The 112528-nt window shown below is 59.6% G+C and carries 105 protein-coding genes, 1 tRNA gene and 3 pseudogenes (1 of these 109 cut by a window edge); 52 read left to right on the top strand and 57 right to left on the bottom strand.

All coding sequences use genetic code 11. The annotated features are described in order from the left end of the window. Positions 1-413, top strand: the 3' portion of a protein-coding gene (locus tag ACUXUR_RS17770) for a tRNA (cytidine(34)-2'-O)-methyltransferase (RefSeq protein ID WP_445503682.1). Its footprint begins 67 nt before the window's first position; 413 of the gene's 480 nt are visible here — the last part of the coding sequence; its start codon lies off the left edge, out of view; it ends in the stop codon at positions 411-413. Between the two features lie 81 nt (positions 414-494). Beyond that, positions 495-1391: an oxygen-dependent coproporphyrinogen oxidase gene (gene hemF, locus ACUXUR_RS17765; RefSeq protein WP_445503681.1), complete on the top strand. Its 897-nt coding sequence runs from the start codon at positions 495-497 to the stop codon at positions 1389-1391. Between the two features lie 131 nt (positions 1392-1522). On the opposite strand, the gene ACUXUR_RS17760 is transcribed toward hemF, so the two are convergent. From ACUXUR_RS17760 to ACUXUR_RS17745, 4 genes are read right to left on the bottom strand one after another with little or no spacing between them, the layout of a single operon-like run. Beyond that, positions 1523-2770 (bottom strand): CCA tRNA nucleotidyltransferase, encoded by a 1248-nt coding sequence (locus ACUXUR_RS17760; protein ID WP_445503680.1) that lies wholly within the window; start codon positions 2768-2770, stop codon positions 1523-1525. After that, a complete protein-coding gene (locus ACUXUR_RS17755; RefSeq protein WP_445503679.1) occupies positions 2767-3024 on the bottom strand; it encodes a DUF6111 family protein in 258 nt (85 codons plus the stop codon). Before ACUXUR_RS17755 ends, ACUXUR_RS17760 begins: the two co-directional genes overlap by 4 nt. After that, positions 3021-3659 (bottom strand): CoA pyrophosphatase, encoded by a 639-nt coding sequence (locus ACUXUR_RS17750; RefSeq protein ID WP_445503678.1) that lies wholly within the window; start codon positions 3657-3659, stop codon positions 3021-3023. Before ACUXUR_RS17750 ends, ACUXUR_RS17755 begins: the two co-directional genes overlap by 4 nt. Next, positions 3656-4258, bottom strand: a complete 603-nt coding sequence (locus tag ACUXUR_RS17745; protein ID WP_445503677.1) for a DUF1285 domain-containing protein — start codon at positions 4256-4258, stop codon at positions 3656-3658. Before ACUXUR_RS17745 ends, ACUXUR_RS17750 begins: the two co-directional genes overlap by 4 nt. 199 nt (positions 4259-4457) lie before the next feature. Between ACUXUR_RS17745 and ACUXUR_RS17740 the strand changes: the two genes are divergently transcribed. The 4 genes from ACUXUR_RS17740 to ACUXUR_RS17725 are packed head-to-tail and all read left to right on the top strand — an operon-like array spanning position 4458 to position 11310. After that, positions 4458-5474, top strand: a complete 1017-nt coding sequence (locus tag ACUXUR_RS17740) for an AAA family ATPase (protein WP_445503676.1) — start codon at positions 4458-4460, stop codon at positions 5472-5474. Between the two features lie 11 nt (positions 5475-5485). Further along, positions 5486-6412, top strand: a complete 927-nt coding sequence (locus ACUXUR_RS17735; protein WP_445503675.1) for a DUF58 domain-containing protein — start codon at positions 5486-5488, stop codon at positions 6410-6412. Between the two features lie 3 nt (positions 6413-6415). Then, positions 6416-9220 carry a DUF4159 domain-containing protein gene (locus tag ACUXUR_RS17730; protein ID WP_445503674.1) on the top strand — a complete coding sequence of 935 codons (2805 nt, stop codon included), beginning with the start codon at positions 6416-6418 and terminating at the stop codon, positions 9218-9220. Between the two features lie 17 nt (positions 9221-9237). Next, positions 9238-11310: a hypothetical protein gene (locus ACUXUR_RS17725; protein ID WP_445503717.1), complete on the top strand. Its 2073-nt coding sequence runs from the start codon at positions 9238-9240 to the stop codon at positions 11308-11310. A 986-nt stretch (positions 11311-12296) separates the two neighbouring features. Here ACUXUR_RS17725 and ACUXUR_RS17720 read toward each other — a convergent pair. Beyond that, a complete protein-coding gene (locus tag ACUXUR_RS17720; RefSeq protein ID WP_445503673.1) occupies positions 12297-12806 on the bottom strand; it encodes a GNAT family N-acetyltransferase in 510 nt (169 codons plus the stop codon). Between the two features lie 275 nt (positions 12807-13081). Then, complete coding sequence (locus ACUXUR_RS17715) at positions 13082-13564, bottom strand: NUDIX domain-containing protein (protein ID WP_445503672.1); 483 nt, start codon at positions 13562-13564, stop codon at positions 13082-13084. A gap of 630 nt (positions 13565-14194) precedes the next feature. Here ACUXUR_RS17715 and ACUXUR_RS17710 point away from each other — a divergent pair. Together ACUXUR_RS17710 and ACUXUR_RS17705 are read left to right on the top strand one after the other, a co-directional pair. Beyond that, positions 14195-15109 carry a metallophosphoesterase family protein gene (locus ACUXUR_RS17710; RefSeq protein WP_445503671.1) on the top strand — a complete coding sequence of 305 codons (915 nt, stop codon included), beginning with the start codon at positions 14195-14197 and terminating at the stop codon, positions 15107-15109. A gap of 329 nt (positions 15110-15438) precedes the next feature. Continuing rightward, entirely contained in the window at positions 15439-16260 is an 822-nt protein-coding gene (locus ACUXUR_RS17705) for a DUF4142 domain-containing protein (protein WP_445503670.1), read from the top strand. Between the two features lie 54 nt (positions 16261-16314). Here the strand turns inward: ACUXUR_RS17705 and ACUXUR_RS17700 are convergent, their stop codons facing one another. Further along, positions 16315-17241 (bottom strand): sugar kinase, encoded by a 927-nt coding sequence (locus ACUXUR_RS17700; protein ID WP_445503669.1) that lies wholly within the window; start codon positions 17239-17241, stop codon positions 16315-16317. A 5-nt stretch (positions 17242-17246) separates the two neighbouring features. Continuing rightward, the gene (locus ACUXUR_RS17695) at positions 17247-18707 is read right to left on the bottom strand and encodes an FAD-binding oxidoreductase (RefSeq protein WP_445503668.1); all 1461 of its coding nucleotides are present in this window, start codon (positions 18705-18707) and stop codon (positions 17247-17249) included. Between the two features lie 112 nt (positions 18708-18819). On the opposite strand from ACUXUR_RS17695, the gene ACUXUR_RS17690 reads away from it, so the two are divergent. The 6 genes from ACUXUR_RS17690 (at position 18820) to ACUXUR_RS17665 (ending at position 23922) form a co-directional block, all read left to right on the top strand. After that, the gene (locus tag ACUXUR_RS17690) at positions 18820-19518 is read left to right on the top strand and encodes a fumarylacetoacetate hydrolase family protein (protein WP_445503667.1); all 699 of its coding nucleotides are present in this window, start codon (positions 18820-18822) and stop codon (positions 19516-19518) included. 127 nt (positions 19519-19645) lie between these two features. Then, positions 19646-20491, top strand: a complete 846-nt coding sequence (locus tag ACUXUR_RS17685; protein WP_445503666.1) for a transporter substrate-binding domain-containing protein — start codon at positions 19646-19648, stop codon at positions 20489-20491. A gap of 217 nt (positions 20492-20708) precedes the next feature. Beyond that, positions 20709-21554, top strand: coding sequence for a lysine/arginine/ornithine ABC transporter substrate-binding protein (locus ACUXUR_RS17680; RefSeq protein ID WP_445503716.1), 846 nt, complete (start codon positions 20709-20711; stop codon positions 21552-21554). Positions 21555-21687: 133 nt separating this feature from the next. Continuing rightward, complete coding sequence (locus tag ACUXUR_RS17675) at positions 21688-22410, top strand: ABC transporter permease (protein ID WP_445503665.1); 723 nt, start codon at positions 21688-21690, stop codon at positions 22408-22410. Further along, positions 22410-23135, top strand: coding sequence for an ABC transporter permease (locus ACUXUR_RS17670; RefSeq protein ID WP_445503664.1), 726 nt, complete (start codon positions 22410-22412; stop codon positions 23133-23135). Before ACUXUR_RS17675 ends, ACUXUR_RS17670 begins: the two co-directional genes overlap by 1 nt. Further along, positions 23128-23922 carry an ABC transporter ATP-binding protein gene (locus ACUXUR_RS17665; protein ID WP_445503663.1) on the top strand — a complete coding sequence of 265 codons (795 nt, stop codon included), beginning with the start codon at positions 23128-23130 and terminating at the stop codon, positions 23920-23922. Before ACUXUR_RS17670 ends, ACUXUR_RS17665 begins: the two co-directional genes overlap by 8 nt. A 50-nt stretch (positions 23923-23972) precedes the next feature. On the opposite strand, the gene ACUXUR_RS17660 is transcribed toward ACUXUR_RS17665, so the two are convergent. After that, positions 23973-24410 carry a DUF4112 domain-containing protein gene (locus ACUXUR_RS17660; protein WP_445503662.1) on the bottom strand — a complete coding sequence of 146 codons (438 nt, stop codon included), beginning with the start codon at positions 24408-24410 and terminating at the stop codon, positions 23973-23975. Between the two features lie 334 nt (positions 24411-24744). Between ACUXUR_RS17660 and ACUXUR_RS17655 the strand changes: the two genes are divergently transcribed. Together ACUXUR_RS17655 and ACUXUR_RS17650 are read left to right on the top strand one after the other, a co-directional pair. Then, complete coding sequence (locus ACUXUR_RS17655; protein WP_445503661.1) at positions 24745-25413, top strand: YcbK family protein; 669 nt, start codon at positions 24745-24747, stop codon at positions 25411-25413. Between the two features lie 115 nt (positions 25414-25528). Then, a complete protein-coding gene (locus ACUXUR_RS17650; RefSeq protein ID WP_445503660.1) occupies positions 25529-26476 on the top strand; it encodes an alpha/beta fold hydrolase in 948 nt (315 codons plus the stop codon). A 424-nt stretch (positions 26477-26900) separates the two neighbouring features. Here the strand turns inward: ACUXUR_RS17650 and ACUXUR_RS17645 are convergent, their stop codons facing one another. The 5 genes from ACUXUR_RS17645 to ACUXUR_RS17625 all read right to left on the bottom strand — a co-directional run bounded on the left by ACUXUR_RS17645 (position 26901) and on the right by ACUXUR_RS17625 (position 31384). Next, on the bottom strand, positions 26901-27665 hold the full coding sequence (locus ACUXUR_RS17645; protein WP_445503659.1) for a LamB/YcsF family protein: 765 nt from the start codon (positions 27663-27665) through the stop codon (positions 26901-26903). A gap of 5 nt (positions 27666-27670) precedes the next feature. Beyond that, positions 27671-28963 carry a nicotinate phosphoribosyltransferase gene (pncB, locus tag ACUXUR_RS17640; RefSeq protein WP_445503658.1) on the bottom strand — a complete coding sequence of 431 codons (1293 nt, stop codon included), beginning with the start codon at positions 28961-28963 and terminating at the stop codon, positions 27671-27673. Between the two features lie 83 nt (positions 28964-29046). Then, the gene (locus ACUXUR_RS17635; RefSeq protein ID WP_445503657.1) at positions 29047-29376 is read right to left on the bottom strand and encodes a c-type cytochrome; all 330 of its coding nucleotides are present in this window, start codon (positions 29374-29376) and stop codon (positions 29047-29049) included. 58 nt (positions 29377-29434) lie between these two features. Continuing rightward, entirely contained in the window at positions 29435-30700 is a 1266-nt protein-coding gene (locus tag ACUXUR_RS17630) for a PQQ-dependent sugar dehydrogenase (protein WP_445503656.1), read from the bottom strand. A gap of 180 nt (positions 30701-30880) precedes the next feature. Further along, on the bottom strand, positions 30881-31384 hold the full coding sequence (locus tag ACUXUR_RS17625; RefSeq protein WP_445503655.1) for a pyridoxamine 5'-phosphate oxidase family protein: 504 nt from the start codon (positions 31382-31384) through the stop codon (positions 30881-30883). Positions 31385-31603: 219 nt separating this feature from the next. Here ACUXUR_RS17625 and ACUXUR_RS17620 point away from each other — a divergent pair, with 219 nt between their 5' ends. The 3 genes from ACUXUR_RS17620 to ACUXUR_RS17610 are packed head-to-tail and all read left to right on the top strand — an operon-like array spanning position 31604 to position 33642. After that, the gene (locus ACUXUR_RS17620; RefSeq protein WP_445503654.1) at positions 31604-32731 is read left to right on the top strand and encodes an Mrp/NBP35 family ATP-binding protein; all 1128 of its coding nucleotides are present in this window, start codon (positions 31604-31606) and stop codon (positions 32729-32731) included. A gap of 7 nt (positions 32732-32738) precedes the next feature. Further along, positions 32739-33419 (top strand): molybdenum cofactor guanylyltransferase MobA, encoded by a 681-nt coding sequence (mobA, locus tag ACUXUR_RS17615; RefSeq protein WP_445503653.1) that lies wholly within the window; start codon positions 32739-32741, stop codon positions 33417-33419. Next, on the top strand, positions 33412-33642 hold the full coding sequence (locus ACUXUR_RS17610; protein ID WP_445503652.1) for a sulfurtransferase TusA family protein: 231 nt from the start codon (positions 33412-33414) through the stop codon (positions 33640-33642). Before mobA ends, ACUXUR_RS17610 begins: the two co-directional genes overlap by 8 nt. Positions 33643-33686: 44 nt before the next feature. Here the strand turns inward: ACUXUR_RS17610 and ACUXUR_RS17605 are convergent, their stop codons facing one another. Continuing rightward, positions 33687-33863: a CsbD family protein gene (locus ACUXUR_RS17605; RefSeq protein WP_445503651.1), complete on the bottom strand. Its 177-nt coding sequence runs from the start codon at positions 33861-33863 to the stop codon at positions 33687-33689. Between the two features lie 368 nt (positions 33864-34231). Between ACUXUR_RS17605 and ACUXUR_RS17600 the strand changes: the two genes are divergently transcribed. Next, complete coding sequence (locus ACUXUR_RS17600; protein ID WP_445503650.1) at positions 34232-35011, top strand: sensor histidine kinase; 780 nt, start codon at positions 34232-34234, stop codon at positions 35009-35011. Here the strand turns inward: ACUXUR_RS17600 and ACUXUR_RS17595 are convergent. Next, a complete protein-coding gene (locus ACUXUR_RS17595; RefSeq protein ID WP_445503649.1) occupies positions 35008-36258 on the bottom strand; it encodes a glycerate kinase type-2 family protein in 1251 nt (416 codons plus the stop codon). The two genes, ACUXUR_RS17600 and ACUXUR_RS17595, sit on opposite strands and share 4 nt — an antisense overlap. 251 nt (positions 36259-36509) lie before the next feature. Between ACUXUR_RS17595 and ACUXUR_RS17590 the strand changes: the two genes are divergently transcribed. After that, the gene (locus tag ACUXUR_RS17590) at positions 36510-37307 is read left to right on the top strand and encodes an HAD family hydrolase (protein WP_445503648.1); all 798 of its coding nucleotides are present in this window, start codon (positions 36510-36512) and stop codon (positions 37305-37307) included. Positions 37308-37416: 109 nt separating this feature from the next. Further along, positions 37417-37569, top strand: a complete 153-nt coding sequence (locus ACUXUR_RS17585) for a hypothetical protein (RefSeq protein WP_445503647.1) — start codon at positions 37417-37419, stop codon at positions 37567-37569. A gap of 39 nt (positions 37570-37608) precedes the next feature. Here the strand turns inward: ACUXUR_RS17585 and ACUXUR_RS17580 are convergent, their stop codons facing one another. Then, complete coding sequence (locus tag ACUXUR_RS17580) at positions 37609-39096, bottom strand: NAD-dependent succinate-semialdehyde dehydrogenase (RefSeq protein ID WP_445503646.1); 1488 nt, start codon at positions 39094-39096, stop codon at positions 37609-37611. A 291-nt stretch (positions 39097-39387) separates the two neighbouring features. Here ACUXUR_RS17580 and ACUXUR_RS17575 point away from each other — a divergent pair, with 291 nt between their 5' ends. From ACUXUR_RS17575 to ACUXUR_RS17550, 6 genes are all read left to right on the top strand, one after another. After that, on the top strand, positions 39388-40596 hold the full coding sequence (locus ACUXUR_RS17575; RefSeq protein WP_445503715.1) for an ABC transporter substrate-binding protein: 1209 nt from the start codon (positions 39388-39390) through the stop codon (positions 40594-40596). 87 nt (positions 40597-40683) lie between these two features. Then, positions 40684-41442: an ABC transporter ATP-binding protein gene (locus ACUXUR_RS17570; protein WP_445503645.1), complete on the top strand. Its 759-nt coding sequence runs from the start codon at positions 40684-40686 to the stop codon at positions 41440-41442. Continuing rightward, the gene (locus ACUXUR_RS17565; RefSeq protein WP_445503644.1) at positions 41435-42142 is read left to right on the top strand and encodes an ABC transporter ATP-binding protein; all 708 of its coding nucleotides are present in this window, start codon (positions 41435-41437) and stop codon (positions 42140-42142) included. Before ACUXUR_RS17570 ends, ACUXUR_RS17565 begins: the two co-directional genes overlap by 8 nt. Positions 42143-42145: 3 nt before the next feature. Beyond that, positions 42146-43033: a branched-chain amino acid ABC transporter permease gene (locus ACUXUR_RS17560; protein ID WP_445503643.1), complete on the top strand. Its 888-nt coding sequence runs from the start codon at positions 42146-42148 to the stop codon at positions 43031-43033. A 4-nt stretch (positions 43034-43037) separates the two neighbouring features. Beyond that, on the top strand, positions 43038-44012 hold the full coding sequence (locus ACUXUR_RS17555; RefSeq protein WP_445503642.1) for a branched-chain amino acid ABC transporter permease: 975 nt from the start codon (positions 43038-43040) through the stop codon (positions 44010-44012). 34 nt (positions 44013-44046) lie between these two features. After that, the gene (locus tag ACUXUR_RS17550) at positions 44047-45687 is read left to right on the top strand and encodes a GMC family oxidoreductase (RefSeq protein ID WP_445503641.1); all 1641 of its coding nucleotides are present in this window, start codon (positions 44047-44049) and stop codon (positions 45685-45687) included. A gap of 18 nt (positions 45688-45705) precedes the next feature. Here ACUXUR_RS17550 and ACUXUR_RS17545 read toward each other — a convergent pair whose 3' ends face one another. Further along, the gene (locus ACUXUR_RS17545; protein ID WP_445503640.1) at positions 45706-46404 is read right to left on the bottom strand and encodes a LuxR C-terminal-related transcriptional regulator; all 699 of its coding nucleotides are present in this window, start codon (positions 46402-46404) and stop codon (positions 45706-45708) included. Between the two features lie 553 nt (positions 46405-46957). Between ACUXUR_RS17545 and ACUXUR_RS17540 the strand changes: the two genes are divergently transcribed. Next, complete coding sequence (locus ACUXUR_RS17540) at positions 46958-47185, top strand: DUF6894 family protein (RefSeq protein WP_445503639.1); 228 nt, start codon at positions 46958-46960, stop codon at positions 47183-47185. A 30-nt stretch (positions 47186-47215) separates the two neighbouring features. Here ACUXUR_RS17540 and ACUXUR_RS17535 read toward each other — a convergent pair whose 3' ends face one another. Next, a complete protein-coding gene (locus tag ACUXUR_RS17535; RefSeq protein ID WP_445503638.1) occupies positions 47216-47992 on the bottom strand; it encodes a LuxR C-terminal-related transcriptional regulator in 777 nt (258 codons plus the stop codon). A gap of 416 nt (positions 47993-48408) precedes the next feature. Between ACUXUR_RS17535 and ACUXUR_RS17530 the strand changes: the two genes are divergently transcribed. After that, positions 48409-49485: a right-handed parallel beta-helix repeat-containing protein gene (locus ACUXUR_RS17530; RefSeq protein WP_445503637.1), complete on the top strand. Its 1077-nt coding sequence runs from the start codon at positions 48409-48411 to the stop codon at positions 49483-49485. 49 nt (positions 49486-49534) lie between these two features. Here the strand turns inward: ACUXUR_RS17530 and ACUXUR_RS17525 are convergent, their stop codons facing one another. From ACUXUR_RS17525 to ACUXUR_RS17485, 9 genes are all read right to left on the bottom strand, one after another. Beyond that, on the bottom strand, positions 49535-50869 hold the full coding sequence (locus ACUXUR_RS17525; protein WP_445503636.1) for a tetratricopeptide repeat protein: 1335 nt from the start codon (positions 50867-50869) through the stop codon (positions 49535-49537). Positions 50870-50938: 69 nt separating this feature from the next. Further along, entirely contained in the window at positions 50939-53401 is a 2463-nt protein-coding gene (locus tag ACUXUR_RS17520; protein ID WP_445503635.1) for a tetratricopeptide repeat protein, read from the bottom strand. Positions 53402-53840: 439 nt separating this feature from the next. Further along, complete coding sequence (locus ACUXUR_RS17515; RefSeq protein WP_445503634.1) at positions 53841-56771, bottom strand: hypothetical protein; 2931 nt, start codon at positions 56769-56771, stop codon at positions 53841-53843. Then, positions 56768-57868, bottom strand: coding sequence for an alginate lyase family protein (locus ACUXUR_RS17510; RefSeq protein ID WP_445503633.1), 1101 nt, complete (start codon positions 57866-57868; stop codon positions 56768-56770). The genes ACUXUR_RS17515 and ACUXUR_RS17510 overlap by 4 nt, the downstream gene beginning before the upstream one ends. Positions 57869-57876: 8 nt before the next feature. Next, entirely contained in the window at positions 57877-61419 is a 3543-nt protein-coding gene (locus ACUXUR_RS17505) for a right-handed parallel beta-helix repeat-containing protein (RefSeq protein WP_445503632.1), read from the bottom strand. 163 nt (positions 61420-61582) lie between these two features. Then, the gene (locus ACUXUR_RS17500) at positions 61583-63001 is read right to left on the bottom strand and encodes a mannose-1-phosphate guanylyltransferase/mannose-6-phosphate isomerase (RefSeq protein ID WP_445503631.1); all 1419 of its coding nucleotides are present in this window, start codon (positions 62999-63001) and stop codon (positions 61583-61585) included. 60 nt (positions 63002-63061) lie between these two features. Continuing rightward, a complete protein-coding gene (locus ACUXUR_RS17495) occupies positions 63062-64264 on the bottom strand; it encodes a PilZ domain-containing protein (protein ID WP_445503630.1) in 1203 nt (400 codons plus the stop codon). Positions 64265-64293: 29 nt separating this feature from the next. After that, positions 64294-65895, bottom strand: a complete 1602-nt coding sequence (locus ACUXUR_RS17490) for a glycosyltransferase (protein ID WP_445503629.1) — start codon at positions 65893-65895, stop codon at positions 64294-64296. Next, positions 65813-67123, bottom strand: coding sequence for a nucleotide sugar dehydrogenase (locus tag ACUXUR_RS17485; RefSeq protein WP_445503628.1), 1311 nt, complete (start codon positions 67121-67123; stop codon positions 65813-65815). The genes ACUXUR_RS17490 and ACUXUR_RS17485 overlap by 83 nt, the downstream gene beginning before the upstream one ends. A gap of 675 nt (positions 67124-67798) precedes the next feature. Here ACUXUR_RS17485 and ACUXUR_RS17480 point away from each other — a divergent pair. Further along, positions 67799-70681, top strand: coding sequence for a right-handed parallel beta-helix repeat-containing protein (locus tag ACUXUR_RS17480; protein ID WP_445503627.1), 2883 nt, complete (start codon positions 67799-67801; stop codon positions 70679-70681). Between the two features lie 108 nt (positions 70682-70789). Here the strand turns inward: ACUXUR_RS17480 and ACUXUR_RS17475 are convergent. Then, positions 70790-71417: pseudogene (locus ACUXUR_RS17475) on the bottom strand (TerC family protein). Positions 71418-72006: 589 nt separating this feature from the next. On the opposite strand from ACUXUR_RS17475, the gene ACUXUR_RS17470 reads away from it, so the two are divergent. Continuing rightward, the gene (locus tag ACUXUR_RS17470; RefSeq protein ID WP_445503626.1) at positions 72007-72165 is read left to right on the top strand and encodes a hypothetical protein; all 159 of its coding nucleotides are present in this window, start codon (positions 72007-72009) and stop codon (positions 72163-72165) included. Positions 72166-72216: 51 nt separating this feature from the next. On the opposite strand, the gene ACUXUR_RS17465 is transcribed toward ACUXUR_RS17470, so the two are convergent. After that, positions 72217-74334 carry a putative bifunctional diguanylate cyclase/phosphodiesterase gene (locus tag ACUXUR_RS17465; RefSeq protein WP_445503714.1) on the bottom strand — a complete coding sequence of 706 codons (2118 nt, stop codon included), beginning with the start codon at positions 74332-74334 and terminating at the stop codon, positions 72217-72219. Positions 74335-74876: 542 nt separating this feature from the next. Between ACUXUR_RS17465 and ACUXUR_RS17460 the strand changes: the two genes are divergently transcribed. Further along, positions 74877-74990: an excalibur calcium-binding domain-containing protein gene (locus ACUXUR_RS17460; RefSeq protein WP_445503625.1), complete on the top strand. Its 114-nt coding sequence runs from the start codon at positions 74877-74879 to the stop codon at positions 74988-74990. 91 nt (positions 74991-75081) lie between these two features. On the opposite strand, the pseudogene ACUXUR_RS17455 reads toward ACUXUR_RS17460, so the two are convergent. Next, positions 75082-75720: pseudogene (locus ACUXUR_RS17455) on the bottom strand (molybdopterin cofactor-binding domain-containing protein); the annotation flags it as partial. Positions 75721-76036: 316 nt separating this feature from the next. After that, positions 76037-77236, bottom strand: coding sequence for an MFS transporter (locus ACUXUR_RS17450; protein ID WP_445503624.1), 1200 nt, complete (start codon positions 77234-77236; stop codon positions 76037-76039). 407 nt (positions 77237-77643) lie between these two features. On the opposite strand from ACUXUR_RS17450, the gene ACUXUR_RS17445 reads away from it, so the two are divergent. Further along, complete coding sequence (locus ACUXUR_RS17445; RefSeq protein ID WP_445503623.1) at positions 77644-78537, top strand: LysR family transcriptional regulator; 894 nt, start codon at positions 77644-77646, stop codon at positions 78535-78537. Positions 78538-78846: 309 nt separating this feature from the next. Further along, positions 78847-79923: an XdhC family protein gene (locus ACUXUR_RS17440; protein ID WP_445503622.1), complete on the top strand. Its 1077-nt coding sequence runs from the start codon at positions 78847-78849 to the stop codon at positions 79921-79923. A 111-nt stretch (positions 79924-80034) separates the two neighbouring features. Here the strand turns inward: ACUXUR_RS17440 and ACUXUR_RS17435 are convergent, their stop codons facing one another. After that, positions 80035-80643, bottom strand: a complete 609-nt coding sequence (locus ACUXUR_RS17435; RefSeq protein WP_445503621.1) for a nucleotidyltransferase family protein — start codon at positions 80641-80643, stop codon at positions 80035-80037. Positions 80644-81261: 618 nt separating this feature from the next. Between ACUXUR_RS17435 and ACUXUR_RS17430 the strand changes: the two genes are divergently transcribed. The 5 genes from ACUXUR_RS17430 (at position 81262) to ACUXUR_RS17410 (ending at position 85805) form a co-directional block, all read left to right on the top strand. After that, a complete protein-coding gene (locus tag ACUXUR_RS17430) occupies positions 81262-81876 on the top strand; it encodes a (2Fe-2S)-binding protein (RefSeq protein ID WP_445503620.1) in 615 nt (204 codons plus the stop codon). Between the two features lie 3 nt (positions 81877-81879). Next, positions 81880-82878, top strand: coding sequence for an FAD binding domain-containing protein (locus ACUXUR_RS17425; protein ID WP_445503619.1), 999 nt, complete (start codon positions 81880-81882; stop codon positions 82876-82878). Further along, positions 82875-85010 (top strand): xanthine dehydrogenase family protein molybdopterin-binding subunit, encoded by a 2136-nt coding sequence (locus ACUXUR_RS17420; RefSeq protein ID WP_445503618.1) that lies wholly within the window; start codon positions 82875-82877, stop codon positions 85008-85010. The genes ACUXUR_RS17425 and ACUXUR_RS17420 overlap by 4 nt, the downstream gene beginning before the upstream one ends. A gap of 241 nt (positions 85011-85251) precedes the next feature. Next, complete coding sequence (locus ACUXUR_RS17415; RefSeq protein ID WP_445503617.1) at positions 85252-85686, top strand: SDR family oxidoreductase; 435 nt, start codon at positions 85252-85254, stop codon at positions 85684-85686. Beyond that, on the top strand, positions 85629-85805 hold the full coding sequence (locus tag ACUXUR_RS17410) for an SDR family NAD(P)-dependent oxidoreductase (protein ID WP_445503616.1): 177 nt from the start codon (positions 85629-85631) through the stop codon (positions 85803-85805). Before ACUXUR_RS17415 ends, ACUXUR_RS17410 begins: the two co-directional genes overlap by 58 nt. Before the next feature lie 412 nt (positions 85806-86217). On the opposite strand, the gene ACUXUR_RS17405 is transcribed toward ACUXUR_RS17410, so the two are convergent. The 5 genes from ACUXUR_RS17405 to mnmA all read right to left on the bottom strand — a co-directional run bounded on the left by ACUXUR_RS17405 (position 86218) and on the right by mnmA (position 88994). Continuing rightward, a tRNA-Met gene (locus ACUXUR_RS17405) sits at positions 86218-86294 on the bottom strand. An 86-nt stretch (positions 86295-86380) separates the two neighbouring features. Further along, positions 86381-86845, bottom strand: coding sequence for a bleomycin resistance protein (locus tag ACUXUR_RS17400; protein ID WP_445503615.1), 465 nt, complete (start codon positions 86843-86845; stop codon positions 86381-86383). 1 nt (position 86846) lies between these two features. Then, a complete protein-coding gene (locus ACUXUR_RS17395) occupies positions 86847-87065 on the bottom strand; it encodes a hypothetical protein (RefSeq protein WP_047188790.1) in 219 nt (72 codons plus the stop codon). A gap of 109 nt (positions 87066-87174) precedes the next feature. Then, complete coding sequence (locus ACUXUR_RS17390) at positions 87175-87816, bottom strand: class I SAM-dependent methyltransferase (RefSeq protein WP_445503614.1); 642 nt, start codon at positions 87814-87816, stop codon at positions 87175-87177. 23 nt (positions 87817-87839) lie between these two features. Then, positions 87840-88994, bottom strand: a complete 1155-nt coding sequence (gene mnmA / locus ACUXUR_RS17385) for a tRNA 2-thiouridine(34) synthase MnmA (protein WP_445503613.1) — start codon at positions 88992-88994, stop codon at positions 87840-87842. A 230-nt stretch (positions 88995-89224) separates the two neighbouring features. Here mnmA and sciP point away from each other — a divergent pair, with 230 nt between their 5' ends. Continuing rightward, complete coding sequence (gene sciP / locus ACUXUR_RS17380; RefSeq protein WP_009763782.1) at positions 89225-89500, top strand: CtrA inhibitor SciP; 276 nt, start codon at positions 89225-89227, stop codon at positions 89498-89500. Positions 89501-89749: 249 nt separating this feature from the next. Beyond that, positions 89750-89962 (top strand): annotated as a pseudogene (locus ACUXUR_RS17375) (helix-turn-helix domain-containing protein); the annotation flags it as partial. A gap of 59 nt (positions 89963-90021) precedes the next feature. On the opposite strand, the gene ACUXUR_RS17370 reads toward ACUXUR_RS17375, so the two are convergent. Continuing rightward, positions 90022-91035 (bottom strand): putative bifunctional lysylphosphatidylglycerol flippase/synthetase, encoded by a 1014-nt coding sequence (locus ACUXUR_RS17370; RefSeq protein ID WP_445503612.1) that lies wholly within the window; start codon positions 91033-91035, stop codon positions 90022-90024. Between the two features lie 204 nt (positions 91036-91239). Here ACUXUR_RS17370 and ACUXUR_RS17365 point away from each other — a divergent pair, with 204 nt between their 5' ends. Beyond that, the gene (locus ACUXUR_RS17365; RefSeq protein ID WP_445503611.1) at positions 91240-91851 is read left to right on the top strand and encodes a GNAT family N-acetyltransferase; all 612 of its coding nucleotides are present in this window, start codon (positions 91240-91242) and stop codon (positions 91849-91851) included. Positions 91852-92021: 170 nt separating this feature from the next. Here ACUXUR_RS17365 and fliJ read toward each other — a convergent pair whose 3' ends face one another. Next, on the bottom strand, positions 92022-92423 hold the full coding sequence (gene fliJ / locus ACUXUR_RS17360) for a flagellar export protein FliJ (RefSeq protein ID WP_445503610.1): 402 nt from the start codon (positions 92421-92423) through the stop codon (positions 92022-92024). A gap of 516 nt (positions 92424-92939) precedes the next feature. Here fliJ and ctrA point away from each other — a divergent pair. Then, positions 92940-93641, top strand: a complete 702-nt coding sequence (gene ctrA, locus ACUXUR_RS17355; protein ID WP_445503609.1) for a response regulator transcription factor CtrA — start codon at positions 92940-92942, stop codon at positions 93639-93641. A 540-nt stretch (positions 93642-94181) separates the two neighbouring features. Here ctrA and chpT read toward each other — a convergent pair. Further along, positions 94182-94823 carry a histidine phosphotransferase ChpT gene (gene chpT, locus ACUXUR_RS17350; RefSeq protein ID WP_445503608.1) on the bottom strand — a complete coding sequence of 214 codons (642 nt, stop codon included), beginning with the start codon at positions 94821-94823 and terminating at the stop codon, positions 94182-94184. A gap of 90 nt (positions 94824-94913) precedes the next feature. Between chpT and ACUXUR_RS17345 the strand changes: the two genes are divergently transcribed. The 3 genes from ACUXUR_RS17345 to ACUXUR_RS17335 all read left to right on the top strand — a co-directional run bounded on the left by ACUXUR_RS17345 (position 94914) and on the right by ACUXUR_RS17335 (position 97815). Next, complete coding sequence (locus ACUXUR_RS17345) at positions 94914-95822, top strand: 3'(2'),5'-bisphosphate nucleotidase CysQ family protein (RefSeq protein WP_445503607.1); 909 nt, start codon at positions 94914-94916, stop codon at positions 95820-95822. A 190-nt stretch (positions 95823-96012) separates the two neighbouring features. After that, positions 96013-96615 (top strand): DUF1134 domain-containing protein, encoded by a 603-nt coding sequence (locus ACUXUR_RS17340; RefSeq protein WP_445503606.1) that lies wholly within the window; start codon positions 96013-96015, stop codon positions 96613-96615. Between the two features lie 168 nt (positions 96616-96783). Further along, positions 96784-97815 (top strand): coiled-coil domain-containing protein, encoded by a 1032-nt coding sequence (locus ACUXUR_RS17335; RefSeq protein WP_445503605.1) that lies wholly within the window; start codon positions 96784-96786, stop codon positions 97813-97815. A gap of 18 nt (positions 97816-97833) precedes the next feature. Here the strand turns inward: ACUXUR_RS17335 and ACUXUR_RS17330 are convergent, their stop codons facing one another. Both ACUXUR_RS17330 and ACUXUR_RS17325 read right to left on the bottom strand, forming a co-directional pair. After that, positions 97834-98175, bottom strand: coding sequence for a hypothetical protein (locus ACUXUR_RS17330; protein ID WP_445503604.1), 342 nt, complete (start codon positions 98173-98175; stop codon positions 97834-97836). Positions 98176-98228: 53 nt separating this feature from the next. Further along, complete coding sequence (locus ACUXUR_RS17325) at positions 98229-99092, bottom strand: D-amino-acid transaminase (RefSeq protein WP_445503603.1); 864 nt, start codon at positions 99090-99092, stop codon at positions 98229-98231. Between the two features lie 116 nt (positions 99093-99208). On the opposite strand from ACUXUR_RS17325, the gene ACUXUR_RS17320 reads away from it, so the two are divergent. Further along, positions 99209-99811: a hypothetical protein gene (locus ACUXUR_RS17320; protein WP_445503602.1), complete on the top strand. Its 603-nt coding sequence runs from the start codon at positions 99209-99211 to the stop codon at positions 99809-99811. Positions 99812-99829: 18 nt separating this feature from the next. Here the strand turns inward: ACUXUR_RS17320 and ACUXUR_RS17315 are convergent, their stop codons facing one another. From ACUXUR_RS17315 to ACUXUR_RS17270, 10 genes are all read right to left on the bottom strand, one after another. Further along, positions 99830-100153, bottom strand: coding sequence for an SWIB/MDM2 domain-containing protein (locus tag ACUXUR_RS17315; protein ID WP_445503601.1), 324 nt, complete (start codon positions 100151-100153; stop codon positions 99830-99832). Between the two features lie 188 nt (positions 100154-100341). Further along, a complete protein-coding gene (locus ACUXUR_RS17310) occupies positions 100342-100788 on the bottom strand; it encodes a response regulator (RefSeq protein WP_445503600.1) in 447 nt (148 codons plus the stop codon). A 94-nt stretch (positions 100789-100882) separates the two neighbouring features. Continuing rightward, positions 100883-101914 (bottom strand): UV damage endonuclease UvsE, encoded by a 1032-nt coding sequence (locus ACUXUR_RS17305; RefSeq protein WP_445503599.1) that lies wholly within the window; start codon positions 101912-101914, stop codon positions 100883-100885. Between the two features lie 43 nt (positions 101915-101957). Next, the gene (locus ACUXUR_RS17300) at positions 101958-102311 is read right to left on the bottom strand and encodes a response regulator (RefSeq protein ID WP_445503598.1); all 354 of its coding nucleotides are present in this window, start codon (positions 102309-102311) and stop codon (positions 101958-101960) included. A 376-nt stretch (positions 102312-102687) separates the two neighbouring features. Beyond that, complete coding sequence (locus ACUXUR_RS17295; RefSeq protein ID WP_445503597.1) at positions 102688-103428, bottom strand: hypothetical protein; 741 nt, start codon at positions 103426-103428, stop codon at positions 102688-102690. Positions 103429-103449: 21 nt separating this feature from the next. Continuing rightward, positions 103450-103866, bottom strand: a complete 417-nt coding sequence (locus ACUXUR_RS17290; protein ID WP_445503596.1) for a DUF3618 domain-containing protein — start codon at positions 103864-103866, stop codon at positions 103450-103452. Then, positions 103863-104255 carry a phage holin family protein gene (locus ACUXUR_RS17285; protein WP_445503595.1) on the bottom strand — a complete coding sequence of 131 codons (393 nt, stop codon included), beginning with the start codon at positions 104253-104255 and terminating at the stop codon, positions 103863-103865. Before ACUXUR_RS17285 ends, ACUXUR_RS17290 begins: the two co-directional genes overlap by 4 nt. Before the next feature lie 12 nt (positions 104256-104267). Further along, positions 104268-104795, bottom strand: a complete 528-nt coding sequence (locus tag ACUXUR_RS17280) for a hypothetical protein (protein WP_445503594.1) — start codon at positions 104793-104795, stop codon at positions 104268-104270. Positions 104796-104896: 101 nt separating this feature from the next. Beyond that, a complete protein-coding gene (locus tag ACUXUR_RS17275) occupies positions 104897-105283 on the bottom strand; it encodes a helix-turn-helix domain-containing protein (RefSeq protein WP_445503593.1) in 387 nt (128 codons plus the stop codon). Between the two features lie 472 nt (positions 105284-105755). Then, a complete protein-coding gene (locus ACUXUR_RS17270) occupies positions 105756-106250 on the bottom strand; it encodes a YciE/YciF ferroxidase family protein (protein ID WP_445503592.1) in 495 nt (164 codons plus the stop codon). A gap of 130 nt (positions 106251-106380) precedes the next feature. Here ACUXUR_RS17270 and ACUXUR_RS17265 point away from each other — a divergent pair, with 130 nt between their 5' ends. Next, entirely contained in the window at positions 106381-106623 is a 243-nt protein-coding gene (locus ACUXUR_RS17265) for a YgaP-like transmembrane domain (protein ID WP_445503591.1), read from the top strand. Positions 106624-106679: 56 nt separating this feature from the next. Here the strand turns inward: ACUXUR_RS17265 and ACUXUR_RS17260 are convergent, their stop codons facing one another. Then, positions 106680-106946: a GlsB/YeaQ/YmgE family stress response membrane protein gene (locus tag ACUXUR_RS17260; RefSeq protein ID WP_445503590.1), complete on the bottom strand. Its 267-nt coding sequence runs from the start codon at positions 106944-106946 to the stop codon at positions 106680-106682. A 145-nt stretch (positions 106947-107091) separates the two neighbouring features. Here ACUXUR_RS17260 and ACUXUR_RS17255 point away from each other — a divergent pair, with 145 nt between their 5' ends. The 3 genes from ACUXUR_RS17255 to ACUXUR_RS17245 all read left to right on the top strand — a co-directional run bounded on the left by ACUXUR_RS17255 (position 107092) and on the right by ACUXUR_RS17245 (position 110364). Next, a complete protein-coding gene (locus tag ACUXUR_RS17255; RefSeq protein WP_445503589.1) occupies positions 107092-107265 on the top strand; it encodes a hypothetical protein in 174 nt (57 codons plus the stop codon). Positions 107266-107565: 300 nt separating this feature from the next. Beyond that, entirely contained in the window at positions 107566-109236 is a 1671-nt protein-coding gene (locus ACUXUR_RS17250) for a methyl-accepting chemotaxis protein (protein ID WP_445503588.1), read from the top strand. 522 nt (positions 109237-109758) lie between these two features. Continuing rightward, complete coding sequence (locus ACUXUR_RS17245; RefSeq protein ID WP_445503587.1) at positions 109759-110364, top strand: hypothetical protein; 606 nt, start codon at positions 109759-109761, stop codon at positions 110362-110364. 37 nt (positions 110365-110401) lie between these two features. Here ACUXUR_RS17245 and ACUXUR_RS17240 read toward each other — a convergent pair whose 3' ends face one another. The 3 genes from ACUXUR_RS17240 to ACUXUR_RS17230 form a co-directional block, all read right to left on the bottom strand. Beyond that, positions 110402-111187, bottom strand: a complete 786-nt coding sequence (locus ACUXUR_RS17240) for a DUF1217 domain-containing protein (RefSeq protein WP_445503586.1) — start codon at positions 111185-111187, stop codon at positions 110402-110404. A 38-nt stretch (positions 111188-111225) separates the two neighbouring features. Further along, positions 111226-111825, bottom strand: a complete 600-nt coding sequence (locus ACUXUR_RS17235; protein WP_445503585.1) for a hypothetical protein — start codon at positions 111823-111825, stop codon at positions 111226-111228. Positions 111826-111898: 73 nt separating this feature from the next. Beyond that, the coding region (locus ACUXUR_RS17230; protein ID WP_445503584.1) for a flagellin at positions 111899-112528 on the bottom strand (630 nt) is incomplete at its 5' end.

Here is a 112528-nt window from a genome sequence, read left to right as displayed (position 1 = left end):
CCTGTCTCGGCGTGCCGGTCGAGATCATCGAGCCTGCGGCCTTCGACGTGTCGGACCGGAACCTGCGCCGCTCCGGGATGGATTACCTCAACCACGTGACGATCGCACGTCACATTTCCTGGCGCGCCTTCGAGGAATGGCGGCGCGAGGGAAAAGGCCGGCTGGTGCTGGCCACCACCAAGGGCGCCGTGCCCTATACCGATTTCCAGTACGAGCCTGAGGACATCATCCTGGTGGGTCGCGAGTCGGCCGGCGTGCCGGACGAGGTCCATGAGGCGGCCGATGCCCGGATCATCATCCCCATGCAGACGGGCATGCGCTCGCTCAACGTGGCCGTCACCGCTGCCATGATCCTCGGGGAAGCCTTGCGGCAGACGGGTACGTTTCCCCGTCCGGAGACAACGAATTCGTGAAACCAAACCCGACCCTCATCCTGAGGAGCCGTGAGGCTCCTCAGGATGAGGGTTTCATCTGATCCGAAGGATAGCATTGCCATGACCGACAAAGCCGATATCGAGCGCCTGCAGATCGAAGCCCCGCTCTGGTTCGCCTCCCTCCGCGACCGGATCTGTACCGCCTTCGAGCAGCTTGAGGACGACGTCACGGCTCCCCTGCCTCCGGAAGCATCGGAGCCCGGCCGTTTCGAGCGCACGCCCTGGGAGCGCAAGGATCACAGCGGCGCGTCGGGAGGCGGCGGCGTCATGTCCATGATGCGGGGCCGCGTCTTCGAGAAGGTGGGCGTGCATGTCTCGACCGTGCATGGAGAGTTCGCTCCGGAGTTCCGCGGCCAGATTCCGGGCTCCGACCAGGACCCGCGCTTCTGGGCGGGCGGCATCTCTCTCATCGCCCATCCCTGGAACCCGAACGTGCCCACCGTTCACATGAACACGCGCTTCGTGGTGACGACGAAATCCTGGTTCGGCGGAGGCGCCGATCTCACGCCCGTGCTCGACCGTCGACGCACGCAGGAGGATCCGGACAGCATCAGTTTCCATGCCGCCATGGAGGAGGCCTGCCGTCGCCATGCGCCTGAAGGCTCTTATGAAAAGTACAGGAAGTGGTGCGACGAATATTTCTATCTCAAGCACCGCCACGAGCCGCGCGGCATCGGCGGCATCTTCTATGATTACCACTGGACCGGACATCCGGACGAGGATCTGGCCTTCACTAAGGACGTAGGCGAGGCCTTCCTGAGGATCTATCCCGAGATCGTGCGCCGCAACGTCACGAAGAGCTGGACGGAAGAGGACCGCTTCGAGCAGCAGGTCCGCCGCGGGCGGTATGTGGAGTTCAACCTGCTCTACGACCGCGGCACGATCTTCGGCCTGAAGACCGGCGGCAACATCGCCTCGATCCTGTCCTCGATGCCGCCGACGGTACGATGGCCGTAAGTTACATGGCCTCCCCGTCATGGCCGTGCTTGTCACGGCCATCCACGTCTTGGGAAACACCGAGTGAAAAGACGTGGATCCCCGGGACAAGCCCGGGGATGACGAGGTGAAGGCCGTGGATGACGGTGCGTTCAGGCGCCCACCAAAGCTCTCTCAAGAAGATCCCTCACGTAAGCCTCGTCCGTCCGGCATCCCTCCGCGAGCCAGGCCTGACGAGCCAAGCCGAGGATCTCACCGATCTTCGGCCCTTTCGGGACGCCGCGCTCCACGAGATCAGCGCCACGCAGGGGGAAAACCGGAACGCTCTCCTTACCGCTTCGATAGCGCTCGAGGGCGCTCAACGCATCCCCGTTGATGTGGGGCGAAGGCTCTCCATCGATGGCGGCGAGAACGACGCTCAGCGTCTCGATTCCATGATCGGCCACAAGGCGGCGGATCGCGATTGCATCGAGCGGCGTGCCCCATGTTTTCAGAACGACGAGCAAGCGCGCATAGGCCACGAGCTTCTTATGCTCGTCATTCGAGAGCCTGAGATGCTCGCGCAGGCGATCCGCATCCTGCTCGACCATCATGGCAAGCGCCGCGAGACGCCAGATTGCAACCGGATTGTCCTTGTCGAATGCAGCCACTCTGCTGAAGCGCCCGAACTCCGCGGCACCGGCAATCAGCCATGTGAGGAAACCGTATTGGCTCAAGACACGCAACGTCTCTTCCGCGCGTCTTGCCACGAGGAGCTTGAGCAATTCATGGCGGATTCGCTCCTTCGAGAGAATGCCCAATCCCTGTCGCTCGCTTCCCGCTGCCTCGAGGCCTTCCGCATCCAGCTCGCCTTCCGCATATTCCGCATGAAAGCGGAAGAAGCGCATGATGCGCAAGAAATCCTCGCGAATGCGCTTATGCGCATCGCCGATGAAGCGCACGCGCCGCTCCTGAAGATCGGCGACACCATCGGTGTAGTCGTAGAGCTTTCTGTCAGGACCAAGAGACAGAGCGTTGATGGTGAAGTCGCGCCGCCTTGCATCACGCGCGAAGTCGCGCCCGAAATGCACGACCGCATAGCGCCCGTTCGTTTCCACATCCACGCGCAGGGTGGTGACCTCGAAGGGCTCGCCGTCGACGACGACAGTCACGGTGCCGTGGTCGATGCCGGTCGGAACAGATTTGAACCCGGCGTCATGCGCGCGCTTGATCATGGCGTCCGGCAGCATGGTGGTCGCGCAGTCTACTTCCGTGACGGGCCGGCCGAGCAGGGCATTGCGCACGGCCCCACCCACGATACGCGTCTCTTCGCCATGGTTGTTGAAGGCTTCAAGCAGGCGCCGCAGTTGCGGGCGCTCCAGCAGGCCAAGAAGCGCCTTGTGATCGAGGAGCTCACTCACTGAAACTGTCCCGGGACGACTCGTCCATTTTCGATATGGGTCGGCACGAAGGTGCCGGTATGACGCTCGCTCATCAAGCCTGTGACGACGAGCGAGGCGATGACCATAGCAAGGCCCGCGATGGCAAGCCAGAATGATTGATCGTTCCAGGAAGACCAGGCCAGAGCATTGCGGCGGCGGATGACGAGATAAAGGCCGAAGAGAACGAAAGGCAGGAAGAACAGCACCAATCCCTGCAGAAACGCGCGTGTCATGGCGTGTAGAGCCTCTCATAGAGATTGCGGATGATGCCCGCGGTCACTCCCCAGATATAGCGCCCCTCGTAGGGCATCGCATAATAGCGCCGAAGCCTGCCCTTCCACTCGCGCGAATGAAGCTCGTGACGCGCCGGGTCCATGAGGAAGCCCAAGGGCACCTCGAAGGCATCGGCCACCTCGTTGTGGTTGAGGTTGAGCGTGTAGGACGGCGAGACCCGGGCCACGACGGGAATGACCAGGTAATTGGTGGTGGAGAGATAGGCGTCGAGATAGCCGAGGGGCGAGATGAAGCGATTGTCGAGCCCGATCTCCTCTTCAGCCTCGCGGCAGGCCGCCGCCAGGATCGAGTCATCCGTCGGGTCGACCCGCCCGCCGGGAAAGGCGATCTGGCCCGAATGCTGGCGCAAATGAGCGGAGCGCTCGGTGAGCAGCAAAGCCGGTTCCTCCCGCATCACCACGGGCACCAGCACGGCAGCGGGCTTGGGCTCCAGGGGATAGACCAGAGGCACATTGTCGAGGCTGTGGTCGCCGCGCGGATTGGCAAGCGCATCCTCCAGATGCGGCGGCTCATGACGCAGCCGCTCGGCAGCAAGCGCCAGGAAATCCGGCTTGTCCAGGGGAGCAATCCTCATGCGAGACCCTCGAGGTCGCAAGCCGAAGCGATGGGGAAGAAGGCCCCCTTCACCGCAACCCCGAACAGATTCCGCCCTTCGACCTCCCGCTCCTCGGCCAAAGCGATCAGGTCCATGGTCAAGGTACGCGTGACGAGCGCCCACAGATCGCCGCGCACCTTCACGTAAGGCTTCACGCCCCCATGCTCCTCCTGCTCGAAGCGCAGGGGATGGTTGGATCCGACCTGCACGACATCGTCCACATTCGTACGGAAGGCGATCTGGCGATCCTCCCCCTCCCCTTCCACCGCCATCTCGACGGCGAGGAACGGAGCGTCCTCGACGGTGATCCCCACCCGCTCCACGGGGGTGACGAGCACGTAGCGCTCCGGGTCCTTACGAAGAACTGTGGAGAACAGCCTTACAAGGGCCGGCCTATTGATGGGCGAGCCCATGTAATGCCAGGAGCCGTCGGCGGCAATGCGCATGTCGATCTCGCCGCAATAGGGCGGGTTCCAGCGCTCGACCGGAGGGGGGCCTTTCCGGTTGGCCCCGGCGCCGAGCGCCTCCGTGAGGCGGGCCAGGGCAGAGCCGGGGGATGGGGTGTTGGAATCCGTCATGACGCAAGCGTGAACAAGAAAGTGACCTTCGAGGATCGACGAGGGGCTGCCATCGGCTAGTTCCTAAGCATAGAGTCCCCAGAAGCTTCGTCCAATCCTTCCGGTCACCCGCTGCGGCTGATCGACCCTTGCCACTCCATAGGGATCGAGGGCAGACTAGGTGCTTGGGGGCGTATGCAACGAGAGGGAGAATGACCTCATGACGGCCGGCATGTCTCAAGCGCCCACTGCCCTGGACGACGCGATCATCCGCAATGCGGAGGCGACGCTTGAGACCGTCGGGCGCGCCAGAGAGGCCATTCACACCGTCATCTTCGGCCAGGAAGACGTGGTCGATCAGACCCTGATCACCCTGCTTGCGGGCGGTCACGGCCTGCTCGTGGGCGTCCCGGGCCTCGCGAAGACGAAGCTCGTTGAGACGCTCGGCACTGTCCTCGGCCTGGATGCCCGCCGCATCCAGTTCACCCCCGACCTGATGCCCTCCGACATTCTCGGTTCCGAGATCCTCGACGAGGGTGCCGACCGCCGCCGCTCCTTCCGCTTCGTGAAAGGCCCGGTCTTCACCCAGCTCCTCATGGCGGACGAGATCAACCGCGCGAGTCCGCGCACCCAGTCCGCCCTGCTCCAGGCCATGCAGGAGCATCATGTGTCCGTGGGCGGCGAGCGACATGACCTGCCCCAGCCCTTCCACGTGCTGGCCACGCAAAACCCCATTGAGCAGGAGGGCACCTATCCCCTTCCCGAGGCGCAGCTCGACCGTTTCCTTCTGCAGATCGACGTGAATTACCCGACCCGCGAGGCCGAGCGGCGCATCCTGATCGAGACCACTGGCGCGGAGGACCACAAGCCCGTCGCCGTCATGAATTCCGAAGCGCTCATGAACGCCCAGCGCCTCGTGCGACGCCTGCCGGTGGGCGAGAGCGTGGTGGAGGCGATCCTCGACCTCGTCCGCTCCGCCCGTCCCGAGGCAGAGACTGTCGACGGCGTCACCGACAAGATTCTCTGGGGGCCCGGCCCCCGTGCCAGCCAGGCCCTGATGCTGGCAGTGCGTGCAAGGGCTCTGATCGAGGGGCGCGTTGCGCCTTCGATTACGGATGTGGTGGCGCTGGCTGAGCCTGTTCTCAAGCACCGCATGGCGCTCACCTTCTCCGCCCGCGCCGACGGAGAGACGCTGAACAGCGTCATCGGCCGCCTCACCGCGCAGCTGGCAGGTTAAGGATCACAGTCATGGCCCGTGTCCGGGTCCTTCCCGAGAGCGCCCGCTCGCCGGGGCGTCAGGAGACAGAGAGCGCTCTGTCGCTTGCTCACCGCATGCCGCGCCTCGTTCTGGAGGCAAGGCGGGTGGCCGCGAACCTCGCCCACGGGATCCATGGCCGCCGACGCGCGGGCGTTGGCGAGAGCTTCTGGCAGTTTCGCCCCTTCGTGGCGGGCGAAGCCGCGCAGCGCATCGACTGGCGCCGCTCCGGCCGCGACGACCGGCTCTACGTGCGCGAGCGCGAATGGGAGACGGCGCAGACCCTCTGGATCTGGATCGATCGCTCCGCCTCCATGGGCTATGCCTCGGAGCTCGCGCAGGCTCCCAAGATCGAGCGCGCCATCGTGCTGGGGTTTGCTCTGGCCAGCTGCTTCGTGGAAGCGGGAGAGCGGATCGGCATGCTCGGCCTCATGGCGCCGCGCGCGACACGGCAGATCGCCGAGACCATGGCGCAGACATTGGTTGCGGACCGCGTTTCCCTCGAAGAGAATCTGCCGCCCGGCGCCCCCATCGCGCCGCAGCACGAGGCCATTCTGATCAGCGATTTCCTCTCGCCCGTGCGCGACATCGCAGCCGCCGTGGAAGGCATATCCTCACGCAGCGCCCGTGGCCATCTCGTCATGATCGTCGATCCGGTCGAGGAGACCTTCCCGTTCCAGGGACAGGCTGTCCTGCACGACCTGGAGGATGGTCTTTCCCTTCGCATCGGCGATGCCGAAGCCTGGGGGCGTGCCTACCGCGAACGGATCGACGCGCACCGGGCCGAGCTGCAGGAACTGACGCGCCGCCGGGGATGGACCTTCACGATCCATCGCACCGACAGGCCGGCCAGCGAGGTGGCTTTGCGCATCATGACCCTGGTGTCGGCCTCGCGCGGCGCGGCCGTGGGAGGGCGCTAAATCATGCTGGGCCTTCCCCTCACCTTCACCGTACCGCTTGTCCTGACAGCGCTCGCGGCCCTGCCCGCAATCTGGCTGCTTCTGCGCATCACTCCGCCGCAGCCCAAGCGCGTGGAATTTCCGCCGCTCAAGATCCTCGCCGATCTGCGGCCTGAACAGGAGACGCCGGCCCGCACGCCCTGGTGGCTTCTGCTCATGCGCTTAGCTCTCGCGGCCTTTCTCATCCTTGCTGCGGCAGGGCCGATCTGGAATCCGCTGGCAGAGGACGACAGCCGCGCGCCGCTCCTCATCATCCTGGATAATGGCCTTGCCGCCGCGCACGATTGGCGAGACCGGATGAATCTCGCCTCCGAGCGCATCGAAGCTGCAGGCAGGGACGGTCGCACCGTCGCTCTCGTCGCCACGGCGGAGCAGCCTGCGGCGATCGAACTCTCGAATCCCGGATCCACGCTGGAGCGTCTGCGCTCCTTGAAGCCGCAGCCGCATCTGCAGGATCGTGCAGCGCACCTCGAATCCATCCGGCGTTTCCTGGACGCGACGCCTGATGCGCAGTTGGTCTGGATCAGTGACGGGGTTGCCGGCGTTGATGGACAGGGCTTCATCGACGGCTTGGCACAAATGGCAGACGGTCGGCGGATCACGGTGCTCAAATCCGAGCGCGCTTCCACGCTTGCGGTCGCAGGCGTGGAGAATGCCGGCGGGCGCTTGAACGCGCGGGTCGTGAGGGCGGAACCCAACGGGCGCGATTCCGGCACGCTGCGGGCGCTGGACTTGAAGAACCTGCCGCTCGCGGACATGCGTTTCACCTTCGATGCGAACGCGACCGAGACCACGGTTGCCTTCGATCTTCCCACGGAGATCAGAAACGCCATCGCCCGCATCGAAATTCTCGGCGAGAGTTCCGCCGGTGCGGTGAACCTGCTCGACGAGCGCGGCAAGCGTCGCCGGGTCGGCCTCGTCTTCGGCGGCACCGCCGACCAGACGCAGCCTCTTCTCTCGCCTCTCTATTATATCGAGCGGGCCCTCTCGCCCTATTCGGAAATCCGCATGGGACGCGGCGGCGTGGCGGATGCCGTGAACCAGCTCATCGAGGAACAGGTTTCCATCCTCGTGCTCGCCGACGTGGGCGGCCTCGACCGCGAAACGCTCGGCAAGGTGACAGCCTTCGTCGAACAGGGCGGATTGCTGCTCCGCTTTGCGGGTTCCCGTTTGGCTGCGGGCAATGATGAACTCGTGCCGGTCCGCCTGCGCCGCGGCGGGCGCAGCCTCGGCGGATCCCTCTCATGGGATACGCCGAAGACCTTTGCACCCTTCACGCGCGAGAGCCCCTTCTTCGGCCTGAAAGTTCCAGAAGAGATCGGCATCCGACGTCAGATCCTCGCCGAGCCCGACGGCGATCTGCCCTCGCGCACCTGGGCCTCGCTGGCGGATGGAACACCCATCGTGACGGCGGACAAGCGTGGCGACGGCCTCATCGTTCTCTTCCACGTGACCGCCGACACCACCTGGTCGAACCTGCCGCTCTCCGGCCTCTTCGTCGACATGCTGCGCCGGATCACGGCTCTCGCCGGTGCGCCGAGCGATGTGAATGCGGAGGCGCGCAATGCCGAGAATGAAACCGTTGCACCGCGCCTCACCCTCGACGGCTACGGCGTGTTCACGACCCCGCCGGCGAATGCCCGTGCCGTGGCTCGCAATTACAACGAGCGCGCGACCGAGGAGCATCCGCCAGGTTTCTACGGCCCCGTCGATTCAAGTCTCGCGGTGAATGCGCTTCTGCCGGAGGACAAGCTCGCACCGCTCAACACCGCCCCGCTCAACGCACGGGTCGCACCGCTGGCGGGCGCTCAAACCATTGATCTGCGCATGCCTCTCTTCATGCTCGCGCTCATCCTGCTTCTGGCTGATACGCTGGCTTCGCTGTGGCTCGGTGGCCATCTCGCCAATCTTTCAGGACGGTTGCGCAGGGCAGGCACGGCAGCCTCCATCCTTCTCGCATCGATGATGCTCTTGACCTCCGCCTTCGATGCGAGAGCGCAGGACCTCGGAGCGCGCCGGTTTGACGAGAGCGCGAGCCCCGCACTCGTGACCCGCCTGGCCTACGTGGTCACCGGCGATGCGGGTGTCGATGAGACGAGCAGAGCCGGCCTTCTGGGACTGACGCAGGTTCTGTCGCAGCGCACGGCGCTGACCCCCGGCGATCCCATCGGCATCGATCCTTCGCGCGATGAGGTCGCTTTCTATCCGCTCATCTACTGGCCCATCGTCGCCACGCGGCCCATGCCGCCGGAGGCTGCAATCCGTAAGCTCGACGCCTTCATGAAAGGCGGAGGCACGGTGATCTTCGACACCCGCGATGCCTTCAACAACCGCCCCGACGGAGCGGTAAGTGCCGAAGGTCAGTATCTGCGGCGCATGCTGGCCACCCTCGACATTCCTGAGCTCGAGCCGGTGCCGACCGATCACGTGCTGACGAAGACATTCTACATTCTCGATTCCTTCCCCGGCCGCTACGCCACAGGACAGACCTGGGTCGAAGCTCTGCCGCCTCAGGCAGAGGGTGAAGAGAACCGCCCCGCCCGCTCCGGCGACAGCGTGTCTCCGATCATCATCACCTCCAACGATCTTGCTGCCGCCTGGGCGGTCGGTGCGCGCGGAGAATATCTTTTCCCTGTTGTCGGCAGCGATCAGCGCCAGCGTGAGATGGCTTATCGCAGCGGCATCAACATCGTGATGTACTCACTCACCGGCAACTACAAGGCCGACCAGGTGCATGTGCCTGCGCTGCTTGAGCGGCTGGGGCAGTAAGGCGAGCCATGTCATCAGTGCTCTCGATCAGCTTCTCGCCCCTCATTCCAATCTATGCGCTCTGGATTGTTGGTGCCATTGCCGCGCTGCTTGCGATCCTTGCGATCATCTCACGTGGACCTGTGGCGACACTCCGCGCCATCGCACTGGCGCTCGTGCTTCTTGCTCTTGCCAATCCGTCCCTTGTGCAGGAAGAGCGCGAGAAGGTGAAGGACATCGTGGCCGTCGTCACCGACCGCTCGACCTCGCAGACCCTCGGCGACCGTGCTGCGATGACGGATCAGGTGCGAGCGGAGCTGGAGCGGCGCTTCGGATCGCTCGCCGATGTGGAGCCGCGCTACATCCAGGCGGATGACAGCGGAGGCGATGAGGGAACGCGTCTGTTCGCCGCCCTCTCCAACGGCTTGGCCGATGTTCCGCCGGATCGTCTGGCAGGTGTGATCTTCATCACGGACGGCGTGGTGCACGATATCCCGCCTTCCGTCGACGCACTTGGATTCCGCGCGCCCTTGCATGCCCTCATCACGGGCAGGCCCGATGAGCGCGACCGGCAGATCAAGCTGATCGAGGCTCCCCGCTTCGGCATTGTCGGCAAGGAGCAGACCATCCGCGCGCAGGTGATGGAGCGCGGCGGCACGGGCTCGGCTCTCGTCACGCTTCGTCGCGACGGACAGGTTCTCTCCCGTCAGCAGGTGCGCTCCGACACGACGTTCTCGCTGCAGGTGCAGATCGAGCATGGCGGCACGAATGTGGTCGAGCTCGAAGTGGAAGGCCTGCCCAACGAGCTGACGTTAGCCAACAACCGCGCCGTCGTTCCCATCGAAGGCATTCGCGAGAAGCTGCGTGTGCTGCTCGTCTCCGGCGAGCCTCATGCGGGTGAGCGCACATGGCGCAACCTGCTGAAATCCGACGCCAATGTGGACCTCGTGCACTTCACCATTCTTCGTCCGCCGGAGAAGCAGGACGGCACGCCGATCAACGAATTGTCGCTGATCGCCTTCCCCACCCGCGAGCTGTTCCAGCAGAAGATCAAGGACTTCGACCTGATCATCTTCGACCGCTACGCGAACCAGAGCATCCTGCCGTCGAGCTATTTCGAGAACATCGTGCGCTATGTGCGCGAGGGCGGTGCGATCCTCGTCGCGGCAGGTCCGGAATTCGCAAGCTACGGCAGCCTTGCGCAGACGCGGCTCGCACCGGTCATTCCCGGCATTCCCAACGGGCGCATCGTCGAGCAGCCGTACAAGGCCAGCATCACCGATACCGGCAACCGCCATCCCGTGACGCGGGACCTGCCGGGCTCCGAGACGTCACCACCCGCCTGGGGCGAGTGGCTGCGCATCATCGGGTCCGACGTGCAATCGGGCGCAACACTGATGTCCGGGGCGAACGATCTTCCGCTGCTTGTGCTGCGGCGCGAGGAAAAGGGCCGCGTTGCGCTGCTTCTCTCCGATCATGCGTGGCTCTGGGCGCGCGGCTATCAGGATGGCGGTCCGCATCTCGACCTGCTGCGCCGCCTGGCGCATTGGCTCATGAAGGAGCCGGCGCTGGAGGAGGAAGCGCTGCGTGCATCGGCGTCCGGCCGCACCATCCGCATCGAGCGGCAGACGATGGAGGACACGGCAGCGCCCGTGACCCTCGTGACGCCGAGCGGCGTGGAGAGCAGCATTCCCCTCTCTGAGAGCCGGCCCGGTCTGTTCACGGCCGAAGTCGAAGGCAAGGAACTCGGCCTTCACACGGTGCGCTCCGGAGAGCTCATCGCCTTCGTGAGCATCGGCCCCGCCAACCCACGCGAGCTGATGGACGTGTTCAGCAACACGGAGGCGCTCACCCCCATCGCGGAGGCGACCGGCGGCTCCGTGCGGCGCGTGGCGATGGAGGGTGATCAGAGCATCACGGTGCCCCGCATCCTTGCGGTGCATTCCGGCTCGCGCTTCTCGGGTGGCGATTGGATCGGCCTCAAGCCCAGTGAGAGCGCCATCGTGCGCGGCGTCTCCGTCTTCCCGCTGGCGCTCGGCTTCATCGGCCTTGCGCTTTTGATCGGCGCGACGCTCGCGGCCTGGCTGACGGAGGGCCGTCGTCGCACTTGAGTCCCGCAGCGCACCATCCATCGGGACACGCGCTCCAGGTCTCTCATTCGCTCCGGTCCTCCATCATGGCCGTCCCCGGACTTGATCCGGTATCGCCCCGGGCACTCCGGTCCTGTTGCTTTGTGCCACTCCACCTCGTCATGCCCGCGCTTGTCGCGGGCATCCACGTCTTAGGAATCACATCAGCTTGAAGACGTGGATCCCCGGCCGGGGATGACGCGAGAGGCTGCGGCAGGCGGGAGGGCGCAGCCGGAACATGTTCTCACTTTGTTCTTGACTTTGGGCCTGGTCTGAACTATGTTGCATCTGTCCTGACCTGCTGGGGGCGCGCTCGCGAGGCGTCGTAAGCTGCGGGGTCGGGAGCGGTCCCGTGCGGGAGGTGAACGCAGGCCTGCTCGACGGGAGGCCCAGGCTGTGCCCGGGGTTCAGGATTGGTCCGGAGCCGCCCGCTGAAAGCGATGCGGTGGCCGCTTCGGGCAGTTGCTGGGACCGCGCCGCCTGTCCGCCTAAAAAAGCCGTGCGCGAGGAGCCGTTCGGTTCCACGCTTCACTTCCAAGATCGAGCCGGACCGCTCCTCGCGCCCCCCTCGACTGCCAAACCTCGGAACGCCACCGGCCCCGGGGACAATGGCGCATGCCCTCGCCGCTCTTTGACATTCCCCCACCGACAGCGCCCGTGTCATCCCCGGCGGTCAGCCAGACCGGGAAGGGGATCCAAGGCTGAGCGCGGAGTGAATTCCCGTCCTCTCCGATGGCTATCGCTATCTCCGGCCGGGAATGGCGCTCTTCAGGGCCGCCCTACTTTCCTAACCTGCTGCCCTCATCCTGAGGAGATCGCTTGAGCGATCGTCTCGAAGGAAGATCCAGAGCGCATTGAACCATCCTTCGAGACGCAGCCTCACGGCTTCTCCTCAGGATGAGGGCAGCGGCACAAGGCTGGTGATGACAGAATGTTGTGAAAGCACGGAGAGCGCAGGCACGGCTTGGCTAGGACGCCTTTGGGAGAGGCGTGACGAGCCCCTTGGCGCGGGCGAGCGCCCCCTCCGCCAGTTCCAAAGCCAGAAAACGGGCAGGATTGACCGGGCCTGGCAATTGCAATTGCTGCGGCGGAATATGTTTGAAGCCGAAGCGGCTGTAATAGGGCTCATCGCCCACGAGGAGCACCAGGGTGTGCCCCTTCGCCTTCGCCGCATCCAGCGAACGGCGCATGAGGGCAGCGCCGATGCCCCTGCTCTCGAAGGCAGGTTCGACAGCGAGCGGGCCAAGCATCAGAGCGGGCTCCTCGCCAGCCATCACCGGCGTCAGGCGCACGGAGCCGACCAGCAGCGTGCCCACCATGGCGGTAAATGAGAGATCGAGCAGATGGCCGGCACCTTCCCGCAGACGGGAGGCCGTGCGGGCATAGCGGCCCGGGCCGAAGGCACGCTCGTGAAGGCGCTCGATAGCCTCGTCATCGATGGGTTGCTCGGAACGGATGAGAAGGGAAAGCTCGGTCATGACGGACTCAAGATTCAAGACGACAAATATGAAAGGCGGCTGGACGAATGAGGTCAGCCCTGTCGTCGTCGCTGAATCCGAATGATGGTCATTGTTGTGGCGTTTCCTTCTATGGCTCTGGCCATAGCGCATCGTGCGGAAAAGTGGATTCGATTTTTTCGCCCGAACGATGCGCTCCTCTCGAGAATGAGCATCGGATCGATCCCAAAAGTGCAAATCCACTTTTGGGTCCGATGCTCTAGCAGCGTCGGACACGCCGCGCAAACCCTACTCTTTTACCAGGTGGCGGAGAGAGGCTGCCCTTCGAGGATTTCAGCCAGCCGGCGGCGGGTTGCCGCCGTCGTGCCCTCCGGCAATTGATCGAGCGGGAAGAACCCGGCCTCGGCAATCTCCCGGTCAGGCTTCTTCTCCCCCAGGATTGTGAAGTTCCGGATTACGTAGACCAGCACATGGTCGCGCCGCGAAATCCGATGGTTGAAGTAAACACCTGCCAGGACCGGCGGCCCGTCAATGGAGATGCAGGCTTCCTCGCGCAGCTCACGGGTCAACGCATCGAGCGCCGTCTCCCCTGTCTCCACGCCGCCTCCGGGAAGATGCCAGCCCGGCACGTAAGTATGCCGGATGAGAAAGACCCGGCTCCTTTCGTCGAGCACAGCGGCACGGACGCCCAAGGTCATCCCCCGGGAAAAGCGCCAATAGGTATGAAGCCCCCAGGTAACGAAGCGGGCAGCTTTGCTCTTTGGCGCGGAGTCAGACATCGGCCGAATAAATCATGGGAAGATTACGGGAGAATGAATGGAGACATTCATCCCATGCATAGCTGATCCATGGGAATAACGCGTGACCTGCACCCTACTAAGGTCTAACACAACGCCAGCCAAAGGTGTTCCAATGTTTCTGTCCCTGATCCTGTCCTACATCAACCGCACAGCCCGCTTTTCCTGGTCCCCGGCCCTCAACCTCGAGGACCGCTCGATCTACTCGACCCTGATCCCGGGCGCCCAGTACTAAGGCTTTGATCTTCCGATCCGATCGCCAGGCTCCCAAAAAGCTTGGCGATCGGCCAGCCTCCCCTCTCGACTGCATTTAAGGGGCCATCAAGTCCCTGTCTGACCTGATCGAGCGGGCGGCCATCTCACTCGTCATCATCCGCGACGAGAATGACCCGCGAATTGACCGGCATTTCGCGAACCGCCCCCGCCCCGACCCTTCCTCTTCCCCCGGGATCCGAGACGGTGTGGCCCAAGACGGGCCGCGATTCCCCCTAGCTCCACGTTTCCTAAAGGCCGCGAGCGTTCTGGCGCTTTTCGCCGCCATCTTCATCGGCAACGCTTGACGGCACGCGCAGGGCGGGCGAACTCTCGTCCGTTCACTCGTCCTAGGCCATCATGTTCCGCATTGCTCATCTGACGGACCCTCATGTGGGGCCCCTCCCCCGGCCCCGCCTGAAGCAGTTGCTGAGCAAGCGCCTGACCGGCTGGTACAACTGGCACCGCAGCCGGCAGGACCTGCACGACATGGAGCTGCTGGCCGAACTCGTCGCCGATATTCACGCGCAGAAGCCGGACCATATCACCTGCACGGGCGATACCTGCAATATCGGCCTTCCTGACGAGTGGGAGACATCGCGCATCTTCATGGAGAGCCTCGGCGATCCGTCGCGCGTCACCTTCGTGCCGGGCAATCACGATGCCTATGTGCGCGGCTCGCTTGAAGGTTTGCTGCAGAAGATTGCTCCGTGGACGCGCGGTGACGACGGGCGCGAGGCCGTGTTTCCCTATCTTCGCCGGTACGGGCAGATCGCCATGATCGGCCTGTCCTCCGCCATTCCGACGCTCCCCTTCGTGGCGACTGGGCGTGTTGGATCGAAGCAGACGAAGGATGCGGAGGAAATGCTGGCCGAGTTGGGGCAAGATCCATTCTGCTTCCGCATCGTCCTCATTCACCATCCGCCCCATGTCGGCGGGGCCGAAGCCGGACGCAACCTGACCGACGCCAAGCGTTTTGAGGGCATGATCAAACGTGTCGGCGCAGAGCTCATCCTTCACGGGCACAATCACGTGGGCTCGCTCGCTCACATCGACGGACCGCGCGGGCCGGTTCCGATTGTCGGAGCCCCTTCCGCTTCCGCACGCGGGGGAACCCTCACGCATAAGGCGGGCTATCATCTCTTCACGATCGATCGGGATGAAACAGGCTTCCTGCTTACAGCCGAATTGCGAGGCTTGACGCCTGACGGTACCGTCGGGGGCATGGGCATGCTGTCTCTTGCCCGCATCAGGCAGCCCGAGGCACGGCCATGAACGCACTCACCTGCCTTCTCGTCTATGACACCGTGTGAGCCGCAGCCGGCATGCCTCAGGCTGCCTTCTCCGTCGACCGCAAGGCTCTGGCCAAGGCTGTCGAGGCCGTGACGATCCCGAAGCTTGAGGTCCGCCAAAGGATCGGTTGTTCCGCTCACGCTTCAAACTTGGCAAAAACGCTGAGCTTTGAGCGTGATTGATCTGTCTTTTCCTTGTCTGGAACCGCTCAGATCGCTCCTCGTTGAAGGGGTGCAGCAGCCACCCATGAACTTTGCAGCCTGGCAGGCTTCGCGTGGTGTTCTGCGCTCCCAGAAAACAGGAGTTACCTCATGAAGAAGCATGTTGTTCTCGCTGCCCTGCTTGCATCCATTTCCGCACCGGCTTTTGCCCAGACGGTTATTGATAGCCAGTCTTACCGTATGATGGCGGCTCAATCCGATGCCTTCGAGATTGCGTCGAGCCAGCTCGCTTTGCAGCGCTCGCGTAATCCCACTGTGCGCCGCTTCGCTCAAGAGATGATCCAGGCGCACGCTCAGACCAGCCAAGCTCTGAATGGCGGTCGCCCTGTCTATACGGCTTCCGGTGAGTTCATCGCTGGTTCGCTTGGCGGGACGCTGGCGGGTGCTGGTATCGGCGCTCTGATCGGCGGTCCTGTCGGCGCCGCTGTCGGCGCTGGTGTCGGCGCAGCGGCAGGCACCACTGCAGGGGCGGCGGCCACCTCGCCGGGCGCAACGGGCGGCACGGCGACAGGAGCCCTGACGGGTGCGGGCGTTGGCGCCCTGGTCGGCGGTCCTGTCGGCGCAGCTGTTGGTGCGGGCGTTGGCGCAACGACGGGTGCGGCGGCCGGCTCGGCCGCCGACGTGCAGTCTACCGGATCGATCACGCCGGTCCGCGTCGGTGTTCCGCTCAGCCCCGAAAAGACGGCCATGCTGAACCAACTCGCCTCCACCTCCGGCCCGCAGTTCGACCGTCTCTACGGTCAGTATCAGCGCATGGGTCACCAGGAGGCGCTGGCCCTGCACGCCAACTATGCTCAGGCTGGCGGCGACCCTTCCCTTCGCCAGTTCGCAGCCTCGGTGGTGCCGCATATCGAGCAGCACATAGCAGAGGCGCGTCGTCTTCCCGGCGGCTCGGCGACACGCCGCCGCTAAGCGATCTTACAGTTTTGAAGGATTGTGGCGGCGGGTCCTATGGGCCCGCCGTTTTCATGCGCCTTGAAGAAAATGCTCGACTTCCGCGCGATGGGGCATGGGCGCAACGGCACCCTCACCCAAGGTCGACAGGGCGGCAGCCGCATTGGCGTAAGCTGCTGCGCGAAACGGATCGCGATGAAGAAGCCACTCAGCGAGAAACGCTCCGTCGAATGTGTCGCCAGCACCTGTTGCATCGACAGCCTCGACAGGCTTTGCCGCGATCACCTCCCGCCGCTCCTTCGTGGCAACCATCGTGCCGTTCTTACCCATAGTCAGTGCCACCAAGCCACAGCCGAGATTGAGATAGAATGCGCAGATCTCTTCAGGGCTTTCCAGTTCCGTGAGCTGGCGTGCATCGTCGAGGCCGGGCAGAAGAATATCCGACATGGCAGACGCACCATGAATGATCGCACGGGCGCGCTCCAGCGGCCAGAGCTTCAGACGAAGGTTGGTGTCATAGCTCACGACCGTTCCGTTCGCCTTCGCATGGTTGATCGCGGCGAACACCGCATCGGTGCAGCTTTCCGAAATAGCCTGCGTGATGCCCGATGCGTGCAGAACGCGTGCGGACGCAATCTGGATCAGCGGCAACTCATCGACGGTGATCAGGCTCGCCGCCGATCCTGCGCGGGCATAGGAGAACACGTGCCCGTCCGCGCCGTAGCTGATGAAATAGATACCCGTTCGCCCATCCTTACGCGAAATGACGGATGAGCAATCGATGCCTTCGCGGTGCCAGAGATCAAGAAAATCCTGCCCGAAGGAATCACGCCCCAGTGCGGTGAAGATCGCAGCCTTCGCACCCTGGCGCACTGCGGCAACGGCGGTGTTGGGGACATCGCCGCCGAAGCCCGGAAGGTAGAGACGTTCGCCATTACGCTGCACCTCTGCGAATTCCATGAGCGGCTCGCCGAAGGCGAGAAGGTCAATGCTTTTCATGGACCTTATCCTGCCTTGGGGAAGGTAGCAGGGAGATTGTCTCCAACGGCCACGACTTTGCCAGGGTTGAGGATGTTCTGCGGATCAATCGTGCGCTTGAGACTGCGCATGAGATCGATCGCGACCGCATCCTTGTAATGGACCAGCTCATCGCGCTTGATGAGGCCGATGCCGTGCTCGGCGGAGATCGAACCGTTCATGTTGTGCACGATGTCGTGCACGATGCGGTTGAAGCGCTCCCACTGCCCAAGATACTCGGCCTTATCCATGCCCACCGGCTGCGATAGATTGAAGTGAATATTGCCGTCGCCGAAATGGCCGAACGCGCACACACGCACACTCGGCATCTCCGCCTCACAGGCTTTCGTTGCCACATCGATGAACTCGGCCACACGCGAGACGGGCACGGAGACATCGTGCTTGATCGATCCGCCTTCCATGCGCTGCACCTCGGAGAGATGTTCGCGCAGACCCCAGAGCGCTTGGCTCTGCGCCTCGCTGGAACCCAGAACCGCATCCTGCACCAAGCCCTTCTCGAAGGCTTCGCCAAGAACGGCTTCGAGCTGGCTTTGCAGGTCCGCATCCTTCTGCGGTGAAGACAACTCGATCAATGCATAGGAGTTATACTTCTCGGCAAGCGGTCGCACCGAACCCGGCATGTGCTTGAGGACAATCTCGATCCCGAATTCGGGCATGTACTCGAATGCAGTGAGCTGATCGCCTGCCGCCTCGCGCAGACGCTGAAACACCTTGAGCGCATCGTAAGGCGAGGCACAGCCGATGAACGCGGTGACACGTGCATGCGGTTTGGGAAAGAGCTTCAGCACGGCAGCCGTGATGATGCCGAGCGTGCCTTCCGACCCGATGAAGAGATCCTTCAGGTCGTATCCCGTATTGTCCTTGCGCAGACCTTTGAGGCCGTCCCAAATGCGGCCATCAGCCAGCACCACTTCGAGGCCGAGTGTCAAATCGCGCATATTGCCATAGCGCAGAACGGCGGTGCCGCCGGCATTGGTGGCAAGATTGCCGCCGATGCGGCAAGAGCCTTCCGAGGCCAAGGACAGAGGAAAGAGGAAACCAGAATCGCTCGCTGCATCCTGCACGGTCTTGAGAATGCAGCCTGCCTCGACGGTGATCGTCGCATTCACCGGGTCGATCTCGCGGATGCGGTCGAGACGGGCCAGCGACAACACCACACCACCATAAGGAACGCCGCCACCGACGAGACCCGTATTGCCGCCTTGCGGCACCACAGGCACGCTGGCCTTCGCGCATTCCTGCAGGACGAATGCAACTTCGTCACGATCCTTGGGCCGCACCACAGCCAGAGCCTCGCCCCGATAAAGCCCTCGCGACTCGGTGAGATAGCCATCGATGTCGCCTGCCGCCGTCAGAACATAGGCCTCTCCGAGCCGTGCCTTCAGGGTTTCAATGAGAGCCGTGCCAGTGCTGCCGTGTGCGGTCATCGTCGTTCCTCATGTGGAGCCCCCGTTCATGACGTCTTGTGGTGCGAACTGCAAGGTGTAGGAAGGACAAAGACGATTCCTGTTTTTCCTCAGAAGGCTCTCGCAAACCATCATGGCCTACGTCATTCCCACTCCCCCGGTCCCCGCCCTCCCGATCGCAGGCTCCGGCGATCTTTTTCCCGTGCGGCGCGTCTATTGCGTTGGTCGCAACTACGCCGCTCATGCACGGGAGATGGGCGGCGATCCGACCCGTGAACCGCCGTTCTTCTTCATGAAACCGGCCGATGCCCTGCAGGTCGTGCCGGAGGATCAGACAGTCGATCATTGCTATCCGCCCAAGACGCAGAACTATCATTTCGAGGTGGAACTAGTGGTCGTCCTTGCCAAGGGTGGGCGGGACATCCCGGTTTCCGACGCGCTCGGCCATGTCTTCGGCTATGCCGTCGGTCTCGACATGACCCGCCGTGACCTTCAGGACGAGGCCAAGCAGTTGCGCCGCCCCTGGGAGCTCGGCAAGGCCGGGGATTTCTCGGGCCCCGTAGGTCCGATCCATCCCGCCACGGAAGTTGGGCATCCGGCCAAGGGCGCCATCTCTCTCACGGTCGACGGTAGCGTCAAGCAGAAGGCTGATCTCTCTGACATGGTCTGGTCCGTAGCCGAGCAGATTGCCTACCTTTCTTCGTATTTCGAGCTCGCTCCGGGCGACGTGATCTTTGCCGGAACCCCGGAAGGCGTGGGCGCTGTAACGCAAGGACAGACCATGGTCGGGGCTATCGAAGGCCTCGGCGAGATCCGCCTGCGGGTTGTGTAAGGGGCTCCAAGTGCCCCTTGCCTTTTTCCAAAGATTGGCAGTTACTGCGCCACAGCGCGGTCCGAGAGGGCCGCGAGCAAGATAGGCTCCAACGTGTATCAGGAGCCCATAAGTTAAGGGAACGACTATGAAATTCGTTAAGACTGTCGGCCTTGCCGTCCTCGGCACCGCTCTCGCGATCGGCGGAGCGTCTGCGCAGGAAAAGACCGTCAAGATTGCGACCGAGGGCGCGTATGCGCCGTGGAACTTCACGGGCGCGGGCGGCAAGCTGGAAGGCTTCGAGATCGACCTCGCCAACGACCTGTGCGCGCGCATGAAGGTGAAGTGCGAGATCGTGGCTCAGGACTGGGACGGCATCATTCCGGCCCTCACCGCCAAGAAGTACGATGCCATCATGGCCGGCATGAGCATCACCGACGAACGCAAGAAGACCATCGACTTCGCTGGCCCCTACGCTGCCGGCCCGAACGGCTTCCTCGTCCCGAAGTCCTCGCCGCTCGCCAAGATGCCGGGCACGGGCCAAGCCTTCAACCTCGGCACCCAGAAGGAAGCCGCCGAGAAGGCCATCGATGCCGTAAAGCCGCTCCTGAAGGGCAAGACCATCGGCGTCCAGGGCTCGACCATTCACGCGAACTTTGCCGATAAATATTACAAGGGCACCGCTGAGATCCGGGAGTACAAGACCACCGAGGCTCACGATCTCGACCTCGCTGCCGGTCGCATCGATGCGGTTCTGGCAGACTCCACGGCAATCATCGGCACTCTCGAGAAGCCCGAATTCAAGGACTATGCCCTCGTCGGCCCGTCCATCACGGGCGGCATCCTCGGCGAAGGTGTCGGCGTCGGCCTGCGCAAGGAAGACCAGGAGCTGAAGAAGGCCTTCAACGAGGCCATTCAGGCAGCTGTCAAGGACGGCACCGTGAAGAAGCTGTCCGAGAAGTGGTTCAAGATCGACATTTCCCCGAAGGGCTAACCTTAGCCCTTACATATCCAGGGCGCGGCTTCGGCCGCGCCTTTTTTGTATGAAAACAGGTCAACTGCGACCGAAAACACCAGTCTGGCGCGTTGATTCGGCATGATTAGGCCTTGCGCCGGCTTGGCTTTTGGCTGTTACCTTTGAGGGGCCGAATAATGAGCTGCTGCAGCCATTTGGGCACAAGGATCAGTCAAAGCTGACCAGGGGAACGATGATGAAACTGTTCAAGGCACTGGGTCTAACCCTGCTGGCCTCCACTCTCGCTATGGGCGGAGCGTCTGCGCAGGAAAAGACCGTCAAGATTGCGACCGAGGGCGCGTATGCGCCGTGGAACTTCACGGGCGCGGGCGGCAAGCTGGAAGGCTTCGAGATCGACCTCGCCAACGACCTGTGCGCGCGCATGAAGGTGAAGTGCGAGATCGTGGCTCAGGACTGGGATGGCATCATTCCGGCGCTTCAGGCCAAGAAGTACGATGCCATCATGGCCGGCATGAACATCACGGAGAAGCGCCTAGAGACGATCAACTTCTCGCGCCCCTACGCCTCCGGTCCGCATGGCTGGGGCGTCATGAAGGGCTCCCCTCTCGAGAAGCTCGCAGGCACCGGCCAGCGCCTGAGCCTCGACAAGGAGCCTGAGGCAGCCAAGAAGATGATCGAGGAGTGGAAGCCGCTTCTGAAGGGCAAGACCGTGGGCACGCAAGGCTCGACCGTCAACGCCCAGTTCCTTGAGAAGTACCTCAAGGACACAGTCACGATCCGCGAATACAAGACCACCGAGCAGCATGACCTCGACTTGTCTGCCGGCCGCCTCGACGCGATCTTCGCGGCCCACTCCTCCCTGAAGGCCTCGACCGAAAAGCCGGAGTTCAAGGACATGGAGATCGTGGGTGGCGCGGTGAGCGGTGACGTGCTGGGCCGCGGTGTGGCGGTCGGACTGCGCAAGGAAGATACCAAGCTCAAGGCCATGTTCGATAAGGCCATCCAGGCCGCCATCGAGGATGGAACCGTGCAAAAGTTGACGCAGAAGTGGTTCAAGATCGACATGACTCCGCAAACCTGACAAGAGAGCGGCAAACGCGGCTCCCCAGCGCAGCCCTGCTCGCCTGGGGAGCGGGTACCGGCCGAGCCGGGATATGAGAGGAAATGGCTCGTTTTCCGCTTTAGAGGACGGGCACAGTCAAGAAAGTTAAAGCGTGCAACACCTGAGCTATTTCGAACTCGTCGGGTTCGGCCCCAACGGATGGGGATGGGCTCTTCTGACAGCGACGGCCATGACGATTGCCGTCGCTACCTGCGGCTTCCTCGCAGGTTCCATCGTCGGAACCTTCGTGGCCTGGGGCAAGATCGGCGGCAATGCACCGGTCCGCTGGCTGGCGGATGGCTACACCACCGTCCTGCGCGGAATTCCCGACCTCCTTGTGATCTATCTCTTCTATTTCGGCGGCAGTGCAGCGCTCGGCGCCATCGGCAGCCTGTTCGGCGCTGAGGGCTTCATTGGCGTCCCGGCCTTCGCCACAGGCGCCATGGCCATCGGCATCGTCTCCGGAGCCTATCAGGCCGAGGTGTTCCGCGGTGCTTTCCAGGTGGTCAGCCGCGGCGAGCTGGAAGCCGCCCGTTCGGTCGGCATGCACCGTTGGCTCATGTTCCGCCGGATCATCGCACCCCAGGTCCTCCGCTATGCCATTCCCGGCCTCGGCAATACATGGCAGCTGGTGCTGAAGGAATCCGCGCTGATCTCGGTGACCGGCTTGGTCGAGCTTCTGCGCCAGTCGCAGGTCGCCGCAGGCTCCACGCGCCGTCCATTCGATTTCTACGTCACGGCGGCGATTCTCTACCTCGTCATCACCTGGGTTTCGACCTATCTGTTCCAGCGTGCGGAGACCTATTCGCTGCGCGGCATGCGGAGGGCTTCCTGATGGATTTTGGCTTCATGCAGGAAGCGTTCCTGCGTCTCATCGGTGGCATTCCGCTAACCCTCAACCTCGCATTCACATCGATTGCGTTCGGCGCTGTCTTCGCCATGCTGCTCGCGCTCATGCGCATGTCGAACATCAAGCTGCTCGACTGGCCGGCCCAGGCTTATGTGTTCGTATTCCGCGGCACGCCGCTGCTCGTGCAGATCTTCCTGATCTATTATGGCCTCGGACAGTTCCGTCCTACACTGGATGCACTGGGCTTGTGGGGCTTCTTCCGTGAGCCCTATTGGTGCGCGGTTCTCGCACTCACCATGAACACGGCGGCCTATGGCAGCGAGATCATTCGCGGCGGCCTGCAAGCGGTGCCGCACAACCAGGTCGAAGCCGCGCGCGCCTGTGGCATGTCGGGCTTCCTGCTCTTCCGCCGCATCATCTTCCCCATCGCCGTGCGGCAGGCACTGCCTGCTTACGGCAGCGAGATTATTCTGATGGTGAAGGCCACGTCCCTGGCCTCCGTCATCACCATGATGGAAGTCACGGGCCTTGCGGCCAAAATGATTTCACAGACCTTCCGCGCCGTGGAAGTGTTCATCGTGGCAGGTGCAATCTATCTCGTCCTGAACTTCATCATCACTCGCATCATCATGGCCATCGAATGGTGGCTCTCGCCTCATCTGCGCCGCCCGCCGGCCGTTGAGCCGCGCCTGGAGGCCGCGCATGTCTAACGGAGTTTCGTCCTTGTCTTCTCAGACCGCCCCTGCTGTTTCGATCACCAACCTACGCAAGAATTTCGGATCGCTCGAAGTGCTCAAGGGCGTGTCGCTGAACGCCAATGAAGGAGATGTGATCTCGATTCTCGGCGCTTCCGGTTCCGGCAAGTCGACAATGCTTCGCTGCATCAACATGCTCGAAGTTCCCGATGGCGGCGATGTCACCATTGGCGGCGAGACGATCAAGCTCAAGGCTGGCCGCAAGGGCATGGTCCCGGCGGACCAGCGCCAGGTGGACCGTATCCGCTCGCGTGTCGCCATGGTGTTCCAGAGCTTCAATCTTTGGTCCCACATGACGATCCTGGAGAACGTGATCGAAGCGCCCGTGCATGTGCAGAAGCGCCCCAAGGCCGAGTGCATCGCAGAAGCCGAGGAACTGCTGGCGAAGGTCGGCATCGCCGACAAGCGCAATCAGTACCCCTCTCACCTCTCCGGCGGCCAGCAGCAGCGCGCAGCCATCGCCCGGGCGCTTGCCATGCATCCCAAGGTGATGCTGTTCGACGAGCCGACCTCCGCGCTCGATCCCGAACTCGTCGGCGAAGTGCTGCGCGTCATGCGCTCGCTCGCCGAGGAAGGCCGCACTATGCTGGTGGTCACGCACGAGATGGGCTTTGCCCGCGACGTGTCGAACCGCGTAGTCTTTCTGCATAAGGGCGTCGTGGAGGAGGAAGGTCCGCCGGCCGAGGTGTTCGGCGCTCCGAAATCAGAGCGCTTCAAGCAATTCATCTCAAGCCATCGATAAGACAAAAGCGCGGCCTTTGAGCCGCGCTTTTCATTGAGCTTTGCTTCAACTTAACGTTCGCTGATACGCACCGCCGTTCCGTCGATCTCTTTTGGACTCCGCTTGGGCGTGCCGAGATGATCGTGGATGATGCGCAGGTTGCGCTCGTTGGATTTGAAGAACACGTCAAACACATCGCCGGCCAGCGGAATGGCGCCGATGGCGGTATCCACGGCCACGTTAGCTACCATTCGAGCGATCTTCCAGCGCGGCAGGCCGAGCTGGTGCGCCTCCCAGATGATGTAACTCGCCAAGGCGGCTGAAAGAGCATCGCCGACGCCCGGTACGAGGCCCAGGATGGCATCGAGGCCGATGCGGCGGTTCAGACCCGGGATGACGAAGGCGCTGTCCATCAGCTTCGCCACGAGCGTGATGCGCGCAAGAGAATCCTCCCGGCTCGGGCCGGCAGCTTTGATGGCTTCGAAAAAGTCGCTACGGACAGCAGGCATTCCAGTCTCCAGTTGCCGATGTTACGGCTCGCAACATGATATGTGTATCGTCAGTGGAGCCTGCAAGATCTCAAGAATTGCAACATATTACACCAAGTATAGGAATTTTTCTGAGGCTAAAACGCTTGCAAAATAAGCGTTCTGTCCACGCTAACCCTTTTGGATAAATGATTTTTTCCCACATCACTCTTGCCTCAACTAGGCAGTAGCATAGGTACTGAAACCTAAGCGGTCACCGCAACTGCCAGTTTACTGGCCAATAAACATTGCTGCCGTTGGGAGGACCATCCACACGGCGTTCTCTTGTGTGGGGGCTCAGAACGGGGAGATCCCGATGAGCACCGAATTGAAAGTTCGTCGCGCACCTTGGCTCGTCTTCGTGACCAGCGCTTGTCTTGCGGGCCTGCTGCCAACAAATCTGGCCCATGCCCAAAGCCTACACCCACAACCAACCGGGATCGTGATTCCGATCCCAATTTCCACTCCTTCCCCCGCAGCCGATTCTCTTCCCAAAACCCTCCGTAAGACCAAAGCTGTTCTTAGAGCTCCGTCAAAAGCTCTTCCCAAAGTCGAGTACACCAGCCTGCCCTCCAGCGACCGGATCACGGACCCTGCTGTCACGGGCAGCCTGCCCAATGCCAGCACGCTCAGCAGTCGAACCCTCTCCGGCTTTGCCTCGCTGGTGACGCAGGGCACGATCACGCTGCGCGCCAGCGCCCCGACGAACTGCCTGCCTGGCAGCCTGCAGGAAGTCGTGGCAGATGTCGCGAGCAAGTTCGGCCCCGTCAGCGTCGAGTCCACGCATCGCAACACGAGCCGGAACTGGCGTGCAGGCGGCGCGCGTCATTCGCTCCATCTCTCATGCCGCGCCATCGATTTCAGAGTGAGAACCCGCACCCGCGGCGTGATGGCTTACTTGAGCTCACGCCCTGAAGTCGGCGGCATCAAGATGTATCGCAACGGTCTCATTCACATCGACAACGGCACACGCCGCTCCTGGTAACCCTTCCTTTCAAGCAGGCGAGACGGAACGCTGATGCAGCCTTGCACTCAGAATATCGCTCTCGTCTGCTTTCGTAGGGCTGGAACCTCGCGTGGAAGTGTAAGACACTCGACTGATGTTCGAGAACTTCACGCATCGCCGGATCGAAACGTCCGAGGCTATCATCAATCTCCGCCGTGGCGGCAATGGTCCGCCTATCCTGCTGCTGCATGGACACCCGCAGACGCATGTAATGTGGCACCGCGTTGCTCCGCGCTTGGCAGAGGATTTCACGATCGTCTGCGCGGACTTGCGCGGCTACGGCGACAGTTCGAAACCTCCAACCACGGCGGATCACGAGCCCTATTCCAAGCGCGCCATGGCCCGCGACATGGTCGAGGTCATGCAGGCTCTCGGCTTCGAGCGCTTTGCTGTCGTGGGTCATGATCGTGGCGGGCGCTGCGCCTATCGTATGGCGCTCGATCATCCCGGCCGGATCGTGGCCCTCTCCGTTCTCGACATTCTGCCGACCTACGAGCATTTCAAGCGAACCGACATGGCTTTTGCGATGGGTTACTGGCACTGGTTTTTCCTCGCACAGCCACATCCCATTCCCGAAACGCTGATCTCTGCTGATCCTGACACGTTCTATTTGCGTCGGGGACGCACAATGTTCGATGCGGAGGCTTTGGCAGAATACCAGCGCTGCTACACCAACCCTGAAACCATCCATGCCATGTGCGAGGATTACCGCGCCGGTGCGACCATCGACATGCGGCTGGACGAAGCCGACAAGCAGGCTGGACGGCGCATCGCATGCCCGGTGCAAGCGTTGTGGGGGTTAAGGAATGGGTTGGAGCGCTGGTATGATGTGCCGGCGGTCTGGCGCGACTGGGCGGATCATGTGGAAGGCCACGGAATCGAATGCGGCCATTACCTTGCCGAGGAAGCGCCTGAAGAGACGCTGGCCGCGCTCAAGCCGTTTCTCGCAGAAGCATTCCGCGTCGTTTCAGATGCGCCCGACGCGCAGCGACAAGGAAAACCGGATCGCGCGCCGACGCTGCGGCTCGTTCCAAAGACTTAAGTAGTCGCGCTGGAACTGCTCGAACGGTTCGCGCCCCTGCGCCTTCTCAAGCCCACGCACCGCCGAGCATGTACCAAGATAGCCAATCAGGTCGGAGGCCTGCCATTGCACCTCATTCGCCAACGGCGGTGCAGTCCCACTCCACAAAGGAAAGTCGAAGGAACGACAGCCATCCTCGACAAGGCGACTCTCCGGTGGCCAATAAGGGCCGGCCACCTCTTCATAGAAATGGCGGATCAGCGGATCAATCTGAAGCGATCCGCCAACAGCACGGAAAGCTGCCCGGTGCCGCACCCGACATCAAGTGCCAGCTTCATCTGCGTGCACTGATCAGCGAGATAATCGATCAGAGCCCGCCGATAAGTCGGGCGGTAGGCAGCATAATCAGCGGATCATGTCGAGAAGGGATCCTTGAACGATATTCTTAACGCCCAGAGAACGGAGCGATGGTGATGCCGTTTGCCTCGAGCTTCGCCCGGACTGTGCGCGCCATGGTCACCGCACTTGGCTCGTCACCATGGACGCAGATCGTATCGATCTCGATAGGAATGCGTTTTCCCGAGGTCGTGATGACGGCCTTGTCCTGGAGAGTACGCAGCACGCGCTCGGCTGCAGCATCGGCATCGTGCAGGACGGAGCCGGTCTTCTTGCGGGAGGTCAGCGTGCCGTCGTCTTCATAGGTACGATCCGCAAAGAATTCCCTCACCACTGGAATGCCCACGGTCTCCGACGCCTTCTCCATCAGAAGGCCCGGCATGCACACATTGATGAGGTTCCCATCGACTCCCTTGATGGCGCGGGCAATCGCAAGTGCTAGGCTCTCGTCTTCGTTCGCCATGTTGTTGAGCGAGCCATGGACCTTGACATAGGTGACCCTATGGCCAGCCAGGGTGGCGACAGCCTGCAGGGCGCCGATCTGGTAGGCTATCATCCGCTCGATCTCAGCGGGAGAGTCTCCACGGATCACACGCCGTCCAAATCCGTGCAGATCGTTGAAGCCCGGATGCGCGCCGACAGCCACACCCTTGCGCTTCGCTGTCTCGGCAGTGCGGAACATGATGGACGGATCGCCCGCATGGAAACCGCACGCGATATTCGCAGACGAGACGATATCGAGCATCGCCTCGTCATCCCCCATGGGCCAGGGACCGAAGCCTTCACCCATATCGCAGTTGAGATCAACTTTCATGGCCATCACACCAAAACCGGCTGCGCAACTTGCGCACCAACACGGAACACGCGCTTATAACGCTCGATTTCCCTTTCCGGACCCAGAGCCTTCGTTGGATTGTCGGAAAGCTTCACGGTCGGACGTCCATCCGCCGAGATGACCTTGCAGACGATAGAGATAGGGTCAAGTCCACCTTCAGGAGCAAGGCCGCGGAAGTCGTTCGTCAGCAGCGTGCCCCAGCCGTAGCCGATGCGCATGCGGCCGCGGAAATGCTGGTGGATCCTTTCAATCAGATCCACATCCAGACCGTCGGAGAAGATCGCGAGTTTCTCCTTCGGGTTCTGCCCGCGCTGCTGCCACCATGCAATCGCCTCCTCGCCGCCTTCGATGGGATCCTTGGAGTCGATACGGATACCCGTCCAGGATGGCACCCAATCGGGAGCGTTCTGGAGGAAGTTCGTCGTGCCGTAGGTATCAGGCAGGATCACGCGCAGGTTGCCCTCATAATCTTCCTGCCAATCGGCCAAGACGCGATAAGGAGATTGCGCCAATTCCTCATCACTGTCGGTGAGCGCCGCATAGACCATGGGAAGCTCATGGGCATTGGTGCCCACCGCCTCGACCTCACGCCGCATGGCGATGAGGCAGTTGGAGGTGCCGAGGAAGGATGGTCCAAGTCCTTCGCTCATCGCCTGCACGCACCAATCCTGCCAGAGGAAACCGTGGCGACGGCGAGTGCCAAAGTCGGAGATGGAGAGATCAGGCAGTTTTCTGAGCCGTTCGATCTTCTCCCACACACGTGTCATGGCGCGGGCATAGAGCACCTGGAGTTCGAACTTGCCCATGCCTCTCAACACGCCACGCGAGCGCAGTTCGTTGAGAATGGCGAGAGCCGGGATCTCCCACATGGTGGTTTCGATCCAGGGGCCGTGGAAGGTCAGCACATATTGACCGTCTTCCTTTTCCAGCAAGTATTCAGGAAAACGGAAGGTCTCGAGCCAGTCCATGAATTCCGGCGAGAACATCTGGCGCTTGCCGTAGAAGGTGTTGCCGCGCAGCCAGGTAGATTCACCGCGCGTCAGGGAGAGGCTGCGCACATGATCGAGCTGCTCACGCAACTCGCCAGCATCGATGATGTCAGCCAACCGGATCCGGGTGGTGCGGTTATGGATGCCGAAGGTGACCTGCACGTCCCGATGGCGGCGAAAGATCGTCTGCGCCATCAGGAGCTTGTAAAAATCCGTGTCCAGGACCGAACGCACGATCGGGTCGATCTTCCAGGTATGATTATAAACCCTGGTTGCGATGTCCGCCATCGCCTGCTCCTAGCCGTTTCAGGAGGCAGGACAATAGCGAAGGCTTCGGGCCGAAGAAAGGGTGGTCGGCTCCAATCCTTGCTTCATGGGGGCAGAACATCAACCTGGATGGAGGAATAATAGGCGGCGATATCGGCCATGTCCTGGTCCGACAGGTCTTTCGCTACAATGTTCATGGTCTCGTTCTTTCGCGCGCCGGATTTGTACTCCGCCAGCGCTTTGACGAGGTAACCTTCGATCTGCCCCGCCAGGTTCGGAGCTTCAGGATTCTTCGAGACGCCGTCCAGACCATGACAGGCTTGGCACGTGGTAATCTTCTGGCGCCCTGCTCTGGCATCCGCCGCATTGGCCGTCGCGCCGGCAAGCGAACTCAGGAGAGCCCCGGCAAATGCCAAGGCATAAGCTTTCTTCATGCTATTTCCTTTTGAGGAGGGAACAGGCGCGCCGATGAGCGCGCCTGCCGAGACAGCCTTATTGGCCTTCATAGGAGATTCGGTAGATCGCACCTGCCGTGTCATCGGAGACGAGGAGCGATCCGTCGAGGAGCACTGCCACATCGACCGGACGACCGAGATATTCGCCGTTCTCATTAAGCCAGCCTTCGGCGAAGACCTGCGGCTTGTCCGCCGTGCCGTCGGGCTTGAGCGGCGTGAACATCACCCGCGCCCCTACCGGCTTTGTCCGGTTCCAGGAGCCATGCTGTGCCGAGAAGATGCCGCCCTGATAGGACCGGGGGAACATCTTGCCCGTATAGAAGGTGAGGCCAAGATCCGCCGCATGCGGTGTCATCTCGGCCTGGGGCGCAACGGTGCCAGCCGGAACTTGGTCATCCTTGTACTCGACGGTCCGAACCATGCCGCCGCCGTAATAGGGGAAGCCGAAGTTCTGGCCCATTTGAACGGCGCGGTTGAGTTCGCCGGGAGGCTGGTCGTCGCCCATGCCGTCGACCTGGTTATCGGTGAACCACAGGGACTTGTCCGCCGGATTGAACTCGATGCCGACCGAGTTGCGGATGCCGGTGGCATAGACCTCGCGGTTCTTGCCATCCTGATCCATGCGGATGATGCCGCCGATGCCAGCCTTCCGATAAAGCTCCATCTTCTCCTTTGCCGGCACATTGAAGGGCTGACCGAGAGCAATATAGAGCTTGTTGTCGGGTCCGACCCGGCAAACGCGAGCGGTGTGATTGTAGCTTTCCTCACCGGGGGGAATCAGCTCGCCCTGCTTGACCACTTGGAAAGCAGCGACGTCCGGACCCTCATAGAAGAACTCGGCTGCCGGAAATTGAAGCACCCGGTTCTGCTCGACGATATAGAGAACGCCGTCGCGCGAGAAGCAGACACCATTGGGAATCTTGAACTGAACGGAGGGAGCAAACTGCTTCACCTCATCGGCTATGCGATCCTTGTCGCGATCCGTCACGACATAGACATTGCTCTTGCGCGTTCCGACAAAGACAACGCCCGCATTGGGTCCGACCGCCATGTGGCGTGCGTCGGGAACGATGGCATAGAGATCGATCTTGAAGCCAGCCGGCAACTTGATCTTCTCAAGGTTCTTGCGAATGGCGTCGGCACGACGACCTTCCTGAGGAATAGGCTTCGGCTCTTCCGTTCCCGTGCTCTGGAATGACGAAAGCTTCTCGAGATTGCTGGTCGGCGGCTGAGTGGCGGGTTGAGCGAAACTTGAAGACGCGAACGCTACAGTAGACACGGCGGCAAGCCAGATGAATTTCATCCTTCCCTCCCTGGGAACGCCCCTCTCGTGTTCTCATTTTTGACCTTCGGATCAACTCCGGGTTACTTTGTTTTATTGTGGTTGATTATATTCAAGCTAGGGCCCCAAAGAAAGAAGCAAATAGGTGGCATGAAAAAGGGCCGCTCAGCGGCCCTCATTGCTTGTTACTTTTATGCTTGATTAGCTCAGGTTGACCTTCGCCTGATCACCCGGACGCGGCGGCTGTCCCGTCAAGGCGGCCTTCGCATATCCGTAAAGGTGCACGACGGTCGAAGACGGGCTGTCCCAATATTCGCCCTTCGAGGGATGCACGCGGATCAGGGCGATCTGCGGATCATCCTTGCCTTTTGGGAACCAGGCCCGCAGGGGCTCCGACCATTTCTCCTCGATCTTCGCCTTGTCGCGCACGATCGCCGCCTTGCCTGCGACGGATATATAGCTCTGGCTCCTCGGATCGCTGTAGGCCAGGTTCACCTCGTTGTCGCGGGAAATCTCCGTCATCTTGGGTGATTGGATCTGTGTGAAGAACCAAAGGTCTCCATGCTCATCGGCCTCCATGCTATGCATGGGCCGGCTGTGCAGCGTGCCATCGGTGTCGACCGTCGTCATCATGGCGATCTTCACATCCTTGATCAGTTCATAGAGCTTCGCAGCGTTGGGATCGTTATGGCCGTGCTGGTGCATTCTCGTCTCCTGATTTCTTCACGTCATCCCGGGGCGGTGATGCGCGAGCGCAGCTCTCCGGTCGGCCGTTAGGGCCCCGAGGGATCGGTTGAACAACGGACAGGGTGACTTTTGGTTCGGATATTGCCTATGACAGCCAGACAACGCCTTAACGGATGAGCCATGAGCCTATACATGAAATTCAAGAGATTGTTGGATCGAAGCCCAGGAGCCTCCGTCGTGGCGAATACCCGTGAAGATGTTCTGCAAGCGCTCTCGACCGTACCGGTCGACGCCAATGGAACGAACCTCGTGGCGTCCGGACGCTTGTCCGATGTCCATATCGACGCTGCGGGGCGGGTGATGTTCTCGATCGCGATTGACCCGTCCGAGGCTCAGGCGATGGAGCGTGTCCGCCAAGCGGCGGCAGCAGCCGTTCAGGGTCTGCCGGGCGTGAAGGGGGTGTTCGCGAGCCTCACCGCCGACCGTCCGGCTGGATCGGGATCTCCGTCCCCTTCCCCGGCAGCCCCCCAGCGTCCACGGGCGGCCTCGCAGCCCAAGAACCAGCGCATTCCCGGCGTGAAGCATGTGATTGCTGTCGCCTCCGGCAAGGGCGGCGTCGGCAAGTCGACCACCGCCTGCAACCTTGCCCTTGGCCTCAAGGCTCTGGGCCTGAAGGTCGGCGTGCTCGATGCCGATATCTACGGCCCCTCGATGCCCAAGCTCTTCGGTATTCATGGCAAGCCGAAGCTGCTCGAAAACCGTATTCTCGAACCCATGGAAGCCTATGGGATCAAGATCATGTCCATCGGCTTCCTCGTGGAGGAGGAAGCGGCCATGATCTGGCGCGGCCCGATGGTCATGTCGGCGATCACGCAGATGTTGCGTGAGGTCGCCTGGGGCGATCTCGACGTGCTCGTGGTGGATATGCCGCCCGGCACGGGTGACGCGCAGCTCACGATGGCGCAGGCGACCCCCCTCGCGGGTGCCGTGATCGTTTCCACGCCGCAAGATCTGGCGCTCATCGATGCGCGGCGCGGCGTCTCCATGTTCAAACGCGTGGAGATTCCGATCCTGGGGATCATCGAGAACATGGCGACATTCGTCTGCCCCCATTGCGGGCAGACCTCGCATATCTTCGGCCATGGCGGCGCGCGCGAAGAAGCCGCACGTCTCGGCGTTCCTTTCCTCGGCGAGGTTCCACTCAACATGACGATCCGCGAGCTCTCCGATGCAGGACGCCCTGTTGCCGCAACGGATCCGGATGGGCCGCACGCCAAGATCTACAAGGATATGGCACAGCAGGTCTGGACAGTGCTGTCCGGCGGCGCAGCGGCTCGTCCCGCACCGCGCATCGTCATCGAGTAAATCTGCCATGGCGCCCTATCCCGCGACTTTGGGCGTCATTCTTGCCGGAGGGCTAGCGCGACGCATGGGCGGAGGAGACAAACCTCTTCTGATGCTTGAGGGCCGAACGCTTCTCGCTCACGTCAAACAGCGATTGGCACCGCAATGCGAGTGCGTGATCCTCAATGCGAATGGCGAACCGTCACGCTTCATCGCGACGTGTCTGCCTATCGTGGCGGACTCCGTATCAGATCATCCTGGACCGCTGGCCGGTATTCTGACAGCCCTTGAATGGACAGCCCAAAACCAGTCGGCGATCAAATGGGTCGTGAGCGTTCCATGCGATACGCCCTTCATTCCAGCAGATCTGGTTGAACATCTTCATGCCGCAGGTAGCACGACGCAATGTGCCATCGCCTACGCAGCTTCAGGACCACATGAGCACCACGCAATAGGCCTCTGGCCGGTCGCTCTGCGTCATGACCTGCGTCATGCGCTCACAGTCAAAGGCATGCGTCGTGTGGAAGACTGGGCAAAAGAGCATGGTGCAGCTGCGGCAATCTGGCCAGCCGAACCATTCGATCCTTTCTTCAACATCAACACGCCCGAAGATCTGGATGCCGCCAGTACCATGTTGAGAGATCCATCGCTCCTCTCTAGAAGACTTGGGAACGATGGGTGCGGAGAGCAGGAGGATTGCGATGGTTGAACTGGATCTGTCCGGTTTGAAATGTCCGCTTCCGGTGCTGCGGACCCGCAAGGCACTGATTGCCATGAACCCTGGCGACCGATTGCGCGTGGTCTGCACGGATCCCCTCGCCGGCATCGATGTGCCCAATCTGATCAGAGAACTGGGCGATACTCTGGTGGAGCAGCGCCAGGATGAGAAGAGCATCAGCTTCCTGATCGTCCGAGCAGGTCGGCCAGCGTAAAAAGGCCCGGCTGAGCCGGGCCTTTTGATTGACGTTCAGCTGAGTCAGGAGCCCTTGCGCAGACTGTCCTTCACACCGCCGACGGTGTTTTGAATCCGCCCTTCGGCCTTATCCATTTTGCCTTCGGCTTCCATCTTCGAGTCGCCCATAGCCTTGCCAAGCCCTTCCTTCGCACGGCCCTTGATGTTCTTCATGCTGCCTTCGCTGCGATCACGATCCATGTCCATTCTCCTCATTCTGGCGTCTGATAGAACAACGCCTTGACCAGGAGTCGAGTTTCAAGCTCGAGCATAAAGTAAAATTCACTAAAAATTCAAAATATCCGATGTTCACATCTACATCAACAAACCATCCAGCGATGGTTTTCCAATCAAAAATATCCGCCTCTGACATCAAGTAGGATTTTTTGTTTCCGCGGCAGATCCAGGGCCAGGTCTTTACTAGACACCTTCAGTACTTTACGCCCACGCCAAGTCAACATCGCGCGACCTTAAGTTTTATAAACACCTAGGCATGGACATCGCTCTTGGCCGCACTAGTTCGAATGGCCAGCGCTTAAACGTTATATAATTATGGAGCGTAAGTTCCTGTGTCCCCCGCTTCAAGGTCTCCTGAAAAGCCCTCGAAGGCAGTGCATCCGATAAATGCTCGGGTCAGTATCAAAAAGGCGGCCCAGCCTCTGGATCGCATTGCTCTGCTGGCGCATCAGCTCAGAACGCCGCTATCGGCCATCAATGCGCTCGCACAAGGCTTGATGCGGCGGTCAGAACGGATGAGCGGCGAGGATATCCGCAGCCGTGCCGAGAGGATATGGCGCGCCAGTCTGCGTCTGGACGAACTGATCGAGATGATCATGTCCTATACGCGCGCCAGCGCGGGCGGCATGCTTCTCAACCCAAGCGAGTTCAATCCGGAAGCGCTCATTCGGCGCGCCTGTAGAGAGCAGGGCAACCACGAGCCCGGGCGTCTTTTCAAGATCGATATCCAGGGCCTTCCTGAAACGATTGTGGGTGACCCTATCCTGCTGGAGCAGGCGCTCGTGATCGTGCTGTCCAATGCCATAAAATATTCACCGCCAGAACGACCTGTCAGGGTGACAGCGCGCGAAGGAAAAAACGGCATCGCGGTTCGAGTGAAAGACGAAGGAATTGGCATTTCCGAGAGAGACTTGCCTTTCCTCATGCAGCCCTTCTTCCGAGGCTGTAACGCCAGGGACTACCCAGGCACGGGTCTCGGCCTCAGCCTCGCCTGGCACATCCTCAAGCTCCATGGCGGAGGCCTTCAGATCGAAAGCAAGGAAGGGCGCGGAACAACCGTGACTCTCACGATCCCCGAAAGGAATATCACAGGAGCGCCCGGCACCCTTTAGCGAATGAGAATTGCGCGAAAGTCGTTCACGTTGGTCAAGGTCGGGCCTGTGATGACAAGCCTGTCGAGCTGGGCGAAAGCGGAGTACGCATCGTTGCCTGCAAGGTGCGATGCAAGGTCGACGCCTCTTTCCCGAGCACTTGCGAACATGGCCTGATCGAACCATGCGCCCGCATTGTCCTCTGATCCATCGATGCCATCTGTATCGCAGGCGATGGCAGCTATGCCTGCCTCTCCTCGCAGCGACAAAGCAAGTGACAACAGAAACTCCGCGTTGCGCCCGCCACGTCCCGCACCGCGAACGGTCACAGTTGTTTCGCCACCTGACAGAAGAACGCAAGGGGCTGCGACAGGCTCGCCATACATCCGCACAGATCGCGCGATACCCGCCATCGCGCGCCCGACTTCACGCGCCTCGCCTTCAATTGCATCGCCAAGAATGAGGGGTTTCAAACCAAGCTCACGCGCTCTCCCGGCTGCAGCATCCAGCGCCATCTTGGGAGTTGCGAGCATATGAACCACGCCGCCCTCGACCGAGCTTTCGACAGCGTTCGCGCGAATGGCCCTTACCACGTGGAGGGGAACATCGATGCTGTATTTGGCGAGGATCGACAAGGCGGTTTCAGGATTGACACGCTCGGGGATCGTCGGACCGGAGCCAATGCTTGAGGGATCGTCCCCCGGCACATCGGAGATGAGATAGGTGACCAGTTGTGCCGGACCGACGGCCGCAGCGAGCCTGCCTCCCTTGATCGCGGAGAGCGACTTGCGCACGAGGTTCATCTCGCCGATGGGCGCGCCGGATTTCAGAAGAGCCCGGTTCAGATCCTGCTTGTCGGCGAAGGTGATGCCGTCAGCAGGAAGCGAAAGCAGCGCAGAGGCCCCGCCAGAGATCAGGCAGACGACAAGATCGTCAGGCCCCGCTTCATGAGCCAGCACCAGAATGCGTTTGGCCGCATTCAGGCCAGCCTCGTCGGGAACCGGGTGCGCGGCCTCGACGATTTCGACGGAGCGGGTGGGCACCGCATGACCATAGCGCGTGACGACAAGACCTTCGCAGGTGCCTCCGGCCTTCGCCCATACCTCCTCGAAAGCCGCTGCCATCCGCGCAGAGGCTTTGCCTGCACCGAGAACGATCGTCCGGCCTTTCGGCTTGGGCGGCAGGCGTTCATCGAATTTTCCATCCGGAAGGGCCGTCTCCAGAGCGGCATCGAACAAGGCACGAAGGATCAGGGTATCGTCGGTCATCAGCAGACCTTACGCGATTCCGATCAGACTTGGAAACTCAGGAAAAGATTGGCTCAATCCCGAAATCCTGCTGAGACAAAGGGTTTGCCGGCTAAAAATATTGGAACAACCCGCAGGAGCCGGCTTGAACTGCTGGAATCTGTCATCTAGGCCCCATACAAGGATCGATGGAGTCCCACCTCGAAGGAACGCCTGCGAATGCGAGTGACCAGTCTGTACTCTCTCCGCCCCCAGGTCATGGGGGCGGCGGCATGATTCCCCTATCTCAGCTTCCGCTGGAAAAGGCGCGTTCCGTGCGCGTCATCCTCACCGACATCGACGATACCGTCACGACGGAAGGCATCATGACAGCCTCGGCCTATGCCGCGCTGGAAAACCTTCAGCGCGCTGGCTTCCTCGTCATTCCCGTCACAGGCCGCCCGGCCGGCTGGTGCGACCACATCGCTCGCATGTGGCCTGTGGATGGCATCGTGGGCGAGAATGGTGCTTTCTATTTCCGTTACGACCGCGAGCGGAAGAAAATGCAACAGCATTTCTGGGCCGCGCCTGAGGAGCTGAAGCGTAATCGCACCAAGCTCGATGCCATCGAGAAGGAGGTGCTTGAATCCGTGCCGGGTTCGGCCCTTGCCAGCGATCAGGCGTATCGCCTCGCGGACCTTGCCATCGATTTCTGCGAAGACGTTCCTGCACTTCCCGAATCGGAAGTAGACAGGATTGTCGCCATCTTCGAGCGCCATGGCGCACAGGCCAAGGTCAGCTCCATTCATGTGAACGGCTGGTTCGGCGACTATGACAAGCTCAGCATGGCCAAGACCCTGCTGGCCAATGTATTCAGCATGGATTGGGAAGAAGCGAAGAAGTCCGCGATCTATGCAGGTGACTCGCCCAATGACGAACCGATGTTCGCCGCTTTCCCGCTCAGCGTTGGTGTCGCCAACATTCATGCCTTCGAGCACCGGCTGACGAACAAACCCACCTATATTGCAGAAGGGCATTCCGGGGACGGCTTCGCCGAACTGGCTGAGATCCTCCTCAAGGCCAAGCGATAGGCATGCTGATTTCTGGTCCCGCAGCAGTGGGGATGATCATGGTCCCACTGCTGCCGGCCTTTCCTCTTCCAGAGGCGGTTCGTTCAATTCCTCATGCGTGTAGACATCCGTGCCTACTTCAAGCAATGGCCCGCAAGGGCCCCATTGCCGTGATTACATCTTCGTGTCGGAGAATATGGCTGGCCGGATCACCGATATGCGCGTCGATGTGGAAACGACTGCGTCCGATCATCAACCGGTGGCGATCACGCTCCAGGCGTAAGAGAAAAAGCCGGGCTGTGGTGCAGCCCGGATCTATTCGTTAGATACCCGCGAGGCAGACGTACTTGAGTTCGAGGAAGCCCTCGATGCCGTACTTGGAGCCCTCGCGACCCAGGCCCGACTGCTTGATGCCGCCAAACGGTGCCATCTCGTTGGCCAGCGCCGGCGTATTCACTCCGACCATGCCGCTCTCCAAGGCCTCCGCCACCCGCCAGACGCGGGCCATGTCCCTGGCGTAGAAGTACGAGGCCAGGCCGAATTCCGTGTCGTTGGCCATCGCGATCACCTCCGCTTCGTCCTTGAAGGCGATGATCGGAGCCAGCGGCGCAAAGGTCTCCTCCTTCGTCACCTTCATGCTTTGGGTGATACCGGTCATCACCGTCGGCTCGAAGAAGGTGCCGCCCAGATCCGAGCGTTTGCCGCCAACGAGCACCTTGCCGCCCTTGGCGAGCGCGTCCTGGACATGGTCCTCCATCTTCGCCACGGCGCGATCGTCGATCAGCGGCCCCATGGCGACGCCTGCTTCCGTGCCTCGGCCGAGCTTGAGGCTCTTGGCTTTGGCGACGAGCTTCTCGGCAAAGGCCGCGGCCACGCTCTCCTGCACGTAGATCCGGTTAGCACAGACGCAGGTCTGGCCGGCATTGCGGAATTTTGAGGCCGTTGCACCCTCCACTGCAGCATCGAGATCGGCATCGTCGAACACGACGAAGGGGGCGTTGCCGCCGAGTTCCAGCGACAGACGCTTGATACTGTCCCCAGCCTCCCGCATCAGCCAGCGGCCGACATTGGTCGAGCCGGTAAAGGTGATCTTCGCCACCTTCGGGTTGTGGCAGAACTCCTCGCCGATGGGCTTTGCCTCACTGGTGGTGATCACCGAGAACGCGCCCTTTGGGATGCCCGCCCGCTCAGCCAGCACAGCCAGCGCCAGCGCCGAGAGCGGGGTTTGCGCTGCGGGTTTGAGCACCATGGTGCAGCCGGCAGCCAGCGCCGGGCCGACCTTGCGGGTGATCATGCCATTGGGAAAGTTCCAGGGCGTGATCGCCGCGCACACGCCCACCGGCTGTTTCAGCACCAGGATGCGCTGGCTCGGGTTGGCGCCAGGAATGATGTCTCCGTCAATGCGCTTGGCCTCTTCCGCGAACCACTCGATATAGGCCGCGTTCGACACCACCTCGCCCTTGGCCTCAGGCAGCGGCTTGCCCTGCTCGGTGGTGAGGAGGAGAGCGAGATCATCAGCGTTCTCGATGATGAGGTCATACCACTTGCGCAGGACCTGGCTGCGCTCCTTGGCAGTGCGCTTGGCCCAGGCCTTTTGCACCTCATGCGCCTTGTCGATGGCACGGCGAGCGGCATCCGCCCCGAGATCGGGCACGGTGGTGATCAGCGCCCCGTCGAAGGGATCGGTGACGGGAAGGGTCTTGCCGCCTTGCGCCTCCACCCACTCGCCCGCCACATAGGCCTGGGAGACCAGCAGGGACGCGTCCTTCAGGTCGGGAACGCGACGTTCCGGAGGATTGTGAGCAGTCATGGAGAACTCCAGCCTGGATGAGGGAAATGGTGACGAGGATATAAGCTCTTCGGCCTCCCATGAACACCGCGCCTCACGCCGGTCTGGGTTGCCGCTGGAGAGGAGACTTCATCGATCTTACACAAAGCCGTGACTTTCAGAAAATTTGCGACTTAAGGATGAACCGTAATCGCATTGCTAAGCCGCATAGCGCCGTTACCTTGTCTTGACCGGCTTCGTGGGGGGTTCCACCATGCCGTCCGATAAAGGCAGGACCAACCTGCCCCTCGAACAACACAGGGAAGGGATATGATGCGAGTTCTCAAGCCAATTCTGTTTGCCCTCAGCTGCACTGTTGCGGCGCAAGCGGCCTATGCCCAGCAAGCCTCCGACGGCGTGGTGAAGATCGGCATTCTGAACGATCAGTCCGGCGTTTATGCCGATTTCGGGGGCAAGTCCTCAGTGGAAGCCGCCCGCATGGCCGTTCAGGATTTCGGCGGCAAGGTTCTGGGCGTTCCCGTTGAGATCGTCAGCGCCGACCACCAGAACAAGCCCGATGTGGCCTCCAGCATCGCACGGCAATGGTATGATACGGAAAAAGTCGATGCCATTATGGAGCTGACGACCTCGTCAGTCGCGCTGGCAGTTCAGGGCCTGTCCAAGGAAAAGAAGAAGATCACCATGACCACCGGTGCGGCAACGACCGACCTCACCGGCAAGCAGTGCTCTCCCTACGGCTTCCACTGGGCCTATGACACCCACGCACTCGCCGTCGGCACCGGCGGCGCGCTGGTGGAGAACGGCGGCAATAAGTGGTTCTTCCTCACCGCTGACTATGCCTTCGGCTATTCGCTCGAAGAGCAGACCTCCAAATTCGTGAAATCGAAGGGCGGTCAGGTCGTCGGCTCCGTGCGCCATCCGCTCGCGGCCACCGACTACTCCTCCTTCCTGCTGCAGGCCCAGAGTTCCGGCGCCAACGTGATCGGCTTGGCCAATGCGGGTCTCGATACGGCGAACGCCATCAAGCAGGCCTCCGAGTTCGGCATTACTCAAGGCGGAACCCGTCTTGCGGCCCTTCTCTTCACCCTCGCCGAGGTGAAGGGTCTTGGACTCAAGGCCGCGCAGGGCCTGACGCTCACCGAGGGCTGGTACTGGGATCAGAACGACGAGAACCGTGCCTTCGCAAAGCGCTTCCAGGAAAAGACCGGCCGCATGCCGAACATGATCCATGTGGGCACCTACTCCACCGTGACGCAGTACCTGAAGGCGATCCAGAAGGTCGGCACGGACGAGACGGAGGCCGTTGCCAAGGCCCTGCACGAAATGCCGGTCCAGGACGTCTTCACCAAGAACGGCAAGGTGCTGCCCAACGGCCGTATGGTCTACGACATGTATCTCTTCCAGGTGAAGAAGCCTGAAGAGAGCAAGAGCGAGTGGGACTTGTACAAGCAGCTCGCCACGATTCCTGGCGATCAGGCCTACATGAAGGCTGCCGAAAGCGGCTGCCAGCTTACGCAGTAACTATGAAAAAGCGCGGCGAGGGCGGTTTGCGCTGCCCTCGCCGTTTTATTCGTGACCTCTTTATCGTTCGGGATTAGCGGCCGGCACATGGTCAGTACTCAACCGATTTTGAGCGCCACAGGCCTCACCATGGAATTTCGCGGCTTCGTCGCGGTGAAGGATGTGACGCTGTCTGTCAACGAAGGAACGATCCACGCCTTGATCGGCCCGAACGGCGCCGGCAAGACTACGGTCTTCAACCTTCTTACCAAGTTTCTTACGCCCACGCGTGGGCAGATCCACTTTCGTGGAAGCGACATCACGCGCCTGCAGCCCGCCGAAGTGGCGCGCCTTGGCCTCGTGCGTTCGTTCCAGATCTCGGCCGTGTTCCCGCATCTGACGGTTCTCGATAACGTACGCGTCGCGCTGCAGCGCCCGAAGGGCCTTGCGACGCAGTTCTGGCTTCCATCCGGCAGCCTCTCGGTTCTCGACGAGCGCGCGATGGAACTGATCGATGCGGTCAACCTCTCGTCTTACGCGCATCTGACGGCCTCGGAATTGTCCTATGGCCGCAAGCGCGCCCTTGAGATTGCGACAACGCTCGCCCTCGATCCGGCCATGCTCCTGCTCGACGAGCCCATGGCCGGTATGGGTCATGAAGATATCGGGCGCATTGCCGATCTGATCCGTCGCGTTGCCAAGAACCGCACGGTTCTGATGGTGGAGCACAATCTGAACGTCGTTGCCGATCTCTGCGACCGCGTGACGGTTCTGGCACGTGGCGAAATTCTCTCCGACGGTACATACGCCACCGTCAGCGCCGATCCGCGCGTGCGTGAAGCCTATATGGGGACTGAGCATGAGTAACGCGCCTCTCCTCGAAATCCGTGGGCTGAATGCCTGGTATGGCGAAAGCCATGTTCTTCATGGCGTCGATCTTGACATCCGCGAAGGCGAAACCGTGACGCTGCTCGGCCGTAACGGTGCGGGCAAGACCACGACATTGCGCGCCATCATGGGGATTCTCCGCCGCCGCGAGGGCGTGATCCGCCTGCGCGGAAAGGACCTCCTTGGCCTCCCCCTTCACAAGGTGGCGCAGGCGGGTATCGGCTACGTGCCCGAGGAGCGCGGCATTTTTGCCAGCCTCAACGTGGCCGAGAATCTGACGCTGCCGCCGAATGTTTCAGAAGGCGGAATGAGCCTGGACGAGATCTATACGCTCTTCCCCAACCTGCATGAGCGCCGATCGAGCCAGGGCACGAAATTGTCCGGCGGCGAGCAGCAGATGCTGGCGATTGCGCGCATCCTGCGCACGGGAGCGAAGATCATCCTGCTCGACGAGCCGACCGAAGGTCTTGCCCCCGTCATCGTTCAGCGCATCGGCGATGTTCTCGTCGCTTTGAAGAAGCGCGGCATGACCATCCTGCTCGTGGAGCAGAATTTCCGCTTCGCGCGGAAAGTCGCCGATCGCTTCTACCTCATGGAGGATGGGCGCATGGTCAATTCATTCCCCGGCCATGAACTCGATGCCCGCATGGATGAACTCCACGAAGTGCTGGGGGTGTAAAGTATGAATACGATTTTCGGCGTCCCCACTCCTGCCCTTTTCGGCCAGATTCTCATCGGCCTGATCAACGGCTCCTTCTACGCCATGCTCAGCCTTGGTCTGGCGGTGATTTTCGGCCTGCTGCGGGTGATCAACTTCGCCCACGGCGCGCAATACATGCTCGGCGCCTTCGCGGCCTATCTCCTGCTCACCTATGTCGGTGTCGGCTATTGGCCGGCTCTTATTCTCGCTCCCCTCATCGTTGGTGCGGTGGCGATCGTCATTGAGCGGTTCATGCTGAGGCGGCTCTATGGCATCGATCCTCTCTATGGTCTCCTGCTCACCTTCGGCCTGGCTCTTATTCTGGAAGGCGCCTTCCGCCATTGGTTCGGCGCGGCCGGCAAACCCTATGCGCCTCCGGCTGAGTTGACCGGCGCCCTCAACCTCGGCTTCATGTTCATGCCGATCTATCGCGGCTGGGTGGTCATTGCCTCGCTGTTCATCTGTATCGGCACATGGCTGCTGATCGAGAAGACACGGCTTGGCGCTTACCTTCGCGCGGCAACGGAAAACGCCACGCTTGTTCAGGCTTTCGGCGTGAATGTCCCTCTTCTTCTGACGCTTACCTACGGCCTGGGTGCAGCCCTTGCCGCGCTGGCAGGTGTCTTGGCGGCGCCGATCTATCAGGTCAGCCCTCTGATGGGTTCGAACCTCATCATCATCGTCTTTGCCGTGGTGGTGGTCGGCGGCATGGGGTCGATCCTCGGCGCCATCGTGACCGGCTACGTTCTCGGCGTCCTGGAGGGCCTGACGAAGGTCTTCTACCCGGAAGCCTCGAGCATCGTTATCTTTGTCATTATGGCCATCGTTCTGCTCGTCAGGCCGGCAGGTCTCTTCGGGCGGGAGGAGTAATATCATGGCTGTTGGAACCCAATATCTCGCTGAGCAGCCCAAGCTGCGCACCACCTCGCTCGTGGTGGGCGCCATTGCCCTGGCTGCCCTGCTCGCAGCCCCCTTCTTTCTCTACCCCGTCTTCCTGATGAGCATTCTGTGCTTCGCGCTCTTTGCCTGCGCGTTCAACCTGCTCATCGGCTATGTGGGCCTCCTCTCCTTCGGGCATGCGGCCTTCTTCGGCGGAGCGGCCTACTTCACGGCCCATGCGGTCAAGGTGTGGGGATGGGAGCCTCTCTCCGGCATTCTGCTTGGCGTGGCCGGTGCCGCCGGCTTGGGCCTCATCATCGGCTTTCTCGCAATCCGCCGTCAGGGCATCTACTTCGCCATGATCACCCTGGCGCTCTCGCAAATGTTCGCTTTCATCTGCCTTCAGGTGCCTTTCACCCATGGCGAGGATGGCATTCAGGGCGTGCCGCGCGGAAATCTGCTGGGCCTCATCGATCTCAACCAGCCGCTCGCGATGTACTATGTAACCCTCGCGATCTTCCTGTTCGGTGTCTTCGCCATCTGGCGCATTGTGAACTCGCCTTTCGGCAACATTCTCAAGGCGATCCGTGAGAACGAAAGGCGCGCCGTCTCGCTCGGCTATCGGGTCGATCGCTACAAGCTCGGTGCCTTCGTGATGTCAGCCGCGCTCGCGGGCCTCGCCGGAGGCACCAAGGCCATCGTCTTCCAGTTCGCCACACTCACCGACGTGCAATGGCAGATGTCGGGCGAGGTCATTCTCATGACCCTTCTTGGCGGCATCGGCACCATGATTGGTCCTATCGTCGGAGCGGGCCTGGTCATTGCCTTGCAGAATTATTTCGCTGCCTATGATTTTCCCGTCACGGTTCTGATCGGAATCATTTTCGTGATCTGCGTGCTGCTGTTCCGCCGGGGTATCGTGGGCGAGATTTTGGAACTCATGAAGCGCAAGCCCAAGGGCGCTGTTTAAGAAAAGTGCCCGGGATGATCGGTTGAGGCGTGCCATGTCAGAGAACACCACGTTTGATTACGTCATCGTCGGAGGAGGTTCGGCGGGCTGCGTTCTGGCGAACCGCCTCTCGAAGGATCCTCGCAACTCCGTCTGCCTGCTGGAAGCCGGCGGAAAGGACAACTGGATCTGGTACCACATTCCGGTGGGCTACCTGTTTGCCATCGGCAATCCGCGCTCCGACTGGATGTTCAAGACGGAGAGAGAGCCGGGCCTCAATGGACGCGTGCTGAACTATCCACGCGGCAAGGTGCTCGGCGGCTGCTCGGCCATCAACGCCATGGTCTACATGCGCGGACAGCGCGAGGATTACGACAATTGGCGGCAGATGGGCCTGAAGGGCTGGGGCTGGGATGACGTGAAGCCGATCTTCCGCCAGCACCTGGACCATTACCTCGGCGCAGGAGAGCATCACGGTGCGGGTGGAGAATGGCGTGTCGAAGCCCCTCGCATGCGCTGGGACATCCTTGATACCTTCATCGAAGCCGCGGTTCAGGCCGGCATTCCCCGCACAACTGACTTCAACACGGGGAGCAACGAGGGCATCTCGTATTTCCACGTCAACCAGAAGAACGGACGGCGCTGGTCGGCCGCACGTGGCTTCCTGAAACCTGCCCTGTCTCGCCCCAACCTCAAACTGGAAATCAATGCGCATGCCACGCGCATTCTCTTTGAAGGCAATCGGGCTGTGGGTGTCGAGGTCCTGCAGAACGGCGCTCTCCGCCGCATTCACGCCCGCAACGAGGTCGTTCTCTCGGCTGGAGCCGTCGCATCGCCTCAGCTTTTGCAACTATCCGGCATCGGCAACGGCAACCTCTTGCAGCAGCATGGCATTCCGGTAATTCAGCACCTGCCGGGCGTCGGTGAGAATCTGCAGGATCATCTGCAGCTACGTCCGATCTACAAGGTTCACGGGGTCCGCACTCTCAACGAGGATTACCGCTCGCTCGTGAAAAAGGGATTTATGGCGCTTGAATATGCCCTGTTCCGGCGCGGTCCGCTGACAATGGCGCCATCCCAGCTGGGTGCGTTCACCCGCTCCTCGCTCGATTACGCCACGCCGAATCTGCAGTTTCATATTCAACCCCTGTCGCTCGACAAGTTCGGGGACGATCCGCACCCCTTCCCTGCCTTCACAGCGAGCGTCTGCAACCTCCGGCCCACGAGTCGTGGCAGCATCAGGATTCGCAGCGAGAACGCCTCCGATCCACCGTCGATCCGACCGAATTATCTGTCGACGCCGGAGGATCAGCAGGTTGCCGTGGATTCCTTGCGCCTGGTCCGCCGCATCGTCTCCATGCCGGCGCTTCAGAAATACCGGCCCGAGGAATACAAGCCCGGCGCTCATCTCAACACCTATGAAGAGCTTCTCAATGGCGCTCGCGATATCGGCACCACCATCTTCCATCCCGTCGGAACGGCAAAGATGGGCATTGAGACCGACCCGATGGCCGTAACAGACGAGCGGTTGAGAGTTCGGGGTGTTGAGGGACTTCGCGTGATCGATGCCTCAGTGATGCCGACGATCACGAGCGGAAACACCAACTCGCCAACGCTGATGATCGCCGATAAAGGCGCCGCCATGATCCTGGAGGATCATTCTCACACGGTGGAAGTCCTCAGGCAGTCAGCCTGAGGCGAAACTTTATGAATATCAAGCCGAAGCGTGCTCATCTGCAGGCAGATGGCTTGCGGCCCAGATGGCAGCCTGTGTCCTGTTCTTCGCGTGAATTTTGCGCAGGATGGCCTTCACGTGAACTTTCACGGTTGCTTCCGTGATATCAAACTTGCGCGCGATGAGCTTGTTCGAGTCTCCATCCATGAGGCAACGCAGGATGACGGTCTCACGAACAGATAGACCTTTAGCCTGGAAGGTTCCGTCAGGGACCTTTTCGGAACTCTGCGCTGCCACCTCGCCATCCGTGCGAAGCACATGCTCGCGCAGCAATTCGAGAACGACGGAGGGGAAGACGACCTCTCCGAGCATGACGAGATCGAGTGTCTTGACCAAAACTTCGCAGGAAACCGACTTGATCAGATAAGCATCCACGCCGGCTTGGAATGCGGAGATGATCTGTTTGAGATCATACTGATCGACCAGCATGAGCACACGGGCAGAGGCATACTGCTCCTTGAGCTGCCGAACCTGGCTGCAGGACTCGTCAGGATCGCGCGCGCCATCCATGACCAGAAGGAACGGACTGACGCCTGCCTCCCAGCCTGCTAGGGCTTCATCGAAGCTGGAAGCCAAGGCGACGGGGCTATAGGCGGTCTCGGCCAAGATCCGTTTCAAGCCTTCACGCAGGAGAGTATTGGGCTCGACGAGAAGCGTAGGCGTTGTCTGGGAATTCATGTAGGAGACCGGGGAAGAATCTGACGCTCGCGCCAGCTCCAGATATCTGGAATGCCCAACATCCCTTGTGAGCGGCACACTTGAAAGGGAGGAGCCATCAAGATCGTAGGTTTTCCTCATGGGAGAGCCTTTCTGGTCCCGCGTCCAACAACGAGAGAAATAGGAACATTCCTTTAGGTAAATTAGCTTATTCATCCCGCAACAACAATGGCCTTCTATTCACATCTCTTAAATCTTTATTAAAAAGATTAAAAAAAGACATCATTCATGAGATGTTATTACAGGGTCGCTCTTGTTTTTCACAATGTTATTACGATATAGGGCCTGCTGAATATCTGCACCTTCAACTTCGCCATTATATCAATGCCCCCTCAATCGATTGTGGGTCAAGCTCACCCTTATTTCTTTAACCTATGTCATATAGCTCCGATTTAAGCTAAAGAGCCCAATGGGACGTCAGGAAATTATGTCTTCCGACTACCCCCACCTGGAAACGTCCTCGACTGGGGCTATAATAACATAGCGCTCAACAAGAGCCGGTCTGCAAATTACGATGAGATGTTACTTTAATCTGATTAGCGACGAAGAGACGATGCTCGATGATGAGGGCGTCGAGGTGAGAGACTTGGACCAAGCCTGGGCTCAAGCTCTCAAAGCCATTGCTGAACTCCGCCAAGAGGCGGAAGGCGACCTCATCGAGTGGGATCGCTGGCGATTGGAGGCGACGGACTCGACGGGAAAGGTCCTGTTCTCAATGAAGCTCACATATGGCCTGCACTGAGAGCAGCACGTATTCGCATAACTTTGCAGACTAGAAAACTTTCAACAGCGACGAATTTTGATGTGCGATGCGATCGCCGGTCTGGAGCCAGGAGGCGTCTTGGCTTGAGCCGGACAAATGATTGACAGCCCACATAGCAGCCTGAGTGCGGTTCGCCACGCGTATCTTCCGCAAGATAGCCTTGATATGCACCTTTACGGTCGCCTCAGCCACATCAAGCTTACGGGCAATGACTTTATTCGGCGCACCTTCCATCAAGCATTGCAGAATCTCAGCCTCGCGGCTGGATAATGTACGAATGACGGAATCCTTGGCATCCATCAAGCGTTCTGCTTGAGGAACCGACATCGCGATCGATGAACTTTCTCTTTGATCGATAGTCACTTCGCTTGAGAGCATAATTGCATTCAGAAGCGCTGAAGAGGGGAACACCACTTCTCCCAGCATCACGAGATCCAGATACTTGATCAGCGCCTCACATCCCGTTGTTGCGAGGCAATAACCGTCAGCGCCTGCTTGGATGACAGCCTTCATTTCTTCGAGATCGAAGCCATCCGCTAGTACGACAGCATATGCGTGAGAATGCTGGCCTTTCAGCTCTCTGATCACATTGCCCATCCCGTTTGGATAGAGAGTGCTGTCGATGATGAAGAGCAGTGACGAATTGGTATACAGTTGAGGTAGTACCGTGCTTCTGCAGCTCAGATCCTCAGGATGTACCTTGTAGCGGGTACTCGATAGAATATGTTTGATTCCCTCGCGGAGCATGGAATTCTTGCAGCCCAAGATCGTCGTGATCTGCAGCATGTTTGTCATACGAGGAAACCTTTTTCGCAAAGATTACCTCCGATTATACGGTTGCACGGGAAATGAGCTACTGCAGCAAAGGGAGTATTGGATACTGCTTAGGGAGTATCAACAGCGGTCGCGGGTCGGAGCAGCGCTGGAGATGCACTGACATCATTTGTTTTTTAGTTACAGCTCAGCTTGTCTGCCGATGGAGCGACAAAGCGCCTCCTTTTTGTGCGGCGCAGTATGTGAATGGGCAATTTCGTATGAGCGGCATCAGGTGCCCTTCTTGAGGCAAAGACATCCAGCATAATGGTTCTCAGTTGTTCGATCTCGGCGAAAACCGTTGATCGAAGCCTCCGTTGAGCTGACGTGTGCACTTCGGATGAGTGCAGGCACGGAGATGCTCAACTGCCGCTCATCTGGAGATGCCCATGAAGAGAAAATGCACTGCCAATACCCTCCTATGCGCATTGCTCACGAGTTTCTCTCTCATTCTCTCGTCAGCACGAGCATTGTCTGAAACTTACTTTGTGTATCCGTCGAGCAGCTCTACAGCACGCGGTTCCACATCCAATCCCATCCAGAGCATTCAGAAGGCCCTGGAGCGCGCAATGCCAGGCGACACGATCGAGCTAGCACCGGGACGCTACTTTCAGGATTTCAGGACAGTGCGAAACGGGCGCCCCGGAAAACCGATCGTGATCAGAGGTGGACGCAACGCCGTCGTCTCCGGTGCCGGCGCAAGCAGGATCGTAGAAGTCAATCATGACTACATCGAGCTTCACGGCTTCACGATTGATGGCAGGCATGCTCCAGAAAATGGCAAGGATAGCTTTCGGGATAAGCTGATCTATGCTGTTGGGAACCGCCCTGGAGACGGCGTCACGGGCCTTCGCATCATCGGCATGAGCCTCAAGAACGCAGGCGGAGAATGTGTCAGACTACGCTATCAGGCACAGCGGAATGAGATAGCGAACTCATCGATTGAAAACTGTGGTGTCTATGACTTCGTCTACAAAGATGGAGGAAAGAACGGAGAAGGCGTCTATATCGGAACCGCTCCTGAGCAATTGGGGCGGTGGGGTGCGCCGGATGGTGAGATCGACCGCTCAAGTGAAAACTGGATTCATCACAACACGTTCAACACGCGTGGGAACGAGTGCGTCGATATCAAGGAAGGATCCTCCGGCAACATTGTCGAGCACAATCGTTGCACAGGGCAGAGAGACAAAAACTCAGCCGGTCTTGATGCCCGTGGGAGCGACAATGTCTTCCGCCACAACATTATCTATGGAAATCGCGGCGCCGGGATCCGGCTTGGTGGCGATGAGGACGATGACGGCACTGGCAACAGTGCCTATTCCAACACGCTACGCGACAATCAGGTTGGCAGCCTGAAAATTCAACGTGGCCCCCAGGGCAAGATCTGCGGGAACGTGGTCGGAGGGAAGCGAACGAGGGTCAAGGGCGAGTTCGGCGAGAAAGTCAACCCCCGCCGCCCCTGTTGAAAGACGCACGCTCCAATCACATGACCTTGTCGGCCGTTCGGAGCAGTCATCACTTTGCTTCCGCTGCAGCCTCTCCCGCTTTCAACGCCTCCGGCCCTGAAACCGAGCTGGTGGCGGGCGGCTCCATCATGGAACTCAGCGCAACGGCGGCCAGAGGGAATCCGCTTTCCTGAGCGCTGCTCATCAGAGCAATAGCCTTCTCCATGTCCATATCAACGCCAATGCCTGACTTGTACATGAGGCCGAGTCTGTATTCCGCTTCGGGAATGCCCGCATCGGCGGCCTGCTGGAGCAGACTGGCTGCCCGCTCAGGCGAAGCCTCGACGCCTGTTCCTTCGCTAAAGGCCTGCGCCAAGCCGATCAGCGCCTCACGATTGCCGGCCTCTGCCGCCTTCTCCAAGCCGGCGATGATGTTGGGCACGAGTTCACTGTTCGGGCGAAGAGCCAAAAGGCGTGAAAGACCCTGCCCTGCAGCTGCATTTTCCCGATCCAAAGCAGCAAGACTGTACCACTGCACGGCTTGACGCTGATCTTCCAGCTTGTCGCTGCCGGCGAGCATATTGGCAAGGTGCGTCGCGGCGGCACTGTCGCCACGCTCCGCAGCAACCCGGATCAGGTGGCTAGCCGCTTCGCGATCCTGAACACCGTTGGTTCCACGCTCCAGATCCATCGCAACCTTGTAGACGACGTTTGGGCTGATCTGTGCGGCCCTCTCGAAAAAGCGCAGAGCCGCAGGCATGTCCGCACGGCCTTCGGTGCCCGCAGCCAGTGCCCATCCAATATCCACGAGTGTCATGCGGCTGCGGCCGGGATTCACATCCTCAAGCCATTTCAAAGCAGCCTCCTCATTGCGCTCAACGCCACGGCCGGTGCCGTAGGCATAGGCCACATGAGCCATGGCCCGGCGATTACCGACCCGCGCAGCCCACAGATACCATTCTGCTGCCTTCTTCGTATTCACCGGCACACCATCGCCCCGATCATACATACCCGCGACAGCCAACACGGAGCTGGATGCGCCACGGAGTGCTTCATATCTCAGCTTGCTTTCGAGTTTGGAGCGTCCGTTGCCTGCGATGTCAACCTCATGGCGCGCTATGAGTTTCGCCAAAAGCCGCGTTGCAACACGATCGCCCCGTGATGATGCGATCTTTAATGCCTCAAGGCCCGTTGCGAAGGCTGGAGCATCGATTTCGACCGCCAATGCAGCCTGACCGAGTTTGAGAAGGCGCGCCGTGGACATGGCTTTCAACTGTGCCGCACTGGGACCTGCAGGGGCAGAGGCAGGTGCCTCGGACACCATCTGCTCCTGTCTTGCAGGTGCGGCAATCACAGTGCTTGTGATGAAGCAGCTCAGGAGCAAGATGTGACTTGTTCTGATCATTCGGCTTCTCCTTTGCATTTATCCTCGGCTACCAAAATCTCATTCCCGAAACGAAACTGTATCCGTCGTTCATTTTTGTGTGGCGCTCTCGGCTGTGGCGAGCCACTTTTGCGCGGCCTCGGCGTTCACTTCGGTTCCGAAACCGAGGGTCATGGCAAGGCTGACACCATACATGGCCTCTGAATCACCGGCATTGGCGGCGCGCAGCAACCAATCCGTGCTGGCATTGGCTGACAGCTCGACTCCATAACCGGATGCATAGGCGCGGGAGAGCTCCTTCATGGCAATAATGTCGCCTGCCTCGGCAGCCCTGCGCAGCCAGTTCGCTCCCTGCTCGGGATCCGCCTCGACTCCAAAGCCAAACTGGAGGCTGCGCCCGAACTCGCGCATGGCTGGCACGGAACCGGTCTCAGCCACTTCCTTCAGCGCTGCGATGGCGGGTGCTGCATTCGCTTCGGAACTGCCAGCCAGTCGCGCGAGATCGGTTGCAGCACCTTCGTCGCCGCCACGCAACGCCTTGGCGAACCATTCGATGGCAGCGCCGATATCACCCTCGCCGAAAACTCCGGAGGCATAGTTGCGTCCAAGGAAACGCATGGCCTCTACTTTTCCGGCTTCAGCAGAGCGCTTGAGATATTGCAAAGCAGCTTTCTTGTCAGTCTGACCGCTCGTGCCTTCGAGCATGACACGTCCGATTAGGAACAGCGTTGCAGGATCCGGTTCGTTGCGCTCAATGTCCTTGATAGCACGCTGGAGCCACACGCGGGCCCGTTCAGTGCCCTGAGCCCCATTCACCCGAGAGTGGATCTGCGCAAGCTCCACCATGTCACGTGCGGAACAGACAGGAAGCGACTCAGCCTTTGCAATCCATGCCGAAGCGTCGGACGGATCTTTGACGAGTGCGGCAAGAGCAATCGCTGCGCGAGAACTTCCGGCTTCTGCCGCAGCTCTTTTCCAATCCAGCGCTGTCTTTCCCGTGGAGCGAAGCTCATCGTCTGCCTGCTCCGCCAATACAAGCATCGCGGCGGCGCTGCCGGAGGATGCCGCCTTCTGAAGCAGCATCAAACCACGCGCACGTTCAGCCTTATCCGTGTGGCTGGGCGACAGCAGAAGACGTCCCAGCTCAAACGTTGCACTCGCATCACCACCCCGCACAATCTCTTCGAGGAGAGCGCGAGCGCCAGTTTCGTCACGAGGCGTAAACTCACCATCCAGGAGCTTGCGCGCAAGGAAGAGCTGAGCACGGGCCCGCTCCTCACCGGGAGCCAAGGCAGCAGTCAGCCATTTAATCGCCTGCTGCTCATTTTTATCGACACCCTGCCCTGTTCTGTAGGCAAAGGACAGGAGCACCATGCTCTCTCGATCTCCCTTTTCCGCGGAATGAATGAGAGCCTCCATATTCTGCCGCGTAACGGCGGAGTCAGCATTCGCCTGTGCCATGAGGGCCGCTATGCTGCGCGCGTGCCCTGCCGCTGCTGCACGCGTCAGCCAAGCGCGAGCCTGGTCAGCATCCGGAGCAACGATAGCGCTGCACTCGTAGAGATCGGAAAGAACCCCCATGGCTTCAGGGCTGCCGCGATCGACGGCCTCTTTAAGGAGACCTAGAACATCGGTCCCATTCGCGTCTTGAGGACGTGCGAGGAGGAGCTTTGCAAGCTCCGTCAGCCCCGAAGGCTCACCCTGATCTGCCGCCTGCCTATAGAGCGAAAGCGCAGTCTTGATGTCCGGTTTCCCTTGAATACCGACAACATGCAGGCGCGCGAGCGATACAAAAATGCTGGCACTGTGTCCCGGCAGTGCGATCGCGCGTGACAAAACCTCTGCAGCTTTTGGAAGGTCAGGGGGCGAGCCGAACCCGCCACGATAGTGCTTGGCCAAGATCTTGTAAGCATCGACGTCGGCATAAGTGCCGGCCTTCTCCAGCCAAGCGACGGCTTTAGGAACGTCCTTAGGAACAACATCTCCACGCAGAAGATGCTCGCCTAAAGACGTCATGGCTTGAGCGTAGCCTGCATCAGCAGCCCTGGTGAGATGCCTGATCACTACGTTTGGCGCAGCCTTGGCTCGTCCTTGTGCATAGATCTCGGCCAGCGCCATATCGCCCCGGTAATCCCCCTGTCGCGCAGCTGCTTCGAACCATTTCATGGCTTCAGGCAAACCGCCCGGAACGAGCGTTTCATCAGACAGGATCGTACCGATCTCGTAAAGCGAGCTGCACTTGCCGCGCCCCAAGTCGCCATACAGAATGAGAAGTCCGAGCTTGACCAGATCATCCGTGGCGGCTTGCGGAACGACACCGACGCGGCCGCTGCGCTGAAGCCGCGCTAGACCGATCACGCCATCGACGTTACCAGCGGCAGAAGCAGTGCGCAGAAGCCGCTCCGCCTCCTTGACGTCAGCACCCGCGATCAGCCCTTCTTCATGAAGACGTGCGAGTTGCACCGCTGCATCCATATGCAACATGGCGGCGGCAAACGCGAACAGTGATGCCGCCCGCTCCGAGTCCACAGGTCCTGCGGCAGGATCGAGCATCAACCTCCCTAATCGATAGAGAGCCCTTCCCTTTCCAGGCCAAGTCCGTCCGGACAACTCCTCAAGGAGTTTTCGCGCTATGGTCGGATCGCGCGGAACCTGTGCTGCGCCATCCGCGTACAGGAGGGCAGCGTTATACATTTCCTCAAGATCGCCTGTCCCTTGAGACCTGTCCCACTTCTTCCAGTCTCGCTTGAGCAAGAGCTTTGGAGGAGCCACGCAGATCTTGCTGAAATCCGTTGTTGGAGCCAGTGAGCGTGTTGTGGCCGTTTGTGCTTGAATAGTCGTTGGATATCCCATGAGACCCGCGAGGAATACAGCACCGACTACTCCTGCAGTCACCCTGCTTCGGATCGTGAGACAAAGATCGGTGAAGATGGCAAGCTCGCGCATCATCTGATCTCCCATCAGCCTGGGCCTGACGTTTCGTTCGTCTCGTTTATTCGTCGTCATCATTGTCCCCGGGTTCGGGCAGCTTCTTCCTGCGGATCGCCTTAATGGCCTGCCAATGGCCCGCCTGCGCCGCCTTGGCGAGCCACTCGTTTCCATCAATGCTGTTCTGGTCAGGCGATGGTGGATGATAACGCAGGGCTAGATGGTACATGGCGGCAGGATGACCATTCAGCGCAGCCTGAAGAAGCCACCGTTCAGCCTCCTGCGGCTTTGCATCCGGAGCCACTGCATTCATGCGATAGAGCTCGTACAGCGCATCCTGCGATCCCATGCGGGCCGCCCGTTCGAGCCAGGACTGGGCAAGGGCTGGATCTCTTTGCGTGCCGAAACCCTCCTTGAGGGCCCGCGCGACTTCGATCATTGCCTCGGGCGACCCGCTTTCTGCAGCGCGTAAGTATGAAGCGAAAGCACCTTCAGGGTCGATCGCGGCTCCCATGCCCGAAGCCTTCGCATCTCCGAGCTGGAGCCTGGCTATCATCAGACTGGCGTCTCCAGCCTGCGCAAGAAGACGCTCAGCCCTGGCACCATCATGGGGAACCCCGCCTCCATAGAGATAGGCCATGCCGAGGTGCATCTTCCCTTCAGGGTCGCCATTTTGTGCAGCCAGGGCGTAAAACTGGGTTCCTAGAGCCCTATCCCGGGTAACGCCCTCTCCTCGAACATAGGCATCGCCCAAGGCGAGCAGGACTTTCGTGTCCCCAGGCTCGTCGTTGTAGATTTCACGATAGAGAGCAACCGCCCGTGCCGGATTCTTCTCGATTCCATTTCCGTCACGATAGGCCTTCGCGAGCACGAAGCGCGCGCTGTCATTTCCAAGCTGAATGGCCCGCTGGAGCAATGCCTCGGCCCGGGTTGCATCAGGCTGAACGCCTGCGCCCTCCATCAGAGCTTGAGCAAGGCTCGTCATTGCCTCCGTATTGTTTTTGCGAACGAGAGACTCAAGAACAGCAACGCCGTTCCTCGCCGTGCCGGGATCCTTCATCTGCAGAAGCGCGATGCGGACCATCAATCCGTCATTGCCAGAAGCTCCCTTCTCCGCAACCGAAAGCCACCGGCGGGCCTGATTAAGCTGGTCGCCTCCTCCACTCAAGTACAGCTCGGCAAGTTGCAGAGCAGCCTCGATGTCCCCGGTCTCCGCAACTTTTCTCAACGTGGATTCTGCAAGAGCCCGTTCACCCCGTGCAAGGTATAGTTTCGCCAGGGCAATAGAAGCACGCGTGTCCCCGGCCCGCACGGCCTTTTCGAGAACCTCCCGTGCAAGATTGAAATGGCCTGGCCCACCGGCGCGAGAGTAGAGGGCGCTCAGCTCCACCATGGCGGAGCCGCTGCCTGCCGCGGCGGCACGGCTGAACCAAGTGGCGGCAAGTGCGTAATCCTGCGGGACCCCCTGACCCTCGCTATACATGCGGCCGAGGCGGATCATTGCAGTCGAGATGTTCGCGTCGGCAGCTTTCCGGTACCACTCCAACGCACGGGAAATTTCTACACCATCGGAACGCAAGGCGTAATAATCGCCGAGGCGGATCAACGCCATTGCAGCCCCACCTGCGGCAGCCTTCTCGTACCAGTGCACTGCCTCCGATGCGGAGGGGGCAACACCATTCCCGTTCAGAAGAGCGTCGCCAAGGCTGATCGCTGCTTTCCCATGCCCAAGCTCTGCTGCAGCTTGAAGCCGCGCGATAGCCGTCTTGCGCATCGGTTCAGTGGTGGCATCAGGATAAGAGAGGACCGTACGCGCATATTCATAAGACGCCGTGGCATTGTCTAAGATTGCTGCCTTATCGAAGAGCGCGATAGCCTGCGGCAGGTTGCGCTCAATGAGATCGCCATTGCGAAGCTGCCGGCCGAGAGCAACAAGGACGCTGGGATCGTCGTCAACATTCTGCATGGCTTCAATCAAAAGCAGTTTCGCCTTCTCACGCCCCTCGCCGCCCTGCTGGCTGTAAATTTCGGCCCCGAGCACCAGCGCACGTGCTTTCTTGGTGTCGAGAGCTCTGTTCAGCCAGAGCTCTGCCTCAGTCGCCGAGACTCCGAGCGCACCTCCCTTGTGTGGATCCTCCGCCAAAACGAGCGCTGCCTCTACCAATCCGCCATTGGCTGCCTTCTCGAAAGCAGACCGTGCCTCCTGGGGCTGATAGAGAGCAGTTTTAGGATCCAGCCTCATACGACCGAGGCGCAAGGATGCCTCCGGATCGCCGAGATCCGAGGCACGGCGATACCATTCGAGAGCGACACTTAAGCGCTCAGGCGCACTGTCACTGGTTGAGTGATAATGATCTGCGAGTGTCTTGGCGGCATCCGCAGATCCCTGCCTCGCATCCTGGAAGAGAAGTCTCAACCCTTGCGTGGCAAAGATATTTGCCTTTGTTGCATCGCTCTCGAGCCTTGCGAGGGCCAGACCTGCGGGACCATGCCCCAAACGCAGCGCAACCTGATACAAGCCCTTTGCAGCTGCAGCGTCCTGCGGGACACCGGTGCCAGCTTCCATCAGTCCCGCCAACAGATAAGCCGCCTCGCGGTTCTGCATGGCGGCCGCGCGGCGCAGGAGTTCAGCGGCACGTTTGCCCGAAGCTTGCTCCTTATCGTGATTGAGCAGCATCTTGGCCCGCCGAACAGCGGCTGAGGACCAATGAGGCCCCGGATTGGCAAGGGCACGCTCCAGAAGCCGCTCGGCTTCATCCGGTTGTGGTTTGCGTAAAGGGTTATCTTCGCTGATCGGCAGGCCACGTTGGAGGATCTGTGCCTGCTCGACAAAGGCTTCCTGATCCTGGCGTTCGCGCAGCTTTCCTATCTGCTCCATCGCTGACTGGAAGCTTCTTCGCATCTGCGCGTCGGGCGCAGTTTGGGACCATGCCGGCCCAAGGGCCACAAGAACCGTAGCCGAAAAAATGGTGCTGAGCCAGAAAGATTTCGTCATCCCCGCCCCCAGATGCAGGTCGCGTTGCCGCCGGCGAACTCATCGATGAGCGGCCGCTCGTTCTTGAGGCTTCGCATGAAAAGGGCTTTGAGCCTGCGCGTAGCAAGGCCTGCACGATCACGCGAGAGAACCGCCTCAGCCCATGCCATGTAGTGGCGGCCGTGGCCACGTTTGGTTAGGAAGCCGAGATCTGGCTTTCGGAAATCGGACTCGTCGCCCGGAATATAATTCTCCGAGGCATAGGCAAGAACCACATGTGGTTCGGTGATTCCGTTGAGCGTGTAGGAAAGGATGCGGTCAAAGGTGACGCCGCCCTCATTCAACCCGTAAAGATCCGCTCCTCTCGCAGCTGCAATTTCTGCCATGACCGTCATGCTGGAGAGGGATTGACGCATATACCACAGGGCCCGAGCACCCCTTCGGGTTTCGAGAGGAAGACTCCCATCAGCCCGCGCCTCCGAGAGAATGGTGCGGTAGCGACCAATGGCTTTGGCATAGAGTTGTTCATCGCCTGCCACCACCCCCCAGGCCATCAACACGCTGTCAGTCAGGTAACGATGATTGTTGTGATCAACGGATCCGTCAAAATTGGAATCGATCTTGCGGACAAGAGGATAGATCCAGCCGGCAATAACTCGCCGCTGCTCGTCGTCCAGGCCGCGCTGGACGACCGAGTAGCCAACCACGGTCGGCAGGAGCACACGCTTCAGAGCATAGTAGGCATCATTTTCTACTTCCGTTTGTGCTAAGGCATTGGCCTTGGACCAGGCGAGAAGAAGGTCGCGCAAAGCGGTCTCGGAGGCCACGTCGCCTGCGAGCGCGCGACCTGTCAGCACCATTACGGCCCAGGCGTAATCATTAGCCGCGCCATCTGTCCCATAACCCTCAGTCGCTTTAAGACCCGTGATCGGCTTGAGCGCATTCCACGATGCATCGCGTGGTATGGCAAGGCAGGCTGCCCGGATGCCGGCAAAGACAGGTTGGGAAAGAGCGACGCGACGCTGCTCCACGTCAAAGACACCGACCGGCTTCACTTGGGCATATGAGGGTCCCGCGGCCAGAAGGTTCAAGATCAGAAAGGCCAAAATGCGCTTCATGCCGGTCCCTAAGTGCCTTGAGATGTGTTGGAGAAAGCCTGCTGCTGCACAGAGCCGTCCGTCGTTGTGCAATCCACTTTGCCCTGCGGGTCGAAGATGTGAAGGTCGGCTCCGCCCTCAAAGTATCCCTTCTCGCGCAACTGGCAGACAACGGCTGGCCGCATCGGACGGCAGGTGCTTGCAATCAAAGCGCTGGTTTTGAAAGCAGTTTGTAGCACCTGTCCTTCCAGTCCACGCAAGTCGCCACCGAAAAGGCGGCGGGATTGCTTCACGAACCTGTTCGAGAACATAGCGACGCCGGAAGCACCCTGGGCATTGATGCCGACACCATTGGACGAAAATCGGTTACGCCGTAGGGAGATACTCGTTACAGCATCATAGGGATCAAGTCTGAAGTCCCGCGTTTCGCCACTCTTCGTTTCGAGGAGATTCGCCACATAGGCGTTGACCCCTGCGCCTCCATTTGCCTCGATCCGGTTGTCATAGGCGCCAATGTCGAAACTGTTGCGAACCTTCAAGCCGTCGCGCTTGTTGGCGAGAAGGTGATTGTTGGTCATCAGATTGCAGGAACTTTCGAAAAGCGTGATGCCGTCCTGAGCATTACCGAAGGAAGTGTTGGCGTGAACGAAGTTATTGGAACTATCTCGATCGAGCATGATGCCCGACCCGACATTGTCGAAAGTCAGGTTTCCGATAATCTGGCTCTCATCTACCTCACGCGAGATAATGATGCCGTGCTTGACCTTTGTCCCATAGGTCGTATTGAAGGCAATCGTCAGCCTGCGTGTGCGGTCGTGAGGATCGAGTCCGTAGATAACGTTATCGACATACTCGTTGCCGATGATGTGAATGTTCTCCGCTTCATATGAGTAGAAACCGAAATGCGAGTTTCGGAAGACGTTGTCGACCACATATCCGGTCGCATGTGCCTGGTCGCGCAATTCAGCAACGCGGATCGGGCCCGATGAATAGGAAAGCCCGAAGGACTTGGAGTTCTCGTATCCCAACGCGGTCAAGGCTGATCCCGCCACGTTCATGCGTCCGTCACCCCAACTCAGGAGGAAGGGGCGAAACTCATGAATCTTGCTTTTGTCGGACCAGGCGGGCTGGCCTACCTTTTCATCGTATCCGACAATATTCGCATCCACGACGTGAAGCTCACCGGCACTGGCAATGAACGCTCCCGCATTTGCACTGAAGCGATAGGTGGGCATATCCAGGCGCGACAGAATGAGGCGAGCTCCTGGAGCGACGAAGACCGGCACGCGAAGAGTGAGGACATCGCCGTCGATGGTGATCAGATCCTGATCCTGCGTCCCTTGCAGCTGGCGGGCGATCATTCCCAAAGTTGCAATACCGGATTGAACGACAATGATGCGCGGCGTTGGAGTTCCCTGATAGCGGATCGCTTGTTCAAGGCGGGTATTCCCGCTTGGGCCTTCATCCAGAAATTTGGAGAGATAAAGATTATAGTTCGCAAATGTTACGCCAGCGACTGAGCCTGAAGGCCACGGGACGATAGCCCGAATGTCAGCCGCTGTAGCAAAACTCTGAGGCAACGGAAAATGATTGGAGGTGGGTGTTTCATTCTCGACTTGCGCAAAAACAAGACCTCGACGTGTCCGCCTTTCATGCCCGATCTCATTTTCTGCGGAGGAATCCGGCGGCAGATTCTCCACGGAATCGGCAGCCTCTTCCTTTTCCTCCTTGGCAGGACCAGAGAGAAGGACCGTCTGCGCCTCGGCAAGACGGCGGAAGGCAGTTCCACGCGCCCTATCGTCCTCAATGGAGCGGATGAGTTCAGATCCAAGAATAATGCCGCCTGGGAGACCAACCAGGTCCAACGCGATCTCCTGCTTATCCTGGTCGCTCATCCTTCGGCTGAAACTGCGTCTGAGAACAGCATCAGGGAGGTTGCTGCGCTTCTTTTGCTCGACAGCTTGCTTGGCATCCGCTTTGGCGATTGCTTCGTCGGCGCGTGCGCGGAACTTATCGTCTATAATACGCTGCTTCAGTTCACCCGCGCGGTCTTTGCTCCCGAGGTCAGCAAGAGACTTTACGATTATATAAAATGCCTTGTCCCGATCGAGCTTCTCTTGAGCCTCAGCAATCCGAATGGCCTCGCTGAGGGCCTCATCGCCAGTCTTCGCTTCCTTTCTCCTGCTCGCCTGACGCGCAATCTCAACCCAGGATTCGACTTGGTACTCCTTGTCCTCAATCCGTCGGATGAGATTAGCTGCCTCGGTGAACTTACCTGATTGAGAGTGCGTCTTTGCAATAGCTGAGAGAACCCGCCCGCTGTCCTCCGGATCAGTGAGTTCTCCAATGATCTGCAAAGCTCCAGCAACATCGCCTGCCTGAGCTTTCGCCCGACCAATCCCGCTCAGAGCATGGGAGCGATCTTCCCTTTGCTCGATCTGGGGCAGCAAGCGTTCAGCCTCCGCAAGACGGTTGTTTTCGGCGAGGCGTTTGGCCAGATCTCCCAAGGCTGAGGAAGTTTCCGAGCTAGGATCCAAACGCTTTGCGTAGTCCAATGCATCGTCAAATCGATCTGCACGCGTCAAGGCTCGGACTGCTTCGGGCCAAATCACGGCCTGTGCGGCCTGATCCGACCGTTCGGCGCCCTGTAGCGCTTGAGAGAACAATTGTTCCGCCATGCCGCCATAGCCAGTTCGCCCCAACTCACTCGCAACGGCTAGCTGCGCCGTGACCTTCGCTGCACTGTCCTGGATCATCTCAAGGAGACTGGCTGCCTGCAAGGGAACGCCCTTGGTGACCAGCTCCTTCACGATCGAGGCGAATGCCTTTTGCTGATCACTGGGATTGAAGAAGCCTTGAGCAGCCGCGACAGCTGCTTTGAAATCCTGGCGCTCGAGTGCAGCAGTCAGGAGATCGGATAGAAGATCCTCTTGTCTTTCACTGCCAGGGAGAGCCAGGGCAAGTTGCAGACTTCCCTCGATATCTCCTGCATCGAGACGTTGGCGGACCTCAGCCTCCAGTTGATCTTTCGAGGCCTTCTGCCATGGAGTTCCTTTTAGCTTCGCAAGGGCAAGATCCTGCCGGGCATAAGCCCGATCCCGAGGGCGCGGGATAAGAGCGATGGCGCGCTCCGCAAGCGAAAATCCCGTCGGACCAAGATTGGCAGCAAGATGGGAAACCGCGTTATAAGCTCCCGACTGTTCTCCCGCCCCAGGGATCGCTTTTGCTGTATCGAGCGCAAGAGTGGCAAAGCGCAATGCACGATCCTGCACGCCAATCTTGCTGTAAGCCTGCCCGATCTCAATGAAGGCTGCAGCCCTGTACTCAGGTGCCCGCTGTGCGCTGGCAAGCTGATGGAGTGTCACACCGAGTTCGATCCGGTCGGCGCTCGACTGGTTGGTCGTGAGGTCCGCCAGGGACGCCTGCAGCAGGAGTGCACCCAACATATCGTGATTTAGCCCATCACCAGCAAGCCGAACGAGCTCTGCCCGCGCGCTATCCCGCAAGTCGATAGAACCGGAATTCTCCGACCCCGCGAATTTCTCAAGAAGTTCAATGCGAGCTAAAGCCACCTGATAGGAGACCGCCTTCTGCTTCGGCCCTGCTCCCTGTTCTGCCGAGAGAAAGGCTTGGCGGGCTTCTTCAGCGAGACGGGAAACCTCGTTGACCTCCTGAGCCCAGATGCCTGAGCTCAGGACCAACGACATGAGGGCGACAGATACTGACAGGCGGCGATCAGCTCGCAATAATGCGATCATATTGATCCTCCAGGCGCACGATATCGTCCTCGCCGAGATACGTTCCGCATTGTACTTCGATCAGATGCAGCTCATCGTCGCCGATATTCTCCAACCTGTGAATGTCTCCCTTCGGAATGTAAACGGACTCGTTCGTCGTCATTACGAAAACCCTATCGCCGACCGTGACGCGTGCCGTTCCGGAAACGACCGTCCAATGCTCTGAGCGATGGTGGTGATACTGAAGCGACAACCGCCCTGCGATATCGACAATGATGTGCTTGACTTGAAATCCTTCCCCGACACGAAGAGACTCGTATGATCCCCAGGGTCTGCGGACCTTGCGATGAAGATTGGCCTCAGGCCGTCGCGCCGCTGCCAGTTCGCTTGCCAAGCGCCCCACATTCTGGGCTTGATCGAGAGATCCGACGAGAACTGCGTCCGCAGTGTCGACGACGACGATCTTCTCAACGCCCATGACGGCAATGAGTCGTGAATTGCCATGCACATAACTATTGCGGACGTCGTGGAGAATGGTATCGCCTCGAGCGACGTTCCCATTACCGTCCTTTGAGCCGACGTCCCAAAGAGCTGACCAGGAGCCGAGATCACGCCAGTCCGGCGATACGGGAACGCAGACAAGACGTTCGCTCTTTTCCATCACAGCATAGTCGATGGAAATCGCAGGAGCTGTCTCAAAATCAGCAGAAAGACGGATGGTATCATTGCTGCGGTGGGCCATCGTGACAGCCCGCTGAGCGCAGTTGATCACATCTGGAGCATATTCCTGCAACTCCTCTATGATGGTGCGCGCCGTGAACATGAAGATACCGCTATTCCAAAGGTGGCGACCTCCCAAAAACAGCGCGTCAGCAATGGTCCGCTTCGGCTTCTCGACAAATCCAGCAACCCTGAAGCTCACGGCATCGAAAAAATCGCCGACTTCAATGTATCCAAATCCTGTCTCGGCATGCGTCGGCCGGATCCCAAAGAGAACGATTTGCCCCTGACGAGCAGCTTGAGCCGCCTGAGCGACGGCGTCTGAGAAGACTTCCGCCTGCTCGATCAGGTGATCACTGGGAGCAACCAGCATCAGGCGGTCAGGATCCTCTTCCGCGATCAAGGCAGCGGCCGCAGCAATTGCCGGCGCCGTGCTCCGGACCGACGGCTCTACGAGCAGACGGCCGGGACCAGATCTCAGCTCGCCGATCTCGCGTAATGCAAGATCACGGTGATTGTTGTTCACGATGATGAGTGGCTCGGCATATAGCTCCGTGCTGAAGCGCTGAACTGTTTGTTGGAAGAGGCTTCTTTCGCCCGAGAACACGTGAAACTGTTTGGGCTCGCTGGCGCGGGAAACCGGCCAGAGGCGAGTTCCGGAACCTCCACACATCAGAACCGGAATGATGTTATCCATGATCAATCTCCAGAATATCCCTTGTGCTGTGCAGGCACTATCGCAGTATGAGCTGCGCTTTCATTTGAGAGTGGCGATGCGTTTGTCACCGGGAGCATCGGGAGCTTCAGCTGCTCGCTGTTCTTCAACATGCTTGTCACCCGAACGGAAGAATGAGGCGAATTTTGCTCCGGCCCAGATCACGTTGGCATTCACCTTGCTGGCTGTCGTGCTGAGCGTTGACCCTGAGAATGTATCGAAGATAACGGAGACGGGCTGACCAATTGCCGTATTCTCTAACTCCCGCCCTGGAGACAACTTCACGAGGAAGCGGCCTGTGCTCGCGTCAGTATCGGAGTAGGTTGGCAGAGGCTCAATTTCCACGTCGCGTACGAGGATCCCATCTGCGTACTCAATAATCGCTCGAGCGCCACGGTAGAAGCGCAGAACATCGCTCTGGGGAATGCTCGCCGTGATGTAGGGAGTGCTTGTCTTCTCGCGAAGGACTAGGATTGGCGCCCCCTCGCGGACAAAACTCGACGGGCGATTGTATCGAGCTTGGATGACGCAGTCACAGGGGCTGTCAATGACGATGCTGCTGCTTCCCTGTGGACCCTGGATCGTTAGGAGCGGCTCGCCTGACTGCACCTCATTGCCGGCTGCAATGAAGGTTAATTGGCCGCTCGAGGGAGCCGGAACCGTGACAAGATCCGCCGTAATCAAAGCCGACTGTGCCGGGATCATATACATCTTCTGGAACACACCTGTGCCGATGAATCCGAGAAGAAAAAGCGTGATGCCCGCAATGATTCCATACCCTGCAATGCTGCGTCCATGGTACGCGAGATTCGCAACCAAGCCCTGGGGTTTTGGACGTTGGGGCACCTCCCGTGTTTTTCCCTCATTGCGCCGTGAAACGACATCAAGCACGTCGCCGGCCTCTACGACTTCTCCTGAGAGATACGCATCGAGAATGAAGCGGAGAAGATTGTGCTGACGCGGAGAAACATCCACGAACCGCAGACCAGCCCGGCCCAGATCCTGGTTCACGTAGCGAACCTCTGCCCTGACTGGTAGAGTCAGCTCGTAACCGTTGAATGGGAAAACCAGTACGAGGTCGACAATGTCACCAGAGCGGGCGTCAACTACGCCGGTTCTGATGCCAATGCCGCCGACTGAGAGATCGATAACGGAGACGGACATTCCATTATGAAGGCATCTCATGGGGAGGCGATAACGCGGATGCTGGCGTTGGACCTCAGCTTCATGCGTAATCGTCGACATATTGGGTTTCTCCATGCAGATTGCGTTGTTTAAGGAAAGAACAGCAGGGCTCTAGGAGTTGGGAGCACATCGACGCTCCACGCCAGAAGAGTGAGGAATGCGGCCAGAGAAAGAGTGTGCATGTAGGCCGACATGAAGTCGCTCGCGATAAGAGGTCGCTTTGAGCTCCGTGCCCCCGATGTCGTCTTCTGACGCGTCCATTTCTGGCGATCCAAGCGAAACGTAATATGGACCTTCATCAGCGACCCAAAGATCTGATTGAAGTAAAGAAGGAACGGATAGAATACCGATACCCGCGGGCGCGACGTGAGAAGTGAAAGGGTCAATACGTAGCGCGATGTGAGAATCCATAATGCATAGAGTAGGAATGCGTACCCGCTGACAAAGATGGTGGCGATCATGGCCACTGCGAATCCAACAAGGGATGTCCACATTGACATGCGCTGGTCCAGGATGGCCCACCATGTAAACCAGCCGATTTTCTTCGGCCCCACCGCCAAGGCGCGCGAATTGGTGCGCAGCATATTGCCGAACCAGCGCACCATGAGCATGGCGGCAGATGAAATGAAGTTATCGGTCGGCGGATCTTCCACAGTCAGAACCACCACGTCTGGGACGTAGATCATCTTGTAACCGTTGCGGAGCAACCAGAACCAACTCGACTTGTCGTCGCCCGTCAGAAATTTGAAACGACCCAGCCGCCAGTGATCGATGTAGTCCAGCTCTACTTGGCGGATGAATTCCGGATTGCTGACGATGCTGGCGCGAAACATAGCCATGCGGCCGGTCAACGTCAGAACCCGCTCCGACAACCCCATGGAAGACATGAGCGTGTGGCGTTGGGCGAAGCGAAGCGCATACCATTCTTGGAAGATGCGTCGGCCTCGAACCTCGCTGACCTCATCAGTCGTGAGCGCACCGACTTGGGAGTCTAGTTGAAAGAAGCCCGCGCACTTTTGAATAAGATCCCGTGGGATGATGCTGTCGCCGTCGATGACGGCGACAACATCGTCGTTGGACGGGCATCGACGGGCAATGGCTCGGAAGCCATAGGCAAGGGCATCACGCTTGCCCGTACCGGCAATCCTGACCACGACCAAGTCTACTTTGTCTTGATCCGAGCAGAGGCTGCGGAAAATTGCCTTTACCAGTCTCTGATCGGCTGTCTCGACAATGGAGGCGACGACTGTGACCTTTCCTGGAGCCGCAAGAGCAGCCTCGAAAGCCGCCTTATAGACACGCCTCGTAACGGCTGCGTCGATCCGGAAGGTCGTTACGAGCAGGTAGGCGTTGGGTGCCTCCTGCGTAACGACGGCATCCGCTGCCTTCCGCATCTGCGGGAACACCTTCTTCCGGTAGATCAGCGCACGGGCAAAGTGCAGCCCGCCCCAGCCGTAACGCCAGATCGCCAGAAAGCCGACCGTGCCGATGAAGCCGCCACCGATCATGCCATAGGCTTCCGCCGGAAGTTCGACAGCAAACCCTGTGACGGCAACGACATAGAGCAAATGTGCCCATACCGACTCCGAGAGTCGGATACTGCTGGTATTACCAGCAGATTCCCTGATAAAAATCACCTGAACACCTTGTCTGATCAATACGGACGAGGTCGATGAGCGGACGACCGTCATCAACGACGCTCATCAAGCGCGCGGCTTCAGCACGATTCCCGAGAACAAAGACCTCGGCATGGTCGACGACTTCATCAATGTCCGCCGTCAGCAGCGATGCGAGATGCGGCAAATGTGAGCGCACGAATTGCAGATTGGCACCGGTGAGTTTCGAGACCTGAATATTCGGGTCATAAATCCGAATGTCATAGCCGCGACCGAAGAGGCGTTCAGCGAGTTCCACGAGCGGGCTCTCGCGCAGATCGTCCGTCTCTGGCTTAAAGCTCAATCCGATGATGCCGATGCGTCGTTTTCCTGTTGCAGCAACCATGGAATAAGCGCGGCGCAACTGCTCTTCGTTTGCCTCCATCGTTGCATCGAGCACAGGCGTCGGAACCTCGAGCTTGCGTGCCGCGAAGCGCAGTGCCCTCAGATCCTTAGGCAGGCACGATCCGCCAAAAGCGAAACCAGGCTTGAGGTAGGCCTTGGAAATATTGAGGCGTGTATCCGCGCACAGAACATCCATGACGGCGTGACCATCGATACCAGCTGCCTTGCAGATATTTCCGATCTCGTTGGCAAAGCTGATCTTCAGTGCGTGCCAAGCATTGTTGGTGTACTTCACTGCTTCGGCGGTGCGGATTGATACGATTCTTGGCTCCGCCTTAAAGATCTTATGTAGCTCCAACAGACGATCGACTGTAGCTTGATCGTGACGCCCGAAAATGATGGCACCGGGATCGTAGTAATCTGCGATCGCAGTGCTCTCCCGTAAGAACTCGGGATAATAAGCTACGCCGAATCCGACACCTGCCTGGCGCCCTGATGTCCGCTCCAACGCAGGCACGATGATGCTTTCCATTGTACCAGGCAGAATGGTCGAGCGCATGACAACGGAGTGGAAGGAATTCTTCTCTCGGATAGCAGCACCGATCTCTTCCGCGGCAGCGGCAACAAAGCCTGTATCGAGTGAGCCGTTCGGTCGAGACGGCGTCCCCACGCAAACAAAGGAGAGATCAGAGCCTTGAATGGCCTCACGGACATCATTGGTGGCTCTCAAACGCTTGTTGCGGATTCCATCCTGGATCAAACCATCGAGGCCCGGTTCGACAATTGGGCTGACACCTGCATTCAGAGGTTCAACTTTCTGCGGGTTTGGATCAACAGCGATGACATTATGGCCATCATTGGCCAGGCATGCGGCCGATACGGCTCCTACATAGCCAATTCCAAAGATACTAATTTGCATTGGGCTGTTCCCGATGAACAAGAGTGAGATCAAGGCGCAAAAAATGAGGCGCCGGCACAGGCCAAATAAATACTCTCGGCACCTGCGTTTTCTCGTCACTATTTCGGCTGGCGAGATACCCCCGAGGGATTAACAGGAGAACTACTCCCACCAAAGGGCGATTTAACTCGAAAGAATTCGAAACCTTTTGCAGCAAAGCATTTTGTGACGAATTATGCTTAAAACTTGCCACACATTGCCTCACGACAAGGTAAAACCTCCAGCCGTTATGCAGATTGAGTTTTCTGCTACACATGCGCTAAGGAGAAAAATTTACCGGCAAATTTGCAGCGAGGCTCTGCAGGATATTTAGAAACTTTGCCTGTCCGGGTGTAGTTACTGCACAAGCGCTTTCCGCTTCGCCCTAGAAGCTCAAGGCACTTAAACCTATAAGGTTTTTTGCTAAAACTTTTATTTTAGAACGCCTGAGTAAGCAGCAACTCTTCGTTATTTTTAGAACTCTTCAAGACGGATTTTCGCGTCCGACATCATCATGAGCGCAGTCTTTTTGTGCTGAGGACAAGCATACTCCAATTCCTCATAGCCCAGCTACGCTAAGGTGTTACCCCCAAGGCGCAATCGATAGAAAATTGTCCTTCGCTATATCAAGATTACTCAGCAAGGGACCTTTCATAAATGGCCACAACTATCACCGTTGCTCCGCCGACTGGAAACGCTCAGCAGGACATGGCTGCCATCGCTGCGGCTATCAAAGACGCCAATATCGAGTACATGAAGAATCCTGGAGCCGGCCAGGTTACTGTTAAACTGGCAGCCGGTACTTATGCAGTTACAGGCGATCCGGCCAACCCCTCCGTGGGTCCCATCGAACTTCTTTCCGGTGTCGCGCTCGTCGGCGAGGGAATGGGTGAGACCGTCATCAGGCTCGTCGATGGCTTCAACTTCAGAATCAACGGTATCGTGCGAACCGCGCTAACCGACGTTTCGGATGTTTCAGTCTCCAACCTGACGATCGACGGCAATCGCGCCAATAATGTCGGGCATCAAGCTGGCTTCATCTGCGGTGCGAAGGCTGATGAAGGTCACGTTCAATCTGACATCACGCTTTCAGGCGTTGAGATCAAAAACTGCACGGCCTATGGCTTCAATCCGCACGAAGTCACCACGAATATGACAATCGAGAATTGCGTCGCTCATGGAAACGGACTCGACGGTTTCGTGGCAGATGCTGTCGCCGGCGGCATCTACAGGAACAACGTTTCCTATGACAATGACCGCCACGGCTTCAACATACAAAATGCCACGACACAGCTCACGCTGGAAAACAACACGGCCTATTCAAACGGATCGGCTGGCCTGACCATCCAACGCGGCGATGTACCGCCGGAAGACGGATCACCTTTCGTTTGGGTTAGTGATATTCAGGTCGTCGGAGGTGAGTATTACGGAAACACGAAGGAGGGTATCCTCGTCAAACTGACAGACGATGTGACGATCGACGGTGCCAAGGTATACAGCAATCTACGCCAGGGCATCCGGATCGAGGGTTCGACGGACACCATCGTCAAAGGGAGCCTTATCTACAACAACTCGCAAGAGGCGGATAACACCTATGACGAGATCAACATCCGCCTGAGAGACGACAGCTCCATTACCGGAGGTATTTACTACTCAACTGGCACGCAGATCTTCAACAACAGCATCTATTCTGATGGCGCCGTCAACTCCCGCTGGGGCGTCCGGGAAGAGCCTACTAACGACGACGGCGGTGCGACCGGAACTTCAGTCTATGGCAACACTTTCTATGGTTCGGACGCAGGAGCCGTTTCTGTTCCGGGACAATTAAACCCGGTATTCGGCAGCGCCAGTAACGATTCGCTACCGGGCACTGCCGTGGGCGATGAAATGCATGGTCTTGGGGGTAACGACACCTATACCATCAATCATTCCACAGATAAGATCATTGAGCAGGCGGACGAGGGTACTGATGATCTCGCCCAATCCTGGATTACCTATACACTCGACGATAATGTCGAGCACCTGACGTTGATGGGCACCAGTGCCATCAACGGCTATGGCAATGCCTTGAACAATCGGCTGACGGGTAATGCTGCCGTAAATGTACTGAAGAGCTTCGGCGGAAACGACACTCTCATCGGCGGCGCAGGCGCTGACAGTATGGAAGGCGGCGACGGCGACGATACCTATTATGTCGATAATGTCAGCGATATTGTCACTGAAAAGGTCAATGCTGGCCTCGGCGGCATCGATACTGTCTACAGTAGCGTCAATTACCTCCTTTCCGGCGCGGTTGAAAGATTGATCCTGACTGGATCGGCTATCATCGCCAAAGGCAATACGGCATCTGGCAATAATCTGATCGGGAACGCTCTCAATAATATTCTTGACGGGTTGGCCGGCGAGGACCGGATGGAAGGCGGCCTCGGTAGCGACACGTACTATGTCGACGATACCGGCGACCTCGTGGTGGAAGCCCCCGGTGAGGGAATCGCGGACCAGGTCTTCACCTCCGTCAACTACACCCTGTCCGCGAATGTCGAGAACATTTCAGCTCTGGGTGTCGGAACGCTCATTCTGACCGGCAACGAACTCAACAATAAGCTCACCGGCAACGCTGCCGCAAATACCCTCAAAGGCGGAGTTGGCCACGATACACTCAATGGCGGACTAGGAGCCGACTCCATGGAGGGAGGCGACGGCAACGATGTCTACTATGTCGACAACGTTGGTGATCGTGTTGTCGAGAAACCGAATGGTGGCCTGGGCGGCTATGATACTGTGTATAGCAGCATCAATTTTGCCTTGAGTGCTGACGTTGAGAGACTGATTCTATCAGGAACGGCCTCTCGTGGAACCGGCAATGCCTTATCCAATACGCTGATTGGCAATGCGTCCAGCAATTTGCTCAATGGTGCCGAAGGGGCTGATCGTATGTCTGGCGGCAGCGGCAACGACGGCTATTACGTTGACAACCGTGGTGACGTTGTCATCGAAACATCGGCCGCCGGCGGCAGCGATTTTATTCGGACAAGCGTAAGCTATGTTCTTTCGAACTATGTCGAGAACATGTATGCTTTTGGCAGTTCTGCAATCTATTTGGTTGGAAACGACCTTAATAACACACTCTCAGGCAATGCGGCCAGCAATACGATCAGAGGTGGCAATGGCCACGACAAGCTGTATGGCGGCGCAGGGAATGACCTCCTCTACGGAGGAGCTGGGAATGACATTTTCGTCTTCAATACGGCTCTAAACAGTTCTCTGAACAAAGACAGCATCCTGGACTTTGATGCAAGATACGACACGATCAGACTGGAGAACGCTGTCTTCAAATCCCTGAAGTATACGGGCACACTAAGCTCTTCTCACTTCATCATTGGATCTGGCGCCAAGGATTCGAACGACTTCATTGGCTACAACAAGACCACGGGTGACGTTTGGTACGATTATAACGGCAGCGCTGCAGGTGGCAGGACCGTCTTTGCCAATATCGGTGCCAATGAGACGGTCACCAATGCTGACTTCTATATCATATAGGGAAGTGACTTACGAGGGCGACTCCACAAATATGGAGCCGCCTTTTTGAAAAGAGAACCCCTCTCTTCAAGGTTCAGACACGCATTGCAGCATGCTCGCTAAGTCAGCTCACTCTGCTGCTTTTTTGCACCTGCCCAAAAGAATGTTCAAGGCCTCAACGAGAGCCGAAAATGCCATAGCAGCGTAGATATAGCTCTTAGGCACGCACACCCCGAAGCCATCCGCAATTAGGGTCATGCCGGTCATCAACAGGAAATCCAGCGCCAGCATGACCATCGTGGGATTAGCCTGAACAAAACACGAGAGCGGATCGGCCGCGAGAAGCATGACGGTTACGGCGACAATTGCCATGATCGGGACATGATCCGTCATGCCGGCGGTCGTAATGATGCTGTCAACGGAGAAGATCAAGTCAAGCATGAGGATCTGCACGATAGCAGAGGCGAGGCTTATATCGGGCTGCTTGCCGTCGAAGAGATTCGGTCCATGATCCCGATCAACATTTTGATGGATTTCCTTCGCTGTCTTCCAGGCGGGAAGGAGCCCACGCGCGATCAGAATGAGGGCCAAGCCGATGCCGGTGCGCCCTGCTTGAGCCTGCCGATATGCGGGCAGCTTGTTGGTGAGGATGGATATGAAGGTGAGATTGTCAATACCGAGCACCACCTCCATGACGACGAGGGTACCAAGGCGCCCAGGCCGTCGGGTCTGCAGTCAGCGCGATGTTTTGATTCATCAGCCTATCTCGCGTGAAGCTCCTCCCTGCTTTGTCGCTGCCAAGCTTGTGCAAGAAGTGTTCAGCGCCATCTTTGTCTTCGATAGTCGATCGTTAGTGAACGTCGATCCATGGAACCAAGACAGGCTAGGCAAGCGTTCCCTTCCCACGAAACTAGGAGATTGTCATGGAAACACGGTTGCTTCCCATCGGAGCCTTGAGCTTGGCCTTGGGGCTTGCTGCAGCCGCGTCCTCCGGCAGCGCACAGCCAGCGCGGCCTTGGGTCGATCCACCTCCCGAGGCGGGAGCGTCGGCGCCAAGCGCTGCCCCTGCTCCCTCAGCACCTGAAGCCAAGGCTGCTGCCCCACAATCTTCAGCACCACCAGCAAGCACAACGGCAGTGACCAACGTCGGTGAGAAGATCAAGGGCCCTGCCCAGCAACGTTCCAAAGAAGCCTCTTCAGCGGGGGAACGGAAGCCGGTTGCGAAGAGCTCTGCCCAGCGGGCAGTGACCGAGCGCAGAGACGGCAAGTCTTCACGCGAAGTTACGACGGCGAGGAGCGAGCGCCAAAGACAAGTGAACCCGCGACGTGACGTAGCCGAGCAAACGATGCGAAGTACTCGGGCGGCCAGGGTGCGTGAAGGTCTCAATTCCGGCCTTGAAGTCATGACCCTACGAACCATCGAGTTTCCTGATGGAAGGCGCATTCAGATCCTGACGAAACCCCGGCCAGGCGCCATGTCCGAGCTTCTCGACACGCCGGAATGATAGCCCCTGCCTGCTAATGCAGGCGCACCCGAAACCGCGCCTGCAGGAAAATCAGGCGAGCGCCTTCTTCGCTCTCGCTATTCCTTTACCTGAATGGGAAACAGACAGGGCTGGCTTGGCGGAACCTTGAGCGCCCAGCATATTGTCCGAGCTACTGAGAAGATCTGCGATCTGTTCCTCAGGAAGTGCACGGGAGAACAAGAAGCCTTGCATCTCGTTGCATCCCGTTTGCGACAAAAAGATCTTTTGATCCTCCGTCTCCACACCTTCCGCAGTGACTGTCAAGCCCATGGCGCGGCATAAACTGACGATGGCCGTCACGATTGCGACGGACTCGTCCTGCTCGCCGAGGTGTTGCACGAAGGAGCGATCAATCTTGATCTTGTCGACCTCGAAGCGGCGAAGATAGCTGAGGCTGGAATAGCCCGTTCCGAAATCGTCGAGAGCAATCTTGAAGCCTTCCTGTCTCAGTCTCTTCAAGGCAGAGCGGGAAAGATCGCTGTCATCGAGCAGCAGACTTTCGGTGATCTCGAATTCTATGCAGCGCGGATCGGCTCCGGTTTCGCTGACAATCCCAATAAGGCGCTGAGCAAGATCGCCGGAGCGGAACTGGACCGGCGAGAGATTGACGGCAATCGACAAGTCGGGCCAACGCTTTGAAGCAAGGCAGGCTTGGTGCAAAACCCATTCGCCCAATAGCGAGATGAGACCGGCTTCCTCGGCAATTGGAATGAACTGATTAGGCGCAATCATGCCGCGGGTTGGATGATACCAGCGGACAAGCGCCTCAAGCCCGATAACGGATTGCCCGTCAACGTCAACCAGCGGCTGGTAGAAGAGCCTCAGATCATTGCCGGTCACGAGAGCCGCACGCAACTCCTCTTCGATCGTGCTGCGCATCTTTACGGTCTCATCCATGACCGCCGTGAAGATTCGGTAAGCATCGCGCCCTTCAGCCTTGGCCTGGTAGAGCGCGATATCGGCCTTGCGCATGAGATCGATGCGCTCGGAACCCGCATCCGGCGCCAAGGCAACACCGATGCTGACGCCGACGAAGGCTTGGCGGCCTGCGATGTCAAATGGCTTCCGGACTGCATCGAGGATGCGCGCACAGATGGTTTCAACATCATCGCGACCGGCTATGCCTGTCAGAACGATAGCGAACTCGTCACCGCCAAGGCGCGCAATGATGTCGCTGCCGCGTAAAAGGCCGAGCAATCTTTGGCCGAACTCCTGGACGACACAGTCTCCGGCGTGGTGGCCAAGCGTGTCGTTCACATGCTTGAAACGATCCAAATCGAGCATGAGGATAGCCAGCGGCTCACCCGGTCGTGCTCCGGCAAGAGCTCGATCAAGGCTGGCATCGAAAAGCGCGCGGTTGGGCAAGCCCGTCAGAATGTCATGAAAGGCAAGATGATGAGCCTGAGCCTCGCTGGCTCGCAGTTCGGCAATCGCCTTCCTCAACTTCGCCATCGAGCGCCGCAGCGAACGGGCGAGCAAGGTCATGACGCCGATTATCAGAACGCAAACGACAGCGATGCTCGGGCTGATGACGCGCAGAATGGTCGTTCCCGGCAGCTCAGGCCGCCAGATGAAATAGCCGATCAGGTTGCCCTCGTCGGATGTGAGGGGCACGCAGACTTCGCTTTCACCGGGTTCGTTCACCTGCGAGAATCGTAAGCCCTCGATCAAGTTCTGCTGTGAAAGCTGTCCCAGGAAGCTGCCATCAAGAAAGCGCACACTGACCAACAAAAATTCATTGCCGGGTTCCTGAGCGACATCGTCGTTCTCAGATACGAATTTCATGACGCTAACGGCTGCCGGCCTGCCCTCCAGCTCCAGCAGATGCGCGTCATGAACGGCCCGGCCGCTTGTCAGATAGGCATCATCAACGGGATGCTCGGCATGCCCGAAGTGGGAAGACCGGGCGTCACCACGAAGCCCCCGGATGAGACTTTGGAGGCTGGGGCGAATTCTTTCGAACTCTCCGGTAGCCGCGCGAATGCCGTCGATCGTCGCATCAACGGGTTCGTTGCGTGGGTTCAAGATATAGGTGCGATCATGACTGAAAGTCCTATGCAGCCAGCCGCCGATATTGGCATCAAGCCATTTCCCGTCGAGAGGAGACTTGCCGAGTTCAAGAATGGCTTCGTTCCAGACAGCAACCATTTCCTGCTCTTTGGCCAGCTCGCCGACGACAGCCCGAAAGCTGCGTTCGGTGGCCCGCTGCTGGCGTTCCATGGAAATTTGATCGCTTTGGCGAACAGCCCAAAGCAGAGCAAGGGCTGCCAGCACGAGCGCAGCGGTCGTGCTCGCTGCCACCGGCAGCAGGACCCGCATGGAAAAACGCCAGTTCAACTGGTCCAAAGAAGAAACTTTGCGCAAAGGTTCAGCGCCTCGACAGAATGCCTTCCTTATCAGGAAGACGGTATATTATAATGTTATTACATATTTTGGAAGAAAGAAACTGCATTTCTGCAAAACTGCTAAGCTTAAATAGAAACGACCCGAGCGGAGCCGCGCATCAGAAGCCATGCAGCAACTGTCAGCTGCGGCCTTTTGAGGGGAAATAAAGGTTGAACCTCTTAAGGGGTCCAGGCTTCAGTGTTCCCTCTGAGTGCGTTGGTGACTTGAGTGTTCCTTGCCCGGGTCTGGAACTCCAACCTCTAGCCATCGACGCAAGCCCTGCTTGAGGCCCGACCTGTCCATGATTGCACGACGGCCGGCGCATCGGGGCGCCGCCGCTCTACAAAGGCTCTTCAGGGTATCGAGAGTGGCTTGATGCTGATCGCGACGGGATCGCCTGTGAGCCCTTTGGTCGCTAGAGCAGGATTGACCTCCCGTTCGCCTCTAGCAGCCCTTGTCTCTTCTGCCTGATCTTTCGATCACCTGGAGCGGAGTAACCCGATGGCTGTTACCGAACCAGCGTTCTGTCGGGCCCTCGCCGATAGCTTCGGCCTCCAGAGCCACGGGCAGGCCTTGAGCATCGAGCGCAGCGCGGAACCGAGCCACACCCATGGGACGGGGCGCGTAGCGCAGAAACTCCTCCTCGCGGCTCCAGATCAATTTGACCGGTCGCCCCACTGCCTTGGAGAGCAGGATGGCCTGCGGGAAAGGATTGGCTGTCTCGTAAAGGAAATGCCGGCCGAAGAAGCCACCGAGCATGGGCGAGTGGATCCTTACCTTTTCCGGGTCAATCCCTGCAACGTCTGCGGCAGCTTTCTGGAACATCTCCGGTGCCTGGTTAGGCAGCCAGAGATCAAGCGTGCCGTCGGCGTTCCAACGTGCGAGCGCGGAGGGAGGCTCGAGCTGACCATGCACGAGGAAAGGGGCATCATAAGTCGCCTGCACCACTCGGGCTGCGCTTTGCATTGCTCCGGCCGCGTCACCTGCACTCTCAGCGGCATTGCCGGGCCCTGGAGTCCCCACGAACCAGGCGCGCAATGCTTCCGAAGAGAAATCCGCCGGCATAGCGTTGGCAGTGCCGGCGGCGGGCTCTGTCCATGTCACCCGGAGTGCCTCGACAGCCCGGCGCGCACGCCACCAGCGATTCGATTTTCGCTCCATGACGCGGAGCCAGAATTCACGCCCCACTCGCCCTCCATCAGGAAATGGGTGATGTAAACTTAGCAGCCGTCCAGATGCCGGATTAGATGCGGATGTTCGTATGACGCTATGAGATGGACTCATGAATGCCAGATCGAGAAGTCCTCGCGAGACCCGCTGTTTTGTCAGGTGAGAGAGGTCAGATTCAGGGAGCCGATCAGGCAGGCTCCCACCGCGAGACCTCGAATTCCTGGTGGGCACGATCTACTGCCTCTTTTCGAGACAAGTGCAACCCGGCGAATTGTCGAGAACACATGTCGCTGCTCTAGCCCCGTCTCGCAGAACCTGCACGCCTCGCCATGAACGCCAGAAGGCCTGCGGCGGCGAGCATGGCTGCACTCATACCGAAGGTGCTCTGGTACCCGCTCATATCGAAGAGAAAGCCACCAATGGTAGCACCCAGGGCGATCGCCAGCTGGATGGCGGCCACCATCAGTCCGCCACCGGCTTCGGCATCCTCGGGCAAGGTCCTGGTCAACCAGGTATTCCATGCCACCGGTGCCGGGGTGCCGATCAAGCCCCAAGCTCCGAGCAGGAACGCAGTTCCGGCAAGCCAGGTGCCGAGCACGACCAAGGCGACGGCAATCACCGCCGTTGCGAGCGGAATGGCGATCATGATGCCATACACACCGTTCTTCAGGAAAGACCCGATGAGGAACGTCCCGACGAGGCCGGTCACACCCAGAAGCAGCAGGATGAGCGACAAGGCTGAAACATCGACGCCGGTAACCATCTCAAGGAAGGGCCGCAGATACGTGAACAGCGCGAACTGCCCCATGAAGAACAGCGTGACCGCCGCCATGCCGTAGGCGAGCACCGGCCGGCGGAGCAGCCTGAACACGTTCCTGGAGCCGGTCCGCCGCTCGGAGTGCATCGATGGGATGCTCATCAGCAGCCAAGCCAGTGCGATGGCCGCCAGAGGCACCACGCAGAAGAACGCGCCGCGCCATCCGATATACCCGCCGAGAAAGCTCCCAAGCGGCGCTGCGACGGTTGAGGCCAGCGCAGTCCCGCCCTGCAGGACCGCCAGCGCGCGAGGAATGAACTCTTCCGGCACGAGCCGCATCACCGCCGCGGTCGACATCGACCAGAACCCGCCGATGGCAATTCCCAGAACCGCTCGTCCGGCCATGAGAGTCGCGTAGTTGGGCGCAAAAGCCACGACTGAACCCGAGACGAGCAGCAACAGGGTCAGGAAAAGCAGAACAGGCCGCCGATCACGACCCGCCGTCATCCCTGAGATGAACAGGCTCGTGAGCACCGCGAACATGCCTGAGATGGAGATCGCTTGCCCGGCCTGTCCTTCTGTCATGTGGAGATCGGAAGCGATCGGGGTGAGAAGACTGACCGGCATGAATTCGGAAGCAACGAGCACCATGCAGCACAGCGCCATCGCGAAGACCGCCCCCCATGCCGGAGAGCAGTCAAAGATCACGTCAGATGAAGAAGCAGTTCCTGCAGTCATGATGGCCTCAAGCCTTATTGATCGCCCGCGGGGGAAACCTGGATCGTCGCCAGGGGAGAGCATCCGTGCCGGGTGAATCTGGTTGTCGAGAGTTGCCTCTCAGCCGCGCAGGCATTGCCGCTGCGGCACCCGTGTACGGCGGGACTTCGAAGCTGGGACTAACTCGTCTCCGGCCTATCTAGGCTGCTTGGAGACCCGAACTATGGATTAAAATCTGCAAGCGCTTATGAATCACCTTCATGAATGATCACGAGGGAGTCCGGCCCAGGCATGAGAGTGCCGGCAATTTTTTACCTGCACGGTCAAGATAATTTTCTCGTGAGGGTGAGTAATAAGGTATTCTAGCGGGCACGGCGTTATCCGATGGAATTGCAAGATACGCATGGAAACATGAGAAGGACTCATGAATGTCGCGTGGGAACATCAACGACATCCTCGCATTTCTTGCCGTTGCAAAGGAACAGAGCTTCACTCGCGCTGCGGCAAAGCTTGGAGTTTCTCAATCCGCGCTGAGCCACACGATCCGGCAGCTTGAGGAGCGGCTTGGTCTTCGACTGTTGACCCGCACCACACGTAGCGTGTCGCCAACGGAAGCCGGCGCTCGCCTGCTTCAGACCGTTGGTCCGCGCCTGGACGAGATCGAGGCAGAAATCGAAGCCCTGAACGAACTCCGGGAGAAGCCTGCGGGGACTATTCGGATCACGACGGAAGATACTGCGGTCGAATTGATCCTTTGGCCGAAGCTGGAGAAGTTCCTGCCGAAATATCCGGACATCAAGGTCGAGCTGAGCATCGACTACGGTCTGACCGACATTGCGGCCCAGAGTTACGACGCTGGCGTGCGTCTCGGCGAGAGTGTTGATCGGGATATGATCGCCGTGCGGATCGGGCCGGACATTCGCTTTGCAGCAGTCGCTTCCAAATCTTACTTCGCGAAGCACTCGCGTCCGAAGACGCCGCAGGACCTCGTCAGGCATACTTGTATCAATCTGCGCTTGCCGACCTCCGGTGGCTTGTGGGCGTGGGAATTCGAGAAGGATGGCCACGAGTTGAAAGTGCGCGTGGAAGGGCAACTCGTCTTCAACAACATCCTGCGCGTCCTCAATGCTGCCATCGCTGGATTTGGCATTGCTTATGTTCCGGAGGGCTTGGCGCAGCCCTATCTCGCGAAGGGGCGTCTTGAGCGCGTCCTTGAAGACTGGTGCCCAGCTTGGCCAGGATACCACCTGTACTACCCGAGCCGCCGCCAAGCCTCCCCGGCATTCGCGCTGCTGGTCGACACCTTGCGCCATCGAGATTAATACGTCGACCGACCATGCGGCAGGCAAGGCTGCTAGCTGGTATGGCCGTCGAAGACGCTCTTGGCTAAACTGAGAATAATTTGGCCTGCAGATTGCAGGTCGCGTTTGGACTGGGTACGGCGGCGCTGCATTTATGAGCTCCGTACATAACTCCATGCAGAAATTCGCTCTAATAGCCCGTTCCTTCTCAGGTTACTTTCCGGCCGGAACCAATTGGTCAGGGAAGGTGCTCTCCAGATAGATCCTTACAAGCGAGAGCGGGTCGAGCGCCGGGAGATTCGGACGCTGGACCCCACCTTACGAGAAGAAGTGTTCGAAAGATCGGAGTGGATGGTGGTTCTGAGCTTCCCTGCCCTTCAGCGAAATGATCTGACTGACCCATATGGCTGGGCGCCTGCAGCGACCCATCTTGAGGTTCTCCACTTCGCTGCGGATGCAGGTCAGCGGGGGCAGCGCATTGCCTTGGTCACGATCACTGGCCTTACCGGCTCCTCGTCCAGGCCTGTCGGGACACTTATGGGGGTTGCTGCCGATGGCTCCTTCGCCGGCTCGTTCTCGGGTGGGTGCATCGAAGCAGCCGTTGTTGCCGAGGCTCAGGAAGCAATCCTGGAGGGGCAGCCTCGACAGGTGCGATATGGCGCAGGCTCTCCGTATATCGACATCAAGCTCCCCTGCGGGGGCGGTGTGGATCTACTGTTCCAACCTGATCCTGACCCAGAAGTGATCCGCCATGCAGTTGCGCTGCTTGATAGACGGGAGCCGCTCCTCCTCGTCCAGCATGCTTCCGGAGGCTTGACTGCCAGCGTCGGGACATCGCGTCAGCCAACAGGATGGCAGGGGGAGACATTCGTTTCCTGGCACGCGCCAACGCTGCGGCTCATCCTCCTGGGACTGGGCGCGGAGAGCCTCGCACTCGTCCAGCTCGGCTCTGCATACGGTGCGGAGATCACAATGCTGTCTCCCGACGCCCGAGTGGTGGCGCTCGCTGAGCAGATGGGAGGACAGGCGAAGCTCATGACGACGCCGGATCTGGCCCAGGATTTCGTTGCGGATGCTTGGAGCGCCGTCGTTTTCCTGTTTCACGACCATGGCTGGGAGCCGATGCTTATGGAGCAGGCGCTGGCTCAACCTGCGTTCTTTATTGGCGCTATGGGAAGCCGGCGAACGCATGCCAACCGCATCGAGAAGCTACGCGAGCGCGGAGTTCAGGAAGAGGCATTGGCCCGCATCGCCGCACCACTTGGGCTGATCCCGTCGGCACGCGATCCCGTCACCCTCGCCCTCTCGGCCTTGGCGCAGGTGGTTGACGGCTACCGACGGGTGACGACTTCTGGGCAGGCCCCCCGCTCAAGAGACCGCGCCACAGGCGATCAAAGCATTTTGTAATGCTAGAGCCGTTTGATTGCACAAATGTCTAGAGAATTTTGATTGCACAAATGTCTAGAGAATTATGACATTCATGACTAGGTGAGTGCCTACGTCGCCTGACGGCAAGACTCATGAGCCGCAGGCAATCCTTTTCAATCCTGCTGTTGTATCGACATCCTCCAAAATGGCCGGATCATCGACCGGACACTCTATCACGTCAGATCGCTCACGAAGGATTGGCCCAGCCCCGACATCTCCTGAAAGCTGCGCAACGGCGTTTTCGAGGCTCCGCGAGAGAACAACGGGATTGCCTCGTTTGCCGTTCAAGGTCGGCACCAACGCTGCCGGCATGTTCATGCGATCCCATATCTGCGCGAGGCTGTCGATGAGATCGGATGTGACGAGAGGCATATCTCCCAGAAGGATAATCGCCGCTTTGCTCTGTGGCGGGAGAGCGGCGAAGCCCGCCTTCAGGGATGACGAAAGTCCCTCACCGAAAGCAGCGTTCTGCATGATCTGAACAGGAAGATCATCCAATTCTGTCTCTACATCGTGATGCCGATAGCCTGTCACCACAATCACCGGATCGGCAACAGAGCCGACCGCAGCCTCGACGACATGCCGAATGACCGCCTTCCCATCCAAAGAAACCAAGAGTTTCGGCTCCGGGCCGAAGCGGGTGCCGCGACCGGCAGCGAGCACAATGACGGCTACATGTTTCGCACCGCAGCTGCTCATTGGGATATCGTTCGCCATCATGGCCTACCCGATCTTACTGACGTGAGGAGGTTCAGTTGGTTGGCTTCTCGTCAGACATACACATCAGCCGAGAGATGTTTTGAAATGTGCTTCCATCCTCTGCCGTTTGGCTGATGTATATATCTTGACGCAGCATAGGCGCTTCAATCGCTGACATAGCAATCAGAAGCACACTGAGAAATCCTGCTCCAAGAACAAGATGCGATTTGACAGGTCTGACAGGACAACCAGCCAAGATACATTCGATCAGAGAGGTTAGACATAGCTCTCAGTCAGGCAGACCCGTCAAATCTCTTGATGTGAAGATATCTTTGCTCCGGCGCGAGTACAAGTGAGTTAACACTCGCCACTTCATTTTGTCTCATGAGCCAGGTTCATAAGCGTTATCAGAAATGAAGCATTATCGGATACAGTCCTCAGCCTAGTATTCATTTGCAAATCGACCATGAGAGACGAGAGGTTTCTCTGCGCCGGGATAGGAGTGCTCATCAGATAAGCGCTTCAGGCATGTTCTCCCGCCGATGATATCGACTTCCGTCAGCGGCTTCACGTATCGGGCTTGGAAAAGCCGGCATGCATAGGACAGGAGGCTTGACGATGACCAGTCCCGATTTGACACGGCGAGAGGCATTGGAAGCCGCCGCAGTAACTGGCGGTGCCCTTCTAGGAGGACAACTTATGCCCGGGACGACACCTCCGGCGGACGCACAAGATCCCGACGGAACGCCTGCTTCCCTTGAGGTCGTTCTGCATGTCAACGGAACCGAACATCGACTGACGCTCGACCCGCGTACCACGCTGCTCGATGCGTTGCGCGAGCACCTGCATCTGACCGGCTCGAAGAAGGGCTGCGGCCTCGGTCAGTGCGGAGCCTGCACGGTGCTGATGGACGGCAAGCGCGTCAAATCCTGCCTCAACCTCGCGGCTCTCGTCGACGGCCGCGAGATCACGACAATCGAGGGCTTGGCTCGAGGCAAGCAGCTCCACCCTTTGCAAGCCGCCTTCATCGAGCGCGATGCCTTCCAGTGCGGCTATTGCACGTCGGGGCAGATCATGGCTGGCGTCGCCTGCATCGCAGAGGGCCATGCCGGCTCGGCGCAAGAGATCCGGGAGTGGATGAGCGGCAATCTGTGCCGCTGCGGCGCCTACGACCATATCGTTGCGGCCATCCAGGACGCGGCAGCCGTCACCGAATCCGTTCAGAGAGGATGAGCCATGCACCCCTTTGCCCTCGAACGGCCGCGCGATCTCGCTGCCGCCCTCGCCTTTCGGGCCCAAGCCGGCCGCAACGACGCGCCCACCGAATACATCGCCGGCGGCACCGACATGGTGCAGCTCCTGCAGGAATCCGTACGCCGACCCGAGCGTCTGGTCAGCCTCGCCCGTCTTCTCGATAACCATATCGAATTCGGACCGCAGGGGCTCCGGCTCGGTGCCGCCGCCACAATGGCGGAGGTGGCGGCCCATTCCGCCGTGGTCGAGCAATTCCCCGTTATCGCCGAGGCGCTACTGAACTCGGCAAGCCCGCAGGTGCGCAATCAGGCGACCATGGGCGGCAATCTCCTACAGCGGACCCGATGCCCCTATTTTCGCGACATCGGCTACGAGGCTTGCAACAAGCGAGCGCCGGGCTCCGGCTGCGCTGCCATCGGCGGTGAGAATCGCTGGCACGCTGTGCTTGGCACGAGTGAGAATTGCATCGCCGCCAACCCGTCCGATCTTGCTGTCGCACTTGTGGCCCTCGACGCGGCTGTCGAGGTGCATGGGGCTGGAGGGCAACGCACCGTGCCTCTGGTCAATTTCCATCGTCTGCCCGGCGTCACTCCGCACATCGAGACAGTGCTCGAGCCGGGCGAGGTGATCACCGCCATTACGGTGCCGGCCAACCCGGTGGCACGGCGCTCGCATTACCTCAAGGTGCGAGACCGCGCTTCCTTCGAGTTCGCCGTCGTATCAGCCGCGGTGGCACTTGAGATGGACGGCGCCCGCATCCGACAGGCCCGCATCGCCCTCGGCGGAGTCGGAACCAAACCCTGGCGCGTCCCCCAGGTTGAAACGGCTCTGGCCGGAGCCAGCCTCGACCCGTCGGAGCTGCGCCCGGCGGCTGCCCGCGCTGCGGAAGGTGCGCAGGGGTTCGGCCACAACGATTTCAAGATCGAACTCATGCAGCGCGCCATCGTGCGCGCCGTCGAAACCGCAGGAGCTCGCGCATGACCACCGCAGTTATTGGACAGCCTGTCAGCCGGGTCGACGGTCGCCATAAGGTCACGGGCCAAGCGACCTATGCAGCCGAGTTTGATCAGCCGAACCAGGCCTATGCTGCGATCGTCCGGAGTGCGGTAGCGAACGGCCGCATCGCTTCCATCGACAGCACGGCGGCGGAGCGGGCTCCTGGCGTCCTCGCCGTCGTGACCCATGAAAATGCACCGAAGCTCGCCTACGCTCCGCACAAAGGATCTACGGACCCCGAGGTCGGTGAGCGTCTGCACGTGCTTCAGGATGATCGGGTTGTTCATCACGGTCAGCCGGTCGCCCTGGTGATCGCCGATACTCTTGAACAGGCCAGCTACGCGGCGACGCTGGTGCACATCGCCTACGCGCCCGAAAGCGGGACCACGGATGTCACTCGCGTCGAGCCGGTGCTGCCCACTCAGCAGAAGACTGACCAGGGCACGACGCAGCCCCCGGAGATCCAGCGAGGCAATCCCCAGGAAGCCCTCGCGGTTGCCGAGGTCAGGGTCGACCAGACCTATGTGCATCCCCGCGAGAACCACAACCCGATCGAGATGCACGCCACCATCGCCGCCTGGGAGGGTGACCGTTTGACCCTCTGGGACAAGACGCAATGGGTGCACAACGTGGCCGACGAAATCGCCGCCGTATTCGGTATTCCAGCCGATAACATCCGCGTTGTCTCACCCTTTGTCGGCGGCGCCTTCGGCTCAGGGCTTCGTGCCTGGCCGCACGTGACGCTTGCGGCGCTCGGCGCCCGGGTTTCTGGACGGCCAGTCAAGCTGATGCTGTCACGCCGCGAGATGTACTACGGCGTCGGCTATCGCCCACATACGGTCCAGCGGGTCGCGCTGGGAGCCTCCCGCGAGGGCCGCCTCACCGCCATCGTGCATGATGCTTATCAGGAGACCTCCAGCTACGAGGAATATTCGGAGGCACTCCTGAACGCGAGCCGGTTCCTGCATTCGTGTCCGAACGTCTACACGCGCCATCGTCTCGCGCCGATGAATGTGCACACCCCGACATGGATGCGCGCTCCCGGTGAGGCGAGCGGCATCTTTGCGCTTGAATCCGCGATGGACGAACTCGCTGTGGCGCTGAATATCGATCCCGTTGAGTTGCGCCTGCGCAATGAGCCCGAGCAGGACGAGTTCAAGAAGCTGCCGTTTTCGAGCCGCTCGACTAAGGCATGTTACCGCGCTGCGGCAGAGCGCTTCGGCTGGAGCCGTCGCAGCCCCGAACCACGCTCGATGCGCGATGGACGACTCCTGATCGGTTGGGGTATGGCGACCGCGACCTATCCGATGAACTTTGCTCCCGCCTCTGCTCTGGCACGTCTCCTGCCCGACGGCACCGCCGAGGTGGCGAGCGCGGCAAGCGACATGGGGCCGGGCACATGGACGTCGATGACGCAGGTCGCGGCCGAGACCTTGGGTCTCCCGATCGAGCGGGTAAAGTTCGTTCTCGGTGACACTCGGCTGCCAAGAACGCCCGCGCACGGAGGCTCAATGACGATGGCCAGCGTCGGTAGCGCCGTGCAGGCGGCCTGCAGGAAGGCGCGGGAGGGGGTTCTCGCACGCTCAGGCGGGACCGACATTGCCGAAGCGATGCGTCGCCTGACAGAGCCGTTTGAAGCAACCGCCGACGTTAAGCCGGGCGATTCGCGCCAGCGCTTCTCCATGCATGCGTTCGGAGCCGTGTTCGTGGAGGTCGCCGTTGACTCCGATCTTGGAGAGACGCGGGTGCGGCGCATCGTCGGTGCCTACGGAGCCGGTCGCATTGTTAACCCAAAGACGACCCGCAGCCAGTGCATCGGCGGCATGATCGGCGGCATCGGCATGGCGTTGATGGAGCATTCCGTGGTCGACGCTCGCAACGGGCGAATTCCGAATGCCAATCTGGCCGAATACCCGGTGCCTGTCCATGCAGATACCCCTCCGGTCATGGACGTGATCTTCGTGGAGGAGCATGACCCGCATGTAAATCCGCTCGGCGTAAAGGGAGTCGGTGAAATCGCCATGGTGGGTATCGCGCCTGCGATCACCAACGCGATCTACCATGCCACGGGCAAGCGCGTCCGCGAACTGCCCGTCACGCCGAACAAGCTGCTCTGATACGTTGCACGTCTGGGAAGTGATCACGTCCAGGGCTCTCCAATGAATGTTGGGCGGAACCTACCGCATCCAGTTCCCGGTCACGGCACGAACACCTCTGCACGCCACCAAGCTCCCGCTTCGGGTGAGGGTACCTCCTCGACCCGCCACGTGGAAGCGCCTGGCGTCAGTCAAGCGGCAGCTCGGCGCATGGGCCCTGCTCTCCACCTGACGGTGGGCGCGCGAGTAGGCCCTGGACGGAGTGGTCGAGATCCACGGCCTCTATGTCGGCGGCAAGCCGCGGCGGAACGCGCAGCGATTTCCGCCCAGTCGTGGACGTAAAGATGGGCCCAAGACCTTGAAAATACCGGCACTCGTGGTTGTGCCGCGGCTACCCGATCCGAGCGTCAGTCGGCCGCGCGACCACGCCTCCCTTTGCCTGGGCGCGCGAGGATTGCCGCGGTCGGAGGCGAACACGCAGCAGACGATCCGCCTGATCGCCGAGGCAGGCGGCCGCGCGACAGCCATCCGCTGCGATGTCTCTCGCGCAGACGAGGTCAAGGCGACCATCGCCAGGACGATCGAGGCGTTCGGTCGGCTCGACTTCGCCTTCAACAATGCCGGCGTCGAGCAGCCGGCGTGGCCGCGACCGATGTTTCGGCCGACGAATGGGATCGACAGATCTCCATCAGTCTGAGCGGAGTGTTCTTCTGCCTGAAGCACCGGATCCCGCTGATGCTAAAACAGGGTGGCGGGGTGATCGTGAGCACGTCCTCCGGCGCTGGTGTGAAGGGCCCTCCCGGGCAGGCCGCCTAATGCGCTGCGAAGTTCGGCATCATTGGCCCGACCAAAGCGGCGGTGCTCGATTACGCAAAGTCGAACATCCGCTTCAGCGGCCCCGAGGAGCCTGCAGCCTCGGCACTGTGGTACGTCCTTGGTCACGAGCGAAGCATGCCCTTGAAGCTTGGCTGTTAGTCGATGTTCTCACAAATGGGACAGGCTCAGCGGCGCGGATGTACCGGCTGATTCTGGATTTCCGGGGCTCCCTTGAAACTTCCAGAGGTCGCAAAAGGAATGAGAAAACGCCCAAGGGGGATTGAGGCGCGGATCCCTTTAGACTGAACTTCGAGGAGCAAAAATCAGCTGCTCGGGGCGGGCCGGTTGGTACCAGCTTGGCACCGGGTCTGATCAAAAGCTCGGGAAAATGCCTGAAAAGGCCTTAGGCCTATGGTAGCGGAGGAGGGATTTGAACCCCCGACACAAGGATTATGATTCCTCTGCTCTGACCAACTGAGCTACTCCGCCCCAGGCCGCTGGGGCGAACCCCGCGTCAGGCATGCGCGATATAGGGAAGATTGGGCCCCAGTGTCAAGAAAGAGGCGCGGGCTCTTTCAAGAATTTATCGGCTCCAGCGACTGAGCCGGACGCTCCCCCAGAGAGCCGGCTAACCGGACCAGATATCCATCCGGATCCTGCACCAGGAATTGCCGCTGCCCCCTCTCGACGGCACCGACCCGGTACCACTTGTCCTCAAGCGCCATGTATAGGGGCCAGGATACGGCGGACAGGCGAGAGAGAATTCCGTCGGGATCCTCGACCTGGATCTCGAAATTGATGCCGCGCCCTAGGGGGCGTTCGAGTGGCCCCGTCTCCCAGGTTCGAGCCGCGCGATCCCGCTGCTCCAGCATGAGGGATGCACCGTCGAGATCGATGAAGGCGAAGCCATGCTCGGGCCTTTCATACAGGACGGCAAAGCCAAGGTGATCGCGCCAGAAGCGCAAGCTGACCGCGAGATCCCCGACCAGCAGCTCGGGAACGAGCCTGGCTCGTCCCCTCTCCTCCGTTTCAGCTTTCATGTTACCCCTTGGGCTTCATGCGCCAGAGCTGGAACCCTTCGGTTGAGATCGCGTGTTCGATGGTCCGGCGCGAGAACTTGTGCGGCGGAGCTTCGCGGGAGCTGAGGGTGCCGGTCAAGCCCCAGGGGCCATACTTGGCGGGCAGTTTGCTGCCGGACTCATCGCCAGCAAAAGCGTGCAGATCGTCCTTCGCCTGGGAGGTGAACATGAATAGGCGCATGGGAATGACTTTCTTGAATGTATGCAGAGGCTTGAGCCAAAGGAAATAGGGCTAGAACCGTGAAAGTCACGCCACAGTCTCTCTGAAGACACAAAAGGAAAGCGGGCCATCAGGCCCGCTTCTTGATTCGCATCAACTTGAAGAACCCGACTGGGAAAAGGGACCTCAACTCGACCACTTCCATGGTGCCGGTGCTGCGGGCCCAATCCTCGACGCGGGCCGACTTGAAGGAGGAACTCCAACCGATGGCCTTCGCAATCGGCGCTGCCATCTCCTCGAGAGCCGCAATGGGGCCGGAGGGCTGCCCCCAGTGGTTGGCCAGCACGATCTCACCACCGGGCTTCAGAACCCGGGCGAATTCCGAGAGGGCGACCTCAGGCTCCGGCACGAGGGTGATGATGAACTGGGCTGTCACGGCATCGAACATCGCGTCCGGGAAGCCGAGACGGGTCACGTCCATGACCTGAAGGCTCTTCACATGGGAAAGACCGCGCTTCTCGACCTTCTCCTGGGCCCGGCGCAGCATGTCCTCGGAGAGATCGACCCCGTAGACCTCGGCATGCCTGGGGTAATAGCCAAGCGACAGGCCGGTGCCGACGCCGGCCTCCAGAACTTTCGGGCCGCAGGCAACTGCCGCATTTACGGCAGCGCGAGCGGCCGGTTCGGTCAGCTTGTCGTAAACGAGGTCATAGATCGGCGCCCAACGCGCATAGGCCTTGCGCATCAGGGCCGTGGTCGCTCCATCTGTCATACAGGTTCCTTCAGAGGGATGCCTCAAGCCGCGGCGGAAGCGGCTTCGGCAACAGTGCGGGCGATGGTGCCTCCGCCAAGCACCCGTGCCCGCGGAGCATCGCTCTCATAGATGACACAGGCTTGACCAGGAGAAACCCCATCTTCCGCCGACAACAGCTCGACCGTAGTGACGGTTCCTGTGGATCGCAAGATCGCCGGGCGCGGCTCGCGGGTGGAACGGACCCGCACGGCCACCTCCATTCCCTGCTCGCCCAAGGCTTCGAGTGCCCCATCGCCAAGCCAGTTTACGTCCGTGATGGTGATGAGGCGGGTCGCCAGGGCGTCTCGGGGGCCCACCACCACGCGGGCCTCCTTGGCATCGAGGCGGACCACATAGAGCGGCTCGCCGACGGAGAGGCCGAGGCCTTTGCGCTGGCCCACCGTATAGTGGATGATGCCCTGATGGTGGCCGAGTACGCGGCCGTCCACGTGAACGATCTCGCCGCCCTGGACGGCGCCGGGCTTCAGGCGCTCGATCACGTCGCTATAGCGGCCTTGCGTGACGAAGCAGATGTCCTGGCTGTCGGCCTTCTCGGCGACGGTGAGCCCGAACCGGCGGGCAAGCTCACGGGTCTTTTCCTTCGGTAGCTCGCCCAGAGGAAAGCGCAGGATATCGAGCTGCTCCGGCGTCGTCGCATAGAGGAAGTAGCTCTGGTCCCGGTCCGGATCGGCGGCCCGGTGCAGGGCGCGGCGGCCATCGGCCAAGCGCCGGCTTGCCACGTAATGGCCCGTGGCCAGCACGTCGGCCCCGAGCTCCCTGGCCGTTTCCAGAAGATCCCGGAACTTGATGGAGCGGTTGCATTCCACACACGGGATCGGCGTCTCGCCGGCCAGATAGCTCTGGGTGAAGCGATCGATTACGGCCGCGCGGAAGCGCTCCTCGTAATCGAGCACGTAATGGGGAATGCCGATGGCCTCCGCCACGCGGCGGGCATCATAGATGTCCTGACCGGCGCAGCAGGCGCCTTTGCGGTGCGCTGCTTCGCCGTGGTCGTAGAGCTGCAGCGTAATGCCGATGACGTCATAGCCTTCCTGCTTGAGCAGGGCTGCCACGACGGAGGAATCCACGCCGCCCGACATCGCAACCACGACGCGGGTGTCGGCAGGAGCCTTGGGAAGATCAAGTGAGTTGAGCATCGTTCCATCCAGAGGCGCCGTTCAAGGCGGCGCACGGGAGGGGCCAAAGTCCTTCTATAGCGATGACCGGTGAATTCTTAAAGAGAAACCATGCCGCAATAAGCCTGCGTTAACGTTTATGGCTAAGCTTAGGCACTCTCGTAACCGCCTGGACGGGCTTAGGAAAACATTAAGCCCCGCCGTTTAGGTTCGATCCTATCAAGGTCGTTGAATTTTTGTGTGAGCGTATCATGACCGAACCCCACCGCCCAAGGGTCAAGTATGTCATTGGGCCCGATGGCAGTCCCCTGACGATTGCCGACCTGCCGCCCTCCAGCACCCGCCGTTGGGTCATCCGCCGCAAGGCCGAAGTCGTCGCCGCCGTCCGCGGTGGCCTGCTGAGCCTAGAGGAAGCCTGCCAGCGCTACACGCTGACCACGGAGGAGTTCCTGAGCTGGCAGATGTCCATCGACCAGCATGGCCTCGCCGGCCTGCGGACGACCCGCATTCAGCAATACCGGCAGTAAGCCTTAGGCTCGAACGCGAAACATGACGAGGCGCTGCTTTCATCAGGCGGCGCCTTTTTCATTGGACCGTAAATCGGAAGGTGGAGGCTGGGCTGTTAAGGTCTTCCTAACCATGCCTTGGGCATAAATCCTTACCCTCTACTCAGACAGGTACGAATCGTGCTCAGCACTCAGGACATGCCGGAACAGCAGGCTTTTACACTTTCGAATGCAGGCCTTCCGCCATTCTCCGCCGCCGATCAGACCGTCGAGGCGCTGCGGCGCATTCTGGTGGGGCACACCATCGCGGATGTGGAGCGCCACCTGATCTTGGACACCCTCACCTATTGCCTCGGTAACCGCACACACGCGGCGCGCATTCTCGGCATCTCGATCCGCACCCTGCGCAACAAGCTGAACGAATATATGGAAGCTGGCTTCTCCGTTCCGGAGCCGGGCCAGAAACCAGCTCTCGCAGCCTGAGACTGAATTTCCCTCAGCCCAAGGCCACACCGAAACGCGGACACGCCACCTTGCGAGACCTACTGGTCGGACGAGGAGAGAGGCGGGGGCGGCACGGTGCGGGTGTCGACAGCTCCCCGGGTACGCCAGGCCTGGGCCAAGTGGGCCCGCTCGAAGAGAAGCACGACCACCAGCGAAATGCCGAAGGGGATCAGCAGGTAGAACAGGCGGAAGATGATGAGCGCCGCCAGCACATCCGCCTTTGGAATGTCGGGCATGGCCGTGAGGAACACGAGCTCGAACACGCCAAGCCCACCAGGCGCATGGCTGACAAGAGCAGCTGAGAACGAGGCCAGGAAAACTGCAAGCACGATGAGGAAACTGGGCTCGAGATGGGCCGGAAGCACGAAGTAGATGATGCCGGCAGCTCCCAGAAGTTCGAGAGGGGCGGCGATCAGCTGACGCACCATGATGGCAGGTCGTGGATATTCGAGCTTGGCCTTGCGGATCACCAGCGGCGGCAGGTGCAGAATGGAACCCACGACGTAAAGAGCCACGCAGCCGAGCAGTAGGAGGCCGATGCCCCTGGCCGTTGCCGGATTGGTGAGCGCCGACGGCAGCATATCTTCAAGCCGGTAAAGGAGCCCTGGATTGACGGTGAGCACCACGCCACCGAGCAGGATCGTGCCAAGCCCGAAGGTGAAGGAGCAGAGGGCCACCAGCACGGCGATCTGCGGCGCCCCCAAGCCTTTGGACGTGTAGGCCCGATAACGCACCACGGCGCCTGAGAAGACCGAAGCGCCGATGTTGTGGGACAAGGCATAGGTGGTGAACGATGTGACGGACACGAAGAACCACGAAATGTGGCGCACGCCGAGGTGAAGGAGCGCAATCCGGTCATACCAGGCCAGAGCGGCATAGGCGACAAGGGTCGACAGACCGGCCATGGCGTAACGATGTGCGGGGACTGCGGTCAGACTGCCCCAGACATCGTCGAGGGACATACCGCGCAGCTCGCGATAAAGAAGCCAACCGGAAATGACGACCGCCGCAAGCCCGATCAGAGGCCAGATGAACTCACGCACATTCTTCATCGAGACGGCAGTGCTCCTTCGTTCTCCCTTCTGTGCCCATAATCCATTCAATCCGCAAGAGGAAACGGCCTCCCAAAGGGGTGGACATAAAGTCCAATCCGGCAAACGCTCTCGGCAGGATTGGGCCTTGGCTTTCCCACCATTGCGCTTCAATCAGACACGTGACAGAGCGTTGCTTTTCTGCTCGGATCGGAAGCTGGCCACATGACGAACACTCAGACGATACTGAACCTCGATGGCTACACGGATCTGCCGCCGGGCAAGATTGCTGCGATCGTCACTTTTTTGGAAATGCGCTCTCCTCCTCCTGTCTCACCAGCACCCATACCAGACAGCTGGCGGCTCCAACCTCTGAACACGGATCGCGACCGATACAGAACCCTGTATCGTCGGATTGGCGAATCCTGGCTCTGGTTCAGCCGATTGGGCATGCCCGATGAGGAACTTGCCGGCATCCTGAACGATACAAAAGTCGAGGCCTATGCTTTGAACGATGGAAAGGATGACATCGGACTTCTGGAACTCGATTTCCGGTCTCAAGGAGAAGCGGAACTCGCCTTCCTTGGTCTCGTGCCTGGAGTGATCGGCAAGGGAGCCGGACGCTTCCTCATGAACGAGGCGATCTGTCGGGCCTTCGCACAGCCGATCAGCCGCTTCTTCGTCCACACGTGTAGCCTCGACCATCCGGGAGCACTCTCCTTCTATATGCGCTCCGGGTTCACACCCTATCGGCGCGCCATCGAGATGGCGGACGATCCGCGCCTTCGGGGTTTCCTCCCGCGCGAGTGCGCGCCGCAGGTTCCGGTTCTCGACTAGAGCATCGGATGTATCCCAAAAGTGGAATCCATCCGATGCTCCCATTCTATACAATGGGCATCGTTCGAGCGGACAATCGGCCCATCGCGTCCGCACGATGCGCTGGGCCCCAAAGAGAAAGACGCGCCGAGTGGGGCGCGTCCCTTCCAATCCTTTGAGAGAGGAACAGATTAGGCGGTAGCGCGCATGGCGCGAGCCTGGCCTATCTGGCTGATGGCCGGATCCAGGGTCCGCTCGCTGGTGCGCTCCCGATCCTCCAGGCTCTCAGCCCTCTTGAGCTCCTCGAAGGCCTCGCCGAGTTCGGCTTTGGCATCATCAAGCTGAGCGTGCAGGTTCTGAGCCGACATGCGAAGGTTATCCCGCCGCTGGGCTGCGGCGCGAGCATAGGTCGGATAGGCGAAATGGTTCGGATCAGTGATCCCAGCCTTCTGCTCTTCCGCTGCGATTTCCCGGTCAAGGTCAGCCGCCATGCGGTCGAACTCGGCGATCATCATCTCAATCTGCGCCACCCTCCGACGTTTCTCGTCGACTTGAAAGCGCTTGAGGCGGATGAGCGTATCTCGCGACTTCATATTGATTCAACTCCACACGTCGCTGTTTCAGGTGCTCGCCGGATCGCTCAGTTATCCGTGAGGCTGAGGCATCATTACGCATGGAAGTTGACTCTTCCTTACCGAAGCAGGCGGAAATCGTTGCAGGGTCAAACCACTAGCCTCCCGCACGAGGCGCAGGAAGCTTGCACGAGGCTTGCGTCAACCTTTCGTTTACCGATTTCGTTAACACTGCTTCCGTCAGGCCTGCAGTTCCCAAAAAACGGCAGGTGAGTGCAAGCGAAATCCTTCGTTTGCAACGGTTTCGAATGGAGCAACGAGGTTCCCTATGGTCACCCGGAATCCACAGCCCATGAGCTCTGAGCGACAGATCTGCAGGGTCCTGTCGTTAAGCGCTTGCATGCAGGAATCAGGGTTTGTTAACCATTCAGAACTAGCGTTACGAATCAGTGCAAAAGGGCATCCGCCGCTGGCCCGGTGGCGGATGGGTAGCCGCAAGCTACACGCAAGCTCCAGGGCAAGGGCTGGGGAATAGAAATGCGCGTACTTCTCATCGAAGACGACAGCGCAACTGCGCAAAGCATCGAGCTGATGCTGAAGTCCGAGAACTTCAATATCTATACGACGGATCTCGGCGAAGAGGGCATCGACCTCGGCAAGCTCTACGACTACGATATCATCCTTCTCGACCTGAACCTTCCCGACATGTCGGGTTATGAGGTTCTGCGCACGCTGCGCGTCGCGAAGGTGAAGACGCCGATCCTGATCCTCTCCGGCATGGCCGGCATCGAGGACAAGGTGAAGGGTCTCGGCTTCGGCGCCGACGACTATCTGACGAAGCCCTTCCACAAGGACGAGATGGTGGCCCGCATCCACGCCATCGTGCGTCGTTCGAAGGGCCATGCGCAATCTGTGATTACCACCGGCGACCTCATCGTGAACCTCGATACCAAGACTGTCGAGGTGAGCGGCGCTCGCGTGCATCTGACCGGCAAGGAATATCAGATGCTGGAGCTGCTCTCGCTGCGCAAGGGCACGACGCTCACGAAGGAGATGTTCCTCAATCATCTCTATGGCGGCATGGACGAGCCGGAGTTGAAGATCATCGACGTCTTCATCTGCAAGCTGCGCAAGAAGCTCGCCAACGCATCGCAGGGCAAAAACTACATTGAGACCGTGTGGGGTCGCGGCTATGTGCTGCGCGAGCCGAACGAGTCCGAGGAGCGCATCGCGATCTGAGCGACGCGACAACGAAATGAAAAAGCCCGGTCATGCGCCGGGCTTTTTTATTATGCGAGTCAGAAACTCATGTCGTTATCCCGGATAGCGGCGATTGGGAATTGGGTGACTGACATTCTCCTGGCCATGGCCGTTCTCGGGCTTGATCCGGAACGGCCATCTCCGTCTTAAGAAGCCTGCCTCACCCTGAGGAGGACCGTCAGGTCCGTCTCAAAGGACGAGGCGTCTCCAGTGCACTCTGGACCATCCTTCGAGATGCAGACTTCGTCTGCTCCTCAGGATGGGTTCTTGAATGGAAAGTCTGATGAAGTCTCGGGTCACCGGCACAAGGCCGGCGATGACGTCCCGGAGTATCGAACGAAGCGCCGGGGCGTCGATTATCACTCCTGGGTCCTAGGCATCGAAGTCCATAGCGACTGTCAGCGCAGAATGAGGCAGCGCCGTGATCATGGGTTCCGGCCTTCGCCGGAATGACAGGGCTTGTTCTGAAACGATCCCGGATCTCCACTTCGCTCCATCCGGATGGCGTTTATGATGACGTCAGACCGTCGCCGACGTGATCGTCACTTCATCGCCATCGATGCTGAAGGCAATATTCATATTGGACGCGCGCGCCACCATGCCGGCGTAATAGATCTGGATGCCGTGGGCATCCACTGTGCCGGTCTCCGAATTGCCCGCGAGCAGTTCCTGCGAATGGGCGGGGATGCGCGCATTGAGGCCCTTGGCCCTGATCGTGAATTCGCACTTCTCAGCATCCCCCGTCACCGTCACGGCTATCGCGCCGCCGCGCGGGATGGCGGTGATGGCGATCATGACCAGGTTGAGGAGAAGCTTGACCCTGTTCTTCGGGAACAGGAGACGCGGCGAGGACCAGGAAAAGCTGATCTTGTCGTCGAGGAAGAGGCCGCGTGCGACCTGCTCGGCATCGCCAAGATCGATGGAGGCTCCAGCCGAGCCGGCGGCGCCGAAGGCGAGGCGGGCGAACTGGAGCCGAGCGGAGGCCTGACGGGCGCTCTTCTGGATCAGGTCGAGCGCGAATTCGCGCATGGAGGTGTCGCTGTCATCCTCCAGGACCTCGAGCCCGTTGACGATCGCGCCCACCGGCGAAATCACGTCGTGGCAGACGCGCGAGCAAAGGAGGGCGGCAAGATCAAGCGAATCAAGGGAGATGGTGGCCATAAGGGCTCCGGATAGACCGTAAGTTCAGCGTTGGATTCATGAAATTCTGGATTTCCGGTCCCACGAATAACGCCAAACAGGAAAGAGAACGTGAACCGGATACTCGGCTACGAGTTCTTTGGAAAGAAGGCAAAAGAGATCGACAGGTCTTCCGAGAACAGGCACAAGTTCATCATGCGCCTCGATGACTCTCATCCTGAAGATATCGCACTGAAGCTGGCTCCGATCGCCTCGGAGGCAGCTCATCTGCTGCGGGGCATGGAAAATGCCTTGGTCGAAAAGCGTATCAAGGACGACGGAAGCCCAACCACGGCAGCAGATCTGGCGGCGGAACAACTGATCATTCGCCGCCTGAACGAGGTTTGGCCCGGGGTGCCGGTGGTGGCAGAGGAGACAGCGAGCACCGCCCATACGGGCGAGTTCTTCTTCCTGGTCGATCCCCTCGACGGCACGAGCGACTTTCTCAACGGCACGGGAGAATACAGCGTCAACATCGCCCTGATCCGGGGAGATCGCCCCCTGGCCGCCGCTGTCGCAGCTCCGGCCATGGGCTCGATCTGGATTGCAGGCACGACCACCCAGATGAGCACCATGCCCCAGGCAGGCGGCAGCACATTCGAGTGGCGGGAGGTCAAGGTCAGGCAAGCTCCCGAAGACGGCCTTGTGGCGCTGGTCAGCCGCCGCCATGGCGATAGCGCTACGGAGATCTGCCTTTCGGCCCTCTCCATCGGCACAAGGCGCATGACCTCGTCTGCGCTGAAGTTCTGCCTCATCGCCTCGGGCGAGGCCGATATCTACGTGCGCTGCGGGGCGACCATGGAGTGGGATACGGCGGCAGGCGATCACATCCTCAGCTGCGCCGGCGGTAGCGTCGTCGGTCCCGGCAGCATCCCCCTCACCTATGGCCACGAGGATCGCGGCTACCGGAATGGCCCCTTCGCCGCGGTGGGGGATACCTCCCTCGCCAACAAGCTGGACCTGCCGGTCGCCGCGGCTTGAGGTCCCCGGACCTACCCCTGCGGCACTAAAGCATCGGACCCAAAAGTGGACTCCACTTTTGGGTCCGATGCTCTAAAGCGCCGCTTGTACAGACATTGTTAGGGTTGATGCTCGTAAAGTCGGGGTTCGATAGAAGCCGTCCGGCCTCGATAAGCCGGCTTGTCCCCTGTCTCATACGAGGAGATAGCCCATGCGCTTCCGCCTTTCATTGGCTGCTGCGGCTGCTTTGGCCGCCCTTGTCGGCACCCTCCCCTTCCAGGCCTCCGCGCAGACCACCCAGCGCGCCTATGCGAGCAATCCGGGCGCCCCGAACTCCTTCAACTCCAATGAACTGGTCGAGTCTGGCCATCAGTTCTTCGGCTCCGCCTCCCGCGGTTTGGCCTCGGCTCTCGAAGAAGCCGTCCGCCGCTGGGGTGAGCCCAATGGCTATATCCTCGGCCAGGAAGCATCGGGCGCCATCGTCGGCGGCCTGCGCTATGGCGAAGGCAAGCTGTTCACCCGCAATGCGGGCCAGCGCAAAGTCTTCTGGCAGGGACCTTCAGTGGGTTTCGATTTTGGTGGCGAAGGCGCCCGGACCATGATGCTGGTCTACAACATGCCCTTCACCGACGCCCTTTATAAGCGCTTCGTCGGCATCGACGGCTCGGCCTATTTCATCGGCGGCTTCGGCGTGACGGCGCTCGCGGCGGACGAGATGGTTGTCGTTCCGATCCGGACCGGCGTCGGAGCACGGCTCGGCGTCAATATGGGCTACCTGAAGTTCACGCCCGAACCGACCTGGAACCCCTTCTGAGAGGTTCGCGGAACGCTGCCCCGCTTCCACGCCAGTGGAAAGGGCTTAAAGATGCCCTAGAACCGGCCCTTCGGAGCCTCAGGCTCTAGAAAGCTGCGCAGGCACAAGGCAAGGTGCTTGAGCGTTACCGGTCTGGTCTCTTTCAGGTCTCTTGGAGTTGGCGTCCGCGTGGTCGAAACCATCATGATCTTCGCGCTGGGGTTCGTAGCAGCAACCCTCATCGCGCTTCTCATCATTCCCGCCGTCAATGCCCGCGCGGAGCGCCTTGCGCGTCGCAGGGCAGAGGCGCTGTTCCCCATGTCCATCTCCGAGCTGACGGCAGAGAAGGACCACTTACGCGCCGAGTTCGCGGTTCTACAGCGCAAGATCGAGCGCAAGGCCGAGGAGGCGCTTGCCGCCAAGCACCAGAGCATGGAAGAGCTAGGTCGCCGCGCGGTTCGGATCGAGGCTCTCGAGAGCACCCTGACCGAACGCGACAAGGTCATCGCTGAGCTTGAAAGAGCGCTTGCGGAAACGCAGACACGGCTCGCGGCCTTCGAGGACGAGTTGGGGCAGACGAAGACTTATCTCGCCACCTCTCGCGAAACCCTTGCCGCTCTCGAGAATGCTCACCGCGCAACCCTGAACGAATTGTCCAATACCCGCATGGAACTGGATCTCGCTCAGAACGACCGCTCCAGGACCAAGACGGAACTGCTTCATACGCAGGAGAAGCTCGCACGCCTTGAAGCGGACTATGCCGACACCGACCAGCGCCTGACGGCAGCCCTGAGCGATATTGACGCCAGGCGCATTGCCATCTCGGATCTCGAAACGCGCCTGATGACGCAGACCGCACGCGGCAACGATTTCGAACGCGCGCTGAACGAGCGCCACAGCGAGCTCTCGGACGAGCGCAAGCGCCTTACCGAACTCGTCAGGGATCTGGCCGCCGAACAGGAGCGTGGTCTGATCCTGGAACAGCGCATTCGGGAGATCGAGGCCGAGCGCGACGAGGCGCTAAACCGCATCGCCTCGCAGGAGAGCGTGGGAAAGAACGACGACGAGCTGCGCCGCCAGATCAGCGAAGTCGCAGCCAAAGTGATGAAGGGCAGCGGTGCGTCCGAGCCTCGCAATGGGAACGGCAACGGTTACGGCCGCAACAAGCGCCGTAACAGAGCGGCGGGAAAGCAGAACCTGCCCGATCCCGCCGTCTCTTGAGCCGCTGACTTAGCCGACTTACTTGGGTTCGACCCGCGGATTGCCGCCTGGGCTTCCCGGCGGAGGAATGACCGGTGTCGTACCGGGGTCCGGCACGGGCGCTGGCACGGTGAGGTCAGGCGCACCGGTCTCCGGCGGGCGAATGACACCTTCGGATTCCTCGAGCTTGTCGCTCAAGGTCGAGCCTGTCGAAGACGGCTCATCCTGAGGCCGGATCCCGTTTGGCTCCACCTTTTCAGGAGGCATCTGCTGCAGCGGCGGCATATTGGGAGCCTGCTGATTCAGCACCTCGGGATTTTGCGCCATGGCGACGGTGACACCGCCGGCCATGGCCAGGGATAGAACCAGGATTCGCTTCATGGATCGCTCCTTTGGGGAGGCAACGGGCGATCCTTGTGGCAGTTCCGCTTGGCTTACTCAGCCGCCATGCGCTGTGCTGTCGCCATCCCGACATAGATTGCCTGCAGCTTCTTCGTGACCGGACCGGGCCTGCCGTGACCAATCGGGCGTCCGTCGATGGAGACGATAGGAAGCACAAAATTCGATGCACTCGTGAGGAAAGCCTCGGCAGCATCGTAGGCTTCTTCGACGGTGAACAGACGCTCCTCAAGCTCGATCCCCGCCTCTTTCGAGAGAGCAAGGAGGGATTGCCGCGTAATGCCAGGAAGAATGGCATTCGAAAGCGGGCGCACGACGATGCGCCCTTCCTTCGTGACGATGAAGCCGCTCGACGAGCCGCCTTCGGTCACGAAGCCGTCTTCCACCATCCAGGCCTCCTGCGCACCGGCTTCCTTTGCCGCCTGCTTGGCGAGAACCTGGGCAAGCAGGTTGATCGACTTGATGTCACGCCGCTTCCAACGCAGGTCGGGCACGGTGATCACGGCGATGCCCGTTTCTGCTGCGGGAGAGTTCACGATGGACTTCGCCTGGGTGAACATCGCGACCGTTGGCGTGGGGTTTTCAGGGAACATGAAATCACGCTCCGCCACACCGCGTGTCACCTGGAAATAGATGAAGCCCTCCGTCAGGCCGTTGCGGCGGGCAAGCTCCTCCTCAAGGCGCGTCCATTCTTCGCGTGAATAGGGGTTCGGGATCCGCACCTCACGAAGCGACCGCTCCAGGCGCTCGAGATGCGCCTCATTGTCGACGAGGTGCCCTCCGAGCACGGCGATGCCTTCGTAAACGCCGTCCCCAAACAGGAAGCCTCGATCCATGAAAGGCACCTTGGCCTCTTCGATAGGTAGGAACGAGCCGTTCAGAAACACGATGCGGGACATGGATACCTCGAATGATGCGGTTCTTGAGCACCTAAGCAGATAGGCGTCGCCATGGGCTGACCTACATCCCCATGCATCCCATCAGCATGGCCATAGGTAACCCCACGATGAAAGCAATGCCACTTTTCATTTCAGCGGTCTTATCGGTGCTGTCTTTGCCCTCTCCGGCGGGAGCCTCCCAGGCAGCGCTCAGCTGGTTTCAGAGCCAAGGATATGTGGGACCTGCAGGCACTCGCATCATCGCCTGCCATGGTTATGGCTGCTCTCGCCGCCAAGAGATTTCTGTGGATGGAACGCTGCTCAGTCGGGCGAGCACTCTCCTGAAGTCCGGCAGCGCGTCGCCCGAGGCGGAGAGAAGGGCCCTCGCGCAGGTGGTGAGCGCCTACACGGCGTATCTTGCCGCCTCCATCGGCGGCAGACCGGACATCCCGGGCTCACCGGCCCAGATGTCAGGCGTGCATGGTCAGATGGACTGCCTGGACGAGACCGCGAATACGACGAGCCTGCTGCTCGTGCTGCAGGAGCAGGGCCTGCTAACCTATCATCGGGTCGAGCCGCCGGAATCGCGGGGATTTTTTCTGGATGGTCGTTACCCGCATTTCACAGCCATCATAGCGGAGAAGGGGAGCGGACAGGAATGGGCGGTCGATCCGTGGAGGCGAGCGCCGGGCCAGAGGCCGGAAATCCTGCCGCTCGTCCAATGGCGGCAGGATTCCTGATCAAAAAGCCGAACGGCCTTATTTCAGGTGTTGAGCGAGATGCTTGTTCATCTCGAACATGGTCACCTTCGGCTTCCCAAAGATCGGCTTCAGCTTGTCGTCGGCAATGATCTCGCGCTTGTTCTCAGGGTTCTGCAGGTTGTTCTTCTTGATGTAGTCCCACATCTTGCTCACAACCTCGCCGCGCGGCAGCGGGTCCGAGCCCACGATGGCGGCCAGTTCCTTGGACGGCTGCAGGGGCTGCTGAAGAGCATTGGGCTTGGAACCAGCGGCCTTCTTGGCGGCCGGCTTGGCCGCAGCCTTCTTCGCTCCGGCTTTTCCGTCTGTCGTCTTGGTCGGCATGTATTCCTCCGGGAGTAGAGTGGGAAAGCTTGTCGACAGCCGTTTCATCCTAGGCCTCGAAAGCTCATTGACCAGCCCTGGGTCGGATATTCCGGAGACTATGTAAAAGGCCCCAGCCCCCGATGGAAGGTCAATTCCGGCAGAGCTTATGTCTGCTCTGCGCCTTCAGCAAGATAGAGTTCAGGAATTTAGGCGGTTTTCGGAAAGGGAAGGATTTTCGCCGTTTCCTGGAAGGTCGGACGCTGCCTCGGACGGGAGTACCCTCTGGACCGCTCGGCCGCAGAGCGGACATGAGAGACGATCGCCTCGTTCGGGCAGGGCTTCGCCAGGAAGGCCGCTCCCATGGGCAAATCGCCCTCGGCTGGCCATTGCCGCCCCGACATGATGAGGATCTCGGCTTCAGGCCAGGATTCATGAACCTTATGAGCGAGTTCGAACCCATTGCAGCCGTTCGGCATGTCGACGTCGGTGAGGAGAACATTCACCTCAAGGCCTGCTTCCAGAAGCACCAATGCCTCTGAGGCATTGGCGGCTTCGATTACCTTGAATCCGGATTCCTCCAGGAGATCTGCAACAAAGAGGCGAATAAGGGGCTCATCTTCAACCAGAAGAACTGTGGACAGGGACTCAGGCATCGGGCGCTCAGCAGACTGCACAATGCCCATGAACGCTTCAGCTGAGGCTTTGTTCCATACCTGAAGCAGACCAGTTGACCTTTTGGTCAGTTTTTTATTCGGCCAGGTCCCCTACCCTTTCCACGTGTTGGGCCAGCCCCTGGGAGGCAATGTTCTTCAGTTTTGCTTCCACCTCGAAATCAGTCCAGGCAAGATGTCGCACGACAAGGTCGTTGATCGCCATGTTCCACATCAGGTCGGAATGACCGCGCAGATCCTTGGGCTTGATCCCGGCCTGGGTTAGACGTGTGTAGTCGGGGAGCACATGGATATCATGATCCGGCAGGAGTTCTTCCCGGGACACACTGATATGACTTAAAGGACGAACGCCCCGCCAGGAGGCGATGATCCGCTCAATCCTGGGATCGTTGGGCTCGACATATTCGCCCCCGCTCTTGATCCAGTGATGGTGGAGATCGAGAACAAGCGGCACCGCATCTGCAAGGGGCAGGAGATCGTCAAGGCCGAAGCTCACCTCGTCGTGCTCGATGGTGATCAGATTGCGCGCCGTTTCCGACAGGCGACCGAGCCCCTCACGGATGCCCTCGACACCCATGGCCTTTGCACCGCCATGTATGTTGATGTGGGCGCCATACGGATGCCAGCCTTCGCCATATCCCATATAGCGCATTACATCCGTATGGTACTCGAACTCCGCCACTCCATTGGCAACGGCAGATGGGTTCAGGGAGGCAATGACGCAGAATTGGCCTGGATGCATGCTGAGGCGCACGCCATGGTCACGCGCAAGCCGCCCCGCCGACGCGAGCTTGGCCTCGACAAGATTGCTCAGGTCCTGATCCCGGTAGAACTCCTGGCAGCTTGGATGCGTATAGCCCGGCAGAAGATCGCTGGAGAGGCGATGCAAGCGCTCCAGTTTCGGGCGGCCCGCCACATATGCAATCTGGCGAATGGCCACCTCTAGATTATGCGCTACGACGGCGGCCAGCTTGTCATAGGCAGCCTTCGGGTCGAGGCGGCCGAGATAAGCCATCGTTACCGTCGTGGTGTTCATCCGCCGTGCTGTTTTCGCCTCGCCATCCTCAGGCAGAAACTTGCAGCAGAAACCAAGTCTGGGATTGGGCATGAGAGGTAGAATTCCATGGTTCCAGGTTCCTGCCCTCATGCCTTCAGCACGAATAGGATCCGGACGAAGTCTCGTCGATCGACTGCAGAATGGCACGCTCCTCGAAAGGCTTCGGAATGAAGGCGACATCGCGCAAAGAGTGAGGCAGGTCACCTGGTTGGGATGCCGACACGAAGGCAAAAGGGATATGCCTTTCGGCGAGTGCATTCGCTACGCCGAAACTCTTTCCGCCGACCACATCCACATCGAGCAGCGCATAGTCGAAGCCATCCTCGAGGTGCTCGTATGTTTCAGCCAGTGAATTAAAAATTCCTACGATCTCATGCCCCTCATCTTCCAAGATCGTCTGAAGATCGGAAGCGATGAAGGGATCATCTTCTAAGATCAGAATACGCACGCCACAACTCCGCTCACAGATCCTGCTGGATCACCTTTCGAACCAATCTGTTCAGATAAACCCCAACCCTCTCCAATTCTGAGCGGCAACGGGTTTGCCGATGGAGGGTTCCAGCTCGACCGGAAACTCTCCGGAATTCAATGCAGTATGGTTAAGTTTCCAAAACGCAGGCCTTGAAATGCAACCTGTCCAGTACCATTTCAATATCAACCTGGCGGCATTGCCTGCCAGATGCGGTCACGATGCCGAGATGATGACGCCGGATGTACGCGCATGATCTCGCCGTGGCCGTTCCCATTTCTGGACTCGTGAATGAGACCAAATGAAAAGCGCCGGCCTCAAGGCCGGCGCTTCCGGTTTGATTCAAAGATTACCGTCAGTGACGGTTTGCGTCACGGCCTTGAGGATCGAACTCGCTTTCGTGACGGCTGAACTGCGGCTCGTCACCGCTGAAGGTTTCTTCCACATATTCGCGGCCGCGATTGGCGGCGTCGCGCGCATAGCGAAGGCCTTGGTTGCGAACCTCGTCAGCCCACTCGCCGAAGAACTCGTTCTCGCGCCGTGTGCGCGGCAGGAGAGCGCCTAAAAGAAGGCCTGCCGCGAGGCCGACAAGTCCGACGACCATCGGGTTTTCGGACACATAGTTCTGCATGCTGCTCCGTGCGCTGCCGAAAGCTCGCGCGGAGCGGCCGCCCATATGGCGCACGCGGCGACGCTGGCCTTCATAGGTGCCCGATGCCCAATCTGTTGCACGATCATAGGTGTCGCGTGCCCATTCGGAAGCACCTTCATAGGCCTCTTCAGCACGGTGGCGCACGTCGCCTGCCATCTGCTGAGCCTTGTCCGTCATCGAGTCACCCTGATTCTGCCCCTGCTGCTGCGAGGACTGAGACTGCGAGCCGCCCTTCGACCTGTCGCCACCCTGGTTCCCGCCCAACGGATGGGAGGTATGTGACGCGAGCGTTGAACTCTGCGCTCTCGTCTTCTCGTCATAAGCGTGAGGCATCGGAGGCTCGCCGATATTGCCGACAGACGTACCGGCTGAAACCTTGCCGGATCCGGTCTCGCTCTGCTTGTCGGTCGGCGACTTGCCACCTTCGTTCTTTACGTTGGCCATGAAAAGCTCCTGTTCCGTGCGTTAAGTGCGGGAGTTCATTCTGCGGCGATCGAACATTCCGTCCGTTTGCTCCAGCGGAGCTGCTCCCGAGGGATAGAGACGCAGATCATCCGGTTCTCCCGTGAGATCGTGCTCGGTGACGAAATCCTCATCCGCAGCGATCAGCCGCGTGGGGCGACGTCTCGCGGGACTTCCGAGGCGATAGGCGAGAAGGCCAAGGCCCATCGCAATCAGCATGACAGGCACTGGATTGCTGCGAACCGTTTCAAGAACCCTGTCGTACACAGGGCCATATTGGCTCGCGCGTGCTGTTCCTAGCATATCGTCGACGACACCCGAGACGGTCATCTTGTTCTGGAGTTGATCGATGGTGCGATCGAGCTGCGCACGGCTCTGCTCGATGTCCCTCTCCAGCTCCTGAAGGCTCTGTGTCATCATGCACCTCTCTCGGACAGGACTTCCGCATCACGCTTGAGCGAGCGCATGGTTCTTTGCGGCGTGAGCGATGAAGCCGTCATGGCATGACGCCCGTAGAGGCCGAGACCAATTGCGACGAGCGCCAGAATGCCACCTACGATGAGAGCAGCCAAAGCCTCGGAATCGACAACGGTTGCCAGCCACTTGACGAGCGACTCCGTCAGGAGCATGACCGCGGCAATCGCGAAGACCGCTGCGACCACGACCATGGCCAATCCGATAAAGAGGGTTCGAATGTTCTGAGAAATCTCGGTGCGAAAGAGAGTAAATTCTTTCTGCGCGAGGTCGGTGGATTCGCGCAGGGCCTCACCGACAAGGCCTTGGATGGTTTGATTATTGTTGCCCTGCATGAGCGCCCTCCGTCATGCACCGGCTCTGGCGCGAGAGCGCCGGGCCTGCTGTGAACGCCCCCGGCCAGGACTTGAGACGTTCGGGGTCATGCGTTCCTGACGCATGTCCTCGGCCGTGCTCTTGAGGAACCGCGCGGCAAGGAAGCCAACAGCCACCGACACCGCAGCGACCGTTGCGGGACGACGCCGGACCACATCCTCGAAATCATTGAAGAAATCCGCAAAGCTGCGATCTCTGATCGAGTCAGCCAATTGCTCCAAGCCATCGGCAGCGCTATCGACGACAGCACGAATGTTCGGGCGATCGTCGAAGGAGTGGGTGGACTCGCGCAAGGAGGTCGCGAAATCCGCCACTGACTGCGCAATGTCGTCCTTGCGATGACCGACGTAGTCGGCCGCCTGCTCGCGCGCCGATTCGATAAAGTAACGGCCACGCTCGACGGCCGCACCAGCCATTTCGCCGACATCCCCTTTCAGGGCATCCCAATCCTCGCTGTCGGTATCCTGCTGCCTATTGCCGTTCTGCTGTCCCACGCCCATGGTCAACCTCTCTCAATCGTGGGGGAGTAACCATTAGAAGCGCGGCAGGTTCCGAGGAGCGGAGGGCTCTTTCGCATTGAACCGTCAGAGATATCCGAGAGCTAGCAGATTGATGCCAGCCACTCGACGAGGTCGGCCACTTTCTCGCGAGCTTCGTCGTCCTTCAGGCGGATGAAACCACGCGCGAGACGGTGGCTTCCCGGGCTTGCCAGGAACTCCGCCATGACGCTGTCACCCGAGAAGCCGTCCTTACGCCGTCCAGGCGCCGCCTCGAAGAAGAACTCGATGCTCACATCCAGAATACCGGCGATATGCAAAAGGCGGCTGGCCCCAATGCGGTTGACCCCTTTTTCGTATTTCTGAATCTGCTGAAAAGTGAGCCCCAAAGCTTCCGCCAGCCTCTCCTGACTCATCCCGAGCATGATCCGTCTGGCCCGCACCCGACTGCCGATATGCTTGTCGATGGGGTTGGGTGACTTCTGTTGCAACCGCCTCTCCTACTCTGCGTGCCACGGCCAGAATTGAATCAATATAACATATATTGTGCTCATGGTAGAGAATAGAGTGATATGCGCCTGTTAATAGAAAAACGCTGGGGAGATCCGGCGTTAGAATGGGCTTTATTCTCGATCAGCTGCCCGATACCGCTGCCTGATGTGTCTCTCGCCTCTTTCGTGCAAGATGAGATGAGCAATAGCTTCAGCGAGAACATGGGCCAGCTGCTTGATCTTCCGCCACCGGTCTCGCGCCCGAGGCCGCTGGCATTCCTGCACGTGGTTGAGCCGCCGATACCATGAAGGCGACGCTTGAAGGCCAGCTTTCAGGGCCGCTATGCCTGACACCCGATACCAGCGCTGCATCCTGCGAGTCTTATCAGCACTGACGCCGGGCAACTCCAACAACCTTGTCAAAAGCAAAGCCCCGCCTTTCGGGCGGGGTCTTGTCTTCAAGATAGTGACCTTATGCAGCTTTTATGTTGACGCGGGCCTCGGCCAATTTGGTCAGCAGCAGATCGGTCTTCTTCTCTTCCTGCAGGTTCTGGTCGAGCAGTTTTGCGGCATCGCTCATGCCAAGCTCCTGCGCCCAAGTCTTCAGGGAGCCGTAACGGGTGATTTCATAGTGCTCGACAGCCTGCGCAGCCGCCAGGATGCCGGCGTCGAGGGCCTCGCTGTCGGCAAAGTCTTCCATGACCTCCTTACCCTCTTCGATGATGCCGTTGATGGCCTCACACTGCACGCCACGAGCCGCCTTGCCGAGCATCTCGAAAACCTGTTCAAGGCGCTCGATCTGGCCTTCGGTTTCGTCGCGGTGCGTCTCGAAAGCCTGCTTGAGCTCCTCGGATTCCGCGGCCTTGGCCATCTTTGGCAGCGCCTTTAGGATTTGCTTCTCGGCATAGTAGACATCCTTCAGGGTGTGAAGGAACAGATCGTTCAAGGTCTTTTCCTTGGCAGGCATCGTCCAACTCCATATCGGTGAGAGTGGACTCAACGACGGCCAAGTTTTGAGGTTCCTTTGGAATTGCCGTCGCCCGGAACAACAACGATCCGCGTCGCGTTCGGCCCTTTGCACCCCAAGGAGAACGAACGTGGCGAATATCATCCCGGCCGGCACCGGATCACTGATGAACGGAGAACCGAATTTAAGCGCGACGGAGCGCGGCATCTATATGCTCGCAGGGCTCGGCCTTGCCGCAGCCGCCGTCAAGCCGCGCCCTAATCCACTCATGAACATTCTGGCGCTCGCAGGCGGCTCTTACCTCGCCTGGCGCGGCTATGTGGGCAATTGCCCAGTCAAGGCTGCCCTGATGGGCACTCACGAATCCGCCTGAGGCGGATTCTCCTGCTAAAAGGAATGGGCCGCAATCGGGCGGCCCATCTCAATCTCTCAGTAAGTCGTCGTCGAGCGCCGACCGGCGATCAGACCATAAATGAAGAGAACGATGACGGCGCCCACGATGGCGCCGATGAAATTCGCCCCATCATCAGGCCCATACCAGCCGACGGCACGTCCAAGATACGTGGCGACGACAGCACCGACGATGCCGAGGATGGTCGTCATGATGAACCCGGAAGGTTCATTCCGGCCCGGCATGATCCATTTGGCAATAAGGCCAGCCACGAAGCCGATAATGATGGTCCAGATGATGCTCATGATGTGATCCCTGAGTGTGTTGCCTCCTCAAGAACGCGCATCCCTGGCTAAGGTTGCGACACCCCAAGGAGAGCGAGCGGCATTTTTTCATGATCTTGCCGCACTTGGAGGCGACCTTTCACCTCTGCCATTGGAGGTGATTGCAATGAACGCCGAATCCCCTTGGACCTATGAGGCTGTCCAAATGCTCAAGGCGCTGGCGCAGGAAGGAATGCCGGTCTCCGTCATCAGCCTCAAGCTCAAGCGCCCAGTTACCGATGTCCGCGCCAAGTTGAGCGATCTCGGGATCACGCCTGCGGCAGAAACGAGAGAGGCCTAGGCCAAGCAGACTTACTATTTCAAGACCGGTCTCTTTCGCATTCCCGTCGAGACCAAAATCCTATCAAGGTGATGCCGTCTTGGCTGGCGTGAGGGCCGTGCGCCTCTCCGCATTCGGTCCTTGCAGCCTATATAAGACCAATCCACGCCAAGGCCCGAGGCGTAAGGACGACGCCTCGGGCCCTGGCGTTTCGGGCGAGGAACGTCAGCAAAAGCAGGCAAGTCTCGCACAAGCAACCCCCGTTAGGTCTATTGGCCGCTCACATAAACTGCGGCAGCGATCCGGCTCACGGGGGAAACAATGAAAATCAAGACAAAGCTCTTTGCGCTCGTTTCTGCATTGAGCTTAGGAACCATCATCGTCGCTGGCGTCGGAGTCGGCACCGTGCGAACCTATAACGCTGCAGTCGGCGAAGTCAGAGACGCAGCCATTTATACGCTCTACGCCGAGCGTTTGAATCGGCTGGTGACTCAGGTCGTGATGGAATCGCGTGGCATATACGCGTCTCCCGATACAAAGGAAGCCCGAAAATTCGGAGATGGCGTTCTGCTCGCCCTCACCGAAATCGATACTCTGCTCAGGCAATGGAAGCTTTATCTCCCGGCTGAAGACGCTGCATTGTTCGAGACTCTGGAAAAGGACGCGACAAATTTCAGAACCTATCGAACCGAAACTGTTCGCCTAGGAACGGAAGTCTCACCTGGAGCAGCGAATGCACAGGGCAATACGGAAGCAAATCGCGCAAACAGAAAGGCCTTTCAGGTCAACATTGACGCCTTCACCGAGCGTGGACGCCAGGCCATGGACGCTGTCGAGCATAGATCCGAAGAGCTTTATAGCAAGATGTTGATGCTGCTGCTCACCATGGCGGGCGGCTGCACTCTCATTGCGCTTCTGCTGGGCTGGCTGATTGGCCACCGCCAGATTGCCCGCCCTCTCCAAGCTCTGACCGGAGCGATCCAGAAATTGGCATCCGGTGATTTCAATCTGCCACAGATCAAGCCGAGCCGTGATGAGATCGGAGATATCTGGAAAGCCACCCAGGTCTTTGCCGATGCCATGCAGGAGACTCAACGCCTCCGGCTCGAACAGGAGGCGACGGAAAGCCAAATGACCGAGAGGCGTAAAGCGGAGATGGCTGCCCTCGCACAACAATTTGAGCGCAGCGTCGGGGGACTTGTACAGCACCTTTCATCTTCCGCCAACGAGATGGAAACGACTGCACGATCGATGGCCTCCGTCGCAAACCAGACGACCAGCCAATCCATGACGGTATCGTCTGCCGCGCAGCAGACTTCGGCGAATGTTCAGACAGTCGCCGCCGCCACGGAAGAACTCTCCATCTCCATTCGTGAGATTGCCGGTCAGGTCACGCAATCCTCCCAAATTGCCGACCGTGCCGTTGAAGGTGCCCAGCGGACGAACGCCACCGTTCAGGATCTGGCTGCCATGGCAGAGAAGATCGGCAACGTGGTGCAACTCATCAACAACATCGCAGGTCAGACGAATCTGCTGGCACTCAATGCCACGATCGAAGCGGCGCGCGCCGGCGAGGCTGGCAAGGGCTTTGCCGTTGTCGCGTCCGAGGTGAAGGATCTTGCCAACCAGACGGCCAGGGCCACCGAGGAGATTTCGCAGCAGATCGGATCCGTGCAGCAGGCCACCCATCAGACCGTAGAGGCCATTCAAGGGATTGCGCGCACCATTAACGAGATGTCGCAGATCTCGATCTCCATTGCGGCTGCAATGGAAGAGCAGGGAGCCGCGACCGCAGAGATCGCCCGCAATGTTCAGGAAGCCGCCCGCGGTACGGAAGCGGTGACCGGCAACATCGTGGATGTCCAGAAGGGCGCAGGCGATACGGGTGCCGCCGCCTCGCAAGTTCTCGGCGCGGCTCAGGAACTGGCACGGCGCTCGAGCGAACTCGGACGCGAGGTCTCCAACTTCCTGATGGAAGTCAGGGCAGCTTAGGTCCTTGCAGGAAAGTTCAAGTTGGATGCTCTCTCGTTGCGCCTAACGAAGAGAGCATCCCCAGCATGAGCTGAGGAAGCTTCTTCCAACCGCTGATCAGCGCCTTCGACGTGAAGGGGGATTCGGCAGCACCGGAATAGCGAGCGCGCTCTTCGGCTACTGGCGGCCCTCTTGAGAAAACGGGCAACACATCGAAGATGTCGGATGTCTATGACTGGCATTTGCAATCTGGCGGAAGGCAAAAGGCTGAACCGACAGATGCTTGCAAGAACACACATATCGTGTGCAGTGATTTAGCCGATGACTTTTAAAAGGAATTGGGAGCGGAACCTCTGGTACATCCGCAGCAAGCTCCACTCCCGATCGCCCTAAGTGGACATAGTGAAGATAGTGACAATGGCTTGCGCGAAGCTGACCTCATCTCGAGCAACCAGGATGTTCTTTTCAAACAAAGCTAACAACTTGGCTTATTGTTGTGAGACACATAGACCATCATCACTGATTCTAGCGGCAGGAACAGTTATGCTCACTCGATTCGACAAAGCGATGGAACAGGTGGCGCAGGCGGAGAATGATCTCAAGGCAGATCGGATCGCCTTTGAAAGCCATGCTCAGAAGGTTCGCCGCCTGGAAGATCTCATCCGCGCCAAGGAGGCAATGGGAGACCGCATCGTGATCGGCCTGGGTGCGGCGCTTGTGGTCTCCTCTATGGCGCTCCCTGTCTATGCTGCTTTCTATAGCAATGGTTATGCATATCTACCAAGCGTCGGGAGCTCGATTGCTGGTCGCAGTAGCTTCGTCGCGGAAAAGTTGCAGATGGCGGCTCACTCCTTGATCGGTGCATCAAGACAGGAGAGTGACACACGCGATCTTGAAGAGAATGAACAGAAATCTACGACAAATCGATCCGGCTCCGGACGGGCCACCTTCGCCCGCTATGTGATCCATCGTGCAACAGTTGCATCGGCTTTGATCGAAGGTCCGAATGGATTGTGGTGGGTCACTCCCGGCATGAAGATCCCTGGAGCAGGTCAAATTCTCTCCATCGAACGTTCTGATACCGGCTGGGCCGTGGTCACATCAGAGACCACCATTACCGAAGGATCGGTTGCCAGCCTGACGAACTGATCTCAGGATGGCACGCTGCCCCCAGGCGATTGTCCGATCACGATCCGCCAAGTCTCAGCTTGGCAATGCTCATCATCAGATCAATGCTCATCCCTTGCTCATTGGATTGATTGAAAAGGGTAAGCACAGGCGACATCGTTGTCGATGTCACGTTATTCATGTCCCACATGGCACTGAAGCGCTGAATCAGCTTGTCCACCTTCTTCGGATCCTGGAGGTCCTTTACGTTCAGGACTTTCTCAAGATTGCGAACCTGAATGTCGAGATCGGCCCTTGACGCTGCCTCGGGGATATTGAATGTCGTTTGGACGAACTTCAGGAGCGCCTTGTCCGCCAGAATCCCCATTGTCGTCTTGACAGAGGAAGCCTTGCGCTTGAAATAGAGCGCCAGCTGAACGCCCTGGTTGTCCTTGCCTTCCTGCTGCTCCAGAGTCTGTTGAACGTACTTTTGCACTGCTTCTGTCGTGGCACTGGCGGCGGATGTTGCCGCTGCCCCTTTTCCTGCAAAGTCGAAGGCTTTCGCAAACTCCTTGTAGAGCGGATTGCTCATCTTGTTCGCCATGCTCAGAGGATTTGAGACGCCCTCCTGAAGCAGCTTTTTGATGAGCGCCTTGCCGTAGGCCATGTCTTCCAGACCATAAGCCTTCATGGCATATTTGAAGACCCGATCGTTCTTGATGAATTCGTCGATGGTTTTGATGTTCTTGATCGTCGCGTTATAGTAATCCGTCTCACGCTTGACGACAGGATCCTTCTCAATCAGCGCCTTCGTGCGGGTCAGATTTGTTGTGATGATCTGATACCGGGTCGACGTGCTAACCATGGCAAACCTTCAGACAATTCGCGTTTCGACAAGCCGCCTTAACGGATCAAGGATTGATCGGCGTTCACACGACCAGCAATATCCCGGCAATCCTGCCTGAACCTGTCAGCGACAGCCTTGGTATCGGCTGCGTTGAACTGAAATTCCGATCGTTGTGTTTCATAACGATAGTTCGAGAGCTCAATAACCAGCGACTGGGCGCCAGACAGCTTCTCCAGGAAGAGAGCAACCTGTTCCGAATTGGCAAGCTGCCCCACTCTACCCCGATAGACCCAGTAGCTCAGCTCTGGACTGCCATTGTCGAACCAGTAGACAGTGCTGCGCCCCCGGGGAGCACTGAGCCCCAGATAGCTCTTCTGCGAAACCGCCGCCGTCATGGACATGGCTTGCGGCAAGTCTTCGCCGGCGGACATTCGCGAACACGTCAGCCATAGCAGCGCTTCGCCGTCTCCGCGCAACCGTGCGAATGCCGCCTGCGGTTGTCCCTCCTCGTCGTGACGGAGGACGTAGTCCCAGGAGCCGATCCACGTTGCCAGAGCCTGCACCTGTCCGGCCGCAAAGGAACATGCGATTCCGAGCGCCAGGGTGAGGCACGAAATTTTCTTCACAGAAAAGGAATAAGACGGCTTCGTACTCATGGCCGCACCAACTCTTAAAAAGGAAGCCTCGCCCTTTTCAAGGCGAGGCCCCTCTCAAGCCATACTGCGACTCTTACTGGAAGAGCTTCAGGATCATCTGGCTGTTCTGGTTGGCCATGGAGAGCGCCTGCACGCCGAGCTGCTGCTGGGTCTGCAGCGCCTGGTTGCGGGTCGAGGCCTCGTTCATGTCGGCATCGACGAAAGCGCTGACGCCGGCGGTCAGCGAGTCGGAGAGCACGCTGATGAACTCCTCCTGGGTCTCGAGCAGGGCCTTGTTGGCACCCAGCATCGCCGAACCCTCGGTCACCTTCGCGATCGCGTCGTCGATCGACTTCAGCGACTGCGCAATCACGCCCGGGGTGAAGGTCGCAGACATTGTGGTGCCGGCGTCGACAAGTGCCGCACCCGCAACGGTGAGCTGGAAGTCATTGCCGGTGAAAGCAGAGGCGGCCACATCGGTGATGTTGTTGGCCGTCCGCCAGGCATTGAACTTGCTAACCAGGTTAGCCTGGCTCGTCGCAAGATCAGCGCCCTGAACCCCCTCCATGGTGAACTCGCGGACCGAGCCGTCGCCCACCTGGAAGGTGATCTTGTTGCCGTCCTTGAAGTCATCCACGGAGTCCAGCGTGAGTTCGATCACATGAGCCGTACCGGGCGAGCCGGCCGCCGCAGCGGTATCCGTCGTGAAGGCGGAGGGCGTGAT

It is taken from the genome of Microvirga medicaginis (assembly GCF_052658925.1).
The sequence above is the reverse complement of the archived record's forward strand: the minus strand, read 5'-3'. Positions and strand labels throughout refer to the sequence as shown.

What these genes read in the sequence shown, in the direction of transcription:
- hemF (WP_445503681.1), top strand. Translation starts at nt 495, where the DNA reads ATGACCGACAAAGCCGATATCGAGCGCCTGCAGATCGAAGCCCCGCTC.
- ACUXUR_RS17755 (WP_445503679.1), bottom strand. Translation starts at nt 3,024, where the DNA reads ATGACACGCGCGTTTCTGCAGGGATTGGTGCTGTTCTTCCTGCCTTTC.
- ACUXUR_RS17750 (WP_445503678.1), bottom strand. Translation starts at nt 3,659, where the DNA reads ATGAGGATTGCTCCCCTGGACAAGCCGGATTTCCTGGCGCTTGCTGCC.
- ACUXUR_RS17745 (WP_445503677.1), bottom strand. Translation starts at nt 4,258, where the DNA reads ATGACGGATTCCAACACCCCATCCCCCGGCTCTGCCCTGGCCCGCCTC.
- ACUXUR_RS17740 (WP_445503676.1), top strand. Translation starts at nt 4,458, where the DNA reads ATGACGGCCGGCATGTCTCAAGCGCCCACTGCCCTGGACGACGCGATC.
- ACUXUR_RS17735 (WP_445503675.1), top strand. Translation starts at nt 5,486, where the DNA reads ATGGCCCGTGTCCGGGTCCTTCCCGAGAGCGCCCGCTCGCCGGGGCGT.
- ACUXUR_RS17730 (WP_445503674.1), top strand. Translation starts at nt 6,416, where the DNA reads ATGCTGGGCCTTCCCCTCACCTTCACCGTACCGCTTGTCCTGACAGCG.
- ACUXUR_RS17720 (WP_445503673.1), bottom strand. Translation starts at nt 12,806, where the DNA reads ATGACCGAGCTTTCCCTTCTCATCCGTTCCGAGCAACCCATCGATGAC.
- ACUXUR_RS17715 (WP_445503672.1), bottom strand. Translation starts at nt 13,564, where the DNA reads ATGTCTGACTCCGCGCCAAAGAGCAAAGCTGCCCGCTTCGTTACCTGG.
- ACUXUR_RS17710 (WP_445503671.1), top strand. Translation starts at nt 14,195, where the DNA reads ATGTTCCGCATTGCTCATCTGACGGACCCTCATGTGGGGCCCCTCCCC.
- ACUXUR_RS17705 (WP_445503670.1), top strand. Translation starts at nt 15,439, where the DNA reads ATGAAGAAGCATGTTGTTCTCGCTGCCCTGCTTGCATCCATTTCCGCA.
- ACUXUR_RS17700 (WP_445503669.1), bottom strand. Translation starts at nt 17,241, where the DNA reads ATGAAAAGCATTGACCTTCTCGCCTTCGGCGAGCCGCTCATGGAATTC.
- ACUXUR_RS17695 (WP_445503668.1), bottom strand. Translation starts at nt 18,707, where the DNA reads ATGACCGCACACGGCAGCACTGGCACGGCTCTCATTGAAACCCTGAAG.
- ACUXUR_RS17690 (WP_445503667.1), top strand. Translation starts at nt 18,820, where the DNA reads ATGGCCTACGTCATTCCCACTCCCCCGGTCCCCGCCCTCCCGATCGCA.
- ACUXUR_RS17685 (WP_445503666.1), top strand. Translation starts at nt 19,646, where the DNA reads ATGAAATTCGTTAAGACTGTCGGCCTTGCCGTCCTCGGCACCGCTCTC.
- ACUXUR_RS17680 (WP_445503716.1), top strand. Translation starts at nt 20,709, where the DNA reads ATGAAACTGTTCAAGGCACTGGGTCTAACCCTGCTGGCCTCCACTCTC.
- ACUXUR_RS17670 (WP_445503664.1), top strand. Translation starts at nt 22,410, where the DNA reads ATGGATTTTGGCTTCATGCAGGAAGCGTTCCTGCGTCTCATCGGTGGC.
- ACUXUR_RS17665 (WP_445503663.1), top strand. Translation starts at nt 23,128, where the DNA reads ATGTCTAACGGAGTTTCGTCCTTGTCTTCTCAGACCGCCCCTGCTGTT.
- ACUXUR_RS17660 (WP_445503662.1), bottom strand. Translation starts at nt 24,410, where the DNA reads ATGCCTGCTGTCCGTAGCGACTTTTTCGAAGCCATCAAAGCTGCCGGC.
- ACUXUR_RS17655 (WP_445503661.1), top strand. Translation starts at nt 24,745, where the DNA reads ATGAGCACCGAATTGAAAGTTCGTCGCGCACCTTGGCTCGTCTTCGTG.
- ACUXUR_RS17650 (WP_445503660.1), top strand. Translation starts at nt 25,529, where the DNA reads ATGTTCGAGAACTTCACGCATCGCCGGATCGAAACGTCCGAGGCTATC.
- ACUXUR_RS17645 (WP_445503659.1), bottom strand. Translation starts at nt 27,665, where the DNA reads ATGAAAGTTGATCTCAACTGCGATATGGGTGAAGGCTTCGGTCCCTGG.
- pncB (WP_445503658.1), bottom strand. Translation starts at nt 28,963, where the DNA reads ATGGCGGACATCGCAACCAGGGTTTATAATCATACCTGGAAGATCGAC.
- ACUXUR_RS17635 (WP_445503657.1), bottom strand. Translation starts at nt 29,376, where the DNA reads ATGAAGAAAGCTTATGCCTTGGCATTTGCCGGGGCTCTCCTGAGTTCG.
- ACUXUR_RS17630 (WP_445503656.1), bottom strand. Translation starts at nt 30,700, where the DNA reads ATGAAATTCATCTGGCTTGCCGCCGTGTCTACTGTAGCGTTCGCGTCT.
- ACUXUR_RS17625 (WP_445503655.1), bottom strand. Translation starts at nt 31,384, where the DNA reads ATGCACCAGCACGGCCATAACGATCCCAACGCTGCGAAGCTCTATGAA.
- mobA (WP_445503653.1), top strand. Translation starts at nt 32,739, where the DNA reads ATGGCGCCCTATCCCGCGACTTTGGGCGTCATTCTTGCCGGAGGGCTA.
- ACUXUR_RS17610 (WP_445503652.1), top strand. Translation starts at nt 33,412, where the DNA reads ATGGTTGAACTGGATCTGTCCGGTTTGAAATGTCCGCTTCCGGTGCTG.
- ACUXUR_RS17605 (WP_445503651.1), bottom strand. Translation starts at nt 33,863, where the DNA reads ATGGATCGTGATCGCAGCGAAGGCAGCATGAAGAACATCAAGGGCCGT.
- ACUXUR_RS17595 (WP_445503649.1), bottom strand. Translation starts at nt 36,258, where the DNA reads ATGACCGACGATACCCTGATCCTTCGTGCCTTGTTCGATGCCGCTCTG.
- ACUXUR_RS17590 (WP_445503648.1), top strand. Translation starts at nt 36,510, where the DNA reads ATGATTCCCCTATCTCAGCTTCCGCTGGAAAAGGCGCGTTCCGTGCGC.
- ACUXUR_RS17580 (WP_445503646.1), bottom strand. Translation starts at nt 39,096, where the DNA reads ATGACTGCTCACAATCCTCCGGAACGTCGCGTTCCCGACCTGAAGGAC.
- ACUXUR_RS17575 (WP_445503715.1), top strand. Translation starts at nt 39,388, where the DNA reads ATGCGAGTTCTCAAGCCAATTCTGTTTGCCCTCAGCTGCACTGTTGCG.
- ACUXUR_RS17570 (WP_445503645.1), top strand. Translation starts at nt 40,684, where the DNA reads ATGGTCAGTACTCAACCGATTTTGAGCGCCACAGGCCTCACCATGGAA.
- ACUXUR_RS17565 (WP_445503644.1), top strand. Translation starts at nt 41,435, where the DNA reads ATGAGTAACGCGCCTCTCCTCGAAATCCGTGGGCTGAATGCCTGGTAT.
- ACUXUR_RS17560 (WP_445503643.1), top strand. Translation starts at nt 42,146, where the DNA reads ATGAATACGATTTTCGGCGTCCCCACTCCTGCCCTTTTCGGCCAGATT.
- ACUXUR_RS17555 (WP_445503642.1), top strand. Translation starts at nt 43,038, where the DNA reads ATGGCTGTTGGAACCCAATATCTCGCTGAGCAGCCCAAGCTGCGCACC.
- ACUXUR_RS17550 (WP_445503641.1), top strand. Translation starts at nt 44,047, where the DNA reads ATGTCAGAGAACACCACGTTTGATTACGTCATCGTCGGAGGAGGTTCG.
- ACUXUR_RS17545 (WP_445503640.1), bottom strand. Translation starts at nt 46,404, where the DNA reads ATGAATTCCCAGACAACGCCTACGCTTCTCGTCGAGCCCAATACTCTC.
- ACUXUR_RS17540 (WP_445503639.1), top strand. Translation starts at nt 46,958, where the DNA reads ATGAGATGTTACTTTAATCTGATTAGCGACGAAGAGACGATGCTCGAT.
- ACUXUR_RS17535 (WP_445503638.1), bottom strand. Translation starts at nt 47,992, where the DNA reads ATGCTGCAGATCACGACGATCTTGGGCTGCAAGAATTCCATGCTCCGC.
- ACUXUR_RS17530 (WP_445503637.1), top strand. Translation starts at nt 48,409, where the DNA reads ATGAAGAGAAAATGCACTGCCAATACCCTCCTATGCGCATTGCTCACG.
- ACUXUR_RS17525 (WP_445503636.1), bottom strand. Translation starts at nt 50,869, where the DNA reads ATGATCAGAACAAGTCACATCTTGCTCCTGAGCTGCTTCATCACAAGC.
- ACUXUR_RS17520 (WP_445503635.1), bottom strand. Translation starts at nt 53,401, where the DNA reads ATGCTCGATCCTGCCGCAGGACCTGTGGACTCGGAGCGGGCGGCATCA.
- ACUXUR_RS17515 (WP_445503634.1), bottom strand. Translation starts at nt 56,771, where the DNA reads ATGACGAAATCTTTCTGGCTCAGCACCATTTTTTCGGCTACGGTTCTT.
- ACUXUR_RS17510 (WP_445503633.1), bottom strand. Translation starts at nt 57,868, where the DNA reads ATGAAGCGCATTTTGGCCTTTCTGATCTTGAACCTTCTGGCCGCGGGA.
- ACUXUR_RS17500 (WP_445503631.1), bottom strand. Translation starts at nt 63,001, where the DNA reads ATGGATAACATCATTCCGGTTCTGATGTGTGGAGGTTCCGGAACTCGC.
- ACUXUR_RS17495 (WP_445503630.1), bottom strand. Translation starts at nt 64,264, where the DNA reads ATGTCGACGATTACGCATGAAGCTGAGGTCCAACGCCAGCATCCGCGT.
- ACUXUR_RS17490 (WP_445503629.1), bottom strand. Translation starts at nt 65,895, where the DNA reads ATGACGGTCGTCCGCTCATCGACCTCGTCCGTATTGATCAGACAAGGT.
- ACUXUR_RS17485 (WP_445503628.1), bottom strand. Translation starts at nt 67,123, where the DNA reads ATGCAAATTAGTATCTTTGGAATTGGCTATGTAGGAGCCGTATCGGCC.
- ACUXUR_RS17480 (WP_445503627.1), top strand. Translation starts at nt 67,799, where the DNA reads ATGGCCACAACTATCACCGTTGCTCCGCCGACTGGAAACGCTCAGCAG.
- ACUXUR_RS17470 (WP_445503626.1), top strand. Translation starts at nt 72,007, where the DNA reads ATGCGAAGTACTCGGGCGGCCAGGGTGCGTGAAGGTCTCAATTCCGGC.
- ACUXUR_RS17465 (WP_445503714.1), bottom strand. Translation starts at nt 74,334, where the DNA reads ATGGTTGCTGTCTGGAACGAAGCCATTCTTGAACTCGGCAAGTCTCCT.
- ACUXUR_RS17450 (WP_445503624.1), bottom strand. Translation starts at nt 77,236, where the DNA reads ATGACTGCAGGAACTGCTTCTTCATCTGACGTGATCTTTGACTGCTCT.
- ACUXUR_RS17445 (WP_445503623.1), top strand. Translation starts at nt 77,644, where the DNA reads ATGTCGCGTGGGAACATCAACGACATCCTCGCATTTCTTGCCGTTGCA.
- ACUXUR_RS17435 (WP_445503621.1), bottom strand. Translation starts at nt 80,643, where the DNA reads ATGAGCAGCTGCGGTGCGAAACATGTAGCCGTCATTGTGCTCGCTGCC.
- ACUXUR_RS17430 (WP_445503620.1), top strand. Translation starts at nt 81,262, where the DNA reads ATGACCAGTCCCGATTTGACACGGCGAGAGGCATTGGAAGCCGCCGCA.
- ACUXUR_RS17425 (WP_445503619.1), top strand. Translation starts at nt 81,880, where the DNA reads ATGCACCCCTTTGCCCTCGAACGGCCGCGCGATCTCGCTGCCGCCCTC.
- ACUXUR_RS17420 (WP_445503618.1), top strand. Translation starts at nt 82,875, where the DNA reads ATGACCACCGCAGTTATTGGACAGCCTGTCAGCCGGGTCGACGGTCGC.
- ACUXUR_RS17400 (WP_445503615.1), bottom strand. Translation starts at nt 86,845, where the DNA reads ATGAAAGCTGAAACGGAGGAGAGGGGACGAGCCAGGCTCGTTCCCGAG.
- ACUXUR_RS17395 (WP_047188790.1), bottom strand. Translation starts at nt 87,065, where the DNA reads ATGCGCCTATTCATGTTCACCTCCCAGGCGAAGGACGATCTGCACGCT.
- ACUXUR_RS17390 (WP_445503614.1), bottom strand. Translation starts at nt 87,816, where the DNA reads ATGACAGATGGAGCGACCACGGCCCTGATGCGCAAGGCCTATGCGCGT.
- mnmA (WP_445503613.1), bottom strand. Translation starts at nt 88,994, where the DNA reads ATGCTCAACTCACTTGATCTTCCCAAGGCTCCTGCCGACACCCGCGTC.
- sciP (WP_009763782.1), top strand. Translation starts at nt 89,225, where the DNA reads ATGACCGAACCCCACCGCCCAAGGGTCAAGTATGTCATTGGGCCCGAT.
- ACUXUR_RS17370 (WP_445503612.1), bottom strand. Translation starts at nt 91,035, where the DNA reads ATGAAGAATGTGCGTGAGTTCATCTGGCCTCTGATCGGGCTTGCGGCG.
- ACUXUR_RS17365 (WP_445503611.1), top strand. Translation starts at nt 91,240, where the DNA reads ATGACGAACACTCAGACGATACTGAACCTCGATGGCTACACGGATCTG.
- fliJ (WP_445503610.1), bottom strand. Translation starts at nt 92,423, where the DNA reads ATGAAGTCGCGAGATACGCTCATCCGCCTCAAGCGCTTTCAAGTCGAC.
- ctrA (WP_445503609.1), top strand. Translation starts at nt 92,940, where the DNA reads ATGCGCGTACTTCTCATCGAAGACGACAGCGCAACTGCGCAAAGCATC.
- chpT (WP_445503608.1), bottom strand. Translation starts at nt 94,823, where the DNA reads ATGGCCACCATCTCCCTTGATTCGCTTGATCTTGCCGCCCTCCTTTGC.
- ACUXUR_RS17340 (WP_445503606.1), top strand. Translation starts at nt 96,013, where the DNA reads ATGCGCTTCCGCCTTTCATTGGCTGCTGCGGCTGCTTTGGCCGCCCTT.
- ACUXUR_RS17330 (WP_445503604.1), bottom strand. Translation starts at nt 98,175, where the DNA reads ATGAAGCGAATCCTGGTTCTATCCCTGGCCATGGCCGGCGGTGTCACC.
- ACUXUR_RS17325 (WP_445503603.1), bottom strand. Translation starts at nt 99,092, where the DNA reads ATGTCCCGCATCGTGTTTCTGAACGGCTCGTTCCTACCTATCGAAGAG.
- ACUXUR_RS17320 (WP_445503602.1), top strand. Translation starts at nt 99,209, where the DNA reads ATGCCACTTTTCATTTCAGCGGTCTTATCGGTGCTGTCTTTGCCCTCT.
- ACUXUR_RS17315 (WP_445503601.1), bottom strand. Translation starts at nt 100,153, where the DNA reads ATGCCGACCAAGACGACAGACGGAAAAGCCGGAGCGAAGAAGGCTGCG.
- ACUXUR_RS17310 (WP_445503600.1), bottom strand. Translation starts at nt 100,788, where the DNA reads ATGCCTGAGTCCCTGTCCACAGTTCTTCTGGTTGAAGATGAGCCCCTT.
- ACUXUR_RS17305 (WP_445503599.1), bottom strand. Translation starts at nt 101,914, where the DNA reads ATGCCCAATCCCAGACTTGGTTTCTGCTGCAAGTTTCTGCCTGAGGAT.
- ACUXUR_RS17295 (WP_445503597.1), bottom strand. Translation starts at nt 103,428, where the DNA reads ATGGCCAACGTAAAGAACGAAGGTGGCAAGTCGCCGACCGACAAGCAG.
- ACUXUR_RS17290 (WP_445503596.1), bottom strand. Translation starts at nt 103,866, where the DNA reads ATGATGACACAGAGCCTTCAGGAGCTGGAGAGGGACATCGAGCAGAGC.
- ACUXUR_RS17285 (WP_445503595.1), bottom strand. Translation starts at nt 104,255, where the DNA reads ATGCAGGGCAACAATAATCAAACCATCCAAGGCCTTGTCGGTGAGGCC.
- ACUXUR_RS17280 (WP_445503594.1), bottom strand. Translation starts at nt 104,795, where the DNA reads ATGGGCGTGGGACAGCAGAACGGCAATAGGCAGCAGGATACCGACAGC.
- ACUXUR_RS17270 (WP_445503592.1), bottom strand. Translation starts at nt 106,250, where the DNA reads ATGCCTGCCAAGGAAAAGACCTTGAACGATCTGTTCCTTCACACCCTG.
- ACUXUR_RS17260 (WP_445503590.1), bottom strand. Translation starts at nt 106,946, where the DNA reads ATGAGCATCATCTGGACCATCATTATCGGCTTCGTGGCTGGCCTTATT.
- ACUXUR_RS17255 (WP_445503589.1), top strand. Translation starts at nt 107,092, where the DNA reads ATGAACGCCGAATCCCCTTGGACCTATGAGGCTGTCCAAATGCTCAAG.
- ACUXUR_RS17250 (WP_445503588.1), top strand. Translation starts at nt 107,566, where the DNA reads ATGAAAATCAAGACAAAGCTCTTTGCGCTCGTTTCTGCATTGAGCTTA.
- ACUXUR_RS17245 (WP_445503587.1), top strand. Translation starts at nt 109,759, where the DNA reads ATGCTCACTCGATTCGACAAAGCGATGGAACAGGTGGCGCAGGCGGAG.
- ACUXUR_RS17240 (WP_445503586.1), bottom strand. Translation starts at nt 111,187, where the DNA reads ATGGTTAGCACGTCGACCCGGTATCAGATCATCACAACAAATCTGACC.
- ACUXUR_RS17235 (WP_445503585.1), bottom strand. Translation starts at nt 111,825, where the DNA reads ATGAGTACGAAGCCGTCTTATTCCTTTTCTGTGAAGAAAATTTCGTGC.